The following is a 113305-nucleotide window of genomic DNA, read 5'->3' on the forward strand; positions in this document are numbered from 1 at the left end:
AGTAGCGCGATCACGGACGCCGCTTTGCGGCGGGAAAACCGGCCATTGATGTTCGGCGCAGCGAAGACGGACCAGCCAATTCACAGGTCGCGGACAAAGTGTGAGTTCGCTCTTCTTTAGCGAACGTGTAAAATTAGGTACTTGCAGTCATTTGACTGGTTACAGTTGAACACCGTCATAAAGCCTTAGCAATCCATGGTTTCATGCCTTGATGCAGGCCGCCATCTCTCTCATGTGGCGCATGTCCGAACCGCAACAGCCGCCTACAACAGAGATATCCGGGAAACTGCGTACGAGGCGCGCAACCTCGGCACCGAGTTCTTTCGGATTTCCGTCGTCCAACTCGGTCGCATTGTCGAGTTCAGCGTGGCTGCACCGCGAGGCATTCACCGCCATTCCTTTCAGCCGCGGGTGCCCTGTCAAAACATGGCTGAAGTGATCGGGATGCGCGCAGTTGACCATGAAATAGGCCGCAGCCCCATCGGTGAGTGCGTCGACGCGATCAATCGCCTCTTCCAAACCAGTTCCGTTGTCCAGGCAGCCATCGGTTTCCACAACGAATGAGACCGCAATCGGCACCCCGCAATCCTTGGCTGCCAGTACAGCACCTGCGGCTTCTTCTACTTGATTGAAAGTGTACGCATTAACCAAATCGATTCCGGCGTCAGCCACTGCGCCTATCTGAATAGCATGATAGGCGCGCGCGTCCGCGACCGTCAGGGGCGGAAGTTTGGCATAGGCATCACGGGAGGGACCGATGCAGAGCGCCACCAGAACATCATCGCGCATTGCCTCGTCTCGCAAGTTGCACATAAGGGCCACTGCTTTCTGGTTCAAAGCTGCCAAGCGGTCAGCTCCATAGCCAAGCGGTGCCGCACGGTCGCGGTTTGCCATCCACGTGAGTGTATCGATTATGCAACCCAGATCGGCCTTGGCGGCCACCTTCATCAGATCGCGCATTTGGTCGACAACAATCGGCTGGGCGTTGGCATCCTCAACCAAGGGGAATGACGCAAACCCAGGCAGTTCAACCCTGCGATTGAAAATCAGGTCCGTTCCGGTCGCGGCGAAAATAAGAAATTTCTGATCCGTTTCGTGAGGCAAGAAACGTTTCATCTATGACCACTCCCTTTTTCCAGTTTCAGTTTAATTTTACAGATCGAGGCGAGAGAGCACAAATCCTCGACTTTCAGGCAGCCTCCTTCCACGACTACAATAGGATGGGGTTCCGGAAATGACCATGTTGTCAGACCAAAGGATGACGGCAATTGATATGTCTCGGACATTGGCGCTCTTCGCAGCATCGGTCAGAGTGGGCTCACTGCCGCCGAATGCTTGAGCAGAAAGGCCCTTGTTGGGCTTGGACATGAACCGGCCATCGACAGCTCTGGCCAAGAGGTTGATCCTGCGGCGTTTCCGATGATGAGCTGCCGTCCGTGTCCCAAAAGCCGAGGTTCGGCTTGGTGGCGGCGAAATCTTGGTGAGAGCCCAAAATACAAAATGCTTCAACGCGCTTTAAGGTCAGCGATGCGCAGAAAGCAGACTTTGCAAAGTCCGGTTGACCACATTGTCCACCAAAGGCGACAGTTCTGCTTCGCGACTGGGCTATACATAGCCCTCAAAGCGTATTGTTTGCGGGACTTCAGTTGCACCGTTTTCCTGAGCGAGTAGGGCGCGTGCTGACGAAAAGGTAGCAAGCGCAAAAAGAACAAGAAGGGCCTTTATCATCGTAGCGCCTCGGATCCGGGTTTTGAACTTGGGCCGGGGTTCACAAATGATCGCCCCGGCCAGCGTCAGGGCAAACGAGGTAGTTCTTGCCCTGAAACATCGTACTTTCGCCTAATTTAGAAGATCACCGACGATGCCGACGGCATCGACCACGGTAGACAGGTCATTCGTAACTTCGAGGACTTCGTCATCGACCAGAATGTAGCGGTTTCCTTTGCCCGGCTCCCCAAGCTTCCATTTGGAAAGGTCCCCAATATCCTCGAACTCCAGGTCAGATGGGAGCTTGGCACCGCGCGTGTAGCGCTTGATCTGTCCAGGTGGTACAGCTTTTGGGCCTTTGCCGGGTTTGTCTTCTATCTGAATGCTGACATCACCGTTCTTGCCCCCCTTGTTCGGCTTTTTACCCTTGTTGTCTTTGGCATGGGCATCGCTGCCTCCAAGGATGAAAAACGCAACTGCTAAGGCTGCGAGAATTCCGTATGCGATCTTCATAGATTGTTCCTTTGCTTCCCAACTTCATTCGACCGGCGTTGAAAATTCCGGCACGCGCTTGATCTCTTTTAGTTGCCCTTTGGCACACCCCTTAGTGACTGCCTTCACCCCGCATTAGAAAACGATCCGGGTTCTTAGACCGAACAGGGTAATCCGGTCCTGATCGGGATTTAGAAGCGGGTCGGAAATGAATTGTACCGATGGCGTGATCTGCAATCCGGGTGAGATTGAAAAGCGGTAGAAAGCTTCAAGCGTGAACTGATCGCCATCTATGCCTCTTGCTTCGGCCCAGTTTAGGCCCAGACCGGCCAAATCGGTGTTGCGACCATAGTAACCGAGACCGGCAGAAATCGACCGTTCATAAAGCGCTGCGGTTCCCTTCGAGGCCCCTGCACGGAAGAACGGCATCCATTTATTGTCAACAAACCATGCGGCGGAAAACGCTGCGCCGTAATCTTCTGCTCGACTGCCATCGTCAGCCGCATCCGCATGCCAGAGGGTCAGATGGATATTGTCGAAGTAGATGCGATCAAAGCCGGACGTGTACCCAAGTTCGAGCGACTTGAAGAGATTGCCGTCGCTAAACACATCAAAGTTTGGATCGGACGGGTCGGCGTTTGCGTCTGATACGCTGGCAACGGCGTAGAGGTTCTCGCTCAGCTTTACCCCACCGGCAATACCAAGGCCTTGGTTGGGCGTGTTGATTGTCGGGTTGGTATTGAAAGACAGGTTTTGAAAACCACTGTAGGGGCTTACCAACCCGTAGATATCCACAAAGTCCGTTACATCAATCTGGCCGACTTGCAGCGCCCACGACCCATTCTCAGCCCTTTGGGTCCAGAACAAATTGGTCAGAAGCAAACCGTTGTCATTGAAGGCTGTTCCCGTGATTGAAAGGGCTCCGCCATCCAGCCCGAGAAATTGCGGAGCAACGTCAGTATAACTGTGCCTGTCTTCGATCTTGAATGTCAGAGACCCCCGTTCAGTTGCCTGCCAACTGCCGTAGAACCGCGCAATTCCGCTGGCTGCTTCGCCGGTTCCCAGATCAGCATCCGTGGTTTGGCCCAATGCCAGGTAGTCAATGTTGAACCGAAAACCACCCTCAGCCAGTCGGTCTTTCCACTGAAACCAACCCGGTGCGATGTTGCGTGGAAAATCGGAACGATATTGCGGATCGGTGAGCCCGTCTCCGGGCGCAAGATCGGCTTCGACTGAAGATGGCCCGGATAGTCCCTGAGCCGACGCTGCGCCAGCAAATGCAATGCTCAATGCGGCAACCAGAAGTCTTATCATTTTGACGCCTGTGCCCCACCGGTCTTGCGATTTCCTGCCGCGCGGATGCGATCAGCAGCACGCTGCTTCCATTCCAACCTGTCTGCCTCGGTTTCCAGAGTTTCGACACGTTCCGCCTCTAGCTGGAAAGTCGCATTCATAGGCATGAGGCCATCCACAACCATCATATTATGAACGGAAGGATCGATAGTCAGCGTGCCTGTCAGCCGAACGGGTTCGTGGAAATAGCTAGGCGCCCAGTCCCCGTTCAACCGCACACGGATCATCTGGTTAGGCGGAGGTGGAGGCATGTGGCTGCACATCCCTCTTTCTGGCACCAAATACGCCACAGGCCGGCCGTCCGGATCGCTTGGAGCAGGAATGGCAAAGCCCGCGAGTGTGATTGTTCTGCCGTCGAATTGCGGGTTTCCGCTCGTTCCAGCCTTTCTTCGACGTTCAGTCACAACCTCGCGCTGATCGAGTAACCAGTCGACGTCAATTCCGTCTGACACCAAGGCGTCTTCGGTCTCTGCTAAAAGCAATTGCCATTTCTGCCGTTCTTCGGCGCTGCCAACCTCCTGCTGCAACCTGCCGCGTATACGCACAACGAAAAGAACATCGTCGAACTGTTCGGGGCTGAGTTCACGATAGGGGTCATCAAAGACCTGCGCAGACGGATCTGGCAGATCTGCCCAGTCCAACGCGGTTCCAGGCGTCGCCGCAGCATCATAACCGCACAAAACCAACCCTGCGAATACTGCGGAGCAAAACCAATTTCGCATGAATGCTCTCCGGCTGCTTTATCTGGTCAATCCAGTGTGTTTTTGTAGATCACACCGTCCTTCATGATCAGGCGGATTGTTTCCGGGCTGTCCGGCCTCGGGTCCGCGCCAAACCATTGATCACCCGTTCCAACGACCGAGAAATCTTCGAGCGGGTTGCCGTCGATCAGCAGGATATCCGCATAGGCGCCTTCTTCGATCACACCCAGTTTGCCTTCCGGATAGGGGTTCATGAAATCACCGCTAAGTGCCGCGATCTCGCCACCTACCGAAGTTAGGGTTACCATCGACGCATAAGGGCCGAAGAAATGGTTATTCAGATGTTTCTCATAGGCGATCTGGATGTTGCACGCTTCGACCGAGCCGACGCAATCGGTTTGGAAACCACGCGGTGCCGGGCATTCTTTCATGCTGGGAATGTAGGCTTCGAATGTCGCCGAGGCCGATTTGGCCTTCCTCAAACTGTTGGGGTTGTTTTTCACGGACGGAACATCAAGTAGGCCTGGATCAAATGCTGTGATGTTCGTCGTGATGTACGCTCCTTTTTCTTTCATCAAAGCAGAAATCTCACAGTCAAAGTGAAATCCGTGTTCAATGGTTCTGACCCCTGCATTCAGGGCATTGATGATCGCTTCTTTGCGGTAGGAATGTGCCATGACATAGGTGCCGTACTCGTTGGCAACCTGAACAGCGGCCTCAATCTCTTCCTTCGAACCGGCGAGCAACTGCCATGGATCGAATGCCGAAATCACCCCACCCGATTGCATGAACTTCAGTTGCGTGGCACCCATGCGCAAGTTGTTGCGGCCATACATGTAAATTTCATCAACACCGTTGACCTGTTGGGCCATATTCAGAGTGCCAAAATTGGTCACCCCGCCCGGCGGAGATGTGAAGGATGCGAAATCGGCGTGACCACCACGTGTTCCGAGAAATGCCCCGGAAGGGTAAAAGCGGGGGCCGACGATCTGGCCGGCGTCTATTGCGCGCCGCAGCCCACCGCCAGCGCCCCCGGCATCGCGAACGGTCGTGAAGCCCTGCATCAGGTACATTTCGGCCATCCGTGTCCCGTGGATGGCGAAATCCTCCCAGGTCGAGTTGGTTTCCATCTCGGCAATCGATGGCCCCATGAGCATCAGATGCGCGTGATTCTCGATAAAGCCCGGTGTCAGAGTACGTCCGCCACCGTCGATAACCGTCGCACTCGGCGCATCAATGGCATCGGTTGAGACGGACTTGATCAGATTGCCCTCGACCAGAACGCTCGCATTTTCGATCCGCTGTTCATTGACGCCATCGAAGACATGCACGTTGGTAAACAGCGTTTGGGGTTCTTCTTGATCCTGAGCCTGCGCGGTCGTCGAAAAAGAAAGAACTGCCGCGACAATTGCCGTCGAGCAAAGAGACATTCGTAAGCCGGACATAAGTACTCCCTTCATATTCATGTTTTGCCAACTATAGTCTGGAATTCATTGGCTCGGTTGCCCCTTTTGAATTAGGATGTACGAATGTGACTGCAAAAATGGCCACTTCTTAAAGCTAATCCAAACAAGGGTTATGAGCTTGCCTTTCAACTCCGCCTTCCGAGAGCATAGCGAGGGCTTTGTTCGCCTCTCTTTAGCCGCTCCCTTTCTGCAATATCTCACCGAACGTAAGATCAATCCGCAACCAGCATTGGATCAGGTCGGCTTGAAAGCCGAACTGTTGACTAACCCATCCGTGTTCGTTCACTCCGAGTTGGTTTACGGCTTGGTAAATGCTTTCTCAGAAGTGTCAGGGGATCGATACCTTGGACTGAATGTAGGAGAGTCGTTTGACCTGCAAGAGTGGCCTCCGTTCGCTCAAGCCCTGCGAACCACAAAGACGCTGTTCGAGTTTTTTACCCGCTTTGTTGGGCTCGTACCTCAGGAGTCAAATTCTGTGCGGCACAGCCTTATCATTGAAGCGGACAAAGCGACTTATCGTGTCGATAGACAACAGGAGCCAACTGTCCCACCCATTCAGGTGACCGGTTTCGGGGCTGCAATCTATATACGCCTGTTGCAGACAGTCGTTGGAGGTGACTGGGATTCTTCCCTTGTGCGATTGGAAAGCCGATACATCAATGGTCTGCCTTTCGACTACAAGGGGATCGGGGTTGGCCTTGGGGCTGACCCCGGAATGCAAATCAGTTTTCCTGTGGAATGGTTGTTTTTGCACCATGTCTCAGAGGTCTCTGCCAAGCCCGCAGCCTCACAGCGACAAGATGAAGAAGTAACCGTGGTGGCTGCATTGCGATCTGTCTTGCGCGACAAACTGGATGAAACCGATTTGGGACCAGAGGTGGTGGCTGGATTGTTGGGAATACAACAGGAACGGTTCCTGAAAGCGCTTCAGAAACAAGGCACAACGCTACCCCGCGAGATCAAACGGCTGCGTGTCGATGTCGCCAAGGAGCACCTCAAAGAAGACAAGATGACAATAGCGGAGATTGGGCTAATGCTTGGCTACTCCGACAAGTCCCATTTCACTCGCTTTTTCCGAAGTCAAACCGGAATGACACCGACTAAGTTCCGAAGCAAGTAAATGTGGTCGAGCCAAATGAACGCTTCGAAGATTAGGTCCTCGTGGGATCAGTTCGGAGAAGTTGTAGTGCGACGTTGAACAGGTTAGTCGACGACATGAATGGTTGGTTGCCACCGCCGATACAACCTCTGCAACTGGCCGTTTCGTTGTGTATTTCGGAGTTAGCAAAGCTTGGTTGCGAAGGTCCGCTTCGGGCTGCGACCGGTCCTCAGTAACCATTGAGCCAATGGCAAATTTGTCCCGCGTCTTTCGTGTCCAAGCGCCATGCAGCGAATGGGCGGTATGGATTAGCCGTTCGAAACCAGCAAGCAATGACCGCTTCCGCGACATGGGCGGCAACGCAGCAAGAAACCGCCGCATGTGCAAAGCGATGCTGCGTCAGCGAAGAGGAAAAAACCAAGGTCGGTTTTGTCCGCTCAGTTCAAATTCGTCATCCCTGAATCGAATGACTGCACTCACCCGCTAACCGGGCGCATGCAGGCGCAGAGATCAAATAGTTTGGGATTGGCAATTAAAGACTCATCGCGACCTATTTGCGAAGATTTGAGCGGACAGTCTCTGTTGCGTGTTCGCCACATCGTGTTTCCGTTCCTGCTGCTTCCACAGTGCTTCCAGCGCCGTAGGCCCAACGCAGGAAGCCCCGCGATTTGCGAGGCTAAGTGTCTGTTATCTGTCGTTTATTTTGGTTGCGGGAGCAGGATTTGAACCTGCGACCTTCAGGTTATGAGCCTGACGATTAAGCCGGTCGGCCTACAAGAAAACGCGGACGGCGGTATTACCGCCGTCTGACACGCGACCGGCTGCGCTCACGTCGTTCCAGTTTCAACGGATGGTCCCGGTCAAGCGTCCGCCAGAACCCGTTTCCTTTTGACCAGTTTAGGAACTGGCTGAAGCTGTCGGCCTGATCGTCATTCCGCCCGCGGGGAAAGGATTGAAGTTCGTGCTTGAAGATTGTCAGCCACGGCGCTTCGGCTGGCAGAAGGACCTTGCCCTCCTCCACCGGAGCACAGGCCGCGTTGAAGCGGATTTCCTTATCTTTGTCGGGGGTCATGCGGACGTAACGCCTGTCATCCTGAAACAGTTCCTGGAACAGTGGCCGACCGGTCGCGGCATCCTCTATCAAAACCTTCTCGGGGACCCACCGGTCAACCAGTGCAAGCACCCTGGACTTGAGATCGGGATAGTCCAGTTGCCCGCGCCAGACATCGAGCAAGTGCCAATGAGGCGGCAGGAACCCCCAGGTCGTGCAGACGGAAAAATCCGACCGCGGATCAGCCGAAGTACCGGTATCCCAGCTCTGGACAACCAGGTGGTACCGGATTCGAGGGAGAACTTCATCATATGTTCCGAACCATTCCCAGCGCAGCGGTGAGCCATCCGGCGCGATCGGGTTCTGCTGGTATTGGCAGTTGAAAACGGCGGACCCCATTTCACGGTGCATGCGATCAAGTGTTTCCCGGTCGAGGCGCGCCGGGAACAGAAGGTCACCCGGCTTGCGCCGATGAACGTGGCCGCGTCTGATCGGCACGACCTCGTTTTCCTCCGCGATGGCGGGCAAGTTCAGATGCCGGTAGGTGCCCTTGTCAAGGAGGTAACCCGGAGGGTCCATCTCGTGCAGCCGCTGCGCGATCATCACGACCCGGCCCTCAGAAGGGTTGTCGAAACGCGACAACAATGTGCCTTCAATGAACTCCTGCGCCCGGATCAATTCCGCCTCGGAATTTGCATCTCCGGCCTTCAGGAGATCATCGATGATGATATAATCGGCGCCATGGCCGGTCACCGAACTGCCGATGGAAACTGCCTTGCGGCTGCCACCCCCGGTGGTGCGGATTTCGTCGACGGTGTTGCCACGTTTCGCCAGTCGGGTCTCCGGGAACATCTCGTGGTACCAGCGCGAGGACATGACCCGCCGGCAATCCTCGGAATGCTTGCGGGCGAGATCAAGACCGTAGCTGGCCACGATGATCTTTGCCCCGGGGGAATGTCCCAGCAAGAAGGCCACGTAGGACACCGCTACGGTCACGGATTTCAGGCAGCGGGGCGGGATATTGATGACCAGCCGCTTGGTCGCGCCGGTGCGCACATCATCAAGCTCATGGCAAATCGCACGCACATGCCAGGCAGGTTCGAACTTGCCGTTGGACCCGTGATGGAGGGTGTCAAACACCTTCCACACGAACGGGAAGAAATTGTCCCGGCAAACCTCTCTGGCGGCCTGCCGAACCATACGAGGATCAGGTGCCGTCATCGTCGCTCTCCTTGCCCTGGACGTTCTCTTCACCCGTCTGTAGCTCGGACAGGAAATCCCGAAGGATGTCAAAGTCAACTGGATCGGGCACCCCTGAAGGACCAGCAACAGAATCGTGAACATCGATGTTACCGAACAGTTCGCGGTCAAGCTTCAGAAGGGCCATCAGCGCCTTCAAATCTCCTTTCAGGGCTTTCTCCGTAAGCCGCTTGGCCATGGCTTCCGCCTTGGAAATCCGGACTTCGCGATTGCCCTCGCGAACCGTGATTTTCGATACAAGCTCACGCTTCAGGCTGGCATTAAACCCCTTGGCGCCTTTCTGCCGCCCCTTCGGATTACCCGACTGGCCAGGCTTGAACTGGCTCTTCTTGGGCGGTTTGCAGTAGCCGACATCGTAGTCCTTTCCATCCTCAGACATTTTCGGCTTCCATTTCCTCGACGCAGGCCTGGGCAGCCGCGCGGTCATTGAAACTCTCTCCGGAGCCCGAAAGAATGGCCTTTTTGCCGGTCATTTCCTGCCAACGGCGGATGGCGACATCGACATAAAGCGGGTCCAACTCGATCAACCGGGCCCGACGGCCGGTCTTCTCAGCGGCCAGCAGTGTGGCGCCGGAGCCGCCAAAGGCATCCAGGACCAGGTCACCCCGATGGCTCACATCCATGATTGCATCCGCCACCAGCGCGGTCGGCTTGACCGTGGGATGATCGGCCAGATCTGCCTCGCGCCCCTTGCCGAAGCTGTTCGCTCCGACATAGTCCCAGACATTGGTGCGGTTGCGACCGTGTTTACCCAGCTCCACGTTGTTGATATGCGGCGCGCGCGGTTTTTTGAAGATGCAGACCATCTCGTGCTTGGAACGGTAGAGACTACCCATGCCACCGTTGCTCTTGTTCCAGACGCAAAGATTGATCAGCTCAAACCCCCGTGCTTTGCCTGCTGCGATCAGCTCCTCGATGTGACGCCAGTCCATGCATACCATGGCGATGGCGCCCGCAGGCAGGCATGCCGCAAGACGGGACAGGACAGACTCGAGGAAGCTGCGGAATTCAGGTTCCGACATCTCCCCCGAGGCCATGGCAAACTCGCGATGGCCGCTGCCCGTGCCAGCGCGCACGTGCCCCTGCACCGGCACGTTGTAAGGCGGGTCGGTGAACACCATGCGCGGGACATCACCATCCAGCACCCGCGCATAGCTGGCTTCCTGCAGCGCATCGCCGCACAGAATGCGGTGATTGCCCAGCAACCAGAGATCGCCCGGCCGTGTCACCGCCGGTGTGCCCGGGTCCGGGTTCTCGACAGTTTCCGGTGGAGCGGTATCGCTCAGCCCTGCCCTGTCTATGATGATGTCAATCTCGGGTGTCTCGAAGCCAATGATGTCGAGGTCGAAGTCTAACATGCCCTCGAGGCTCAGATCCATCAGGTCGCCCAACTCGATCTGAAGGGCTTCCAGATTCCACTCCGACAGTTCCGCCAGCTTGTTGTCGGCAATGCGCAGAGCGCGCACCTCAGCCCGACTCAGATGCGCGGCGACCACGGTCGGCACCGTTTTCAACCCCAGAGCCTTCGCGGCCTCATAACGGCCATGACCGGCTATGATTGTACCATTGCCATCGACAAGAATCGGGGTGACGAACCCGAACTGTGCCATGGACGCTTGAAGCTTCTCCACATTCCTTGCCGTGTGGATACGGCTGTTGTTGGCGTACGGTTTGAGTTTGGAAACCGGCGTCTGGATCACCTTCTCAGCCATCCAGACGGGTTTGGTCGTTGCCAGGGCATCGGGGGTCGTGGGCTTGGTTTGCATGTGTGTCTCCATTCAGTGGTGCCGCAGATGCGGCGGGGATCGGAATGGATCGCGGGAGGAAAGGCGGAGAGAGCACACAGCAACTCCCCGGATCCAGCGATCCGGTTCATTGCCTCTTTCGATGCTCCCTGAGGGCGTTTTAGCTTCTTGAGTGCTTCTGGCAGGAAATGAAGGTCCTGTATGAGGCCTCCATAACATAGCTGGCCCAACGACAAGATGCAAGTTTATTGTTTATTTACTTTATGTTAGCTCACCCAGAATTCTTCGTCAGCGGCAGCGATTTTCGACTGGACTACTTCCCCAAACCACGCATCACTGGACCCACGCCCGAACGCTTCGGGCTCTCCTCGGTACCGGGGTGCAGCATCCTGCTGGCCCCTGAACACGAGGAGATCATCCATGTCCAAAGCCAAACAGACCAAGACTGCCAAAGTGCAGGCCATGTTGTGCCGCCCTGCCGGTGCAAGCCTGGTGTCGATTTGCAAGGCCACCGGCTGGCAACAACATTCGGCGCGAGCCGCGCTCAGCATGTTGCGCAAAAAAGGGGCCACGATCGAACGCCGCGCATCGGATACACCGGGATCACCCGCCACCTATCACATGGTAGTAGCACCGGAGGGAAGGTCGTGATCGCGTCGGTCGCCACTGCTGATCTGACGGTGATGGATCGCCAGGACCTGCTGGCGCTCTGGCAGGAGGTGTTTGGCACCCCTGCCCCCAGGAAGATGAGCATGCTCTTCCTGCGCCGCTATCTTGCCTTCGAATTGCAGTCCCGCCGTCTCGGCGGACTGCCCCGCCAGGTCAGGACCGCCCTTGAGAAAAGCCCCTCCCAGGCTCGGCGTGACCAACGCCCTGCCCTCAAACCGGGCGGACGCCTGTTGCGCGAGTGGAAGGGGCGACCCATGTGGTCGATGTCACCGATGATGGCTTTGACTGGAATGGTCGTGCCTACCGGTCGCTTTCGGCCATCGCGCGCGAGATCACGGGCGCACACTGGTCCGGACCCCGCTTCTTTGGTCTCAAGGGAAAGGCCAGCAAATGAGCCAACGCCCGAAAACCCGCTGTGCCATCTACACACGCAAATCCTCTGACGAAGGGCTGGATCAGGAGTTCAACTCGCTCGACGCCCAGCACGAGGCCTGCGCTGCCTACATCGCCAGCCAGCGCCACGAGGGATGGAAGCTGTTGCCCGGGCGCTATGACGACGGCGGCCTCTCGGAGGGCACGCTCGAGCGCCCCGCCCTGCAACGCCTGCTCGAAGAAGTCGATGCCGGGCGCATCGACATGGTGGTGGTCTACAAGATCGACCGTCTGACACGGTCACTCGCAGACTTCGCCAGACTGGTTGAGCGCCTCGAACACGCCAATTGTTCCTTCGTGTCGGTGACGCAGGCCTTCAACACCTCATCGTCCATGGGGCGACTGACGCTGAATGTGCTGTTGTCCTTCGCCCAGTTCGAACGCGAGGTGACCGCCGAGCGCATCCGAGACAAGATCGCCGCCTCCAAGAAAAAGGGCCTCTGGATGGGAGGCAACCTGCCGCTGGGCTATGATCGCCATCCAGACCCGAAGGCAAGAACACTGATGGTGAACGAAGACGAAGCCAAAACGGTCCGGCGCCTCTTCGATCTCTATGCGGAAATGGGCTGCCTGAGCCAGGTGGCAGAAGTCGCCGCCCGGGACAGGTTGCGGTCGAAGCGGATCGCACGGCCGGACGGCTCCAGCAAAGGCGGCCACATCCTGGCGCGCGGGCAGATCTACTACCTGCTGCGCAACCCGGTCTATCTCGGAAGGATCCGCCACAAGGACAAGGTCTGGCCCGGCCAGCACCCCGCTATCGTCAGCGAAGAACGTTGGAACCGGGTACAGGATCTGATGCGGCAAGCCTCACGCCGGTCCCGCGGGCAATCCTTACCTGGCGCGCAATCCAGAGCGACGGATCCGGGCGCCTGGCTCACCGGCCTGCTGCGGGACGATACCGGCGACCGTCTGACGCCAACCCACACCACCCTCAAGGGCCGACGGCTTCGCTACTATGTCTCCAATCGGTTAATCTCGGGCGGCCCCGATCCCAGCGGCTGGCGATTGCCGGGGCCGGCGCTGGAGAAGGCCGTGACCCGCATCCTTGCGTCTCATCTGGACACGGCCGCCCGCACTCACGCCATCCTGATCCAGCCCGATGCCGAGGCATCAACCGCAGCAGCGCACCACCTTTGCAATCTGGCCGCCCGGTTAAGTGATGCCGGTGGCGCAGAATGCTCCGGTCTGATCCAGTCCGGCGCTCTCCGCCGCGGACAGATCGAGATCCACATGGATGGCAGGGAAATGGCCAGGAGTCTCCGGGTTCCCGTGGATGACCTCCACCCATCGTTGCTGCACGTGAGTGGCCCCTTCAACCTGCGCCGCCGAGGCGTTGAGACAAAAATCATCGCCGGCGACATCACACCAGCGCCAGTCACGCATCTTCGCGCCATGCTGATCCGTGCCCATGGTTGGGCTCGCGAGTTGCAAACCGGGACAAACCTGACCGATATAGCCCGGCGCGAAAACCACTCCGACGCGTTCATCCGTACGCGAACCCAGCTCGCCTTTCTGTCCCCGAAAATACAGGCTGCCATTCTTGATGGCTCGCAACCGCCAGAGTTGTCGCTCAAGCGTTTGGTCAGCGTCAACCACCCTCTGGATTGGCACGAGCAGGAGAAGACCTTCGGCTTCTTCTGAATGGGCTTCCCGACTTCCCTGATCTCCGAGACGGGTTCCCTGTTTTGATCCGAATGCTTCCCTGTTCGGGTGAAAAAATTCCCTGTTCCGACGCTTAGGGAAATGTCGCTAAATTTCCATATATTACAGCGCACTAGACGTCGCGAAATTCGTGAAAACAGGGTCTGTTCGTCAAAATTCCCTGTAAATCGCCAGTTTTCAGGGAATTTGCGCTCAAACCGAACCCACCAAAATGCCCAACAGAGACTTCCGGACAGATCGCCCTCAACCTGCCCCAGAACGTCGGTCTCCGCTCACGAGACAGCACTCCAATCCCCGGGAAATGCGGCACAATTCCGGGACAAAAAACGTCACTGAAGTGAGACGGGAATGGGTGGCGGAGAGACAGGGATTCGAACCCTGGAGACGGTTTCCCGCCTACACACTTTCCAGGCGTGCGCCTTCGACCACTCGGCCACCTCTCCGTGCCGGGGTTATTTGGACGATCGGTGCGGGATTTGCAAGGGCGGAATCCATGGTTTATTCGTCTAGATGCAGATAGACGCGCCGGTTCTGTCTGCCTTTTTTCTCGATCTTTCCCAACCTGATACGCCCGATTTCCGCGGTTCTTGCGACATGGGTGCCGCCGCAGGGTTGCAAATCGACCTGTTCGCCGCCCTGCCCGATTCTGACAAGCCTCACCCTCCCTGTTCCCCTGGGTGGTGAGACCGACATCGTCTTGACCAGACCCGGGCTGGCATCAAGCTCTTCATCGGTGATCCAGTCTTCGGAAACCGGCAAATCCCGGTCGATCAGAGACTGCAACCGATGCTGCAGGTCTTCCTTGTTTTGCGGCGCTTCGGGCATGTTGAAATCCAGCCGGCCCTTTTGCGCGCCAATCGCGCCTCCGGACACCTCCAGCGGGATCACCACCGACAAAAGATGCAACGCCGTGTGCACCCGCATATGGCCGAAACGCCGTTCCCAGTCCAACTCCTGCACGACCTCGGCCCCGGCCGGTGGCAGGGAAATTCCGTCAACCGGAAGCAGGACTATGCTGCCACCCTCACCCTTGACCGTTGTCGCGATTTCAGTGGCGCCGCCATCCCAGAGCAGACGCCCCGCATCGCCTGGCTGCCCTCCGCCAGTTGCGTAGAACAGACTACGATCGAGGATTATGCCGCCCGCCTCGGTCAGGCCGGTCACGCGGGCATCAGCCTGGCGCAAATAGGCGTTCCGGCGAAACAGAAGTTCAGTAGTCATCGCCGCTTTCTGCTCCCATATCGGATTCGGTCAGGTGCACCGGATTCTGACGGCTTGCGTCCTCGTCCGGCACATTGGCATCTTCCGATGGCTCCGGCGCTTTGGGCGGCGGTCCACTTTGCGGCTGCAGGGTTTCCGGATTGCGCAGCCAGACATCGCGCTGCGCGAACGGAATCTCGATGCCCTCCTCGGTGAATCGCCGGTTTATCTCGTGATTCATGTCGGACTTGACCGACAGCACCCAGTTCACATCGCGCAGGATCGCGCGGATTTCGAAATCCAGCGAATCCGCGCCAAAACCCTGAAAAACGATGGTCGGCGCCGGGTTGGCCAGAACCATTGGATGCGCGTTGGCGATTTCACCCAGAATCTTCTCGACCTTGCGGGTGTCCGTACCATAGGCGACCCCTACAGGAACGATCACCCGCCCGACCGTGTTGCCACGTGTATAGTTGGTGACCACACCGCTGATCAGATCGGAATTGGGGACAATGACGTCAGAACGATCAAAGGTTTCGATCCTCGTCGAACGAACCGAAATATCACGGACATATCCCATCATCCCGTTCACATCGATCCAGTCCCCTTTCGAAATCGGGCGTTCAACAAGAAGGATAATGCCGGATACGAAATTCGACACGATGGTCTGAAGCCCGAAACCAATACCGACCGACAGTGCACCAGCGACGATGGCCAAAGAGGACAGATCGAAACCTGCCACAGTAATCGCCACCAGCGCGGCCAGAAAGATCCCGACATATCCGGTGCCAGCGACAATGGCGTTCTGGCCTCCCGGATCGATTCTGGTTTTCGGCAGCAGGGAATTCCGCAGCCCGCCCTGCAGCAGGCGCGTCAACCCGAACCCGATTGCGAAGACGGCGACAAATGTCAGGAAATTCGTCGGCGAGATGTTAACTCCACCGATATCGAACCCCAGCAACATCCGGGACCAGAGCTCGCTGAGATCGGCCCTGCGTGCACCCCAATAAATTGCCAGAATCGGTAGAGCGAGTATTGCGAGGGCAAATCCGACGAGAACCGAAAACAGCGAATCCCGCGCTGCATCCCCCTGCCCCGTAAGCCACCCATAGACATTGCCGATAAACCTCTGGAAGATCACCAGAGCCGCGATAAGTGCCAGTGTCTTGACCGCGGGAAAAACGATCCCCTCGGCAGCGTTGGAATATCCCACTGCGGCCAAAACAGGCGACGCGATGCCCAACAGGAACATTGCCTTTCGCAGTATTTCGACCAACTGCCCAAAACCCGCAGCCCGCGCCGTTGCCTTGGCCTCGCCATCTTCGGAACCTTTGCGTTCCCGAATTTGCCGCATTCGCAACAGCACGAGCGCAGTGGCCAATATGACCGGGAATCCAACCACAGCCCGCGTCGCGTCCGAAATATTCTCGATGCGCTCAAACAGGTTGATCAGATCATGAAGAACCAGAAAAAGCGCAAGAAGGCCGATGTGAAACCGCAACTCAGAAATTTGCTTTGCCGAGAACCGCTGGAACCTGTTTGTCGATCCCATAAGAAAGATCTGACGCCCGATCCAGTCAAAATACAGCAGGATTGCCGCCCAATAAGGTATCTGTTCCAGCAGCAGTGTGCCCCGCACCCCAGTGACACCGCTGATTGATATGGCGGTCGTAAGACAGACCACCCCGACCCAAGGCAGCAAAATCCGGAACAACGAGACTGTGAAGGTCCAAACCCCTGACCCACTCCCTCCGAGCGAACGAAGATAAGCACCCAGCCGTTCAACCCACCGCTTGCTGCGCCACAACAGAATGAACGACATGAAAAACAGAACAAGAATGCCGGGCGCGCGGTTCTGAACCGTTTCGCGCACGCTGGCAGTGCGAATGTTGGCACCGATTTCGTTAATCAGCGCATGGGATGCCTTGGCAAGATCGGACCAAGCGCCGGGCCATGCGGCTGGATTCAGAGGCGAGGGGCCGCGGGATAAAAGCTCTTTGGTTTGCCGGTCGCGAATGGTCCGGTCGATCTCGGTTATCAGGCCATTGGCGCGACTATAGGCTTCTTCGGAAATGATCCGGGGCACCCGCAACTTGTCCAGCTGATCGTCAAGGTGAGTCCTGAGTTGGGCAATGTCCGCAGGTTCTTCGGTGCCATCTTCGGGTGGTGGGCCAAGCGCCTTGACCTGACTTTCAAGCGTTTGAATTCGTTCTGCGTTCGCTCGTCTGGCCTTGTTAAACGCTTCCCTATACTCGTTGATTTCCGTCCGCAGGTTTTCCATCGCGGCGTTCGAGGCCCGGTCGGTCCTGACCACCTCTTCCGCCCGCTTCGCCGTTTTCAACCAGTCCCGGTAATATTCGGTCTGCGTTTCAGAAAGCTGGGCGGACGCCGTGGCGGCAAACCCTATTAACAGGATTGCGGAAAACGCGAACAGTACCCGGCCCAACCAAGCCATCACACGTCCTCGAACACACCCGGAATGCTACGGGGGGCCTCGGTCATCCAGTCGGGAACCGGCAATTCCTTTTCCCGCAGGAAGTCCGGATTGAACAGTTTGGATTGGTAGCGTGTGCCATAGTCGCAAAGAACAGTCACAATCGTGTGGCCAGGCCCCAGATCCCTGGCCAGACGCACCGCACCAGCGATGTTGATCGCGGTCGACCCGCCCATGACCAGCCCCTCTTCGCGCAACAGATCGAAGATATAGGGGAGCGCCTCGGTGTCCGGCACCTGATAGGAAAAGTCGGGGCTGAAGCCTTCCAGATTCCGCGTGATCCGCACCTGACCGATTCCTTCGGCGATAGAGCTGCCCTCCATCGCCAGTTCGCCCGTGGTGTAATAGCTGAACAGCGCGGCCCCCATCGGATCTGCCAGACCGATCTTGACACCCTTGGGTTGCAGCACGTCGGCCACGCCCGCCAGCGTGCCACCCGAACCCACGGCGCTGACAAACCCGTCGACTTTGCCACCGGTCTGTTCCCAGATCTCGGGCCCGGTGGTTTCCACATGCGCCCGGCGATTGGCCACATTGTCGAACTGGTTGGCCCAGATCGCACCATTGGGTTCGGTCTTGTTCAGTTCTTCGGCCAGACGCCTGGAATAGTGTACAAAGTTGTTGGGATTGCGATAGGGCGCCGCCGGCACCTGCACCAGTTGCGCACCTGCCAGCCGCAACATATCCTTTTTCTCTTCCGATTGTGTCTCTGGGATGACGATCACGGTCTTGAACCCCATCGACGCCCCCACCAGGGCCAGACCGATACCGGTATTGCCGGCCGTCCCCTCGACGATGGTGCCGCCCGGCTTCAGATCGCCGCGCGCGATGGCGTCGCGTATGATGAACAGCGCGGCGCGGTCCTTGACCGACTGGCCGGGGTTCATGAATTCGGCCTTGCCAAGAATTTCGCAGCCCGTCTCCTCGCTGACGCGGCGCAGCCGGATCAACGGTGTCTTTCCAACGGCGTCCGCCAGATCACGTGCAATGCGCATAGGTCCCTCTTTCGGTCAGTTTGAGGCACAGATGTAGCCTCGCCCCCCGGCAATCTCAAGCAGACTCGGATGCCTGTCGAGATTTCGCACCGCGTAACCGCTTCCGGTTCCGGTACAACCAGTGCGCCAGGGCCAAAAGCGGCAGGTCTTTGGCTCGGTTGCTGTCCACCATCTCCATCAACTCCGCGAATGGCAGAATTCGGCTGCGGATGTCTTCGCCTTCGGACTCCAAACCGCCATTGTCGATGGTCCTGGTAAGATCCGCCAGTCCCACGAACAAATGAACAAATTCCGTCGAGGACCCGGTCGAGGAATAAGCGCCGCCCGCATAGTCCAGACCGTCCAGAGCCACATGAGCCTCTTCCAGCGCTTCACGACGGGCGGTTTCTTCCGGTGTTTCGCCGGGGTCGATCATGCCGGCGACAGGCTCCCAGACCCACGGCTCGGGATCACCCATCATGTAGACCGGCGCGCGGAACTGTTCGACTAGCAGCACGGTGTCCCGGATGGGATCATAGGGCAGAACGACCACCGCCTGCCCCGTCATCAGGGCATTGCGGCTGATCACCGGTCCCATGGTGCCATCGTGCTTGCGGTGTTGCAGCAGAACCTCCTGCACGCCGAAATAGTCGATATAGGGGTAGTCGTGCCGATGCAGAACCACATCCCGGTCCACTTCACGTGGATCGCCCGTTCGACGTTGCCGCGCCGCCACCCTGGCCCAGGCCCGCATCCGGATGGCGCCAAAGCTCCGGTCGATAGTCTCAACCGTCTCACGCCCGAAATAGGCCATCACTTCTTCTGCAGCGCACAGGGTCATTTCGCCCCACCGCGCCACCCATGCCTCCAGCGACCACATTTCGCCAGGCGGCCAGCGGCCTGCCGTGGGAAAAAACACTTTTGCGTCCCGCCGGGACCCATCAGGCAGATTCAGGCTGCGTGTCGCCAGATCATAGTCAAAGCCGCCCTCGTAAAAAGCCAGACGCCGAATGTCCTCTTCGCTCATCCCCCGGACCAGAATCCCGGCTGCGCGCGCGCCTGGCCGTTCGACGATCATCGGAAAGGCCTGATCCTTGACTTCGTAAACCGCATGATCTTCCAGTGACGCCGGCGTCAGATCGATGGTCGCCATCTCCCGCCCCAGAACGCATTCAAGCAGCGGCGCAAAGCGAAGCGTGCCGTAAAAAAACAGGTCAGTCACCAAATTGAGCTTTCCGTGGGTTGTTTTGATTTACCGCCAGCGTTTCCAGGCGGCCTCGGTGATCAAGCCGGACAATACGCCACCAATCAGCAGCGTCCAGATGATATGCGGCATCAGCAGAGCCTGACCGAAATCAACGCCCAGCGTAAAAATCGCCAGCACGGCTTCGAACGGTCCGTCGTAGCGGTGCCGCATGGCGAGCCTGAACATCTCGTTGGTGCCCTGCACGAACAATCCCCAGAACACCAGCGCCGCCATACCGGTCAGGCCGTTGTTGATGGCCCAGGTGGTGCCCCTACCCGCCCGCCGACCCATAACGACCCAGCCGCACGCAATCCCCAGGGCAATGTTCACATAGGTGAATTTTCCGAAATTGGTGCCTTCGGGCGCCTGATCGATGATTTGGCCGGACACGATAAACGCAAGCACGGCCAAACAAAGCGCTGCAACGAGACGGGAGGCTGTAGGCATAGGCGGGTTCCGGCGTTAGTTTGGTCTTGCAACTGTGATCTGTGTCACATCGCAAATGCCGGTGTCAAAGGCCGCGCCGCAGGAGGTGAGATAAAAATTCCACATGCGGCGAAAACGCTCATCAAACCCCATGGCCGAGATCTGATCCCACTTGTCATTGAATGTCTCGTACCAACGGCGCAGCGTCAGATCATAGCTTTTGCCGAATTCCTTGGACCGCACGAAATTCAGCCCCGCCTGATCGATCTGCTGCTTCAGAATTCCCGGTGCGGGAAGCATTCCACCGGGAAAGATGTATTTTTGAATGAAATCAATGCCATTTTTGTAGATTTCCCAACGCTTGTCAGCAACGGTTATGATCTGCAAAGTGGCCGCTGCTCCGGGTTTCAAACATTCGCGCACCGCATCAAAATAGACCGGCCAGTATTTTTGTCCCACCGCTTCGAACATTTCGATTGAGGCGATACCATCATACGAACCCTTTTCGTCACGATAATCCTGCAACTTGAAATCAACCAGATCGGAAAGCCCCGCGTTTTCAATTCTTTGCGCCGCATAGTTGAATTGTTCCTGACTGATCGTCAAGCCGGTCACGCGCAACCCGCGCTCCTTGGCGGCGTATTCGGCAAATCCGCCCCAACCACAGCCGATTTCCAGAATGTGATCGCCGGGCTTGGCCCCCATTTCGTCGACCAGGCTGGCATATTTCGCCGTTTGCGCCTTTTCCAGACTTTCCTGCCCGGTCTCGAAAATCGCACTGGAATAGGTCATGGTCTCATCCAGCCACAGGCCGTAGAAGTCGTTGCCCAGATCATAGTGGTACGAGATGTTCTTTCTGGCCTGTTCCTTGTGATTGCGCTGCAGCCAGAACCTAAACCGCTCATAGGCGCGAGCCAGAAAATGGCCGGGAAAACCGTCATAGACGGTTTCATTGTCGAGATTGACCAGATCCATGAACGACCTCAGATCCGGCGTGCTCCATTCTTCTTCAAGATAGGCATCCGAAAATCCGAGATCGCCTTCGCGGATCAGTCGCGCGAAAACGTCCGGATCATGAATGTCGATGCGCGCCACGGGTCCGGGGTATTCTCCTTCGGCCCGAAATACGCGCCCGTCCGGCAAACCGATATCCAGACGTCCGGACTTCATGCCATCCAGCATCTTCATGACTTGCGTGAAATATCGCGGCAGATTTTCCTGCCCTTCCGTCGATGTCAGGACCATTCGCTCTTCCCATTGCGATGTTCTGACAGGCTAAAAGCAGATTGGATTTCAAGCAAGTTTTGTCTTTTGGGGCCGGTTCTTCAATGATTCACCAGCACGTCCGGAACGGCTGTCGGGGCGTATTCCGGTCCCTTCGGGGTGCCCGGAATACGCGACTGTGGAACTGGGTCACAAGACACGGTCCAGCGCGTCAAGCAATCGGTCGATTTCGCCCATGGAGGTATAGTGGGTAAAGCTCAGCCGCAGCACCCCGGTATCCGGATCGATACCCATCGCCTGCAGTGGTCGCACCGCGTAAAAGTTGCCTCCATCCGCCATGATATCGTGTTTCGCAAGCTCCTTGGCGGCCGATTGGACCGAGCCGTTCAGCGCCAGTGCGACGGTCGGCGCGCGCCGTTCCGCGTCGGCGGGGCCGATCAGGCGCACCGCATTGCGGTCTTTGACCGCATCCAGCAGCGGTTGCAGCAGCGCGATTTCGTGCTTCCGCATCAGGTCGTGCACGAACGCGCCCCGCTCTGCCGCGCCCGATGCCGGGCCGCCGTGATGGTCACACAGCTGATCGACATAGTCGGCCATGCCGGCGCTGGCAGCGATCTGGGCATGATCCGGCCCTGCCGGAGTGAACCGCTTGTACAGGACATCTGCGTTAAAGAAATGCGCCTGATTGGGCAGCAATTCGCCAAGCGCCCGGCGGATCACCATGCAGCCCTGATGCGGGCCATAGGTTTTATAGGCCGAGAACAGATAGATATCCGGGCCAAGCTCTCCGATATTGGCAAAGCCGTGGGGCGCGTAAGAAACCCCGTCGACGCAGACAAACGCGCCGGCGGCATGGCAAATCGCGGTGATCTTGGCCACGGGGTTGATTTCACCGATCACGTTGGAACAATGCGGAAAACAGACCAGCCGTACTTTCCCGTCCAGCAGATTTTCCAGATCCCGAAGGTCGAGCGACCCGGTATCGGCGTCGATCTTCCATTCCCTGATCTCAACGCCAATATCGGCAAGCCGCCGCCACGGGCCGGAATTCGCCTCGTGATCCTGATTTGTCACCACGATCGCGTCACCCGGCTGCATCCACTGTCGGAACGCCTGTGCCAGAACATAAGTGTTTTGCGTTGTCGAAGGGCCAAAACTCAGCTCATCGGTCTCGACGCCCAGCAGCGCAGCCATCCGTGCCCGCGCCTCGTCCATTTCTGCCCCGGCCAGACGGCTTGCGTCATAGGGTCCATAAGGCTGGACCTTTCGTTGAGTATAATACCGCGTCAGCCGGTCGATTACCGGCTTGCAGGTATAAGACCCGCCGGCATTCTCAAAAAAAGCCTGCCCCTGCAGGCTGGGTTCGGAAAAGGCAGGGAACTGGGCTCTGACGAATTCAATATCCAGATGGCTCATGCACGTAGTCTCCTCAATCATGTTCCACGTCTCGGGGGAATCGTCCGCGCATGATCCCGGACAACTCCGACAACATGGCAGGTCTTCCAGCCGAGCCGCGGCCCCTGCGAAGGATTGAGGGAACGTCGGCAGCCCGTCAGATCGAATTCAATCGGCCCAAGGACACGAATTCCTAACCGCACGGTATGCGGCGGTCAAGCCGGACCCTACGCGGAAAACCCCGACATACTGCCGGGGTTTTCGAGTTTCTTTGCCAAACGCTCAATGGCGGCGTTCAGTGGCGGCGTTTTTCACGCACCAGCCCGAGGAAGATGGAAAAGCACATCACAACCAGAACAATGGCAAACGGAAAGCCGGTCGCGATCGCGGCGGCCTGCAGGGCGCCCAATCCGCCGCCCAGCAGCAAGACGATCGCTATTGCGCCTTCCAGTATGCACCAGAATACGCGTTGCGCCGTCGGTGCGTCGGTCTTGCCGCCTGCCGTAATGGTGTCGATCACCAACGAACCGGAATCCGATGAGGTGACAAAGAACACCACAACCAGGATGATGCCGATAAAGGACAGCAAACCGGTCAGCGGAAAGGCCTCGAACATCTTGAACATCTTCAGTTCAAGCGCTGCCTCGGAAACCGCCTGCCCGGTGCCCGACATGACCTGATCCAACGCGGCACCGCCGAATACGCTCATCCAAAGCGCACCGACAACCGTCGGGATGACCAGCACGCAAATGATGAATTCGCGCACGGTGCGCCCGCGCGAGATCCGCGCGATGAACATGCCAACGAACGGTGACCAGGAAATCCACCAGGCCCAGTAGAAGGTGGTCCAGCCCTGAAGGAAGTTGCTGTCCTCGCGCGCGATCCAGTTCGACAGTTCGGGCAACGCGACGACATAGTTGATCATGCTGTCGAAAAATCCTGTCAGAATTGCAACGGTCGGACCCACCACGAGCACCAGCAGCAACAACGCCGCAGCGAGTACCATGTTGGCCTCGGACAGGCGCTTGACGCCCTTGTCGAGCCCCGCGACCACGGAAATCAGAGCAAACCCCGTGATCAGGATGATCAGCAGAACCTTCATTCCGTCCGTCACCGGAACGCCGAACAGATAGTTCAGGCCGGCCAGCGCCTGCGTCGCCCCCAGACCCAGCGAAGTCGCAAGGCCGAAAATGGTCGCAAACACGGCTAGCACGTCGATGATATGCCCCAACGGTCCCCAGGTCGCTTCACCGAACAGCGGGTAAAAGACCGAGCGCATTGTCAACGGCAAACCCCGGTTGAAGCTGAAGAAGGCCAGTGCAAGAGCAACAACCGCGTAAATCGCCCACGGGTGCAGGCCCCAGTGGAAAATCGTGGCGGCCATTGCCAGTTCTTTGGAGGCTTCTGGATCGCCCAGGCCGGCACCCAATGGCGCCCAGTCGGTTCTGAGACCGTCATCGCCAGCCGACACTCCGCCCAGCGACGCGCCATAATGCGAGATCGGTTCCGCCACGCCCCAGAAGACGAGGCCGATGCCCATGCCTGCGGCAAACAGCATCGAGAACCATCCCATATAGCTGTAATCGGGCTTTGCATCCGCACCGCCAAGCCGGATCGACCCGTATGGCGTCACAACAAGCAGCAGCGAGAAAATGACGAAGATGTTGCACGAAATCATGAACACCCAGTCGAAATTGCTGGTCAACGCCGGGCGCAGCCATCCGAAGAATTCACTCGCCTGCTCGCGGAACACGAGCGAGAAAAACACGAATGCAACGATGGTCAGGCCCGAAACGGCAAAAACCGGATTGTGAATATCCAGACCTAATATCTGAACGTTGTCCTGTCCGACTTCATAGTCGGAATCTGTGGCCTCGGACATATATCCCTCCCTTCTTGGTTTCGATGCACCTGTAATCGGGAGTGATCGAGATTGATGGTTTGACAAAAAAGACTGTTCACCGTTTGGAATCGACCTGACCGACGAAAATGATCCGGACAATTCGCGTCGCGGTTGGCATTTCACCGCCGAAAACACGCATCAGCTATGCATTTTTAAGCGGATTTTGGCGCTCTGAACAAAAAAGCCGAGGCCCCCGGGCCCCGGCTTGCAAACAACATTTGTCAGGATCAGGTCAGCTTTGAACCTTGGTATAGGTCCCCTGTCCGGCCAGGATGCCGCGGAACCCGCCGGGTTCATCCAGCGAAAAGACGATGATCGGCAGGTTGTTGTCGCGCGCCAGCGCAATCGCCGACGCGTCCATGACCCCCAGCCGTTTGGCCAGAACGTCATCATAGCTCACGGTGTCATACCGCTTTGCATCGTCGAATTTGGCCGGGTCCTTGTCATAGACGCCGTCGACCTTTGTGCCCTTGAAAATCGCCTCGCAGCTCATCTCGCTGGCGCGCAGCGTGGCGGCCGTGTCGGTGGTGAAATAGGGGTTGCCGGTACCGGCGGCAAAGATGCAGACCCGCTTTTTCTCAAGGTGGCGCACGGCCCGGCGGCGGATATAGGGCTCACAGACCTGATCCATCGGAATGGCCGAAATAACCCGGGTGAACACCCCAACGCCTTCCAGCGCGGATTGCATGGCCAGCGCGTTCATCACGGTGGCGAGCATGCCCATATAATCGGCGGTCGTGCGCTCCATCCCTTGCGCCGACCCGCTGAGACCGCGAAAAATATTGCCGCCGCCGATCACCATGCAAATTTCGACGCCCAGATCGTGAACCGATTTCACCTCTTCGGCAATGCGCTGAACCGTGGGCGGATTTAGACCAAATCCCTGGTCCCCCATCAGCGCCTCCCCCGAAATCTTGAGCATGACCCGACTGAATTTCGTCTGCGGCTGGGGAGAGGTTGCTTGGATATTGGAAGAGGTCATGTTGCGCTCCGCTACGACACCGGTTTATTTCCGCCGCAAAATGAAGCAAAAGCCGGTCAGGTTCAATGCAGCATCACAGGGAATGAGGCGATCACGATATGGCGGCATCGGATGCGGCGAAGGTGCTGGAACATCTGCCTTCGATTCCCGACCACAAACCCGTTCTGATCGCGGGCCCCACGGCGTCAGGAAAATCGGCGCTTGCGCTTGAAATTGCCCGGCGTCATGGCGGCATGATCGTCAATGCCGATGCAAGTCAGGTCTATGACTGCTGGCGCGTCATCACCGCCCGCCCCTCTGCCGAGGAAGAGGCGCAGGCCCGGCATCGCCTCTACGGCCACATGCCTTACGACAAGGTCTATTCCGCCGGGCATTGGCTGCGCGAGGTAAAGCCGCTGCTCACCAGCGGCACACGCCCGATCATCGTCGGTGGGACCGGTCTGTATTTCCTCGCACTGACCGAAGGCATGGCCGAGATACCGGCCACCGCGCCCAGGATTCGCGCCAGGGCCGACACGATGAGTCTTGCCGATCTCCTGTCCGGCCTCGATCCGGCCACCGCCAACCGGATCGACACACAAAACCGCGCCCGCGTTCAGCGTGCCTGGGAAGTGCTGCAGGCAACCGGGCGCCCGCTGGCGGACTGGCAGAACGAAACGCCAAAGCCGGTTTTGCCCCTTGGCGACTGTGTTCCGTTGGTTTTCGATGTCGACAAAACCTGGCTTCAAGGGCGCATCACACGGCGCTTCGATCAGATGCTGGATCAGGGTGCGCTTGACGAAGTTCGCGCCATGCGGGATCGATATGACCCGTCGCTGCCGTCGTGCAAGGCAATCGGAGTGCCGGAACTGATGGGTTATCTGGCGGGCAGGCTGACACTGGACGAGGCCCGAGACAAGGCCGGTATTTCGACCCGCCAATTCGCGAAGCGCCAGCGCACATGGTTCAGGGCACGTATGAAAGACTGGCATCGCATTGTTTTGACGGCCTAATTTTCAGAACTATCGGTTTGTTTTTCAGTTTTCCGAGCCCCCATCTTGGGATCAAAAGCTATCGGGCGCCGAACAGACAGAGCGTGGACCATTTGAAAACTTGCACAAAACGCGTGCCACAGCCTGTTTTTTGGGGCATCTGCGAAACCGACATTTCAACTCACAATGTCGTTTTTGTGCCTCATATGACGATTCCAATCATTGACCTTGCCCGAATTCTGTTGCCGAATACTGTCATGGGGATGCAAAGGTTCCAAATGACGGAAACGATGAATGCGACCGATATCCTCGGTCGCCCGGATATCCCGAAACCCTCCGCAATTAAATAAGAACGTCACAGGGAGACATTCATGACAAAAGAGACAATGACTGGAGCACAGATACACTGGGCCGCCGAAATGCATGCACAGGAATATCGGGACGGCAAACTCAGCCGCCGGGAATTTCTGACGCGCGCAACCGGCCTTGGTGTTACTGCCGTGGCCGCCTATGGCATGATCGGCCTGCCTGCGCCGGCGCTGGCTGCTGGTGAGGACGCCAAACAAGAGGGCGGTACACTGCGCGTTCAAATGGGCGTTCGGCCGCTGAAAGACCCCCGTACTTACGATTGGTCGGAAATGGGCAACCAGACCCGCGGAACGATGGAATACCTGGTTGAGTACAATTCCGACGGTACTTTCCGCGGCATGCTGCTTGAAGGCTGGGAAATCAACGAGGACGCTACCGTTTACACCCTGAATCTCCGCAAAAGTGTAACGTGGAACAATGGCGACGACTTCACCGCAGAAGATGTGGCGCGCAACATCGCGCGCTGGTGCGACAAGAGCTCGGAAACCAACTCGATGGCGGGCCGCTTCGCCACACTGGTTGACGAGGGCACCGGGCAAGCCATCGAAGGCGGTATCGAGGTTGTGGATTCGCACACCGTCCGCCTGAACCTGCCGAAATCGGACATCTCGCTGATCGCCGGCATGTCGGATTACCCATCGGCCATTGTTCACAGCTCGTTCAACGAGAACGACCTGACAAACAATGTCGGCACCGGCCCCTATCTGATCGAAGAGTTGGAAGTGGGCGTGAAATGCACGCTGGTGCGCAACGAAAACCATGCCTGGTGGGGCGAATCTGTGTTCGGACGTCCGGCACTGGATCGCATCGAATATATCGACTACGGCACCGATCCATCTTCCTGGCTTGCCGCGATTGAATCAGACGAAGTCGACATGCTGCACGAGTCGGTGGGCGAATTCATCGACGTGTTGGACGGGCTTGGCTATGTGAAGTCCGAAGTGGTGACGATGGGCACCATCGTGATCCGTCCGAACCAACTGGCAGAAGTGGACGGCAAGCAACCTTATGCCGACAAGCGCGTGCGCCAGGCTCTTTCGATGGCCGTGGACAATGCGATCTGCCTTGAACTGGGCTACGGCGGACGCGGCGCGGTCGCTGAAAACACCCATGTCGGGCCGATCCATCCGGAGTATCCCGAACTTGCTCCGATGAAACACGATCCTGCGGGCGCGATGAAACTGATGGAAGAAGCCGGCATGGCCGATTTCGAACACGAAATCATCTCGATCGACGACGACTGGCGCCGCAATACCACCGACGCCGTTGCCGCACAGCTGCGCGATGCAGGCATAAAGGTCAAGCGGACGGTTCTGCCAGGCAGCACCTTCTGGAACGACTGGGTGAAATACCCCTACAGCTCGACCAACTGGAACCACCGTCCGTTGGGCGTACAGATCTGGGCGCTTGCCTACAAGTCGGGTGAGGCGTGGAACGAGTTTGGTTGGGCCAATCCCGATTTCGACGCGATCCTCGACGAGGCCCTGGCCATTGCGGATGCCGACAAGCGCCGCGAAGTTGCCGCAAGGGGTGCCGCGCTGATCCAGGAAGAAGGCGTGACGATCCAGCCCTACTGGCGGGCGCTCTACCGCCACATGAAAGACGGACTGGTTGGCACCGACATGCATATCGCGTTCGAACACCACCACTACAAGTGGGGTTGGGCGGCCTGATCCGCAGCCGATTGAAATTCTTGGGCGCGCGTCATCGGTGCGCGCCCATTCCAGCCGCAGACAGACCGGTGAGAGCCGGAACGTTCGAGGCCAGATAATGGTCCAATGATCTGCGGAACACCTGAAAAACAGGGGCCATCATGGGACTTTTTTTCCTCAGACGGTTTGGGGTGATGCTGCTGACAGCATTGTGCCTGACATTTGTGGTTTTCTTTCTGACAAATCTCTATCCTAACCTCGAAAAACTCGCCAAGACGCAGGGCAACCAGCGGATGTCGGATGAGCAGGTCGAGAACTGGCTTGAAAATCGCGGTTACCGCCAGCCGGTGCTGATCAAATACGGCCAGTGGCTGGGCGTAGCGCCTGGATTTACCAAAACGTTGTCTGACGGCAAGTTTGTCGGGACCTGCGTACGACCGGGGCAAACGCAGGAAGAGACACCGCGATTTTGTGGTATTCTGCAAGGCGACTGGGGGTATTCCACCGTCTTCAAGGACGAAGTGTCGAGCATTGTCGGCAAACGTCTGGGCAATACGGGTTACCTGATGTTCTGGGTTCTGGTTCTGATGGTGCCTTCAGCGCTCTTGGTCGGCGTGTTGGCTGGCATGCGCGAAGGCTCGGTTCTGGACCGGTCGCTTTCGACTTTCTCGATCATCACCACGGCCACCCCTGAATATGTGTCGGGTGTGATTTTCATCGCCATCTTCACCTCGTCCACCGTGGGCCTGAAATGGTTCAAGGGCACCGCGACGCAGGCGATGGACAATCCGACCTTCGAGAACTTCTTTCTGCCGGTGCTGACCATCGCGCTATATGGCATGGGCTATATCGCCCGGATGACCCGCGCCTCGATGACCGAGGTGATGACGGCGCAATATATCCGCACCGCGCGGCTAAAAGGGGTTTCATTTCCCAACATCGTCATGAAACACGCGCTGCGCAATGCGCTGATCGCACCCTTTACCGTCATCATGCTGCAGTTCCCATGGCTGCTGAATGGCGTGGTGATCGTCGAGACGCTGTTCAACTACAAAGGTTTCGGTTGGGCGCTGGTTCAGGCGGCGGGCAACAACGACATACAGCTTCTCTTGGCCATTTCGGTGGTGTCGGTGTTTGTGGTTCTGGTGACGCAGCTGATCTCGGATATCGGCTATGTCTACCTCAACCCGCGCATCCGGATTGCTTAAGGAAAGGATAGATCATGGAACCACTCAGCTGGACAGGCTCTATCGCCTTTCTCAACCCGCTCATCCAGATCGCGCTTGCGCTTCTGGCCCTTTCCATCGTGCTTTGGATCCTGATCGGCATGATCACCACCGAAGAACCGATCATCGCCAATCCGGATGGAACGATCCAGGCAACCGGCGGTCTTCGCGGCCTGTCGCAATCGGCAATCAGATATGCCTTTCTGGCAAGCGTTGGCCTGGCGCTGGCCTATCTGGTCCTTGGCATCGTAATGGGCACCAGTGCCGGAATTGTCGGCGCCATCTCACAACAATTCATGCCGGTCTGGGTCGCGTTGATCATTCTGTTCGCGATGTCCATGGCCTTCAAACGCCGGCTGGGGCTTTACGGCAAGCTCTACGACAGCCCCATCGGCATGATCGGCTTTGGCCTGGTGATGTTCTGGGTTTTTACCGGCATATTCGGGGCCCTGGATCTGATCGTCACCCACGACCCGCTGACACAGGTTTCGGGCATGAAGAACAAGTTGCCGGGAACACCGCTGGCAGGTGCCGAAGAAGGCGAATATGCCTGGTATCTTCTGGGCGGCGACAACCTGGCGCGCGACGTTTTCAGCCGGATGGTCAAGGGGGCCTGGATCGTGGTGCAAATCGCCCCGCTGGCGACATTGTTTGCCTTTATGGTCGGCATCACCCTTGGTTTGCCTGCCGGATATTACGGCGGGCGCTTGGACACGTTCCTGTCGTTCCTGGCGAACCTGATCCTGGCCTTCCCGGTGATCCTGCTGTTCTATCTTCTGGTAACCCCTGAAATCGTCGCAACCGGCGTTCCGAACTATATGGCCATCGTTCTGTTCATCTTCCCGATCATCTTTATCGGGGTGCTGCTGAATTCGCGCTACTACACACGCCCCAAGTTCAGGACACCGCTCCTGATCGGCGTATTGGGTGTGGCGATCTGGCTCTATCTGTCTTTGGTTTCCACCGGTGGATACCTTATCAACACCAAGGACTATGCGATCTGGGGTCTGCCCGAGTATGTCGACCTTTTCGATGTGCCCGGCGGGATTCTGGTGGTGTTCGTCTCGGTGGTTTTCGTCAACTCGCCTACGGTGTTCCGCATCGTGCGGGGGCTGGCGATGGACATCAAGACGCGTGACTACGTAGCCGCCGCGCAGACCCGCGGTGAAGGTCCCTGGTACATCATGCTGTGGGAAATCCTTCCCAATGCGCGCGGGCCGCTGATCGTCGATTTCTGCCTGCGCATCGGCTATACCACCATCCTTTTGGGCACCTTGGGTTTCTTCGGCCTGGGCCTGCCGCCGGAAAGCCCGGACTGGGGTTCGACGATCAACGAGGGGCGCAAGCTGCTGTCGATCTACCTGCACCCCGCCCTTCCGCCCGCACTCGCCCTGTTGTCGCTGGTTCTCGGTCTGAACCTGCTGGCCGACGGTCTGCGCGAAGAAAGTCTGAAGGACTGATGTGAGAGCGACCGGGGGGCCAGCCCCCCCGGACCCCCCGGGATATTTCTGGCCAGATGAATGCGGACCCATTTTCTGAGCCGACAGGGAGAACAAGATGAACAAACTGGCGGATTATGACGGCCCGATCCTCGAGATCGACAAGCTGTCGATTTCTTTTTTCACCCGCCTGCGGGAAATTCCCGCCGTGATGGATTTTTCGGTTAGCGTACAGCCCGGCGAGGCTGTGGGACTTGTTGGGGAATCCGGTTGCGGCAAGTCCACCGTGGCGCTGGGCGTCATGCAGGATCTGGGCAAGAATGGCCGGATCGTCGGTGGCACCATCAAATTCAAGGGCCGGGACCTGAGTGAGATCAGCGCGGACGAACTGCGCGACATCCGCGGCAACGAAATAGCGATGATCTATCAGGAGCCGATGGCGTCGCTGAACCCGGCCATGAAGATCGGCAAGCAGTTGATGGAAGTGCCGATGATCCACGAAGGCGTGAGCACCGAAGAGGCTTATGCCCGCGCGCTGGAAGTGGTGACGGATGTGCGCCTGCCCGACCCCGAGCGGATGCTGAACTCGTTCCCGCACCAGCTCTCGGGCGGTCAGCAGCAGCGGATCGTTATTGCGATGGCGCTGATGTCAAAACCCGCGCTGCTGATCCTGGACGAGCCCACGACCGCACTGGACGTGACGGTTGAGGCCGCCGTGGTCGAACTGGTCAAGGATCTGGGCAAGAAATACGGCACCTCGATGCTGTTCATCTCGCACAATCTGGGTCTGGTCCTGGAAACCTGCGACCGTCTTTGCGTGATGTATTCCGGCGAGGCGGTCGAGCGCGGCTCGATCCACGACGTTTTCGACGAGATGCAGCACCCCTATACGCAGGCGCTGTTCCGCTCGATCCCGTTGCCGGGGGCAGACAAGAACGCTCGCCCGCTGGTCGCGATTCCGGGCAACTTCCCCCTGCCCCATGAGCGCCCGCCAGGCTGCAATTTCGGACCGCGCTGCGACTATTTCGAGGAAGGCCGCTGCGACGCACAGGACATCGTGATGTCGGTGGTTCCGGGCAACGACCGGCATCATACGCGCTGCCTGAAATTCCAGGAGATCGACTGGAACGCCCCGATCACCGTGGGCGAACAAAAGGAAAAGGCGGAAATCGGCAAGGTCGTTCTGAAGATGGACAACCTCAAGAAATACTATGAGGTTGCGGCCAATGCGCTGTTTGGTGGCAGTGAAACCAAGGTGGTCAAGGCCAACGAAACGCTGAGTTTCGAGGCCCATGAATCCGAGACGCTGGCCATTGTGGGTGAATCCGGTTGCGGCAAGTCGACCTTTGCCAAGGTTCTGATGGGTCTTGAAACGGCGACCGACGGTCAGATCCTGCTGGACAACCGCAATATCGAACAGGTGCCCATCGAGGAACGCGATGCCAAGACCGTGGGCGAAGTGCAAATGGTGTTCCAGAACCCGTTCGACACGCTGAACCCGTCGATGACCGTGGGGCGACAGATCATCCGCGCGCTGGAAATCTTTGGCGTCGGCGACTCCGAGGCCGATCGCAAGAAGCGAATGCTGGAACTGCTGGACCTGGTGAAGCTGCCGCGCGCCTTCGCCGACCGGATGCCGCGTCAGTTGTCGGGCGGTCAGAAACAACGTGTCGGCATCGCCCGCGCCTTTGCCGGCGACGCCCGGATCGTGGTGGCGGACGAGCCTGTCTCGGCACTTGACGTGTCGGTGCAGGCTGCCGTGACCGACTTGCTGATGGAGATCCAGCGCGAACAGAAGACGACGCTGCTGTTCATCAGCCACGACCTCAGCATCGTTCGCTATCTCAGCGACCGTGTAATGGTGATGTATCTGGGCCATGTGGTGGAGCTGGGCTCGACCGATCAGGTTTTCAGCCCGCCCTATCATCCCTATACCGAGGCGCTGTTGTCGGCGGTGCCAATTGCCGACACGTCCGTTGAAAAACAACATATCGTGCTCGAAGGCGACATCCCTTCGGCGATGAACCCGCCTCCGGGCTGCCCGTTCCAGACGCGGTGCCGCTGGAAGTCCGAGGTTGCGGGCGGTTTGTGCGAAAAGGATGTGCCGCCGGTCAAGACGCTGGAGGCCGGTCATCAGATCAAGTGTCACCTGGGGGAAGACATTCTGGCCCGTATGGAACCCGTCATCAAAATCGCAGCGGAATAGAGCCAAACCAAAAATAAATGCTAACACCGCGCCAATCCCGAATTGGCGCGGTTTTCTTTTTGCGTGGCGCATCGCGTTCTTGTTTCGGCAGACCTGCATTTGGACGGGTATCAAGCAAAAGGGCCAGGCAAAACCTGGCCCTTCGCGTTGCCTGTGAGTGGTAAGGAGTGGCAACGATTGCCCGGCCGGCCCGAGTACGTGTCCGGTCAGGACTTGGTGTCTTATTATCCCGTCATCACGTTGTTGCCGAAATGCATGAACTCCTGATTCATGCCGGCGACATCTCCTGCCTCAAGCGACAGGCTGGCGCTGTCCAGCATCTTGTAGCTTTGCTGCCCCTTCACCCACTCATCCGCCGATTGCAGCGTTGTCAGGGTATAGGATGTGACCTCGTTCAGATAATGGGTCGGGATGATCACCTTGGGCTGAAGCTTTGCTACGATGTCGTTGCCCATCTCATAGCTCAGGATGTGCTGCGAACCGTCGACCGGCAGGGTCAGCACGTCCACCTGACCGATGGCGTCCCAGAATTCCTGCGGCGGATTGTGGCGGTTGTCGCCCCAGATCAGGGTGCGGATGCCACCGGTTTCAACCAGATAGACCACCATGTCCATGTGGCCGACATTGTTGGGCGGGCAGGCTTCAACCCCAAATTCGGCCAGCGCGTTCGTCCATTCATACCACCCCGGGGCGACGCAGGCATGCTTGTCGGCGAAACCGGTGATCTTGAGGTCGGCGAATTCGAAATTCCCCACCATCCGGTCCAGCACCATGGTCGAGCTTGGCCGCTCGATTGCGTCATGATCGAAATGGGCGTGGGTCGACATGGTGATGTCCACGGGGATTTGCGGGAATTCATTGCGGAACCACAGCCCCCATGCGCCCGAAGGATCGTCACGCCAGGGATCGAACAGCACGGTCGCGCCGCCGGGTGAAGTGATCTTGATGGCGCAATGGCCGTAATAGTCGATGCCGACCGCCCCGGTGCTGGCCTGCCCGGTCGAACCCTGCAGGTCGATCACGTGATTGTTGTTGCCCGGCTGAAGCCATGCCTGAGATTGCGCCTGGGCCGGTTTTGCACCGACCATCGCGGCCCCGGCACTGACCCCGGCAGCGCCCGCCGCCATAAAGAAAGATCGGCGCGACAGCCCCGGTGCAAGCTCGTCTTTGCCACCCTTCAGCAATGTCGGTTTGAGATCCTTGCGATCCATGTTCTTGTCTCCCTGTTGGATTTCACCGCCCGCGCGTGGACGTCTTCAGCAGGATAACAAGCTGACTTTCATATGCTCAGATCGGAATAATCGGGGGAGAATATGGGGAAAAAACCCATATTTCATAATCACGAAATCGCGAGCAAATGGCTGCGCAGGTTTCTTCCCTGCCCTCCCAGACCAAGTTTGCGGCGAATATTGTTGCGGTGAAAATCGATCGTCGACGTCTCTCGCGACAGGGCTTTGGCAATATCCTTTGTGGTCTTTCCCGACATCACCATCTGCGCGATTTCAATCTCGGTGGGCGTCATGACCGAGAAGGCGTCCGACAGCTTGTCCGACATGGACGAAGTTATTTCGCGCAGGTTCCGCTCCGCCATATCAAGAAAGATCAGATGCGCCTCGGACGCGCCAATCTGGTCACGCAACTTGTCGAGATAAGGCAGAACCATGCCTCTGACCTGCTCCAGAATCTCGGCGTCCCGCCGTTTTCGATCCTCTTCGACGCTGCTCAGAAGAACCCGCAATGCCGTATTGGTTTCCTGCAACTCCCGCGTTCTTTCACGCACGCGGTTTTCCAGATGCACGAGAGTCTCATTGAGCTTTTCTTCCAGTTCGCGACGCAGGTAAACCTCTTGCAACAAAGCCAAATCCGATTCGACCATGCGCGCGAACTGGGTCAGCCCTTCGCGGAACAACAGCGCCCTGCGGTTGCGCTGGCGGTCCAGCACGCAAATGGTGCCAAAGATACCGCCATCGGGCCATTTCAGCGGCAACCCGATATAAAACGTCATGCCATGTTCAAGATCCTCATTGTCGCGCCAATCGGAATCACAGGCGGCATCTTCGACCACCAACTCGCCGTCACGGGCAAACACACCCTGACAATAAAGCTTGGGATTCAGCCGAAACTCCATGCCGACCGGATAAGGGTTTTCCGGATGATCCGAGGTTACCAGAACCGCATGGTCCGGCGCGTCGGTCTTCATGATCAGACTGGCCGGAACATCTGCGAGCCGCGCAACGAGATCGACCAGTTTCTGCCAGTTGGCCAGCGTTTCAGGCGGAATTTCAGGACGATCAAATGACATGAGGCAGCGCTTTTCCGATGTGAAGGATCAGAAAAAGTGTAATGCCCCGGCACGTGCCCCATCAAGCGGCAGGCACGCCGCCCCGCAGCATGTGCTGGTCAGCTGCCCCAGATCGCCTTGACGTAATTCCGGGTCTCTTTATAGGGCGGCACGCCGCCATGCTTTTCGACCGCCTCGGGGCCCGCGTTATAGGCTGCCAATGCCAGACGCCAGGATTTGAACTTGCGGAACTGCCAGGACAGATAGCGCGCCCCGCCTTCCAAGTTCTGTTGCGGATCATGCGGGTTGACCCCCAAAAGCTTTGCCGTCTGCGGCATCAGCTGTGCCAGCCCCAACGCCCCTTTGTGCGACTTCGCATGCGGGTTCCATCCGGATTCCTGCTGAACGAGGCGCAGGAACAGCTCTTCCGGCACATCGTGCAGCCGCGCCGCAGATCGTGCCATTTCCAGATACTGACCACGATATTTCCCGGCATACCGCTTGTCGAACCCGCCATAGGCGGTTTTGGGCTTCAGCCGTGTGGAATCCTTGTACTGGACCGCCGCCCGGCTGTCCAAGACCTTGGCCTGATTGCGAAAGATGTCGCGCCGGTTTTTTGTCGACAGCACATCGGCCTGCATCGGGAGCGATGCAAGCAGGAAAGAGCCAAGAGCGATACCGCCGAAAAGCCTGCGCATTCTGTTTAGCCTGGTCGTTAAACCTCGGGCGGCAGTATAGGAGATTCGCGTTGAATTGGAAGCAGCGCCGGATCACTCTGTCTCAACCTGTGTCCCATCAACGGTGTTTTAACCCTGTCACAGGACGTATAGGGTCACCTGGACGGATCGCTCAGATTCGGAAGAGTATCGAAAATAGAACGGGGAATTTCATGGCTGGCTCAGTCAACAAAGTCATTCTGGTCGGAAATCTGGGCCGCGATCCCGAGGTGCGCACCTTCCAGAACGGCGGCAAGGTTTGCAACCTTCGCATCGCGACATCCGAAACCTGGAAAGACCGCAATACCGGCGAGCGCCGCGAGCGGACCGAATGGCACTCGGTCGCGATCTTCAACGACGGTCTGGTCCGCGTGGCCGAGCAATATCTGCGCAAAGGCTCCAAGGTCTATCTCGAAGGGCAGTTGCAAACCCGCAAGTGGCAGGATCAGTCCGGACAGGACCGTTATTCGACAGAGGTGGTTCTTCAGGGCTTCAACGCTACCCTTGTCATGCTGGATAACCGCGGCGAAGGCGGCGGCGGTGGCTATGGCGGCGGTCAGGCCGGTGGCGGCTATGGCGGTGGCTACGACAGCGGCCCACAGGGCGATCCCTATGGCGGACCGTCCGGCAGCCCGGCTCCGGCGTCCGGCGGCATTGACGACGACGAGATTCCGTTCTAGCGGCAGAGGTTAATCATGACGTGGTCCTTCTCTCTCGGACGCCTGTTCGGCTCGGAGTTGCGGGTCCACATCACGTTTTTCCTGCTGCTGGCATGGGTCGGATTCTCGGCCTATTCGGTTGGCGGCATGCCTGCCGCCGTCGAGAACATCGCATTTGTGCTGGCCCTGTTCGCCTGCGTCGTGGCGCATGAATTCGGCCATGCGCTGACGGCCCGCCGCTATGGCATCAAGACACCCGACATCACGCTGTTGCCCATCGGGGGCCTGGCGAGGCTGGAACGAATGCCTGAAAAACCGATGCAGGAAGTTCTCGTCGCGCTGGCGGGGCCTGCGGTGAACGTGGTGATCTGGCTGGTGCTGGTCCTTCTTGGCGCGGGTCTCGATGTCGAAGCTCTGGCGCAGATCGACAACGCTCAGATCGACTTTCTCAGCCGTCTGGCCTTCGTCAATCTGTTTCTGGCCGTGTTCAACATGATCCCCGCCTTTCCGATGGATGGCGGGCGGGTGTTCCGGGCGCTGTTGTGCATGACGATGGATCGGGTCAAGGCGACGCGCGTGGCGGCGCTGGCCGGTCAGATGGTGGCCTTCATGCTGGGTTTCGCGGGGCTGAGTTCGGGCAATCCGATCCTGGTTCTGATCGCCCTCTTCGTCTTTATCGCCGCCAATGCCGAAAGCCAGGATGTGGCGATGCGGGCGGTGGCGCGGCAGATGCTGGCCCGCGACGCGATGATCACCAGTTTCGAAGCCCTGTCCCCCTCGGACACGCTCGGCACGGCGGCGCAGGCCGTCATACACACAACACAGCACGAGTTTCCGGTTCTGGACGCTTCCGGCGAACTGCTCGGATTTGTGACCCGCAACCGCCTGTTCGCCGCGCTGGCCGGCGATCACCCGCGCTCGGATTCGGCAACCTCGATCATGGATGAAGACATCCCTTCGGTCCATCTGACCGCAGGTCTCGAAGAGGTTCTGGACGCTTTGCACAAGGGCGCTCCGGCCATCGCCGTTCGAACCGGCAGCGGTCGCATGGCCGGTTACATCACCCGCGAAAACATCGGGGAACTGATGGTCATCACAGGCCGAAAACTCTGATTTATCAGCAGGTAGCCAACGCATCCTCGAGTACAGACAGAACCGCGTCGCGCGGCACGTCCGACGTCACGAAGGCCCGCCCGATCCCGCGCGCCAGAATGAACCACAACTGACCGTCCACAACCTTCTTGTCCTGCGCCATCAGATCGACCAGGGCCTCGGCCCCGGGCAGATCGCCCGGAATATCGGCCAGATCGGTCATCATCCCCATCGCCTTCAGGTGCGCCCGCACCCGGCTCGGGTCCTCCTGCGGACACAGGCCCAACCGGGCCGACAACTCGAAGGCCAGCGCACAGCCGATCGCCACACCTTCCCCATGCAACAGGCGATCCGAATAACCGGTGGCCGCCTCCAGCGCGTGACAGAACGTGTGGCCGAGATTGAGCAGCGCCCGGTCGCCCTGTTCGGTTTCGTCACGCGCGACGATGTCGGCCTTCATCTGCACCGAACGGGTCACGGCCTGCACCCGGGCGCGCATATCGCCGCCCGACAGGGCGGGACCGTTCTGTTCCAGCCATTCGAAAAACCCGGCATCGCCCAACAGGCCGTACTTGACCACCTCGCCATAACCGGCCAGGAAATCCCGTGCCGTCAGCGTGCCCAGAACCGCGGTATCGGCCAGAACCAGCGAGGGCTGATGAAACGCTCCGATCAGGTTCTTGCCCTGCGGTGCATTGATGCCCGTCTTGCCCCCCACCGAACTGTCCACCTGTGCCAAAAGCGAGGTCGGGATCTGCACGAAGCGCACCCCCCGCCGCAGGACGGCGGCGGCAAATCCCGCCAGATCACCGATGACACCTCCGCCGAATGCCACCACCACGTCGCGGCGTTCGACCTTTTCCGCCAGCAACCACTCGACCGCGCGTTCGAAATGCGGCCAGCTCTTGGTGGCTTCGCCGGGCGGAAGCGCCAGCGAGGACATCCCGATGCCGGCCGCCGCAAGACCCGCCCGCAGCCCTTCCAGATGCAGACCAGACACCGTTTCGTCGGTCAGAACCGCAACCCGGGGGCGCGACAGCAGAGGCGCGATCCGCGTGCCGGCTTGGGCCAAAAGATCGGGGCCGATTTCCACGTCATAGGAACGCTCGCCCAATGGAACATGTACGGTCTGATGCATTATTTCCGTTCCAGAACATCGGCGCGTGTCAGCAGTGCCGACACCACCCGGTCCACCATTCGTTCGATCGAGGTTTCGGCATCCGAATCCACGACCAGATCGGCCTTGGCATAGATCGGCACCCGCGCGTCATACAGCGCGCGCAACGTCGCATGCGGGTCCGCCGTGCGCAGCAAAGGCCGGGTATCCTTGTGCCGGACCCGGTTCCACAAAACGTTCAGATCGGCGCGCAGCCAGAGCGCAACGCCGCGTTCCGAGATCATCTGGCGATTCTCGTCCCGCAGAAACGCGCCGCCCCCGGTCGACAGGATACCCCGCTCCTCTTCCAGCAGGCGCCTGATGACCTGGCTTTCCTTCTGTCGAAAGAACCGCTCGCCATCGCGCTCGAATATCTCCGGAATGGTCATGTTCGCCGCCGATTCGATCTCGGCGTCGCTGTCGAGGAACGGAACACCCAACCGCGCGGCCAGGGCTCGTCCCACGGCGGTTTTTCCCGCCCCCATCATGCCCACCATGACGACGGTTTTGTGCAGGACAAAGCCCTGCGACTGACTCGTTCGGTCCGGTTTATGCCTAATTTCGCTCATTTCACCGTGAATGACGTGATCTTGCGGAAAATGCCAGTTATAACTTGGGCAAAAGATCAAATTGAGGCAGTGTCCGGCAATGAAGCGTCTTATCAAATTCGTGGTCTACATCCTGTGCATCGTTTTCGTAGGGCTCGTCGGCTATGCCTATCTGGGTCCGATCTTTGGTGTGGATTTCTCGGCAACCCAGGACGAAATCCGCGAACCGGTGATCCTGAATGTTGACTAGAGCCGCGCTCGCGGCGATGTGCCTGGGCGGTTCCGCGTTGGCACAGCAACCCTTGTCGGCAATCGACTGGCTGAACGACCCGCCCCAGAACCTACCCGGAACAGTGCTGTTGGAACCTCCGGTGACGCAAACCGGCATGCGTCCCCAGATTGAGGTGATGCCGCTCGAGGCGATTTCACGCCCGATCGGGCTGGTGTCATCCAGCGTCACGGGGTTGCCTGCGGATCTGTGGCGGGGCAGCGATCCCGAGTACATCGCCGAACTGCTTTCGAACGTGCCGGTGCGCGACAACGCGGCGATGCAACGGCTGCTTTTTACCTTGCTGCTGTCTGAATCCCGTGCCCCCGCCGGCCCCGACGCGGACGAGACGCTGCTGCTGGCTCGTCTTGACCGCCTGATGCAGCTTGGCGCGACGGACCCGGCGCAGGCGCTGGTGCAACTGGCCGGGCCGACGGACACGGTCGACCGGTTTTCGCGCTGGTTCGACGCCACCCTGCTGACCGGCGACGAAGACCGAAGCTGTTCGGCCCTGACCGCGCAGCCCTATCTGTCGCAGAGCTACGCCGCTCAGATCTTTTGCAAGGTCAGGCGCGGCGACTGGCCCTCGGCGGCGCTGACGCTGGAGGCCGCGCACGCGCTGGACATCCTGCCTTCCGACGAGATGGCCCTGCTCGACCGGTTTCTCAGCCCCGAGTTTTTCGAAGGCGCACCACCCCTGCCCCAACCCTCGCAGCCCGATCCCCTGACCTTCCGCCTGTTCGAAACCATCGGTGAACGGCTGCCCACGGCGTCCCTGCCCCGGGCATTTGCAACAGCGGACCTGCGCGACGTAGCGGGCTGGAAAGCCCAGATCGAAGCCGCCGAACGTCTGACCCGGATCGGCTCGCTGACGCCCAACCAGTTGCTGGGGCTTTATACCGAACGTGACCCGGCCGCATCGGGTGGCGTCTGGGATCGGGTCGCTGCAGTCCAGCGGTTCGAAAAGGCACTGTCGACCGGGAACGTGGCGGCGATATCGAAAACACTGCCGTCTGTCTGGGATGCAATGTCGAATGCCCATCTGCAGGTGGCATTTGCCGAGCTTTTCGCCGGGCAGCTGGCACAAGTCGAGTTGCCGGATGCCGATATCGAGACCCTGCGCTGGCGCATCCTCCTTCTGTCGGAGCAATACGAAACCGCAGCGCACGCGCCGCCGGATGCATCCGACGAAAACGCCTTTCTTGCGGCCCTGGCAAAGGGGCATCCGCATCAGGCGTCGGCCCCCTCAATTCAAGCATCCGCCATTTCCGAGGGATTCAACCCTGCCAATCGGATTCCGCCCGAAATCGAACGGCTTTTGGCCAATAATCAGCTGGGCGAGGCGATTCTCGTCTCGATGTCGCTGTTCATGCACGGCGCGCGCGGAAATCTGGTTGACCTGAGCGGCGCGCTGGCCGCGCTTCGTCATGTCGGGCTTGAGGATACGGCCCGCCGCGCCGCATTGCAGTTGCTGATCGTGAACGGAACCTGACCATGGCGGGACCGCACACGGCAGAGCTTTGGATTTCCACTTTTCTCGAAGCGCAGGCCGCCGAATTGGGGGCGGCCAACAATACTCTGCTCGCCTATGGCCGCGACCTCAGGGATTTCGCCGCCTGGCTCGACCGGCGGAATACCGGCTTTGCTGACGCCGACCGGGATCGGGTCGAGGCCTATCTGATCGATTGCGACGCGCAGGGCATGGCCCGGTCAACGCGCGCGCGCCGACTGTCGGCTATCAAGCAGCTTTACCGTTTCGCCTTCGAGGAGGGCTGGCGCGAGACCAATCCGGCCATTCAGATCCGTGGCCCGGGACGCGAGAAACGGCTGCCCAAAACCCTGGACGTGATCGAGGTGGACCGCCTGCTGGAAGCCGCTCGCAGCACCGGACGCTCAGCCGCTGATCGCCTGCGCAACACCTGTCTGATGGAACTGCTTTATGCCACCGGCATGCGGGTGAGCGAACTAGTTTCACTGCCGGTTTCCTCCGCGCGCGGCGATCCCCGAATGTTGCTGATCCTCGGCAAGGGCGGAAAGGAACGGCTGGTCCCCCTGTCGCCCTCTGCCCGGGATGCGCTGACGCTCTGGCTGGCCGCGTGGGACGAGGCCGAAGAAGAAAAAGCGGCAAACGGAGCGCAGCCTTCGAAGTACCTGTTTCCGTCACGCGGCAAATCCGGGCATCTGACGCGGCACAGGTTCTATCTGCTGATCAAGGAGCTTGCAGTGGCTGGCGGCGTGGCGCCGGATAAGGTAACGCCACATACGCTGCGCCACGCCTTTGCCACGCATCTTCTGGCCAACGGCGCCGATCTGCGCTCGATTCAGACTCTGCTGGGCCATGCGGACGTGGCGACGACGGAAATCTATACCCATGTGCTGGATGAACGCCTAAAGGAACTTGTGCTTGAACATCATCCTTTGGCCAGAGACGATGGCTAACCCCTTGATTGCGCATGGCACCGGCCCCATAACGGATGCATCATCAAGGAAACGAAGGACCGATGGACGCGACCTCTTCCGCATTTGACGGCGCATTCTGGATCACCACGGGCGCCATCCTGTTTTTGCTCGTGCTTTCGGGCTTTTTCTCGGGCTCGGAAACCGCGCTGACCGCATCGTCGCGCGGCAAGCTGCGCGCACAGGCCGACAAGGGCTCGCACGGGGCGCAAAAGGCGCTGGACATCACCGAGGACAACGAGCGCCTGATCGGCTCGGTCCTGCTGGGCAACAACCTGGTCAACATCCTGTCGGCCTCGCTGGCCACGGCGCTGTTCACCCGGCTTTTTGGCGAAAGCGGCGTGGCACTGGCAACGCTGGTGATGACGGTACTGGTTCTGGTCTTTGCCGAGGTGCTGCCCAAGACCTACGCGATCACCAATGCTGAAAAAGCCGCCGCCTGGGTGGCGCCCGCCATCAGCGTGATCGTGACCCTCTTTGCCCCGGTGGTCACCGCCGTCCGCGTGCTGGTGCGCGGCGTGCTGCGCCTGTTCGGAGTTCAGATCGACCCCGACAGCCACATTCTGGCGGTGCGCGAAGAAATCGCGGGCGCGCTACAGCTGGGCCACTCCGAAGGGGTTGTGGAAAAGGAAGACCGCGACCGCATCCTCGGCGCGCTGGATCTGGGCGAACGAACGGTCGAAGAGATCATGCTGCACCGTTCCAACATCCAGATGATCGACGCCGACGCCGAGCCCGAGACGATCCTCGAGCGATGTCTGGAAAGTCCGCATACCCGTCTGCCGGTCTATCGGGGCGAGCAGGAAAACATCATCGGCGTCGTGCATGCCAAGGACCTGTTCCGAGCCATGTATGCGCAGGTCGGCGGTGCCGAGGGCGATACCGACCGGCTCAAAACCTTTGACATCAGCAAAGTCGCCAACGCCCCCTATTTCGTCCCTGAAACCACCACGCTTGACGATCAGATGCGAGAGTTTCTGCGTATGCACAGCCATTTCGCGCTGGTGGTCGACGAATACGGCTCGCTGCGCGGGCTGATCACGCTCGAAGACATCCTCGAAGAAATCGTGGGCGAAATCGCCGACGAATTCGACCTTGAAGAGGACGTGGCGGTAACCCGCACCGATGACGGCCAGTTCCTGGTCGAAGGCGCCATGACCATCCGCGACCTCAACCGCGCCATGGACTGGTCGCTGCCGGATGAAGAGGCCAACACGGTCGCCGGTCTGGTGATCCACGAAGCCCAGATGATCCCGATCGTGGGTCAGGTTTTCGCCTTTCACGGCTTCCGTTTCGAGGTGACCGCGCGCGAAGGCAACCGCATCACCGGCCTGAAAATCCGACTGCTATGACCGCCGCCGCGCGTCTGGCAGAGTGGTTCGACGCGGTCGTTCTGGATCTGGGGCGCCAGTTCCGCTGGTCGTTTCTGCCGCCACTGATGATCTATTTCGCCGCTGGCGCGCAGGGGCTGACGGCGATTGTCGGCACATTTTTCATCAAGGAATATCTCGACGTCTCGGCGGCCTTCATTGCGGGGCTGGCATTTTGGGCCGGGCTGCCCTGGGCGCTGAAAATGCCGCTGGGCCATCTGGTCGATCTGATCTGGCGGTGGAAAGCCTTCCTGATCTACATCGGCGCGACCCTGATCGCGGGCAGTTTCCTGATCATGTTCGGCCTGGCCACGCGTCTGCCGTGGATGCCCGAGATCATGTCTGTCACCGCCTGGTATGTGTTTTCCGTCATCCTCGCGCCCTGCGGCTATGTGATTCAGGACGCGGTGGCCGACGCCATGTCGGTCGAGGCCGTGCCCCACACCGATGCCGACGGCAATCCGCTGGACAAGGAAACCGAACGCGCCTTGCACACCACGATGCAGACTCTGGGCCGGTTCGCCCTGATCGGTGGCGCAAGCACCGTCGCGCTGCTGAATATCTGGCTATTCGCCGGGATCGAGACCTTGCCCGAGACCGACAAGGCTGCGGTCTACGGGCAGGTCTATCTGCTGGCGTTGCTGATCCCCTGCATCTCGATCTCGGGCGTGCTGCTGGCCGCGATCCAGAAACGCCGCACGATCCGCCGGTTGATCTCGGGCGGAGTGGACCGGCACCGGGCCGAAGCGCATTTCGACCCCCAGGGCGAACCGGTCCGGATGAATCACTGGTATTTCACCGGCGGCGCGGTCTTTATCGCCATGACCCTCACCGTCGGCCTGACGGATGTCTCGTATTCGCAGGAAATTGTCTTTGCGGGGTCCATGGGCATCGTGCTTGCGCTGATGCGGCAACTGATCCGCAATCTGGAACCGGCCAAGGCCCGGGCGCTGGTCGGAACCGCCATCATCGTGTTCGTCTTCCGTGCGGTTCCGTTGAACGGCGCGGGTTCGACGTGGTTCGAAATCGACGTTCTGGGATTCGACCAGCAATTCCTGTCGGTGCTCTATCTGATCACCTCCGTTCTGACGCTGGCCGGGATGGTGGTTCTGCGCCCGCTGATGGCATCGAAAACAATCGCCGATATCGTCATCCTGCTCAGTATCGCCGCCGGTCTGCTGTCGCTGCCGGGCATCGGTCTGTACTACGGCATCCATCACTGGACCGCCGCCATGACCGGTGGCGTGGTGGATGCGCGCTTTATCGCCGTAATCAATACCGCCGTCGAATCGCCGCTGGGCCAGATCTCGATGATCCCCATGCTGGCCTGGATTGCCCGCAACGCGCCGCCTGCCCTCAAGGCCACATTCTTTGCTGTAATGGCCTCATTCACCAATCTGGCACTTTCCGCCTCAAGCCTTGGCACCAAGTACCTCAACCAGATCTTCACCATCACCCGCGAGGTGAGGAATGCCGAAGGGCTGATCACCACACCGGCCGATTATTCCGAACTGGGGATACTGATGATCACGGTGGCCGTCATCACAATCGCCGCACCGCTGCTTGCCGTCTGGCTGATCCAGATGTCGCCTCTGCGCAGCACCGATTGATGTCAGCGACAGATCTTGTCGTTTTCGGAACAGAAGGCCCACCGCAAGCTTTGCAAAGTCGGCCCAAAAAGGGAGATTTTGATGAAAACCACATGCCAGGTCGCCGTGATCGGCGGCGGTGTCGTCGGATGTTCCGTTCTCTACCATCTCACCAAGCTGGGCTGGACGGACGTGATGCTGTTGGAACGCTCGGAACTGACTTCAGGCTCGACCTGGCACGCGGCGGGCGGGTTTCATACCCTGAACGGCGACACCAATATGGCAGCGCTGCAGGGCTATACGATCCGGCTGTATAAGGAACTGGAAGAAATCACCGGTATGTCCTGCGGCCTGCATCACGTGGGCGGGGTGACGCTGGCCGACAATCGCGACCGGTTCGACATGCTGCTGGCCGAGCGCGCCAAGCACCGGTTCATGGGGCTTGAAACCGAAATCGTCGGACCCGACGAGATCAAAAAGATCGCTCCGATCACCAATACCGATGGCATCATCGGCGCGCTCTATGATCCGCTGGATGGGCATCTCGACCCCTCGGGCACCACCCACGCCTATGCCAAGGCCGCGCGCATGGGCGGGGCCACGATCGAAACCCACTGCATGGTGCGTGAAACCAACCAGCGCGCCGACGGCACCTGGGAAGTAGTCACCGACAAGGGCACCATTCACGCTGAACACTTGGTCAACGCAGGCGGCCTCTGGGCGCGCGAGGTGGGTGCGATGGCGGGCATCTACTTCCCGCTGCACCCGATGGAGCATCAGTATCTGGTCACCGACAACATCGCTGAAATCGAGGCGATCATCGACGCTGGCGGCGAGCATCCGCATGTCATGGACCCGGCTGGCGAAAGCTATCTGCGGCAAGAGGGGCGCGGGCTGTGCATCGGTTTTTATGAACAACCCTGCAAACCGTGGGCGGTCGATGGCACCCCTTGGAATTTCGGCCACGAGTTGTTGCCTGATGACTTTGACAAGATCACGGACAGCATTGAATTCGCTTACAAACGCTTCCCGGTGTTGGCCGAAGCGGGCGTGAAATCGGTGATCCACGGGCCCTTCACCTTTGCGCCGGACGGCAATCCTCTGGTCGGTCCGGTGCCGGGAATGCGCAACTATTGGTCCGCATGCGGTGTCATGGCCGGCTTCAGTCAGGGCGGCGGCGTCGGCCTGACGCTGGCGCAATGGATGATCGAGGGCGAGCCCGAGCGTGACGTGATGGCCATGGACGTGGCCCGCTTCGGCGACTGGATCAGCCCCGGCTATACCCGCCCCAAAGTGATCGAGAACTACCAGAAACGCTTCTCGGTCGCCTACCCGAACGAGGAACTGCCCGCCGCCCGTCCCAACCGCACAACGCCGATGTATGACATCTTCAGCGACATGGGCGCGGTCTGGGGCCAGCAATACGGGCTGGAGGTGGTGAATTATTTCGCGCAAGACGATGAGCCGGGATATGAAACCCCATCCTTCCGCCGCTCGGACGCGTTCGAGGCCACGGGCCGCGAAGTGCGCGGCGTGCGCGACGGCGTGGGCATCAACGAGGTCCACAATTTCGGCAAATACCTGATCAGGGGTGCAGGCGCGCGGGCGTGGCTGGACAGGATCATGGCGGGCCGCATTCCGCAGCCCGGGCGCCTGAGCCTGACCCCGATGCTATCGCCCAGGGGCAAGCTGATCGGCGATTTCACCGTCTCCTGCCTGAGCGAGGATGAATTCCAGCTGACCGCCTCCTACGGGTCTCAAGCCTTCCACATGCGCTGGTTCCTGCAACATGCAGAGAGCGGCGTAAGCATCGAGAATATCAGCGACAAACGGAACGGGTTCCAGATCGCAGGCCCCAAGGCGCGCGAGGTTCTGGCCGCCTGCACCCGAACTGACATCAGCGATATGCGCTTCATGGATGTGCGCCGGATGACCGTCGGCATGACCGAATGCATCGTGCAGCGCGTCAGTTATACCGGCGATCTGGGGTATGAGATCTTTTGTGACCCGATGGCCCAGCGGCAGCTGTGGTGGACCCTTTGGCAGGCGGGTCAGCCCCACGGCATGGTCCCCTTCGGCATGCGCGCGATGATGAGCTTGCGGCTGGACAAGTTCTTTGGCTCGTGGATGGCCGAATTCTCGCCCGACTATACCGCCGCCGAATCCGGGCTGGACCGGTTCATTTCGTTCAAGAAAAATGCCGATTTCATTGGACGCGCCGCAGCGGAGGCCGAGCGTGACGCAGGTACTGCCCGCAAGCTGGTGGCCTTTGAGGTCGATGCCGACGATGCCGACGTGAACGCCTATGAGCCGATCTGGCTTGAGGGGAAAGTGGTCGGCTTCTGCACTTCGGGCGGCTATTCGCACCACGCTCAGAAATCCATTGCGCAGGGGTTTCTGCCAACCGACCGCGTGGCGGACGGGCTGGAAGTGGAAATCGAAATCCTCGGCCAGATGCGCAAGGCCCGGGTGATCTCAACCCCGCTCTTTGACGCGGACGGGGCGCGGATGCGCGGGTGACAAGCCCGGTCTGCCGGGCCAAGGTGGCGGGATGAGCGAGATACCCATCATCCTGCTGGCCGCCGGCCAGTCCAGCCGCATGGGCGGCACCGACAAGCTTTTGCTGCCCATCGATGGCCGCCCGCTGTTGCGCCGCAGCGCCGAAATCGCGATGACCGCCGGGCCGGTCTTCGTTGCGTTGCCTCCAGAACCACACCCGCGCCATGCAGCCGTTCAAGACCTGCCGGTTCAGGTGGTCAGTGTTCCCGACGCCCACGAAGGAATGAATGCCAGCCTCCGCCGATCGGTTGCCACCCTGCCCCCGGATGCACCCGCAGTGATGGTCTTGCTGGCAGACCTGCCCGATCTGACGCCCGAAGATCTGGAAATGGTCATGCGCTCGGCCCATGACCACCCCGAAAACCTGGTCTGGCGAGGCGCCACACAGGTCCTCGAACCCGGTCACCCGGTCATTTTCCACCGATCTCTCTGGCCGGAACTGCGCGCACTGACTGGCGACAGCGGGGCCTTGTCCGTTGTCCGGCGGCATAAGGACCGGGTTCACCTGGTCCCACTCCCGGGCCATCGCGCGCGCCTTGATCTGGACACTCCCGAGGCCTGGTCAGATTGGATCGCAGAACGGAACCGCAAAGAAAAATGACCCGGCCATGATTGGCCGGGTCATCTGCCTAAAGAATGATTTCCACTCGTTTTCCCATTTCTGAAAGCACTGCGGTTACCCGCTACCGTCGCCGCCAACCGATACAAGACCCCCTCGTTAACACTGGCAACATGCACTCCCAGTATCAGAACTCTAAACTACCAAACGCGCGTCGCGTCGACAGTTCCCCTCATCTAGGCAAGTTCATGCTTACGCATCGGCGCGCTTCAAACAATGAAAAACTTGCGGCGAAGCCCATATTTTACGGTACATGTTGCATCAAGAATTCGTGATATTCTGCCGGCAATTCTACCATCAGTTGATTTGATCTCCGGATCCGAAAAATGGATAAGGTACAAATTCTTGAACAATTTACCGGAAATTCTAACAAAAATTCAGAGACTCCCGCAACAAGGGTTGATTTTGGGCTGGGAATCCCTCAACCTCGGATGGAACGCGCAGGTTTAAATCATCGCTTTGTAACTCCGGCGATCACGTTCTTTCAATTCGCGCATTTACCCGGCATTAAACCGCCGAGCGTGAACAATGTCACAATTTTGACACAATTAGACCCATCGCGACACCACCTGATTCGCCTGCCCGCATGATATCGCCGCAATTCCGGCCCCCTTCGTCGCCATATCACGCCTGTCCGAGGCCGATCAGCCCGGCATCATGAACGAATCTTAATGTCGGGATAACGTACGCCTCAGGTTGCCACACCATTCCTTTGATCAATCCCGGTGCCAAGCCGGGTCCGATCACAGGAGACCTCTATGAGCATTCGCAAGACAACACGCCTCATCCCATCGAATTCGCAATGGCTCGGCGCATCGGCCCTGGGGGCCGCGCTGATGGCCACCACCGCCCTGCCCTCGATGGCAGACGAAGCCCTGGCCAACCTGATCGAAGAGGTTTCGCCGTCGGTCGTCACAATCCTTGCCGAGCAGGAAACCACTCCGGTGGCCACCGGTGACAGGAATTTCGACCGCAAGGGGCATTCATTCGAAGAATTCTTCCGCCAGTTCGGGGCACCCGAACAGTTTGAAATGCCCCACCGTGGCCCCCGTCAGGGCCTTGGATCGGGCTTTGTGCTGGACGCGGACGGCTATATCGTCACCAACAACCACGTTGTCGATGGCGCTGACACCGTGACCGTACGCCTGAACGACGACCGCGCATTCGAGGCCGAGGTGATCGGCACCGATCCCCTGACCGATATCGCATTGCTCAAAATCGACGCGGGCGAACCGCTGCCCGCCGTTGTTCTGGGTGACAGCGGTTCGATTCGAGTGGGCGAAGACGTGGTCGCCATCGGCAACCCGTTCGGGCTCAGCTCGACCGTCACGACCGGTATCGTATCCGCCAAGGGGCGCAACCTCTCCGAGGGGCCTTATGCCGAGTTCATCCAGACAGACGCAGCGATCAACAAGGGCAATTCCGGCGGTCCGCTTTTCAACATGGAAGGCGAAGTTGTCGGCGTGAATTCCGCCATCTACTCGCCGACTGGCGGCTCGGTCGGGCTGGGCTTTGCGGTGACCTCGAACATCGTTCAGGACATTGCCGCCGATCTCATGGATGACGGCGAAGTCGATCGCGGCTGGCTGGGTGTTTCGATCCAGAATGTCAGCCAAGAAATCGCGGCTGCCATGGGGCTGGACGAGGCAACCGGAGCGCTGGTTTCTGACGTCGTGACCGACAGCCCGGCGGACGGCTCATTGCAACCCGGTGATGTGATCCTTGCCTATGACGGGCAGACCGTGACCTCCAGCAGCGACCTGCCGCGTCTGGTCGGTGCCTCGGAGATCGGCGAGAACAGCAAGATCGAAATCCTGCGTGGCGGCAAAAAGCAGGAGATCACCGTCAGGATTGGCACCCATGAACTTGCATCCGCCGATATGGAGCAGACCGACGGCAATGCCTCAGATACCGCGTTGGGTGTATCGGTCGCGCCGCTGACAGAAACCACCCGCGCCGAAATCGGCGTCAGCGAGGATGTGCATGGCGTCGTCGTGATGTCGCTGGAGCCGGACAGCCCCGCCGCAAAGGCCGGACTGCAGCGCGGCGACGTCATCGTCAAGCTGGGCAGCCAGGAAACCGGCACGCCCAAAGCGTTGAAAGCCGCATTGCAAAGCGAAAAGACCGACCCGGCGCTGATGCTGATCAATCGTGGCGGCAACCAGATCTTCGTGGCGGTCCAGATCGCCTGACCGAGGCCCATGCGCGCGTGGCCACCGGGAACTCCTGACGCGCGCATCCACCGGCGGCTCCGGATTGTCCCCCGACCGCCGGTCGGCCGGGCGCGGATACCCGCGCCCGGCACGTGCATTTTCGCAAAGCGGGATGTATACCAGAGGAAAAGGATTTCAGAGCATGAGCCGACGCATTCTTATCGTCGAGGACGATCCAGATACACGCGATTTCATTGCCAAGGGGTTCACCGAAGAAGGGTTCACGATCGAGATCGCCGCTGACGGGCGCGAAGGATTGTATCACGCCACCGATGGCGGCTTTGACGCGATCATCCTCGATCGGATGCTGCCCGGTCTCGACGGCCTTTCGCTGATCAAATCCGTGCGCGCCGCCGGCATGAAGACACCGGTTCTGATGCTGACCGCCATGAGCGCGGTCGACGAGCGCGTCAAGGGCCTGCGATCCGGGGCCGATGACTATCTGGTCAAACCCTTTTCGTTTCAGGAACTGCATGCGCGGATCGAGGCGCTATTGCGCCGCCCGCAGGACACCGAGGAGTCGGCGATGCTGAGTTGCCGCGATCTTGAGATGGATCTGCTGACCCGCCGCGTTACCCGCGCAGGCCGCGACATCACGCTTACCCCGCGCGAATTCCAGATCCTTGAATTCTTCCTGCGCCGCAAAAATCGGGTGGTGTCCCGCACCATGCTTCTCGAGGGCGTCTGGGACTATCACTTTGACCCCAACACGAACGTCGTCGATGTGCATATCTCGAAACTGCGCCGGCAACTTGACGAAGGCGGCGCGCTTCCCCTGATTGAAACCGTGCGCGGGGCCGGATACATGGTATCTGATGGCTAAATCCTCTGCGTTCCTCAGGAACTCGCGCACCCGGCTGATGCTGGCCAGCATGCTGCTCAGCACGCTTCTGACCGCAGCCGTGCTGGCGCTGGTCTATGTGACCGCAAACCGAACCATCGCCAGCGAGACCCGCTCGGTCGTGACCGCCGAACTGACGGGATTGTCCGACGAATACGAGCGGCTGGGCATGATCGGCCTCATCGCCACGATCAACCGCCGGCTGGCCAATGCCGCCGAACGGGACGCGCTGTATCTGCTGACCGATTCCAGCGGCAAGGTGCTGGCGGGCAACTTGAGCACCTGGCCATCTGGGATCGAACCCGGCAGCGGCTGGGTCGATCTGGATCTGATCCGCACCGAGTCCCGCGAAACCGTCCCGATTTCCGCCGCCTCGATCCGCCTGCCCGGCGGCGATCGCCTGTTGGTGGGCCGCGACGCCTCGGCCCGGCAACAGTTCGACCGGGTGCTGCTGCGGTCTTTCGTTCTGGCGCTGGCTGCTGCATTTGCACTCAGCCTCCTGACCGGCTGGCTACTGACGCGGCTGGTGTTTTCCCGCCTCAAGGATATCGCCCGTACCGCCGACGACATCGTGTCGGGCGATCTGACCCGCCGCATTCCCCTGCGCGGCTCGGGCGACGAGTTCGATCAGATGGCCGGAACCCTGAACGATATGCTGGACCGGATCGAGGAACTGGTCAGCAACCTGCGCACCACCTCGAATTCCATCGCCCATGACCTGCGTTCGCCGTTGTCGCGCCTGCGCCAGCGGGTCGAGGGACTGTCCGATCCCGACCGCTCGGCGCAGGATCGGGAAACCGACGCGATCCGGGCATTGTCCGAGGTCGATCACCTGTTGCGGGTGTTCGCGCAACTCACCGAAATCTCCCGCGCCGAAGCCGGCCTGGGCCGCGACCAGTTCGAGGAACTGGACCTGATGCAACTGGCGCAGGACGTTCTGGAACTTTACGAACCACTTGCCGCCGATCAGGGCATCGACTTTGACATCAAGGGCAGCCCGGCACGCATTCAGGGCCATCGCCCGCTGTTGTCGCAAGCCCTGTCGAATCTCGTGGAAAACGCGCTACGCTACGCGCCGGGCGGGTCCACGATAATGGTGTCGGTGGGTGTCAAAAACAGCAAACCCTTCCTTTGCGTCGAGGATCAGGGGCCGGGCGTGCCAGAGGCCGACCTGACACGGCTGGCCCAGCCCTTCGTGACCCTCGATCCCGCACGGAGCGAAGGAAATTCTGGGCTGGGGCTGGCGCTGGTGGCGGCGATCGCCCGGATGCATGGCGGCGCGTTTCACGCCGACAACGCTGATCCGGGGCTCAGGGTCACGCTGGTGCTCTGAGCTCGTTTTCCGGCCCCGCCCCGCTGAACACGCCAAACCGCTCGGCAACGCCACGCGCAGCCAGTTGCAGAAGCCGGACTCCATCCTCGGGCGTGGCCAGGGCCGAATGCGACCCGACCCGGCCATCCGGGAACGATGCCCGGTGTTCGTCCGGCGGGCCGTGGCGGTCACCGGCATGGGCCGCGATATAGTCTCGCGACAGTCTGGCGGGCGGGTCAGCGGCATCGGCCACCGGCAACGCGCCCAGCAACGCCTGCGTGATCGCGATCTCGGAAGGAGTCGCATGCATCCCCTCCCAGTCGCCGTAGAGCGATTTGCGCAACGCATCCGCTTCAGGCGCGTCCCACCAACTCATGATCTCAACCTGCCCCAGCCGGTCCGCGATCCGCCTCAGCGGCGCCAGATTGGCGCCATGGCCGTTGACCACGAACACGCCCCGGAACCCCTGACGCAAAAGTCCTTCGATCACTTCTCCGACAAGGGCCTCGAACACCGCCTCCGACACCGATACCGTCCCGGGAAAGGCGGTGTTGAACGGCGCCGGAGTATAGGCCAGCGCGGGTGCGACGATGGCATCACACAACTCCGAAGCCCGTTCGGCCACCGCCTGGGCACAGATCGTGTCCGTCCCGATCCGCCCCATGGGCCCGTGCTGCTCGGTCGAGCCGACCGGCAGCAACACACAGGCTCCCCGCCCGATCCGGGCCTCGACCTCGCGCCACGTCATATGCGTCAGTTGCATTTGAACGTTTCTCCGCTATTTCGGTTTGGAATTGATGATACTAGGCTTGCAGTATGGAAGATTCGCCTCCGCATCCCGTCGATGGACCGACACTTGACCAGAAAATCGGCACCGCCGTCAAATACCATCGCACACTTGCGAAACTGACGCTTGCGGGGCTGTCCGAGCGCGCGAATGTATCGACCGCGATGATCTCGAAGATCGAGCGCGGCCAGGTGTCCGCGTCGCTGTCCACGTTGGGGGCGCTGGCGGCCGCCATCGATGTGCCGCTGATCAATTTCTTTGCCGAAACCGTCGAACGGACGGATGTGTCCTTTGTGCGCTCCGGCGAGGGGATCGACGTGCAGCGGATGGGACGGGACTATGGCCATTCCTACAAGATGATCGGCCGGGCCGATGACGGTCGTGTCAGCTTTGAATGTTACGACATCACCTTGGAACAGCCGCTTGCGATGCGGCCCATCTATCTGCATCAGGGCATCGAGTTCATGCATATACTCGAAGGCGAGATGACGTTTCGTTGCGGCGACCAGACCTATCACATGCGCCCCGGAGACAGCCTGTCCTTCGAAGGCAAATGCGCGCATCAGCCCGATGAATTGCCGACCGGCAAGGTCAGATTCATTGCAATCATCGCCAAGGCGGAAAGCAGCGAGCCCTGAAACGGCGCGGGGCCGCACGTTGCCGCACGGCCCCAATTCCAAACCCGTCCTGTCGAGGCTCAGAGACCCCATTTCGCGCGGGTGGCGTCAAAGAACCCCTGCGCCTGCTTCACCTTGACCCAGTTGTTCATGTAGTTGATCCAGACCTGATCATCCTGCGGCAGCAACATCGCGATCGGCGACGGTGAACGCGGCTCTGCTCCGGTCACCCGAACCACCGGAAATTTCTCCTCCAGCGTCGATCCCTCGATATTCGAAGTGATGAACACATCGGCCCGCCCGGCAATCACCTCCTGGAATCCGCGTGCCGGTGCTTCGACAACCTTGATCTCGGCATTCGGGAACCACTCGCGCACGCGCTTTTCAAAGGTGGTGCCCAGGGTCGTGGCGACCTTCACGCCGGGCTGGTTGATCGAGTCATACCCGTCAAACCGATCCGCCTTTTCCTTGGTGGTATAGGGGTAAAGCTCCACCGCGATGTAGCTTTCCGAGAACCCGGCCACTTTCATCCGCGGCGGCGAGATCGAGGCCGAACCGGTGATGTGGTATTTACCGGCGACGACGCCGTTGACCAGCGTCTTCCAGTCGGTCGGCACATACTCGACCTCGACGCCAAGGTCGTTGGCCAGTTCCGTCATCACGTCGATGTCAAACCCCTTGTAGCTGTTGGTCGCCGGATCACGCAGCGACATCGGGTTCCAGTCACCCGTGGTTCCGACCTTGAGCACACCGCCATCGAGTATCTCGTTGAGCGCCGACTGTGCCTGCGCCGCTCCGGCAAGGGCCAGCCCCATCACGGCAACCGCCGCTGCCTTGAACATCTGTTTCATCTTGGTCTCCCGTTGGTGGCAATTTATTTTATTCTGGTCATGATAACCTGATTATCGCTTGATTTAAGGCAAAGATAACTCTTAGCCTCAAGAAAAAAATTTCCCCCCAGGAAATACACTCAGGGAGAGCATCGTGCCGGACACAGCGATCGAACTTATTGGCGTAAATAAATGGTATGGCACGTTCCATGTCCTGCGGGACATCGATCTTTGGGTGGAATCCGGTCAAAAAGTGGTGATCTGCGGCCCCTCGGGATCAGGCAAAAGCACCGTCGTCAGATGTATCAACCGGCTGGAAGAACACCAGAAAGGCACCATTCGCGTCGACGGCATCGAATTGACCAACGATCCTAAATCGGTGGCCGCGATCCGTTCGGATGTCGGCATGGTGTTCCAGCAGTTCAACCTGTTCCCGCATCTCACGGTGCTTGAAAACCTCACCCTTGGCCCCATCAAGGCGCGCGGACTGAGCCGGAAAGAGGCCGAAGATCGTGCGCGCCACTATCTTGAACGCGTGCACATTCCCGATCAGGCGCTCAAGCGCCCCGGTCAGCTTTCGGGCGGCCAGCAACAGCGGGTGGCCATTGCCCGGTCGCTGTGCATGGACCCCAAGGTGCTGTTGTTCGACGAACCCACCTCGGCGCTCGACCCCGAGATGATCTCCGAGGTTCTCGACGTGATGGAAGAGCTTGCCGGCGAAGGCATGACAATGGTCGTGGTCACCCACGAAATGGGGTTCGCCCGCCGCGTGGCCGACAACATGGTGTTCATGGATGCTGGCGAAATCGTCGAACAGGGCCCACCCGAAGAATTCTTCGGCAACCCGCGCTCGGAACGCTGCCAAAAGTTCCTAAGTCAGATATTGCAACATTAAGAACGGGCCGTATCATGAAGAAATATATCATTATTTTTGCGCCCATTCTGTTTTTGTCAGGATGCTCAAGCTCATCTACCTGGGGCTGGTATGTGATCGACCCGCGCACCGCGACGGGCTGGACCAACGTCAAGTTCCTGATCTCGGGCATGGGCGATACGATCCTGATCTCGCTCATCGCGGCGGCGATCTCCATCATTCTCGGGCTTCTGGTCGCCCTACCGGGACTATCCGTCCGCTGGCCCGTTCGCCTGATCAACCGGGTCTATGTCGAGTTCATCCGCTCGATCCCGCTGCTGCCGATGCTGTTCTGGGTTTTCTATGGCCTGCCCATCGTGTTCCAGTCGATGGGGCTCGACATTCCCATCGATCCGTTCTGGGGCGCGATCATCACCCTGGCGATTTCCGACAGCGCTTTTACCGCCGAAATCTATCGCGCGGGCATCCAGTCGATCCCGAAAGGCCAGAGCGAAGCGGCGCAGACCATTGGCCTGAACTATGCGCAGACCATGCGCTATGTGATCCTGCCGCAGGCGATCCGGCGCATCCTTCCGCCCCTGGCCAACCAGTTCATCTACATCGTCAAGATGAGCGCCTTCGCCAGCGTCATCGGCATGCAGGAACTGACCCGGCGCGCCAACGAACTGGTGGTGACCGAATACCGCCCGCTGGAAATCTACACATTGCTGATCTTCGAATATCTGGTGCTGGTCCTGATCATCAGCGCCGGGGTGCGCTGGCTGGAACGGCGCATGGGATCGGACGAACGCGGCTGAGGAGGCTGACATGGACTGGAACGCATTCATGGCCGAGATCGAGGCCGATATCGGCACTTACGCCAAAGAGGTGCCGGACACGATGAAAGGGTTCGGCACCATGGGCGCCGCCGCCAAGAAAAGCGGCGCACTCGATGAAAAGACCAAGGAAATCATGGCACTCGGCATCGCGATTGCCACCCGTTGCGACAGTTGCATCGGTTTTCACGTCCGCTCGCTGGTGCGTCTGGGGCTGACCCGGGACGAGATGTGCGAGGCTTTGGCCATGGCCACCTACATGGGTGGCGGGCCGTCGCTGGCCTATTCCGCCAAGGCGCTCAAGGCCTATGACACCTTCTTGGCCAAGCCGGGATGACCGCGGTTCAGGTCCAGTGGCCCGAAAGCGTTTCCTCGGGGCACTGGCCGACCTGACGCGACGGGCTGGCAAACAGCGCGGCAATATCCGGGTGGAGGTCCAGAATATCGCTGCCTCCGGGAATCACCGCGGGATTCAGCCGCCCGTCTTTCCACACTTCCACGCCATCGATCCGGATGGTCGGGTCCAGAACGTTCAGCGAAATCTCTCCGGGCGCATAGGCGCCACAGGTGTGGATGTGCAGCAGGCGCGGATTGCCAAAGGCCGCGCCGCTCCAGCGTTCGAAATTCGCGGCAACCGGCCGGTCATAGGCACAGCCGGGATGCAGCCCCGCGTGCCACGAATGAACGAACCACGGGTCGATGCCATATTGCGCCCCGACCCGCTCATAATGCTGGCGTGCGGTGCGGACATCCGCCTCTTCTCCCGCCAGTCCGTCAATCCGCCCCTGCGCAATGTCGAATGTCACCGGTGCCTCCAACCGGCAGGCGTAGGGCTGATAGAACCGCGACCCGGTGCCGACAAGAAAACCGTGCTGCACCACCGTGCCGCTGAAATTCCCCGCCGGAACGGGCGCGAACACGGACATCGGGAAGCGGGTGACGGTGACATCCGCGCCGGTGGCCGGGAATTTCGCACCGGTGCCTTGGAAATCCGTCCCCAGCGGACAGGTGACGCGAATATCCTTCGCCGCCGCCATCATCGCGTTGATTGCATTCTTGAGCGCGACAAACCCCTGATAGTCGCCCCGGCCAAAGCCAGAGCCAAGCATACCCGCATCCAGCGCATAGCACATGATCGGGTTGACCCCCTCCATTCCGGCATTGAACCGGATCTGATCGCCATAGCGGGCCAGAAACAGAACCCGGTCCGCCCGCTTCATCCGGCCGATCAACGCGTCGTCCGGCTCCGCCCCGTCGGGGCAAAGCGGCACCTCCTGAGTTTCCGCCGCGATGCCCAGAGCCCGCGCCCTGTTCATCACCGCATCAAGGATGGCGGTGTCATAATATTCCTCGTCGGGATTTTCGTGCAGTACCAGCAGACTCTGACCTTCGGACAGTCCCGCACAAGTCTGCAACAGGTTGTTGGCGCCGATCTGAAGGTCACGATCCATTTTTTGCTCCAGGCCGTATGGCAGTTTTCCGGGTAACAATACCGCGATCGGCAGCCGGTCTCACTAAGAAAATTTACTGACAGTACATTTTTTTCTTGAGCATCCGGACGTGCACTCATTTATGGTTGCCAAAAAGCGAGGACAGACACATGAGCGCATGGATTCGGATGATCGGCGATGATGAGGCCACGGGCCGCCTCAAGGAACTTTTGGACAAGTCCCGCACGCCGCATGGAACGGTCGACACGGTGATGCGGGTGCATTCGCTGCGTCCCGAAACCATGAACGGTCACGTCACGCTCTATCGCTCGGTGCTGCATTCCGAGGACAACACGCTGCCGTTCTGGTTTCTTGAGGTCGTGGCCTCGTACACCTCAATTCTGAACGACTGCACCTATTCCCTGACCCACCACTTCATGAACGTGCGCAATCTGCTGCGCGACCAGCCCCGCAGCGACCGGATTTTCCTGGCGCTCAAGGCCCACCGCCCCGAGGATGAATTCGGCGGCAAGGAACTGGCGCTTTTGCGCTATGCGGGCAAACTGACCACAGATGTCGGCAAGATGGTGAAATCGGATTTCGAAGCCCTGAAAATCGCTGGTGCGACCGACGAAGAAATTCTCGAAGTCAATCAGGTCTGCGCCTATTTCAACTATTCCAACCGATTGCTGAACGGCTTGGGATGCACCACCGAAAACGACGTCATCGGATATTACAAGGGCGATGACTGACGCCTAGCCCATGGCCGCCGGCAGCGACGCGTATCCGCGAAATCGGATGCGCCCGCCGCGCACCCGGCCATCCAACAGGCGGTATCCCGGGTAACGGGCCAGAAACCGGCCAATGGCAATCCGTCCTTCCATCCGTGCCAGCGTCAGCCCGACGCAGATATGCGGCCCGCCCGCGAATGCCAGATGCCTGTTGGGCTTGCGCCCAATGTCGAACCGGGCCGGGTCGTCGAATACCGCCGGGTCACGGTTCGCCGCACCGATGCACAGATGCAGGTTGGTCCCCTTCGGCAGAACCGTCCCGTCCAGCTTGATTTCGGCGGTGGATTCACGGTTCCCGAACTGATTGGGCGAACGAAAGCGCAGGATTTCCTCGACCGCCGAAGTGATCAGACCGGGGTCGTCCAACAGGCGCTGTTTCTGTTCCGGATGGTCGTTCAGCAAGGCCAGCCCGTTGCCGATCAGGTTCGTCGTGGTCTCATGCCCGGCATTCAGAATGAAGATGCAGTTCTGCAAAAGCTCGATCTCGCTCAACTTTTCCCCGGCCCCCTCGCCGCGGATCAGCCGGGTCAGAACATCGGTTTCCGGATCGCCCGGCCTGGCACGGCGGCGCGCCACCAGGTCTTCGAGATAGGTCTTGAACTCTTCAACCGCCTTGTGCCCCTGCGCCAGCTGAACCTCGGTCAACGCAGGCTCCAGCGCGCCGAGAATGGCCAGCGACCAGTCGCGCAGCGGCGCGCGTTCCGCCATCGGCACGTCCAGCAGGTTGCCGATGATCTGGATCGGAATGGTCGAGGCGAAATCCTCGATCAGATCGGCCTGCGCCTTGCCTGCCATGGCCTCCAGCAGGTGATCCACCACTTCGATCAGGCCCGGCTCCATTCTGGCGATCGCGCGCGGCGTCAGGGCCGATGTCATGATCTTGCGCACCCGTGTGTGCAGCGGCGGATCGGAAAACACCAGCGAGGTGGTGTGGTGTTCAAACAGAGGCGAACCCACCCCGAATTTCGGTCCGAACGTCGCCTTCTTGTCCGAGGAATACAGCGTTGTGTCGCGATATATCCGGTCCAGATCCGCATGGCGGCTCAACAGCACCGACCCATCTGGCTGCGGCAGCACCGGTGCATGGGCCAGGAGCGCATCGTAGAAGGGAAAGGGATTGTCCACGAACTCACGAGGCGCTCGGGAAAGATCAAATTTCAGTATTCCGTCTTCGGTCTGCTCCGACACCATGAACATTATCCAAATCTGATCACTACACTACAAGACACAACGGCTTGCACGGACGAAGTACCTCGGTTGTCACACGTTCAGATCAGGAAATCATCGACGCTCAATGATGTCACGCCCAAAATGGTAACTTCGAAATCCGTCTGCCCGTCACCATCGAAATCCCCAAGCAGCCTTGTTTTGCTGTTTTCGCTTGTCACCACCAGCACGATACCCTCATCGGCTTGCCCATCGAAAGATATCTGGTCCGGTGTCAGGACAAGGCCCCGAATATCAAGAATGTCCTCGCCCTGGACAAAATCTTTCACGCAATCAACCTTGTCGCCAACAGGGCTGTGGCTTGCGTCCGAGAAACGGAAACTATCCGCACCGTCATCTCCGAACAGCAAATCCCGGCCGGTTCCACCCACCAGGGTGTCATTCCCGCCGCCACCTCGAAGAACATCGTCCCCGTTGTTACCCGAGACAAAATCGTCGCCGATGCCCCCCCGCAGGGTATCGTCGTTCTGTCCGCCCTTGAGTGTGTCATCGCCACTGTGGCCAGAGATCAGATCGTCCCCCAGACCACCCAGCAGAATATCCTCGTCCTGAGCCCCCTTCAGAACATCGTGCCCGGCACCACCTTTGAGCGAGTCCGCCCCAAGACCTCCTGTCAGCAAATCGTCGCCGCCATTTCCCAAAAGGACATCGTCACCGCCCAACCCCGACAGCATATCCTGACCTTGCCTGCCCTCAAGCCGGTTTCCCGCGACATTTCCTGTAATATGGTCGTTGCCCTGACCACCGTTCGCATTTTCGATCAATGCTCGAAGATCACCATCAACCAAAAGCGCATTGGCAACGTTACCGGCAGCGATCCGGCCCGGATCATTGGAAAAGCGATCCAGATCCGCCAATTGCGCCTCGGACAGCAAAGAAAACGCACCGGGGGCCAAATCAACGACAAGATCCGTCGCATAGTTGCTGAAATCATACGTATCATTGCCATGCCCGTCCCATATGGTACGGAAAATGCGGTTACCGGCCGGTGCGCCTTGCCCGACACCATTTATGAACATCTCCCCTGTGTCCGGGGCAAATCCGTAGACGGTATCTCCGCTCCAGATTTCCCCGGACGCGGAATAATTCGCACCATACAGGAACTGGAGCGCGGCAATATCAAGCTGCATGAAACTCTGCGCCCAATCGATCGGTCCTGAATCGAATGAATAAGTGTCCGTATCGCCTGCATAGTCCGAATATGTCAGGACGGTGTATTCCTGACTGTCATAGCCGCTGGCGACAAACTCGGGCTTTTCGTGCCCATGCTCCAACCCCAGGGCGTGACCAATCTCGTGCTGAATATAAAGATAGGCTTCATTGCCGGGCGTAGGGTCGACCACGAAAGTGCCCAAAAAGACGTCTCCACCCCATTTTTCGTCGGCAGGCAGGTATGCGTATGCGCCGCTCACCCGCGGATCCATCGCGATCTGAATGGGCGCGTTGCTGCTGGCGCTCTTGAAGAATTCAATATCAACGAACCCGTCAATTTCCTCAAATATCATTTGGGCGGCGTCGCGAATGTCCTGCGATGCCGATTGCAGTTGCGAGTACCCAGCGCTACCGAGATAGTCATACGCGGCGAACATGAAGGCTTGGGATGAAAACGCGTACGCCAACGCATAGGTTGCAATGAATTCGTCACCATTCGGATCGTAGTTGCTGTCCTGAACCAGCCAGTGCCTATCAGCCAGCCAAGGTGCGAAAATATCTTGCGATTGTTCGGTCCGAACGGTTTGCGCCACTATTTCAATTTCCTTCAGATATTTGTTTCGACACCGAATTGCGCCGGTCCGACCGGCCAGAGCCGCCGCCATTGATGTTGAATTCCCAGCCTCGGTGGTCCATGATCTTTGTCACGCTTCTTCCCGAGAATGATGCCAAGCCAGAGACGGCCATTCTCCCACTGCAAGAAAGTCTCAAGACACCAACAACCTGAAAATGAGATGGGTCTCAACGAAGTTTGGCACCGGCTTCCAATATCCCGGCGGATGTTGAAAAAATGACACTCATTGGCATCGGAATGGATTAACCTTTTGAATTCACCAGTTTCCTCCATCCGTAACCTCGGCCCGGCCTTCGAACAGGCCTGCACCCGCGCGGGTATTCATTCGGCAGAAGAACTGCGCGCGCTGGGTGCGGACGTGGCCTATGCCCGCTTGCTGGAAACCGGATCCCGCCCGCACTTCATCGGCTATTATGTTCTGGTGATGGGTTTGCAGGGCCGCCCGTGGAACGATTGCAAGGGCGAAGAGAAGAAAGCATTGCGGGCACGGTTCGACCGGATCAAGGCCAACGCGACAGCGGCACCGGATGCCCAGCTTGCCGCGGAACTGGACGCCATTGGCGTGCGTGTCAGCGCAGCCGATCTGAAACCGGACACCGGCTGACCCCGCATGGCAATCGTGACGGGTGCAAGCCGCTTCCACCGCATATGAAAAGGCCGCCCCGATTTGTCGGGACGGCCCTTTTGGAAATCAGCGGATCGGCGGATCAGCCGACCAGTTCGATGCCCGAGAAGAAATAGGCGATCTCGACTGCGGCGGTTTCCGGAGCGTCCGAACCGTGGACCGAGTTTTCACCAACCGATTCAGCGAACTCGGCACGGATTGTGCCGGGGGCGGCGTCCGCGGGGTTGGTTGCGCCCATCACTTCGCGGTTCTTGGCAATGGCACCTTCGCCTTCCAGAACCTGCACCACGACCGGCGCCGAGGACATGAACTCGCACAGTTCGTCATAGAACGGGCGTTCGGCATGCACTTCATAGAACTTGCCGGCCTGTTCCTTGGTCATGTGAATGCGCTTTTGCGCAACGATGCGCAGGCCCGCTTCCTCGAACTTGGCGTTGATCTTGCCGGTCAGGTTGCGGCGGGTTGCATCGGGTTTGATGATCGAGAACGTGCGTTCCAGTGCCATTGGTGTGCTCCTGTGATGAAAAACCGGGCAATGGCCCGGCCTGATGTGAATTGCCGCCCCGATAACACGGGCAATCTGCGGGATAAAGAGGGGAATGCGCGCGATTGACGCACATCCCGAATGCCTCCTTGCTTTTCCGACTATTTCTGTCAGCTATAAGCTGCGCGAACGATATCATCAAACAAAACGAGGTAACACAAATGAAACTTGCACTGGCTCTGACATCCCTTCTCGCGGCCTCCCCCGCACTTGCGGAAACCATCGCGATTCCGTTGACATACCAGTTGTTCGAGACAGCCGTCGCACATGCCGATCTTGAGCAATGTCCGAAATCCCTCGCCAAAGAAGGTGTGTTCTGCCGAGCCACGATGCGTCACGACGAAATCCACGTTTTCGCCTTCAGCGATGACGGCGATCACCCGCTCGTGGGCTTCGCTTCCTTCCCGTTCGAAGACGCGGCGACAAATCTGAACTGATAGTTTTTCGCCAGCTACCTCAGAAGTCGGGCAACGGATCGCGCTGGTTCACCCAACGCACATAGAGTGCCGACAGCAAGCCAAGAAAACTTGACCCGAACATCATCCCCAGCACCGCAAACGGCGCATTCTGTGCCGTGACCATCACGCCCGTGACGGAGGTCAGCAACGCCCCCAGCGCCACCGTCATCGCCCCGGACAGGCCCGAGGCGCTGCCCGCCAGATGCGGTCGCACCGACATCAGACCGGCATTCGCATTTGCCAGTGTCAACCCGTTGCCGAACCCCACCAGAACCGCCGAGGCAAAAAACACCCAGACATTGCCCTGACCGCCCAGAAACACCGCCAGCCCGATCAGCGGCCCGGCGCTGGCAAATATGCGTCCAGCCACGATCAGGCCGACAAGATCGCTGCGCGCGGCGATGCGGCCGGTGATGAAATTACCGGCCATGAAACCCATGGTGATGACGCCGATGCCCAGCCCCAGCATCGCCGGGCTCAGATCGAACCACGCCGCCGCCACCAGCGGCGCGCCGGTGATAAAGGCATAGAAACCGCCGACCGAAAATGCGGCGCACAAACTGTAACCCCAGAACCGGCGCGCGGTGAAAAGCTGCGGGTATTGCCGCATCTGCTGGCCGAACGTGGCCGAACGCTGGGTATTGGTTTCTCCCATATCCACCCAGAGCAAGACCAGCATCGCCACCCCCAGCAGCGCATAAAGGACGAAACCGGCACGCCAGCCAAAGACCATTTCCAGCACCCCGCCCAGCATCGGCCCCAGCATCGGGGCCAGCGCCATGGCCATCGACACATAGCCCAGCTTGCTGGCCGCCTCGTTGGGCGGGAACAGATCGCGGATCGCCGCGCGCGACAGCACCTGCCCGGCAATCACCGCCCCCTGCAACAGACGAAAACCCAGAAACACCCAGACCGACTGTGCCAGAACGCAACCGACCGAGGCGAGCGCAAATATCGCCATCGACACCAGCAACACGGGCCGCCGTCCGTACCGGTCCGACAACGGTCCCATGATCAGCTGCAAAACCGCCGTCACGATCAGATACCCCGAGATCGACAGGTTCACGACGGCGTAATCGACGCCGAAATCCGCGCCGATCTGGGCCAGCGACGGCAGGAACATGTTCAGCGTCAGCACCGCCAGCGCCGTGGCAAGAATGAGCGTCAGTATATGCGGTGGACCAGAAGCAGGGCGCATGATCGAAATCCGGACGGGTGAAACCCTTTGCGCGTTATCACAGGTCGCCGCCGCTGACCATCTCAACCCGCTGGCGGCGGCTTCACCACTCTGTTAAGAGCCGCCTCATGCTGAGGATCGAAAACATCACATACGCGGTCGAAGGCCGCCCCCTGTTCGAGGGCGCCAACGCCACCATCCCGACCGGCCACAAGGTGGGCCTGGTGGGTCGCAACGGCACCGGCAAGACCACCCTGTTCCGCCTGATCCGGGGCGAGCTGGCGCTCGAATCGGGTAGCATCGCCCTGCCCCGCCGCGCCCGTATCGGCGGCGTGGCTCAGGAGGCACCCGCCTCGGACGTGTCACTGATCGACACGGTTCTGGCCGCCGACACGGAACGCGCCACGCTGATGGCCGAGGCCGAGACCGCCAGAGACCCCGCCCGCATCGCCGAAGTGCAGACACGGCTGACCGATATCGACGCCTGGAGCGCCGGCGCGCGCGCCGCCTCGATCCTCAAGGGGCTGGGATTCGACGACGAGGATCAGCTCAAACCCTGCTCCGACTTCTCGGGTGGCTGGCGGATGCGCGTGGCGCTGGCAGCGGTGCTGTTTTCACAGCCCGACTTGCTGCTGCTGGACGAACCGACCAACTATCTCGACCTCGAAGGAGCCTTGTGGCTGGAAAGCTATCTGGCGAAATATCCCCACACGGTCATCATCGTCAGCCACGACCGCGGCCTGCTGAACCGCGCCGTGGGATCGATCCTGCATCTCGAAGACCGCGGGCTGACGCTCTATCAGGGTCCCTACGATCAGTTTGCCCGTCAGCGCGCCGAGAAACTGGCGCAAGCCAGCGCCATGGCCAAAAAGCAGGAGGCGCGCCGCGCCCATCTGCAATCCTATGTCGACCGCTTCCGCTATAAGGCGGACAAGGCCAAACAGGCCCAGTCCCGCCTCAAGGCGCTGGCCCGGATGCAGCCGATCACCTCGCCGCAGGAGGCCGCCCTGCGCGCCTTCACCTTTCCCGCGCCCGAAGAAATGGCCCCGCCGATCATCCACCTGGAGGGCGGCGTCACCGGCTATGACGAAACGCCGGTGCTGAAACGGCTGAACCTGCGCATCGATCAGGACGACCGCATCGCGCTTTTGGGCAAGAACGGCCAGGGCAAATCGACGCTGTCGAAACTGCTGTCGGACAGGCTGCCGTTGATGGCGGGAAAGCTGACGCGCAGTTCGAAACTGCGCATCGGTTACTTTGCCCAGCATCAGGTGGACGAATTGCATGTCGACGAAACCCCTCTTGACCACCTGCGGCGCCTGCGCCCCGGCGAGACACCCACGAAACACCGTTCGCGGCTGGCGGGATTTGGCCTGGGTTCCGCGCAGGCGGAAACCGAGGTCGGGCGGCTTTCGGGCGGACAAAAGGCGCGCCTGTCGCTGCTGATCGCCACAATTGACGCGCCGCATATGCTGATCCTCGATGAACCGACCAACCATCTGGATATCGAAAGCCGCGAGGCGCTGGTCGAGGCGCTGACCACCTATTCCGGCGCGGTGATCCTGGTCAGCCACGACATGCACCTTCTCAGCCTCGTGGCCGACCGGCTGTGGCTTGTCTCGGACGGCACGGTGAAACCGTTCGAGGGCGATCTTGAAGCGTATCGCGACCTGCTCCTGGCCCGCGACAAACCCGAGGCAAAGGAAAAGCCGCAAGCGTCCAGACCCAAGCGCCCCTCGCGCGAGGCCATTCTCGCCCTGCGTGCCGATCTGCGCAAATGCGAAGAGCGGATCGAGAAACTGACGGACATGCACGACAAGCTATCGGCCAAGCTGGCCGATCCGGCGCTCTATGACAGCGACAAGGTGGCAGATCTGGAAACCTGGAACCGCAAGTTCGCCGAAGTAAGCGAGGCGATGCAGCGCGCCGAAACGCTCTGGGTCGCCGCTGCCGAGCGGCTCGAAGCGGCCGAGGCGGTGGCATGAGCACGCCCGTCAGCGACACCAACGCCATGATCTCGGGCATGCATCCGCTGCTGCGCGAGGGTGAGTTTGCCTTCACCCGCTGGCCCGACGGCAGGGACTGGCCCGCAGGAACCGTCGCCAGCTATGTCGAGGACGAAGGCCTGTCGCTGATCGTTCCTTTCGCCGCCGCGCCCGACGACGCCCTGCCGATGCGCTGCATCACGTTGCAGGTGCATTCGGCGCTGGATGGAGTCGGCCTGACCGCCGCCGTTTCCAACGCGCTGGCACAGGCGGGAATACCCGCCAACATGGTCGCGGGCTATCACCACGACCATGTTTATGTGCCCTCGGACAAGGCCAAGCAGGCGCTTGAAATCCTGATCCGCCTGCAACAGGAATCCGCGCAATGATCGACACAGCCTTTCTGATCACCGCCTTCACCACCCTGTTCGTGGTGATCGACCCGCCGGGGCAGACGCCGATCTTCATGGCGCTGACGCAGGGCATGGACGCCGCCACCCGGCGCGGCATCGCCATTCGCGCCTGTCTGACCGCCGCTGCCATCCTTGCCATGTTCGCCGCCTTTGGCGAGGCGGTTCTGGGCTTTGTCGGTATCTCCATGGCCGCCTTCCGTGTCGCCGGCGGGGTTCTTTTGTTCCTGACCGCGCTCGACATGCTGTTCGAACGCCGCACCAAGCGCCGCGAGGACCGCGCCGAAGAGGAAGACCATGCCGACCCGTCGGTCTTTCCGCTTGGCATCCCGCTGATCGCCGGTCCGGGTTCGATCGCGACCATGATCCTGCTGGCCGGCCAGCAACCGGGGCTGCAAGGGCTGGCGGTGGTGATCGCCGTCATGCTGTCGGTTCTGGCCTTCGTGTTTCTCCTCTATCTGTCTTCCGGCACGCTGGGCCGGTTCCTGGGCAAGACCGGTCTGAACGTGCTGACCCGCCTTCTCGGCATGTTGCTGGCCGCACTTTCGGTGCAGTTCATCCTTGACGGGCTCAAGACCTTTGGTTTCGCCGCCTGAACCCCCATATCTGTTGCAAGGCTTCGCAAAGGGGTGATCGACATGGATGGCGACAACATCGCACGCGTGATTTATCTGGTCCTGCTGGGATCGGCGCTGCTGATGTGGTTCATCACCCACAACCGGCAGAACCTTAGCCGCACCATGCAACAGGCCGCCGCATGGGTGCTGATCTTTGTTGGCGTGATCGCCGCCGTCGGCCTGTGGGAAGATGTCCGCACCACCGTCAGCCCCGCCCCGCAGATGGTGGTCTCGGACAGCGCCGTCGAGGTGCCCCGCGCCCCGGACGGGCATTACTATCTGCAGCTTCTGATCAACGGTAAACCGGTAACCTTCCTTGTCGATACCGGCGCCAGCCAGGTCGTACTCAACCACCGCGACGCCGAACGTGTCGGCATCGACGTGAACGGGCTGAACTATTTCGGTCGCGCCATGACCGCCAATGGCCAGGTCCGCACCGCGCCGGTGCGGCTGGACAGTATCGCGCTCGGCCCGTTCACCGATACCGGACTCTCGGCCTGGGTCAACGAGGGCGACATGAACCAGTCCCTGCTGGGCATGGACTATCTTCAGCGGTTCTCGCATATGAGCTTTGCCAACGGCAAGCTGATCCTGCAGCGCTAGGCAGGCAACCCCGCCTTCAGCAACGATGACCGCAAGTCCTGCCGCAATGCCTCGGTCTTGAACGGGGTCAGCGCCACGAATTTGTCCACCGAGAATTGCGGGCTGATGGACAGAACCGCCTCCACGCTCTTTGCCGCCTCGCTCAAATTGCCGAAATCTGCATGGATCATGGCCAGGCGGGTCTGCGTTATCAGGCTGCCGGGCATTCGCATCTGCAAATGCTGGTAGACGATCCTGGCTTTTTCCAGTTCTCCAGAACCGCGATAGGCATCTCCCAGATGGCTAAGATACCAGTCGGGGCAATAAGGCGACAAGCGCATCGCCTTGCGCATACAGTTCAGCGCCGCATCAAATTCGCCGCAATAGTTGTGCGCGATGGCCCGGACCGCGTGAAACAGCGAGACGTTCGGGCGCAACTCGACCGCTTTTTTCAAACTGGCAATCGCAGGCTCGAATTCCGATTGGTTTGTCAGAATATACCCACGCAGGCCATAAGCATCCGCCATGCCGCTATCCTGCTCCAACAGCTTGTCGCTTAAGGAAAGCGCCTCGGCAAAAGCCGCCTCCGCTTCCGGCATGAACCCGAACCGCGCCCCGGCGGCCAGCGTCCAGCCCAGACCGACCCGGAAGCCAAGAAAATCGGGGTCGATGGCAATTGCCCTGCGATAAAGGCGCTCTGCTTCCAGATGACCCTCCTTGGTGAAGCGGTATGTCATCTGCAATGCCCGCAACATCAATTCCCAGGCCTCGAAATCCGGAGTGGTCTCGGACCAGACCCGCAACTCTTCGCCGTGGGTCAGGTTGACCGCCAGCGCGACCCCGACTTCCCGTGTCAGTTCGTCCTGAACCGCGAATATGTCCTCGAACCGCCGGTCATAGCGATCCGCCCAGACATGCGCGCCGGTCTGGCTGTCGATCAGCTGTGCTGTCAGACGAATACGGTCCCCCGCCTTCCTGACGCTGCCTTCCAGCACATAGCGCACTCCCAGATCCTGCCCGACCTGACGCACGTCGATGGACCGGCCCTTGTACACGAAGGTCGAGTTGCGGGCCATCACGATCAGGCCATTCAAATGGGACAGTGCGGTAATGATGTCTTCGGTCAGACCGTCGGTAAAATGTTCCTGTTCAGCCTCGCCTGACATGTTGTCGAAAGGCAGCACCGCGATCGAGGGCTGTTCGGGAATTTCCAACCGCTCGCCGGTCAGAACCTCGAAGGTCTCGGCCGACAGCCGCGCCGGGTCCGGGTCGATCCCATAGGCGTGCACCTCGCCTTCGATGTTTTTCAGCTTTTGCGGCCCCAGATCCTGGAAATGCGCAGTCAGTTTGCCTTTGACCTGACGATAGACATCTTCCGAAATGCACAGGCCGCCGGGTTGCGACAGCCCCTCAAGGCGCGCGGCGATATTGACGCCCTCGCCATAGATATCCTGTCCCTGAAGGATGACATCGCCGCTATTCACCCCGATCCGCAAAACGATCCGTTCATCCGGCGCCGCCGCCGTCCGGGCCAGCGCCCGCTGGATGTCGACACCGCATTCCACCGCCGCGACCGAGCTGGAGAACTCGGCCAGCAGCCCGTCGCCCATCAGCTTGACGATCCGGCCATTCCTTGAGGTAATCGCCGGCCGGACCAGCGTTCGAAACAAGCCGGACAGGCGGGCAAGCGTTCCCGCCTCGTCCGCCCCCATCAGGCGCGAAAACCCAACTACATCCGCCGCAAGGATGGCCGTCAGTTTCCGTTCCAAAATCCCCTCACACGAAATATCCTGCAACACCGCCCGGACAGCGCTTTGCAATCAGGAGCGCGCATCCATGGCCTCTCTTCTTACCACGTCAAGCGTGTTTTCGAAACGGGAACCGTCCTGCGATCCGGGCAGACGCCGGATCATTCCCCCTCGGCCTTCCTGATCGCCGCCGCTTCTGAACCGGGCGCAAGATCGGTCTCAAGGAACGAACCGGTTGCCGGCAGTTCCAGATGCAGCGAGGCGGTATGGTCAATCTCCAACCGCCCCGACTCCAGGGAATAGTCCAGCACATGACCGCCAGTCCGCAAATCCTCTGAAATGAAATGCAGGTGATACCCCGGCACGCCGATCCCTACCGCATAGTCGGGACAGCGAAATCCCAGGATCGTGCCGGATGCATCCCGCAACTCGAACTCGGCCTGGGTTTTGACCACTTCCAGCAGCGGAGGATAGGGCGGTGTCTGGCGCGAGACGTTGCGGTATCTGATATGCCCGATCCGCCCCGTGAACCGCACCGCATAGAACAGGTTGCGGGACTGCGCGATCTCGTCCAGCCCGGCCTCGAAATCCGCCTTTCCAACCGGCTTCGCAACATCGAGCGTCACGTCCGGCTCAAATGGCAGAACCGCGGCATAAGGCGTTCGCGCATCAACGGGCGCGACGGCGGCCCTGCCGTCATCGGTCAGCCGATAGGCCACGCCGTCATGCACGATCATCTCGCCGTCCAGCGCATTGAAGGTGCCAAGGCCGAAATCGCCGTGCCGCAGCAACTCTCCCACGGTCAATTCGCCGTCATAGACACCCTGCATCACCGCGCTCAGCAGCGAGGCCTGATAGTATTCGTGCAGATGGTCGTGCGACCTGAAGGCGCTTTCGGCATGATGGGCCGCGACGGCGGATGCGAATGTCAGTTCCTTGTCCTGCGGCATCGGCACACCTTCTGTTGGTCCGGGTGCCAGCCTAACAGGAAATCCACCGCTAGGCTTCGGCCTTTTTCTCCCACCGCCCGGACTCCTCGGACCAGTACTGCGCCGTGCATCCCGCCCCGGTCAGCGCCTTCCATTGCTCCCGCGCCCGCTGCACCGCCTGCGGATCGGTGCCGTCGAACAGGATACAGACCCGGTCCAGTGCCGCCACCTCGGCGGGGTCAACCGCCGCCCCGTCAATCGCCATCACGCAATTCGGGGCATTCGCAGCCTCGGTCGAGGCCGTCAGCAGAACGGGCTGCATCGCATCATGCGGCCCGCCCGCCACGCCATGCGGCAGGAACGCCTCCTCCGGTCCCAGCCACAGTTTCTCGTCCAGCCACTCAAGCCGCCCCTTGTCGGTGCCGCGCACCGCGATCCGCCACCCGGCCTGACGCGCCTTGTCAAGCAACACCGGCAAGGTCTGCTCCAGCGGGCGGTGGGTCAGGTGATAGAAATAGGCGGCCCCCATGACTATTGCTCGAAATGATCCTGCACCAGCCGGTTGAGCGCCCGCACTCCCCAGCCGGTCGCGCCCTTGGGGGCATAGGACGTGTCTTTCGATACCGACGCCACCCCGGCAATATCGAGGTGGATCCAGGGCGTTTCTTCTTTGACGAAGCGTTGCAGGAACTGCGCCGCCGTGATCGAGCCCGCGGGCCGGCCGCCAACGTTCTTCATGTCGGCGATACGCGACTTGAGCATCTCGTCATAGCTTTTGCCCAGCGGCATCCGCCATGCGCCCTCATCCTCGGCCTGCGCGGCCTTGAGAAAGGCGTTGCACAGCATGTCGTTGTTGGAAAACACACCGGCATTCTCATGCCCCAGCCCGATGATGATGGCCCCGGTCAGGGTCGCCAGATCGATCATCCCCACCGGCTGGAACCGCTCCTGCGCGTACCACATCACATCGCACAGAACCAAACGGCCCTCGGCATCGGTGTTGATGATCTCGACCGTATCGCCCTTCATCGAGCGAACCACGTCGCCGGGTCGCGTAGCGTTGCCCGAAGGCATGTTCTCGACCAGCCCCACCAGCCCGACAACATTGGCTTTCGCTTTGCGCAACGCCAGCGCGCGCATCGTGCCCGCAACCACACCGGCGCCGCCCATGTCCATAGTCATCTCTTCCATCCCGCCCGCGGGTTTCAGCGAGATGCCGCCGGTGTCGAACACCACGCCCTTGCCGACCAGCGCCAGCGGCGCGTCATCCTTGTCGCCGCCCTTCCACTGCATCACCACCACTTTCGAGGGGCTGTCCGAGCCCCGCCCCACGCTCAGCAGCGTGCGCATGCCCAGTTCGGCCAGCCGATCCTCTTCCAAAATCTCGACCTCCAGCCCCAGCGCCTCCATCTCCTTCAGGCGATCGGCGAACTCGGTGGTGGTCAGCACATTCGCCGGTTCGTTGATCAGATCGCGCGTCATGTGAACGCCCTCGGCCACCGCCCGCAGCGGCGCGAAAGACGCCTCGGCCTCGTCTGGCTTGCCGTGGCAAATGGTGACGTCGCCCTGCATCTTCGGATTTTCCGGATCGTCCGACTTGTGCGCGTCAAAGCTGTAGCCGCGCAACGCAATCCCCATCGCCAGTTCCTCGATGCGCGCCTGATTGCCCGCCATCACCAGCAGCGGCTTGCCGCCCGCCGTCTTGGCCAGATCGGCACCCGCCTTGCGGGCCTGATCGGCCTCCGCCCGACGCGGCAGCACCAGCACATCCAGCGCCTCTGCCTTCATGCCGGTGGGCCAGGCCAGCGGGATCACCTGACCCGGTTTGGCTTTTTCGAAACGCTCGCTTTCGATCAGCCGCACCACCGCACCCCTGGTCAGCCGGTTGGCGCGCCTCACCGCCGGGCTCATCTTACCCTCGGGCGGCACAACGACCACAACACGGCCTTCGGCCTCGGCCATCGCATCCAGATCGATGGGCTGAAAACGGATCGGGGTCGGACTGCTCATTTCACGCTCCTCAACAACATTCCGCCCAGAGGTACCGCGCAACGGGCCGGTTGACCAGATAGCAGTTTTCCCCGGCATTCAATTCGACTATGGTCCCCGGAAAACGACTGGCAGGCTCCGGGGGGATCGCAGTGACTCGATACAGCAGACATATGCTGTCGCGCTTGATTTGCTGTTTTGGCGTCCTTTATCTGATTCCAATGGCGGAGGCGGGCCCGTGATCCTAGACCGCTATTTCGCCCGCCGCTTCCTGCAAAGTTTCCTGTTCATCGGGGCGGTATTCCTGACGCTGATCATGCTGATCGACTTGATCGAACAGGTGCGCCGGTTCGAAGACTACGGGCTGAGCTTCGGGCGGCTTCTTCAGCTCACCCTGCTCAACACACCCGCCGCCATCAACGAGATGCTGCCGCTGCTGATGATCCTTTCGACCATCGTTCTGTTCATCGGCCTGGCGCGCAGTTCGGAACTGGTGGTGACCCGTGCCATTGGGCGATCCGGTATCCGCGCACTGGCGGCGCCGGTTTTTGTCGCCCTGATCATCGGCGGGCTGTCGGTGGCCATGCTGAACCCGATCGTCGCCGCTACCGCCGAAAAATACCAGCGCCTGGCCGAGGGGTATCGCAGCGACGGCACCTCGGCGCTGTCGATCAGCGGCGAGGGCCTGTGGCTGCGGCAGGGCTCCGAAACCGGACAATCGGTGATCCACGCGACCGGAACCGACACCCAGAGCGGATTCAGCCTGCTTGAGGTCACCATTCTGACCTATTCCAGGGATGGTGTTCCGGTGCGCCAGATCGTGGCCGACAGTGCAAGGCTGGGCGACCGGGCCTGGGTTCTGGAAAACGCCAAGGCCTGGCCCCTCATCTCCGGGCTCAATCCCGAAGCCAACGCCGCGGTTCACGAACGGCTCGAAATCTCCACAACTCTGACCCAGGACCGCATTCTCGACACGCTGGGACAACAGGACACGATATCGATCTATGACCTGCCGCAGCTGATCCGCGACCTGCGCCAGGCCGGATTTTCGACCAAGCAATACGAAGTGTGGTTGCATGCCCAACTGGCGCGCCCGCTGTTTCTGATCTCGATGGTGCTGGTGGGCGCGGTGTTCACCATGCGCCATGTCCGCTTCGGCGGCACCGGCGTCGCGGTGCTCACGGCCGTCCTGCTGGGCTTTGCACTCTATTTCGTTCGCAACTTCGCGCAGATTCTGGGACAAAACGGCCAGCTTCCGGTTCTGCTTGCGGCCTGGGCCCCGCCAATCGCCGCGATCATGCTGTCCATCGGCCTGTTGCTGCACGCGGAGGACGGCTGATGCGGCACATCCTCCCGGCCGTGATTGCCGGCTTGATCCTGCTTTGCCCGGGGCATTCCGGCCTGGCGCAAACCAGCGACGGGCCGGGATTTGATCAGGCCACGCCCCAGCCCCCGGCGGAACCCGCGCTGCTGGTGGCCGATCAGGTGTTCATCACCGCCGACCGGCAGCTTGTCGCCGAAGGCAATGTCGAAGCCTATCAGGGCGAGGTGCGCCTGCGGGCCCGCAAGATCACCTTCGACCGCGCCACCGGTCAGCTTTCCATCGAAGGCCCCATCCGCATCGATCAGGGCGGTTCGGTCACCATCCTTGCCGACGCCGCCGAACTGGATGACGGCATGCAGAACGGCCTGTTGCAGGGCGCCCGCATGGTTTTCGAGCAGCAGGTCCAGCTTGCCGCGGCTCAGATGACCCGTGTCGGCGGGCGGTACACCCAGCTTTACAAGACCTCCGCCACCTCCTGCCAGGTCTGCGAGGACGGCAGGCCGCCGTTGTGGCAGATCCGAGCGCAAAAGATCACGCATGACCAGCTGGAACGACAACTCTATTTCGAAAACGCCCAGCTTCGCATTCTCGACGTGCCGGTCTTCTACTTTCCGGCGCTGCGCCTGCCTGACCCGACGCTGGAAAGGGCGACCGGCTTTCTGGTCCCCTCGATCCGCTCCACCTCGCAGCTCGAAACCGGCGTCAAGGTGCCGTATTTCTTCAAGCTTGGCGATCACCGGGACCTGACGCTGACGCCGTACCTGTCGCCGCGCACCCGCACGCTGGAATATCGTTACCGCCAGGCTTTCAAAAACGGGCGGATCGTGATCGAGGGCGCGCATACCGATGACGATCTGATTCCTGACGAAGACCGCGGTTACATCTTTGCCGGCGGCGCCTTTTCGGTCTGGAACGGCTATCGCCTGACCTTCGATCTCAAGGCGGTGTCCGACGATGCCTATCTGGCCGATTACGGCCTGCCGGACCTGGACCGCCTGCGCAGCGAAGTGGCGCTGGAAAAGATCATGCGGGACACCGCCTTTCGGGTTGGTTTCATTCACTACAAGACTTTGCGCGAAAGCGAGGATCAGGATGAAATCCCCTCGCGCATCTTCGATGTGAACTATCAGCGGCGCTTCTTTCCCGCCATGATCGGAGGCGAAGTGCGATTGTCCTTGAACGGCCACGGGCATCAAAGAACCAGCACCGAGAACATCGTCGGGCGGGACGTGGCGAGCGCGACGCTGGATGCCGAATGGCTGCGGTCGTGGGTTTTCCGCAATGGCCTGCGCGCCGACTGGCAGATCGGTGCGGCGGCGGATGAATTCCGCGTCTGGGACGACGACACCTTCCCCAGCGAAGTGACCCGCATCACCCCGCGCACCGCCTTTACCCTGCGTTATCCGATGTCGCAGGTCACCGCCACCGGCGTCACCCATTACCTCGAACCGATCGCCCAGGTCGGATGGACCAATGTATCAGACAGCGATGTGCCGAATGACGAAAGCCAGTTCGTCGAGTTCGATCAGGGCAACCTGCTGTCACTGTCCCGCTTTCCCGCCGACGATCAGCGCGAAAACGCCACCACCGGCGTCCTTGGCCTGAACTGGTCGATGTACCACCCGCAGGGCTGGCAGACCTTTGCAACCCTCGGCGCGGTGTTCCGCGACCCCGCGGATCCGCGTTTTTCCAAAACCTCGGGCCTGGACGGCGTCACCTCCGACCTGCTGATGGCCGGTCAGATCAGATCCGATGATGGCTGGTCGGTAACCGGCCGGGCATTGCTGAACGGCGAGATCAATTTCGACAAGGTGGAACTGCGCGGCAATTGGCTCGCCGAACGCGGCGGGCTTAGCGGCACCTATGTCTGGCTGGGCCGCGATCCGCAGGAAGACCGTGATCAGGCGGTCTCCGAGATCTGGCTCAATGGTCGCTATCTGGTGTCGCGGAACTGGACCACCCGGGCCGATATCCGCTATGACATCAACGACTCGCGCGCGATCAATGCGGGGTTCGGCTTGGCCTATCAGAATGAATGTGTAACCGTTAACTTCTCCGTCAGGCGGCGCTTCACCGAAACATCGAGTATTGAGCCCACGACCGATTTCGGGTTTACCGTTGCCCTGACTGGCTATGCGGTTGAAGGCGGAAACAAGAAATACAGGCGAACATGCACTTGAAGACGAGTATTCCGACACAACCCCTGAAGCGCTGGCTGAAACCGATCCTGCCGGCGCTGGTGGCCGCGGCGGTGCTGCTGCCTTCGGACCTGTCCGCGCAAAGCCTGTTTGCGCCTGCCATCAAGGTCAATCAGGATGTGGTGACCTGGTACGAACTGGACCAGCGGATGCGGTTCATGGAAACCTTGGGCATTCCCGGATCGTCCGAGGACGAGGTGCGCAAGACCCTGATCGACGACCGGTTGCGGCGGCAGGCCGTCCGGGACGCCGGGATCGAAATCGCTCCCGAAGATGTGCAGGTCGGCATCGACGAATTCGCGGCACGCGGCCAGTTGTCCGCCGATGAATTCCTGAAACTTCTGGGCGATCAGGGCATCGCACCCGAAACCGTGCGTGACTTCGTTCGGAATCAGCTTGAATGGCGCGACTATATCAGCGCCCGCTACATCTCTCGCGCGCGCCCCAGCGATGACGAGATCGACCGCGCCATGGGCCAGTCCAGCGGCGGCGGCCTTCAGGTTCTGCTGTCCGAGATCATCATCCCGGTCAATCAGCAGACCCTTGCCCAGGCCGAGGAGCTGGCGCTGCAGATCTCGCAGCTTGACAGCTATGACGCCTTTTCCGCCGCCGCAACGCAATACTCAGCAGCGGAAACCCGCAACAATGGCGGGCGGCTGGACTGGCTGTCGCTGAACAATCTGCCACCGGCGATGCAACCGGTGATTCTTGCGCTCAATCCCGGCGACATCACCGAACCGGTGACCTTGCCCAACGCCGTCGCCCTGTTTCAGATGCGCGGCATCCGCGAGGCGGCCAGTGGCGCACCGAGCTATGCCAAGATCGACTATGCCGCCTATTACCTGCCGGGCGGGCGCAGCCCCGACGCTCTCAGTGCAGCGGCCGAGCTTCGCGAAAGCGTCGACACCTGCGACGACCTATACGCCAGGGCCAAGGGTCAGCCGGCCGAAGTGCTCGACCGCGTCTCCGCCAGCCCGTCCGAAATTCCGCGCGACATCGCGCTGGAACTGGCCCGCCTCGACCCCGGAGAAAGCTCGACGGCCCTGACTCGGAACAACGGGCAAACGCTGGTGTTCCTGATGCTGTGCAATCGAACCCGCGATCTGGGCGAGAACGTATCCCGCCAGGATGTCGCCAACGCGCTGGCCCAGCAACGCCTGCAGGCGTTTGCCGACAGCCTGCTGGAACAGTTGCGCGCCGACGCCCATGTCGTCGAGCAATGACCGCGCCGATTGCCCTGAGCTGCGGTGATCCCTCCGGCATCGGGCCCGAAATCGCCGCCAAAGCCTGGGATCGGCTGCGTGGCGCGTGTCCTTTTTTCTGGATCGGCGATCCGTCGCACCTGCCCGCCGGAACTCCTGTCGCCGAAATCACGGCGCCGGCCGAAGCCGCCGGGGTGGCCTCCACTGCATTGCCCGTATTGCCCCTGCCTTTCGCCGCCCCGGCCCGGCCCGGCCAACCGGACCCGGCCAATGCCCCGGGCGTGATTGCGGCCATCAAACAGGCAGTTGTGCTGGTGCAATCCGGTGCCGCTTCCGCCCTCTGCACCGCACCGATCCACAAAAAGGCGCTGATCGACGGCGCAGGCTTCGCCCATCCAGGTCACACCGAGTTTCTCGCCGCGCTGGCCGGTAAAGAACGCGTGGTAATGATGCTCGCCAGCGACCAGCTTCGCGTAGTGCCCGCGACCATCCACATCGCCCTTGCGGACGTACCCAAACGCCTGACGCCCGATCTGCTGCGCGACACCATAGCGATAACCGCGCAAGGGCTGCGCGTCCAATTCGGTATCGCGCATCCCCGGATCGCCATTGCCGGTCTCAATCCTCACGCCGGTGAAGGCGGTGCCATGGGCCGCGAGGAACTGGAGTGGATCGCGCCCCTGCTTGCCGAACTTCAATCGCAAGACATGACCCTGACCGGCCCGCACCCCGCCGACACCATGTTTCACGCCGCCGCCCGTGCCCGCTATGACGCGGCCATTGCCATGTATCACGATCAGGCCCTGATTCCGATCAAGACGCTGGATTTCGACCGAGGTGTGAACGTAACGCTGGGCCTGCCCTTCATCCGCACCTCTCCCGATCACGGCACCGCCTTCGACATCGCGGGGCAAGGCATCGCCAACCCGTCCAGCCTGATCGAGGCCTTGAAACTTGCCCAACGCATGGCACGAAACCCTTGATCCTTCACCTGGCTGAAAATATCCCCGCCGGAGGCAAAAAAACTTCTGGCGCTGCCCCATCCTTTCGCGCCACGGTAACCGGAACATGAGCGCAATCGACACCCTCCCTCCGCTGCGCGAGGTCATCGCGACCCACCAGCTCTCGGCACGCAAATCGCTGGGGCAGAACTTTCTGCTGGATCTGAACCTGACCGCCAAGATTGCGCGCCAGGCCGGAGATCTGAGCGAATGCGACGTGCTGGAAATCGGCCCCGGCCCCGGTGGCCTGACCCGTGGCCTGCTGGCGCAAGGCGCGCGCAAGGTCGTCGCGGTGGAAAAAGACACCCGCTGCATCGCCGCGCTTGAGGAAATCGCCGTCGCCTATCCCGGTCGGTTGCAAATCATCAACGGCGACGCGCTCGAGATTGATCCGTCACAACACCTGGCCCCGCCGATCCGCATCGCCGCCAACCTGCCCTACAATGTCGGCACCGAGCTGCTGGTACGCTGGCTGACGCCGCCCGAATGGCCGCCCTTCTGGCAAAGCCTGACCCTGATGTTCCAGCGCGAGGTGGCCGAGCGCATCGTCGCGCAGCCCGGTGGCAAGGCTTACGGACGCCTCGCCATTCTGGCGCAATGGCGCTGCGAGGCGCGCATCGCCATGTCGCTGCCGCCCGGCGCGTTCACACCGCCGCCCAAGGTGTCCAGCGCCGTCGTGCATCTGACCGCCCTGCCCGAACCGCGTTATCCCGCCGACGCCGCCACATTGTCGCGCGTTGTGGCCGCCGCCTTCAACCAGCGCCGCAAGATGCTGCGCGCCTCGCTCAGAGGCGTGGCCCCCGATATCGAGGATCGCTTGCTGGCCGCGGGTATTCAGCCCACCGAACGCGCCGAGCAGGTTCCGATCGAGGCGTTCTGCGCGCTGGCACGGGAAATTGCGAAATAGGGCATTCCGCGAAAAGCTTGAAACACCGGTTGTCACTCAACGCGTTGAAATTTTTGATTTCAGACAGCGTTGAGTGATTCAGGTATTTCGCGAAGTGCTATAGGCTCAGATCACCTGCGTGCCGCCCCCGTGATGCACCGCATCCACGATGAACCGATCTGCCGCGGCGACCACCCCGGCGATCTCACGGCGCTGCTCCGCGCTCAACACACCACCTTCGGGGGCGCCTGAGATCAGCGACAGCGCCTTATCCCGCGCCGCCTCGAACGCGGTGCGGCGGCCCGATTTTTCGTAATCGTCGCGCCCCTGCCGCAGGAACACATCTGGTTGGTGCTGATCCCGGCACAGCGCCAGCGTGTGGGTGCTGTCCAGAAAATGCCCGCCCGCGCGCACCTTCAGCATCTCATCCCAGTTGAGACTTTCCTCGCTGATCTCGACCGGCTGCATGAATTTACGCACCATCGCGCCGATCTCGTTGTCCAGCACCGCCTGCACCGGGCTGAATACGGTGGCGCATTCCAACTGCCCCACACCGCCCAGAATATCCGCGCCCGAGGTCGCCACCGTCTGGGTGATCAGCGCGCGCTCTGCCATCGACTGATGATCCGCGTCCGGCGTGTCCGATCCCGACCCGTAGGTGTGGGTCGGCAGGTCGAACCCGTACCGCATCAGCTGTACCGCCATCGAGGCCGCCTGAATCGATTCCGGGCACGATTGCAGCGCCGACCCGGTCCGCATGTCCAGCGTGAACATCAGCGGCACCGCGATCACCGGCGTTCCCGGCACCAGCACGTGCGCCACGGTCAGCATCGACAAAATCTCTGCCGCTGCCATCAGCACCAGTCCTGCCGAGGTCAGCGGCGCAGTGCCGCCCGCCGACGGCAGCGAGCAGGCATGCAGCGGCAGCCCCAGCGCACCAGCCTGCAGGATCACCTCGGTATCCATGTATTTGAATTCCAGGGGCGAAAACGAGCAGGTGATGACAGAGGTGATCGGATGCTTGCGCAGCGCCTCCTCTCCACCTGCCGCGATCGCCGCGATCTTCAGCAGGAATTCGATGTTTTCCTTGCCATAGGGCTGCATCCAGCAATGCTTGTTCGTGTGCGACACCATCTCGGCAAAGGAATGCACGTCCGAGGTCACCTCGGGCACACCATGCACAAAGGGATGGGCGATGAAACCGATCTGATCCAGCCCGCTGGCAACAGCGGCCATCTCGCGCACCGCCTCGAGGTCGAGGTTGCGATAGCCCGCATCGCGCGGGTCGACATAGCCATGTGCCCCCGTGCCGGTGCGCATGATGAAACCGCCGTCGGTGCGCGGGATTGGCAAATCCAGTTCGCGGGTCTTTCCGGCCAATGTGAACGCGCGCGGTGCGGCGGCCAGCGCCTCTTCGACCAGTTCGCGCGGAAAGCGCAGCCGGTCAGCATCCCGGCCCGGTGTCGCGCCCGCCGCCAGCAGCGCCTCGCGCGCCCGTGGGTGAATGACGACGACGCCATAATCGGCCAAGAGATCGAGACTGCGCGCGCGCATGACCTCGATCTCGGCCGCGCTCAGAAAGCCGAATCGCGTCCCCGACAGGGACACAGGCGATTGCAGAAAAGCACCAGGGGCCTTGATTTCCGGCGCCGGCGTGGACCGGCGACGATTGCGACGGGTGGGGGTTCTTACATCTGTTTCCATAACATTATCCCGAAAAATGGAGGTTCCAGGGCGTTATGGCACACACCGATTAAACTCACTGCCTGCCGACTTGAGCGGTTTCAGATTAGGAACATAGATCCCAACCGTCAATTCCTGTCATTCGCCGGCACCAAAACGAAACGCCGCCCCAAACCGGAGCGGCGTAATTCCACTTCAATGGATCGTCTTACTCGGCGGCTTCCGCCGGTCCGCCATCGCCCGGCGAGGGGTCGCTCGCCTCAGCCGGCGCCGCCTCTTCGGGCTTTTTCTTGGCGCGCGGGCGGCGCGGTGCTTTCTTGGGCTTCGGCTCGGCCTCTGCGTCAGCCTTGTCCGCCTTCTTGGCCCTGGGCTTGCTTTCCGGAGTTTCAACCAGCCCGTGGTCGTCGCCACTTCCGGCCTCGCTCAGATCCAGAACGTCCGGCTGCGGCGTCTGGGCCGGATCGGCGGCCTGCGCGGCGGCTTCACGTTCCTGGCGCTCGGCACGCTCGCGGTCGCGTTCGGCCTGACGCTCGCGGTTCTGCCGCTCCTGTTCCTCGCGGCGCGCGTCGATCTCGCGCTGCGCCTCGCTCAACATCCGCAGGTAATGCTCGGCATGCTGCTGAAAGTTTTCGGCCGCAACCCGGTCATTGCCAAGCTGCGCATCTCGGGCAAGCTGGTTGTACTTGTCGATGATCTGCTGCGGTGTGCCGCGCACCTTGCCTTCGGGTCCGGAACTGTCGAACACCCGATTGACAACGTTTCCGCCGGTAGGACGGTTGCGGTTATTCTTCGCCCGCGAGCGGGATTTGGAAGATCTCATTTATCTAACGTCAGCCTTGTACTTCGCTGTCGATCAACCCGTAACCTACGGCCTTCCTGGGCCTTTCAATGTGACGGGAAGTCGACTTTTTTGGGCTTATTGCCGGAGGCGCGCTGAACTAGCGTCAACCTCATCAACATCTCTGAGTAAACACGTCCTGACGGCGCAGACAAGAGGGGATCGCCGAAATTCGCAGCTTTTTTACATTGACCGGCATTTTTCAGCCTTTTTTGCCACATCAGGCGCAACTTTGGTTCTTTGTGAAACAAAACTGCGATTTTGCGCCCTGATCGAAGGCAACAGGCGGCCAAGGCCGATTCCGTCCGCCCGACCGATCAGACCGGCGAACGGGCCACGATGACACGGTCGCGCCCATCGAGATCGGGAATCACACGGATATCTGCCAACCCGGCCGCATCGAACAACGCCCGGACCTGCCGCGCCTGTGTCGGGCCGATTTCAACCAGAATGCGCCCCTTCGGCATCAGAAAATCGGGGGCGCCCGCCGCTATGCGCCGATAGGCCCCCAACCCGTCGCCCTCGTCTGTCAGCGCCAGACGGGGTTCGTGTTCGCGCACCTCATCTGACAGCCCCGCCATCTCGTCCAGCGCGATGTAGGGCGGGTTCGAGACGATCAGGTCGAATTTTCCTTCCACATCCGCGAACCAGTCGGACTGATAAATCCCGGCCCGATCCTGCACCCGATGCATCACCGCGTTGGCGCTGGCCTGCAAACAGGCCGCCGCGCTCAGATCGACACCGACCCCGGTCGCACTGGGGCGTTCGGCCAGCAACGTGACCAGAATACAACCCGAACCGACCCCCAGATCCAACAGGTGATCGAACGGCTGGCTCAGCGCCACCTCGATCAGGGTTTCGGTTTCCGGGCGCGGGTCCAGAACGTCGCGGCTGACGCGGAAGCGGCGACCATAGAATTCGCGCTCACCCAGCAGATGCGACACAGGCACCCGGATGGCGCGCAGCGAGACCAGCTGCTCGTACCGCTCCGAGATTTCCGGAGACAGTTCGTCAGGCGCGATCAGCGTCACCCGGCTGGCCTCGATCCGCGCCGCATGGGCCAGAAGCAGACGCGCATCCCGGGCCGGGTCGGCCACCCCCGCCGCCCGCAGTCGCGCCGTGGCGGCCACCATGGCCTGCGCCGCTGTCTGCGCCCCGGTCACTGCGCCATCTCCGCCAGCAGCCGCGCTTGATCGTCGGCGGTCAATGCATCGATCACCTCGTCCAGATCGCCCTGCATCACCTGATCCAGCTTGTAGAGCGTCAGGTTGATCCGGTGATCGGTCATCCGGCCCTGCGGGAAATTGTAGGTGCGGATGCGTTCGGACCGGTCGCCCGAACCCACCTGACTGGCCCGATTGGCCGAGCGTTCGCTGTCGATGCGCTGCCGCTCCAGATCGTAGAGCCGCGTCTTCAGCACCTGCATCGCGATCTCGCGGTTGCGGTGCTGCGATTTCTCGGAACTGGTCACCACGATGCCGGATGGCAGGTGAGTGATCCGCACCGCCGAATCGGTGGTGTTCACATGCTGCCCACCCGCGCCGGAACTGCGCATGGTGTCGATGCGCAGGTCATTCGCATCGATCTGGATGTCCACATCCTCGGCCTCGGGCAGCACCGCCACTGTCGCCGCCGAGGTGTGAATGCGCCCGCCGCTTTCCGTTTCCGGCACCCGCTGCACCCGGTGCACGCCGGATTCGTATTTCAGCCGCGCAAAGACATTGTCACCCTTGATATGGGCCACAACCTCCTTGATGCCGCCCAGATCGGATGCCTGCTCTTCGATGATCTCCAGCGACCAGCCGCGCCCCTCGGCATAGCGCTGGTACATGCGCAGCAGATCACCAGCAAACAGCGCCGCCTCGTCGCCACCGGTTCCGGGACGGATTTCCAGAATCGCGGGCCGCGCATCGGCCTCGTCCCTGGGCAGCAGCGCCAGCTGCAGCGCATGCTCGGCCTCGGGGATTCGGGCCTGAAGCAGCGGAATTTCCTCTTCCGCCAGTTCCTTCATGTCCGGATCTGCCAGCATCGCCTCGGCCTCGGCCAGATCGACCACCAGTTGCCGCCATGCCATGATCTGGTCAACCACCGGCTTGAGATCGGAATATTCCTTGGCCAGCACAGCGATTTTACCGCCCGAAGCGCCATCTGCCATGGCGGCTTCGAGGTATTGAAATCGTTGAGTGATCTGTTCCAGTCGTTCTTCGGGGATCATTGCAGCGGTGTCTATTATCCGAAGCCTCTGGTCAAGTGCTCATGCCGTGCTAAACTCGGGTCATGAAACGCCTTGCGATCCTGCTTGGCCTGCTGGCCGCACCTGCAGGGGCCGATGTCGTCGGACCCGGTGGCAGAGTGCAGGACTGCTATTGCACCGACAGTCAGGGCAGCCGCGTCGAACTGGGCGAGATGATCTGTCTGCAGGTCGACGGCCGCATGTTCATGGCGCAATGCCAGATGTCGCTGAACGTGCCGATGTGGCGCGAAGTGTCCGAAGGGTGTCTGTCGTCACGGCTGCAACAGACCAAGCCACGCTTCAACCCGCTTCTGGTTTACCCCAAGATCTGAACCTCCGAACCGCAGCCGGGCGTGGATGCGCAGGGTCTCGCCATCCTGCAGCGCCGTGGTGTAATCCGGAAACCCGAACACTTTCGTGCGCGTGACATAGGTGATCATTCTCTCCTCTACCGATCCGGCCAGAACACGCGTGCGCGGCGTCGCCTGCGCAATGGCATCCAGACGCGCCAGACCGTCAGGCCCCGCCTCGACAACGCGAAACACCCCGGTCTTGTATGTCTTGTCGGCCTCCCCAACCGGCTCCACATGCCACACCGAAATGTCCGAGGGCGCAAGACGGATATATCCAAGCCCTGAAACCGCGACGGCCACCAGCCAGAAAACCACCACCCTCGGCCTCATGACTATCGCGCGGCAACGCCCGGCAGCACACAGATCAACTCGTACAGCAGGTTGGCGCCCGTCAGCGCCGTGTTGCCGGACGGATCGTAGGGCGGCGAGACCTCGACCAGATCGCAACCCACGATATTCAACCCCCTGAGCGCGCGGATCAGCTCCAACGCCTGCGGCGTGGTCAGCCCGCCGATCTCGGGCGTGCCGGTACCGGGCGCGTAGGCCGGGTCGAGGCTGTCGATGTCATAGCTCACGTAGACCGGGCGATCCCCGATATCGCGGCAAATCTCGGCGGCCATCGACGCAAGGCTGCGATGCCACAGATCCTCGGCCGGGAAATGCCGGAATCCCCAATCCTGCGCCTCGGTGAAATCCGTGGCCGCGTAGCCCGAGCCGCGAATGCCGATCTGATATGTCCTGTCGGGCTGTATCAGCCCCTCTTCATAAGCACGGCGGAACACGGTGCCATGGGTCTCGCGCTCGCCAAACATCTCGTCATTCACATCCGCATGAGCATCCACATGCACCAGCGCCACGGGCCCGTGTTTTGCTGCAACCGCGCGCAGGATCGGCAGGGTGATCGAATGATCGCCCCCCATCGCCACCGGAATCACGCCGCTGGCCAGAATGCCGTCATAGTTGGTCTTGATGATCTTCAGGCTTTCGGCCAGCGAAAACGTGTTGATCGCCAGATCGCCGATATCGGCAATCTGCAGACTATCGAACGGCGCCGCCCCGGTCGCCATGTTGTAGGGCCGGATCATCGCGCTTTCCGCGCGGATCTGCTTTGGCCCGAACCGCGTGCCCGACCGCCAAGAGGTGCCAATATCCATCGGCACCCCCAAAACAGCCACGTCCAGCCCCTCCAGCGACGCCGCCTGTGGCAGCCGCATAAACGTATTCGGCCCGGAAAACCGCGCCAGATCATTGCCGCTGATCGGTTGGTTGAGCTGGTTCATGTCAACTTGTTCCAACCCAGCAGGCAGATTATCTGCGTCGCCACATGCGCCCCGGCAATCGCCGTGGCGCCTGAGGTGTCGAACGGCGGCGACACTTCGACCACATCGCCCCCCTTTATGTTGATCCCGGCCAGATCGCGCAGGATGATCTGGGCCTGGATCGAACTCAGCCCACCCCAGACCGGCGTGCCGGTGCCTGGTGCGAAAGCCGGGTCCAGCCCGTCGATATCGAAGCTCAGATAGACCGGGCGGTCGCCGACGATCGCTTTGGTTTTTCGCGCCACCGCCGCCGGCCCGGCCTCGTACACCTCGCGCGCATCGATGATGTTAACGCCCAGCGTATCCTCGTTGGTGGTACGGATACCGATCTGAACGGAAGTTTTCGGATCGACGATCCCCGACTTCACCGCCTTGTAGAACATGGTGCCGTGATCGACCCTGTCCATATTGTCGTCCGGCCAGGTGTCGGTATGGGCATCGAACTGAATCAGCGACATCGGCCCGTATTTCTCGGCATAGGCCTTGAGGATCGGAAAGCTGATATAGTGATCGCCCCCCAGCGCGACCGAGGCCACATCCGCCGCCAGGATGGTGCGGATGTGATCCGTCAGGCGGCCGGGAAAGCTTGGCACATCCGCATAGTCGAAGGCCAGATCGCCATAGTCGACAATGGCCAGTTCGCTCAGCGCGGCAAAGGGCCAGCCAAAGGGCTCGTCGGTGGATTGCAGCGTGCTCGCCTCGCGGATGGCCCGCGGCCCCAGCCGGGTGCCGGGCCGGTTGGTCACCGCCTGGTCAAACGGAATGCCGGTGACCGCAATATCCACCCCGGTCAGGTTCTTGGTGTAAAACCGCCGCAGGAACGACACCGCCCCGCCAAAGGTGTTCTCAAAGGCCAGCCCCTTGAGTTCCCGTTCGGTGAACGCCTCGTCCACCTGGTTTTTTGCATCTTCCAGAGCCACTTTCTTGGTCCTCTCTCGGGTTCCCGGTGGTGTGGCGACGCGCGAAAACGTCAAGCCACCGGCAGCGCCCTCTCTACCAGTCTCGCAAAGAAGGACGCACCCACCGGCGCGATCTCGTCGTTAAAGTCGAATTTCGGATGGTGCAGGCCGGCGCTGTCGCCCTGACCCAGGAACAGATACGCCCCCGGCCGCGCCTGCAGCATATAGGAAAAATCCTCGGCCCCCATCTCGCGCCCGCCCTGCGCGACAACGCGGCCGTATCCAGCCACGTCTCGGGCAACCTCGACGGCAAACAGCGTCTTTTCCTCATCATTGATAGTGGCGGGATAGCCGACTTCATATTCCAATTCGGCCTCCACCCCGTACGAGTCCGCTTGTCCCCGCACGATCTGCGCCATCCGCTCCCTCACCATCGTCTGCACCTTCGGGTCAAAGGTGCGAACGGTGCCGTTGATATAGGCGGTATCCGGAATCACATTGTCCACCGTGCCGGTATGGATCTGCGTGACCGAGATTACCAGATCGTCGAACGCATAGTGGTTGCGACTCACGATGGTCTGGATCGCCTGCGCGATGCCGCAGGCCGCCATCACCGGATCACGGGTTTCATGCGGCATGGCGCCATGGCCGCCCCTGCCCTGAATATGGATGTGAAACGTATCGACCGCCGCCATGATCGGCCCCGGGTTGGTATAGAACGACCCTGCCTCGTTACCCGGCGCGTTGTGCAGCGCATAGACCTCGGCGATGTCGAACCGATCCATCACGCCCTCGTCCACCATCACTCCGGCGCCGCCGCCGGTCTCTTCGGCGGGCTGAAAAATCAGCGCAACGCGGCCCGCGAATCTGCGGGTCTCCGCCAGATACCGCGCGGCCCCCAGCAACATTGTTGTGTGCCCGTCGTGACCGCAGGCGTGCATTTTCCCCGGATATTGCGAGGCATAATCCACTCCCGTCGCCTCGGTGATCGGCAGCGCGTCCATATCGGCGCGCAACCCGATGGTCGGCCCCGGTTCCGCGCCATTGATGATCGCGACCACCCCGGTTCGCGCAATACCCTCATGGATCTCGTCCACCGCGAATTCGCGCAGCCTCTCGACCACAAACGCCGCCGTCTCCGGGCAATCCAAACCCAGTTCCGGGTTGGCGTGCAGGTGTTTGCGCCACGCGGTCATGTCGGCGGCAAACTCGGCAATACGGTTCACGACGGGCATAAAGGGTGGACTCCAGTTGCAAGCTGCGGGATGGATGCATCTGACATGGGAACGAAAGGCTTCGCAATGGCTGAAAATCCGCTGATCAACGATTCGAATGCCGGGATCGAACGGCTTGTCGAGATCATGCGCCGCCTGCGCGACCCCCAATCCGGCTGCCCGTGGGACATTGAACAGGACTTCGCCACGATCGCCCCCTATACCATCGAAGAGGCTTACGAGGTCGCCGACGCGATCGAGCGTCAGGCCTGGGACGAGTTGAAAGGCGAACTGGGCGATCTGCTGTTCCAGTCGGTATTTCACGCCCGCATGGCCGAAGAGGCGGGCCATTTCGACTTTCAGGATGTGGTGCGCACCATGTCCGACAAGATGGTCGCCCGCCACCCGCACGTGTTCGGTGACGAATCCCGCGACAAATCCGCCGAGCAGCAGACCCGCGACTGGGAGGCGATCAAGGCCGCCGAACGCGCCGGAAAGGAACAGAAAGGTGCGCTCGACGGTGTGGCGGCCAACCTGCCCGCCCTGCTGCGCGCCTACAAGCTGCAGAAACGCGCGGCCCGCGTCGGTTTCGACTGGCCCGACGCCAGCCACGTGCTGGCCAAAATCACCGAAGAGGCCGCCGAACTGGAAGAGGCCCGCGACAGCATGGACGCCGACGCGCTTGAGGATGAATTCGGCGATCTGCTGTTCGTGATAGTCAACCTTGGCCGTCATTTGGGCGTCGAACCAGAGGCCGCCCTGCGCCGCACCAACGCCAAGTTCACCCGCCGCTTTTCCAAGGTCGAGGCGCGGCTGGCCGAACGTGGCAGAACTCCGCAGCAAAGCGATCTGGCCGAGATGGACGCGCTCTGGGACGAGGTCAAACACGCCGAGCATATCGAAAACGGCAAACTCCCGCGCGCCGAACCCGCACCGGAGCGCCGCAAGGCATAAACCGGCTGGACAAGGCCGACCACGCTTGCGACTGTCCCGCGTCCGGCACCGAAGAGAGGCACCATGAGCGCGCGCAAGATCATCATCGACACCGATCCCGGTCAGGACGACGCCGTCGCCATCCTGCTGGCGCTGGCCAGCCCCGACGAGATCGAGGTGCTGGGCATCACCGCCGTTGCCGGCAACGTGCCGCTGGAACTGACCGCCAAGAACGCCCGCATCGTCTGCGAGCTTGCGGGTAAAACCGATGTTCCGGTTTACGCGGGTTGCGACAGGCCGCTGAAGCATCCGCTGGTCACGGCCGAGCATGTGCATGGCAAGACCGGCCTCGACGGCCCCGTACTGCCCGACCCGCAAATGCCGCTGGCCAAAGGTCACGCCGTCGATTTCATCATCGACACCCTGCGTGCGCAGGCGCCCGGAACCGTCACGCTCTGCCCGCTGGGCCCGCTCACCAATATCGCCACCGCTTTTGAAAAAGCCCCCGACATCGTGGACCGGGTGCTGGAAATCGTACTGATGGGCGGGGCGTATTTCGAGGTCGGCAACATCACTCCGGCCGCTGAATTCAACATCTACGTCGATCCCGAAGCCGCTGATATCGTGTTTAAATCCGGTGTTCCCATCGTAGTCATGCCACTCGATGTCACGCACAAGGCGCTGGTGACCAAACAGCGCAATGACGCCTTCCGCGCGCTCGGCACCCCGGTCGGCATCGCGGTGGCCGAAATGACCGATTTCTTCGAACGCTTCGACAAGGAAAAATATGGCTCCGCCGGCGCGCCTCTGCACGATCCCTGCGTCACTGCCTGGCTGATCCGGCCCGAGCTGTTTACAGGCCGCCATATCAATGTCGAGATCGAAACCGTGTCCGACCTGACCCGCGGCATGACCGTCGCCGACTGGTGGGGCGTGACCGACCGCGCCGCCAACGCCACTTTCATGGGCGATCTCGATGCTGACGGCTTCTTCGCCCTGCTTACCGAGCGGCTGGCCCGGCTATGACCGCCGCGCTCCGCCTTGCCCGCCCCGACGATCTCGACCGGCTCTGCGCCATGGTCGCCACTTTCCATGCCGAGGTGGGCCTGCAAGGAACCGAAGAGGACCGCCGCGCCGCCCTGTTGCCGCTGCTTCAGGGCATCCCGCATGGCTGCGTCTATCTGATCGGCCCTTCCCGCGCGCCGCTGGGCTATATCATCATCACATTCGGCTGGTCGGTCGAATTCGGCGGCATGGACGGGTTCGTCGACGAAATCTATATCCGTCCCGCCGTGCGCGGGCGCGGCATTGCCTCCGAAGTATTGCTGGAACTGCCCAAGGCGCTGGCCGCAGCGGGTCTCAAAGCGCTCCATCTTGAGGTGGACCGGCACAACGAAAAGGCACAGGGGCTTTATCGCCGCACCGGATTCGCGCCGCGCGACACCTACATGCTGATGAGCCGCAAGCTCTGAACGCCCCTGATCTCAGCGCCCGTAATAGACGCTGCCGTATTCCTTCCTCACCCAATCGTCCTCTGATGCCTTCTCGCCCGTCACCGGATAGGTATCCGGCTCGGTGCAGGCCGACAAAAACGCTGCGGCCATCACCGCAAGAACCAAAACCTGCCTGTTTATTGGCATTGCTTTCCCTTTCCAAATCCGAACCCGTGCAAACGGTTTCAACCCGGTGTCGCCGGGTCAGCGCCCGCCATAGTACTGGCAACAGGTATTGTGCCGCACCCAATCGCCCTCTGATGCCTTCTCGCCCGTCACCGGATAGGTATCCGGCTCGGTGCAGGCCGACAGGAAAGCCAGGGAAATCACCGTCAGAACCAGAAATTTCTTTGTGAACAACATTCTTCCCCCTTTTGTTAACACGGCACCATTGAAACGGACCCCGCCCAAAAGAGATGTAGCCTCGTTCACACATATTCAAGTTTTCGAGAGAATTTTGTGAACATTCCCAAAGAAATACACCATCTCGGCACCGCCCCGGGATACAGCGCCGGTCAGAATACGCGCGGTAGTCCCGGCCAAGCTGCCTGATGGCGGCCAGATTGTCGCAATGAAAACGGCGGACCGAAGGATTCGGTCCGCCCTCGCAGGTCAACGGAGAATCGACCGCCCCGCATATTCCGCCACCTCACCCAGCACTTCCTCGATGCGGATCAGCTGGTTGTACTTGGCCAGCCGGTCCGACCGCGCCAGCGATCCGGTCTTGATCTGACCGCAATTGGTCGCCACCGCCAGATCGGCGATGGTGGCATCCTCGGTCTCGCCCGAGCGGTGCGACATAACGTTGGTATAACGCGCGCGGTGGGCCATATCGACGGCGCGCAGGGTTTCGGTCAGCGACCCGATCTGGTTCACCTTGACCAGCATCGAGTTGGCACAGCCGCGCTCGATCCCCTGGGCAAGACGCGCCGGATTGGTCACGAACAGGTCGTCGCCCACCAGCTGTACCTTGCCGCCCAGCTCATCGGTCAGCGCCTTCCAGCCGTCCCAGTCATCCTCGGACATGCCATCCTCGATCGAGATGATGGGATAGTCATTCACCAGCGCCGCCAGGTAGGCCACGTTTTCATCCGATGACAGCGTCTTGCCCTCGCCCGACAGCACGTACTTGCCGTCCTTGTAATATTCGGTCGCGGCGCAATCGAGCGCCAGATGGATATCGTCACCCGGCTTATAGCCCGCCTTTTCGATCGACTTCAGGACGAAATCCAGCGCCTCGCGGGTGCTGGCGATGTTGGGGGCGAAACCGCCCTCGTCACCGACACCGGTGGCCAGACCGGCGGCCGACAGCTCTTTCTTCAGCGTATGGAACACCTCTGCCCCGATGCGGACCGCCTCGCGGATATTCGCGGCCGAAGTCGGCATGATCATGAATTCCTGAATGTCGATCGGGTTGTCGGCGTGTTCGCCGCCGTTGATGATATTCATCATCGGCACCGGCAGCACCCGCGCCGAGGTGCCGCCGACATAGCGGTACAAAGGCTGCGTGGTGAAATCCGCCGCCGCCTTGGCCACGGCCAGCGACACGCCCAGAATGGCGTTTGCGCCCAGGCGGCCCTTGTTGTCGGTCCCGTCCAGTTCGATCATCGTCTGGTCGATGGCGACCTGCTCGGTCGCGTCAAAGCCGACCAGTTCCTCGGCGATCTCGCCATTCACCGCCGCCACGGCCTCCAGCACGCCCTTGCCCAGATAGCGTGCCTTGTCGCCATCGCGTTTTTCCACCGCCTCATAGGCCCCGGTCGACGCGCCCGAGGGAACGGCGGCACGGCCCATGGTGCCGTCTTCCAGAATGACGTCCACCTCGACCGTCGGGTTGCCCCGGCTGTCGAGAATTTCGCGCGCGTGAATGTCAATGATGGTGCTCATGAAATCGGATCCTGACGATGGCTAGAGTTGCAAGCGTCATATCAGCACCGGGCGAATTGTAAACCGTTCCCGTTACCGCTAACCTACCGATTTTCCACCGTTTAGGGCTAACATTTCTCTGTTTGCGCCAACATTGCCCGGCCTGCCCAGGACAAAATCGCCGGGCAGCGCTTCAGGTCAGAGCCAGCGCCCGCGCGCGCGCCAGCTTGCGCTCGCGGAAAAACGTGAACAGACCCGATCCGATGATCAGCGACGCCCCCGCGAGGGTCCAGAAATCAGGCTGCTCTCCGAAAACCAGCATGCCTGCGAGAATCGAAAACACCAGCCGCGTATAGCGGAACGGCGTGACCGCTGACGCCTCACCAATCCGCATCGCGGCGACGATCCCGTAATACCCCAGCACGCCAAACACCACAGCCCCGATATAGGGCCCGACCTGCGCGCTCTGCAGCGGCGCCACCGGCTGTCCCATGAACAGCATCAGCGCACCGCCGGCAAAGATCAGCCCCAGATAGGCCTGCGACGCCACCACGACCGACGGCACCCTCGCATCGATCACCCTCGTGATCAGATCGCGTGCGGCAATGGCAATGACAGTGGCCACCACATAAAGCGAGTTCGGTTCGAAACCCTCAAAGCCGGGCCGGATAATCATCAGCACCCCGATCAGCCCGACAAGAATCGCCAGCCAGCGGCGCCAGCCGACCTGTTCGCCCATGAACAATGCCGCCCCCATGGTGATGGTCAGCGGCAAGACCTGAAACACGGCTGCAACCGTGGACAAATCGACCAGCGACAGAGCGGTGACGAAAAACAGCGCGCCCACCGCCTCCGATGCCGCCCGCAACAGCGGCAGCGGTGCCCAGGCCTCGCGCAGAAACACCCGCTTGCGCCCGGCAACCGCCATCACCAGAAAGATGACGGAACAGCATATACCCAGAACCATCAGGATTTGCCCTGTCGCGACGGCACTTGAAAGCTGCTTGATGAATATGTCCTCAAGCGTGAAAAAGGCCATCGAGGCCACGATCAGCAAGATACCGTTGACGTTGTTCATGCGCGTTCCCTGAACGCAGGACAGCCAACCTGCCCCGCGATACCGCAACCCAAACCGCAAGACCGTTCACTCGGCAAGCAAAATCCCGGCGCCCGCCATGAAAAGGCGTGAAGCGGCCCATCGCAATCCGTGATACGCGCCCGCATCTTTCCGGCTTTGATTCTCGGGACGTATTGCAGTCCCTTGGTCAGGGTTTCTTGACCGGTACCCCGTAAAGCTCCAGCTTGTGCCCCTTGAGCTTGTATCCCAACTTGGCCGCGATCTTTTCCTGCAGCACCTCGATCTCGGGATCGACGAATTCGATCACCTCGCCGGAATTCAGATCGATCAGATGATCGTGATGGTCGCGTTCGGCATCCTCGTATCGCGCCCGCCCGTCGCCGAATTCCAGCCGCTCCAGAATCCCCGCCTCTTCGAACAGTTTCACCGTGCGATAGACGGTGGCGATGGAAATCCCCGAATCAAGCGCCGAGGCGCGGGTGTACAACTCTTCCACATCAGGGTGATCGTCGCTGTCCTCCAGCACACGGGCAATGACCCGGCGCTGACCGGTCATACGCAGGCCCTTGGCCTCACATCGGGCGATGATCGTGTCCGACATTCATGATCCCCATCGGTGTTTGGAGTTCTGTCATAATACGTCCGCGCCCGCATCGCCACCGGGTTTTGCCGCAAACCCGCCCATGTTACCGGCGCCGGTTATCGGGAACGCCCCGATAAATTTTTTTTCAAACGAATTCCCCGCAATGGCTGGTTTTCATTGCGCATGAGAAGATCCCGGAAGGTTGCAATCAGATGCCTGCTGTGAACAATGAGCGCCGAGACGCTTGCCTGCCGTGTCGGCACAACCGGCGTCCAGATCAGAAGGATGCCGAAGGATGAGTTTCAGACGAACAGCAAAGAGCGGTCTGGCGATCTTTGCAGCCACGCAGATGATGTTGGCGACTCAATTCAGCACGATGGCGCAGGCCGAAATGCTGAGTACCGACGAGGTAATCTCAAGATACGCGGCTCATGCCGATCGGGACTTTTTGCTGAGCGAACTCACGAAACAGGACATTCGCGATGAGCTTGTCTCAAGAGGCGTCGACCCCGATGAAGCCGAAAGGCGTCTCAAGGCATTGTCGAACGAGGAAATAAAATCGGTATTGGTGCAGATGGAGAACGACACCGCCGGAGGCAACGGTATTGTGGGGGCGCTGCTGACGGTCTTCCTCATCCTGCTGGTGACAGATCTGTTGTGCCTGACGAAGGTGTTCCCCTTTACCCGATGTGCCGGTCGCTGATCCATTTTCGCCGACACAACCTCCATATTTGGCTTGTCGTCCTGCTGCCAGTCTTGCTGAGTGCGTGCACGCAAGCGCAGATGCCGATACCGTCGCAGATCGACGCTCCGCCCCGCGCGACGGTGGCGGGTGTTCCGCTTATCAAGCAAAACGATTTCCATTGCGGGCCAGCATCGCTTGCCATGGTTTTTCAGTGGTCTGGATTGGACATCACCCAAGCCCAAGTCGCGGCTCAATCCTTTACTCCCGGCGCAAAGGGAACATATCTCGCCGATATGACAGGGGCCGCGCGCCGACACGCGATGCTGGCCGTCCGTCTTTCGACCCTCGAGGATCTGCTCGAGGAAATCGCCGCAGGGCACCCGGTAATCATTTTCCAGAATCTCGGTCTCAACTGGGCGCCGCGATGGCACTACGCGGTCGTCGTCGGCTATGACCTGAACAGCAATCAGATCATCCTTCACTCGGGCGAGCACGAGCGGATGACGATGGATCTGCAGCTTTTCATGCGGACATGGCAGCGAGGGGAATACTGGGCACTGGCCGTTTTGCCCCCGAACCGGTTGCCGATGACGGAAAACCAGTGGGAAATCCTGCGCGCGGCGGCTGCGTTGGAACGGCTGGGACATTCCGAGGCCGCGGAAAAGGTCTATGTCAACGGAGGGTCCCGTTGGCCGGACAATTGGGTCTGGGCGTATGGCCTCGGCAATGCCCGATACCAGCAAGGTGACCTCGAAGGCGCAAAAAGGGCATTGAAAAAAGCCGCAAGGATTGATCCCTCCGTCCCGGAAATCCAACACAATCTGAAAGTGGTCATTGATGAATTGTCGCAACCCGGCCCAAATTCAGATTGACGCAAGTCAGCGTTTCGACATCACCGGGATCGTCAAAGATATGCACATTGAATTTCTTGTATTTTCCCTGGAGACCGGAGCATTACCCTGAACCGGCGGCCCCCAGATCGGCCCAGACCGGCAAATGGTCAGAGGCGATATGCGCGGGCCGTTCGGAACAGACCCCATGCGCCCGCGCCTGCAGCCCCGGGCCCAGCGCGATCCGGTCCAGCGCCCCCAGCGGCTGCGCCGCGGGAAAGCTTGGCAAAGGCGGCAAGAACCGCATGTCCGGGGCCAGATGATCCAGCACCGGCTGGCGCGACCATTCGTTGAAATCACCGGCCCAGACCGTCGGCATCGCCTCCAGCGCATGGCTGTCGCGGCGCATATGCACCACCTGCCGGTGCCGCCAGCGCGACATCAGTCCCAGATGCATGCCCAGCACCCTCAGCGGGCCGATCGAGGTCTCGAACTCCACCCGCACCGCGCCACGCGGCTCCAGACCCGGCAGATCGTGATGGCCGGTCCGGCGCACGGTGATGCCCGTGCCACGCCAGATCACCGCATTGCCATGCCAGCCCAGACTGCCCGCCCCGCCCAGATCGGCCACCTGCCAGCCCGCCTCCTCCAACATGAAATGCGGCAGTGCGGCGGGCCGTGGCGGCAGGCGCTTGTCCGCCTCCTGCAACACCACGATGTCGGCCCCCAGCCGATCCAGCACCTTCAGGATGCGCTGCGGCTGACGGCGCAGATCGAGGCCCACACATTTCTGGATGTTGTAACTGGCAATACGCAGGGTCGCGGCTTGGGTCATGGTCTCGGCGATCAACGGCTTGGTCACAGGATCACCTCCACTGCGGCATTGCGCAACCCCTCCCGTCATCTCAGGTGCCGCAAAAAGTAGCATGCACCACTTCGCTCTCGGTCGGCGGGCGGGTGAGGTCGGACTGTTCCGGTTGATCCAGATAGGGACGCGACAGAACGTCGTTCAGGCGATGAAACGGGGCGAAATCTCCTCCGACCGCCGCCGCGATCATCTGCTCGATTCGGTGATTGCGCGGGATGAACGCCGGGTTGGCAGCCTTCAACCTGTCCGCCACGCCCTCTTCCCGCTCCACGCGCGCCGTCCATCCCCCGGCCCAGCCGTCATAGGCTTCCGGGTCGGTGAACTGATCCCGCGCCTTGTCGGTGCCCAGCGCCCGGAACGTGTTGGTGAAATCGGCCTGGTTCTGCGCCATGCGGGTCAGCAGATCACCGATCAGGCCCAAATCCCCCGGCTCTTCGGTGGCAAGCCCGATCTTGGCGCGGAACAACCGAAACCACTGGGCCTCGATTGCCTCGGGCATCGCATGCACGATCCCGGTCGCCTCCTCGACCGCCGCCTCGCGGTCCTCCATCTGCTGGATCAGCGCAGTGGCCAGTTGCGCCATGTTCCACACCGAAATGTCCGGCTGGCTGGCATAGGCATAGCGCCCCATCCGGTCGATCGAGCTGTAGACGGTCTGTGGATGATAGCTGTCCATGAAGGCGCAGGGGCCATAGTCGATGGTTTCCCCGGCAATCGAACAGTTGTCGGTGTTCATCACCCCGTGAATGAACCCCACGCTCATCCACTGCGCCACCAGCCGTGCCTGCGCGTCGCGCACCGCCGCCAGCAAGCCCATCGGCCCCTCGGCCTGCGGGTAGTGGCGCGCAATGGCATAGTCGGTCAGCCGCCTGAGACCGCCGGTATCTCCCCGCGCCGCAAACACCTGAAACGTTCCCACCCGCAGATGGCTCTGCGCGACCCGCGTCAACACCGCGCCTGGCATTGGCCCTTCGCGCAGCACCACCTCGCCGGTCTCGACCGCCGCCAGCGCCCGGGTGGTGGGGATGCCCAGCGCATGCATCGCCTCGGACACCACATATTCCCGCAGCACCGGCCCCAGCCACGCCCGCCCGTCGCCCTGCCGCGAAAACGGCGTACGCCCCGAACCTTTCAGCTGAATGTCCCGGCGCACGCCATCGGTTCCGACCGTCTCGCCCAGTAAAAGTGCGCGCCCGTCGCCCAGTTGCGGATTGTAATGCCCGAATTGATGCCCGGAATAGAGCTGTGCCAGCGGCTCCGCTCCCTCGGGCACCGCATTGCCGGCAAAGACCTGCGCCATCTCTTCGACATCGCCCGGCGCAATCCCCATGATCCGCGCCAGATCGCTGTTGAACGCAATCATCCTTGGCGCGCGTACCGGCTCGGGTGTCAGCCGCGCATAGAAACTGACCGGCAGTCGCGCATAGGAATTGTCGAACGGGATCGTCAGGGTCATGGCCCGAACATATGCCTCAAACGCGGAATTGCCATAGCCGGAGCAACCGAACCGCTGCATAATTGCCTGAAAACCGTCAGGGAACGCTCAATGACCGCGCAACAGATCATCGACCAACTGAACCTGCAACGTCACCCCGAAGGCGGCTGGTACCGTGAAACCTGGCGCGCTGGCAATCCGGGCCGCGCCACCGGCACCTGCATCTATTTCCTGCTGCAGGCGGGCGAGCGCAGCCACTGGCACCGGGTCGACGCGACCGAGATCTGGCTTTTCCACGCGGGCGCGCCTCTGGTGCTGTCAATAAGCTCAAACGACGCCGGCCCCGCCACCGAACACCTTCTGACCCCGGACCTGACCAATGGTGCGCCGCAACTGATCGTGCCGGAGAACCACTGGCAGGCCGCCCGCAGCACCGGCGAATACACGCTGGTCAGTTGCACCGTGTCGCCGGGGTTCGAATTCGATGGCTTCGAACTGGCCGCACCCGGCTTCGACATCCCGCGCGATTGAGCCCGAAATCAGTCCCCCCAGGCATTGAAAGGCCACAGCCGGCCCTTCATGCACCAGCTCAGCCCGAACGCCACCAGAGCCAGCGCCTCGAACCAGAAGGTCAGATCGTTGCGGTTCCACCAGGCCAGCCCGCCGGAGCCCGCGTCAAAGGCCAGAAACTTGAAAAACAACGCGGCAACGGCCAAAAGGATCAACAGTCCGAAGATCAGATACCAGAAATTCCGCCGTGTTTTCCTGGCCGCCAGCGAAACACCGGGTTTCCCGCCCCGCTTGGTGGCGCTCACCGATTGCGGGCGGCGAAACACGACGATGGAATAATAGGCCAGCACCAGAAACATCCCCCCGGCCGAGATGAAATGCAGGCTGCTCAGCGGGATGCCCCAGATCTCAGCGCCTCCCCAGAAATCAAAGCCGGGCACTCCGGCGACAGTCGGCGGCACAACGGCGGTTCCGCCGCTGGTGTCGCTCAGAAACACCCGCGCCATGCTGCCATCGAAATTTTCGCACCCCTCCCCGTCAGTCGGAAAGAACGCCACGCCAAAAGCGCACAGCCCCGCCAGACGCGCCAGCCAGATATCCCAGGGCCGGTGCCCCAGATAGCCATCCACGCGCCCCTGCGTCGCGATCCCCTTCCCCGGCAGCCTGTAAAAGAACAGCAACAGCACCCCGATAAAGCTCAGCGCGCCCACCAGCAGGTCACCGCCGAGCCGGGTGAAGTAATAATGGCTGATCGAATCGATGGTCGGGCAGGCGCCGCCAAGCCAGCCCGCCACCAGCAGCGCAAAGGGCAGACCCAGCGCCACCACGCCGACGCTCTTGTTCACCGCCTTGAGGTTCACCTGAAACGGCAAGCCGCTGCCCGCGTCATGTTCCAGAGCCCGAAATTCGCTTTCAGAAATCATTTTCGCCCCTCCGCGGGTGCCGAAATACCAATCCAGTATCAGCGACCGCGGCCATTCTGACAAGTTTTCCGCCTCGCACCGCTTGCCTGCGGGGCGGCAAGGCGTCAGGCTTGCCGCATGGACCACACAAGCCTGATCCGATCTTTGCCCGCCGATACCCGCGACTTGTTGCAGGCGCGCTCGAACCGCGCGGGGCTGAGGCAACTGGGCGGCTATCTGGGCCTTCTGGGTCTGACCAGCGCGGGGATCGTGGCGCAGGTGCCGCTCTGGCCCGCGCTGATCCTGCCGCAGGGTATTCTGCTGGTATTCCTGTTCACGCTCAGCCACGAATGCACCCACAAGACGCCGTTCCGCACCGGATGGTTGAACGAGGCGGCGGGGCATGGCGTCGGGCTGCTGATCGGCCTGCCCTTTACCTGGTTCCGCTATTTCCACCTGGCCCATCACAAATGGACCAACGATCCCGAGCGCGACCCGGAACTGGCGGGCAAGCCCCGCCCCGACAACCCTGCCAGCCTGATCGCCTATCTCAGCGGCTGGTTCTACTGGGCAGGCATGGCCACGGTGCTGGTGCGCAATGCCTTGGGGCGCATCGACGCGCCCTATCTGCCCGCGCGCCGTCACGGCGCGATGCGGCTTGAGGCGCGGGTCCTGCTGGCGCTTTATGCACTTGCCGCGCTCAGCCTGCTGGCCTCACCGCTGCTGTTCTGGCTCTGGCTGCTGCCGCTGCTTGTGGGTCAGCCCTTCCTGCGGCTCTATCTGCTGGCCGAACACGGGCTGTGCCCGGCCGTCGCCAACATGCTGGAAAACTCGCGCACCACCTTCACCAACCGGATCGTGCGCGCGCTCGCCTGGAACATGCCCTATCACGCCGAACACCACGCCTTTCCGAACGTGCCCTTCCACAAGCTGCCCGCCTTCCACGGCTGGACCCGGGCGCATCTGAAATCGACATCGGATGGATATCTCGCGTTTTCCGACAGCTATCTCAAAGATCTGCGCCACAGTGATCGGCGACCGGACTTACGCTGACGAAGCCCATTCCAGCGGCGTCGGCAAGGGCGCATTGGCAAAGTCGGCTCTGACAACACGCCGAGTGCCCTGAACGCTCGCCGGACCGGACCGGTGCAGCATGTACATGCTCATCACCAGAATGTCTCCCCGCTGTGCCGTTTCGGTTTCCCTGACGCACTCCGCACCGATCCTTTCCGCATCACCCGACGTGATCCGGCCCGCACCGTGGCTGCGCAAGGCCAGTTCCATACCTCCGTTCGACGCATCGACGTCATCGAGAAAAATCCGGGTAAAGATCATGTTCCTCAGAACGTCCGCCGGCGGCTCGCAATGCCATATCCCGGATTTGCTGGTCCAGTTGCGAAAACCCGGCATCTCGATTTTCCTCCGCACCGCGATTACGCGATCCTGATGCCATGGAACCGCCCAGTTTCGGTCTGCCGACTTGTCGAACGCAACGGCCCTGACGGCGAACGCCCCGGGCAGCACATGGTCCAAAACTTCGCGCAACTCGCCCCTGTTCAGGATATCCAGAGCTTTCACACGCTCACCGGCGCAATGGTTCCGGGGGTATAACCGGTCAAGACCGGCAAGAGTCGAGGCACTCAGTTTTCGTCGAATCCAGCAACGTCCGAATTGGGACAGGTTTTCGACGTCCGTCATTTTGCGGCGCTCTCCGGAACGCTGACGATCCCGCCCCCCACCAGCGCCCCGACGCCGGTCGTACCGGGACAGGATGTCGGCAGGCCCCGCGCCACCCGCACCGCAAGATAGGCGAATGCCTGCGCCTCCAGCATGTCACCGTTCAGCCCCACCGCCTCGACCGGCTCCACCCGGCAGTCGAGCGAGACCCGCAACATCTCCATCAGCACCGGGTTGTGCCGCCCGCCGCCGGTGACCAGAACCCGCGCGGGCGGTTTCGGGCAATAGCCCATCCCCTGCGCCACGCCCGCCGCGCACATCGCCGTCAGCGTCGCCACCGCATCGGCATCCGCCAGGGGCTCGACCAGCGCCGCCATCCTGGCGAAATCGTTGCGGTCCAGCGACTTGGGCGGCATGCGTGAAAAGAACGGCTCGGCCAGAAACCGCTCCAGCATCCCGGCCTCGACCGTCCCCTTGCGCGCCACCGCGCCATCGCGGTCCATCGCCAGACCGAACCGCGCCTGCATCAGATCGTCGACCGGCGCGTTGGCCGGACCGGTGTCGAAGGCCAAAAGCGCCCCCTCCTGCTCGGGGCGGTCAAAGGACGGGTCGACATAAGTCAGGTTCCCGACCCCGCCGAGGTTCAGGAAACACACCGGCTGCCGCGCTCCGATCCATTTGGCGCAGGCGAAATGAAAGAACGGCGCCAGCGGCGCGCCCTCGCCTCCCATCGCCACATCGTCCGAGCGGAAATCCCAGACCACAGGCAGGCCCAGAGCCTCGGCCAGCGCTGCGCCGTCCCCCACCTGCAAGGTCCCCTTCACATGCGGATCATGCGCCAGCGTCTGGCCGTGAAACCCGACCAGATCGACATCGGCGAACCCCGCCAGCGCCTCGGAATGCAGCAGGGTCACCAGGGTTGCCGCCGCCTCGACCTCTTCGCCGCCCCATTGCCCCAGCGCCGCCCGCAGCACGGCGCGCTCGGCCTCGGTATAGGTCCTGTACCCGCTGCGCCCGAATCCGCCGATCCCGTGCCCGTCGGTTTCAAGCACGGCAACGTCGATCCCGTCCATCGACGTACCCGACATCGCCCCCAGCGCCCGCACCGGGCCGATATTGTTGATGGCGTCGCTCATGGCCCTGCCCTTCATGTCTGCCACCGCTCAGCATGCGGTCGTCATATGCTGCGAAAACCGGTTTCCACTTTTCGGATTGCTCTCTATAAGTTGCCCCGCAATTCAAACCCGAGGCAAGACATGAACTACCATCCCAAATCGGATTTCATCGCAGTGATGATGGAGCGCGGCTTTCTCGCCGACTGCACCGATTATCAGGGCCTGGACGAGGCGCTGATCAAGGGGGTTCAGCCCGGCTATATCGGCTTTGACGCCACCGCCAGGTCGCTGCATGTGGGCAGCCTGATCCAGATCATGATGCTGCGCTGGCTGCAAAAGACCGGCCACAAGCCGATCACCCTGATGGGCGGCGGCACCACCAAGGTGGGCGATCCGTCTTTCCGCGCCGACGAACGCCCCCTGCTGGGACCGGAGCAGATCGACGAGAACATCGCCGGCATCCGCAAGGTCTTTGCCGCCTATATCGACTATGACAGCGGCGCCGAAAACGCCGCGCTGATGCTCAACAACGCCGAGTGGCTGGACGATCTGAACTACCTCGATTTCCTGCGCGACATCGGGCGGCATTTCTCGGTCAACCGGATGCTCAGCTTCGAATCGGTGAAATCGCGGCTGGACCGCGAGCAATCGCTTTCCTTCCTCGAATTCAACTACATGATCCTGCAGGCCTATGACTTCATGGAGCTGAACCGCCGTTATGGCTGCATCCTGCAGATGGGCGGCTCGGACCAGTGGGGCAATATCGTCAATGGCATCGACCTGACCCGCCGCGTGATCGATCACGAGGTCTTCGGGCTCACCTCGCCGCTGCTGACCACCTCGGACGGCAAGAAGATGGGCAAATCCCAGGACGGCGCGGTCTGGCTGAACGCCGACATGCGCTCGCCTTACGAGTTCTGGCAGTTCTGGCGCAACACCACCGATGCCGATGTGGGCCGGTTCCTGAAGCTTTATAGCGAACTGCCCGTCGACGAATGCGACCGGCTGGGCGCGCTGGCAGGCTCCGAGGTCAACGCCGCCAAGATCATCCTCGCCAACGAGGTCACGGCCCTGCTGCACGGGCGCGACGCCGCCGCAACGGCCGAGGCCACCGCCCGCGAGGTCTTCGAAAAGGGCGGCGTGGGCGATGACCTGCCGACGCTGACGCTCAGCGCGGACGAGCTGGGCGACGGCATGTCCATCGTGCAGATCATCGTCAAATCCGGCCTCGCCAAATCCGGCAAGGAGGCCAAGCGCCTGATCGCCGAAAACGGCGCCCGCCTGGACGATGCGCCGCTGACCGATGCCGGGCTGATGATCGACGCCGGCGCGCTGTCCTCGCCGATCAAGCTGAGCGCAGGCAAGAAACGCCACGCGCTGGTGCAGTTGGCCTAGGCACCCATCCGCCAATGAACTCAGTCAAACGGCCACCTGTCATGTGGCCGTTTGCGTTTGAAGGCTGGCGTTCTAAAATGGCAAGGTCTGCTCTGCGGACCTTTCGGACCTTTCGGACTTTCGCTGCAGCTGCGCCAACGTCGGGTTTGCTATTCGCGAAAAAAAGACGTTCAGCTAAACCAATCGCTATGCTTTTACTAAGGTACTGTCCGAGTTCCGGAACCAAACACAGCCTGCAGCCGAGTTGAGATGAACGCCCGCAACCCAAGTATCGATGCCATTGGCCGAAACCTGGTTGCTCGCTCCAAGTAGACAAGCCTCTCCAAAGTCCGTCAGGCGAACTTCACAGGCTCTCATTGTATGCCGATCACCTCTCAGTTCGACAGTTGGATTGGATTGGTTCTGATCTCCCATGCCGACAAGAATTGAAAATAATATACCATCGCCAAATGATCTTCCGTCCGGCTCGTCGCCAACCATGGCGTGGCCGACAACTCGCGCCGATTTCGTCCATTCCTTCGGAGTTGCCTTGAGCAATCGCTCCTGCGCAAGGGTGAGACCGCTATCAACCCTTGGGTACGATGAGATCAGGTCGTCTATTGCGCGATTTATGTAAGGAAGTGCATCAATTTCAGTATGATCGTGGCGGAATGCGAACAGCGCCTCCGGCGAGTTGGAAACGATAACATTCCAAATTTCTTCAAGCCGCACTAGAAAGTTGCCATCTACCAGCACTGGCTTCGGCCTCTCGGACAAAGCCTCTAGATTTAGCATCGCTAGTGAATGCCAGTGCTTCTTCGACGGATATTGGAATAGTTGCACGAGACGTCCTTCTCGTGCTGTTTGCCGAAGCAAGTTTGCAAGTCCTAAAAGGAAAATTTGTTCCCTTCCTTCGCCTGCGATCATGATCTCTACATGATCTGAGGCTTGTAAGAGCTTTCGCAGTGATCGCCTCTCTGTTGGCCGATTTCCTCGCTCGACTATCCCAGTCTTACACCAATACCTCTGTCTCAGCCTGAGCAATTGTTCAGGTTCGTCAGTCGGTACAAGAGGCCCAAATGTCATGTCCTCGAAGCAAGAGAACAGCTCTGTTGTCTTACGGCCTTCTTTCTTCAGGAGTTGGCGAACCATTCCGCCAGAGGATAGATCAGCAGTAATCGCGAGTTCGTTTTGCATGACATCAGAGTCGCTCGGTTGTTCAAAGAAAGCAACTTGCCAAGAGCCATTCTGACCTCAAAAGGTTGTCTGCCTCCCGTATGGGACCAGACATTCGTGCAATCCGCAGCACCTGTAACTTTGGGCTCAAAGCTGACAATACCGAACATGTGCACCATCTATGCGACGCGACTGGACAGGCACATCCGTAATGCATTATCTGAACACATGTTCATATATGCGGAGAGGAACCTGTCATGCAACTCAGCAATACCGCTGTCATCGTAACCGGAGGGGCTTCGGGCCTCGGCGAAGCCACCGCCCGCTATTTCGCCGGCAGCGGCGCGCAGGTCACCATCCTTGATCGCGACACCACGCGCGGCCCGCAGGTCGCCGCCGAGATCGGCGGGCATTTCGCCGAGACGGATGTGACCGACGAGGCCTCGGTCGCCGCCGCCATCGCCCATGCCGCAGAAAAGATGGGCAGGATCACCGCCGCCGTGAACTGCGCCGGTGTGGGCACTGTCGGCAAGACTCTGGGCAAGGAGGGGCCACTGTCCCTCAAGACCTTCGATATGACCATCGACATCAATCTGGTCGGCAGCTTCAACGTCGCCCGCCTTGCCGCCGCCGAGATGGCAAAGAATGAACCGGATGAAAACGGCGAGCGCGGCGTGATTATCAACACCGCCTCCATCGCCGCCTTTGACGGGCAGAAAGGCCAGGTGTCCTATTCCGCCTCCAAGGGCGGCATCGTCGGCATGACCCTGCCCATGGCCCGCGACCTCGCCCGCGACAGCATCCGCGTCATGGCCATCGCCCCCGGCATCTTTCTGACCCCGATGCTGCTGGGCCTGCCGCAGGAGGCGCAGGATCAACTCGCTGCCGAGGTCACCTGCCCGCCCCGTCTGGGCCGCCCCGAAGAGTTCGGCCGGATGGCCGGCTTCATCGTCGAGATGGGCTATCTCAACGGCGAGGTCATCCGCCTCGACGGCGCGTTGCGGATGCGCTGAACGTTGCTGGCGAAACGGCCCGGGCCTTCGCTCCGGGCCGGTTTCCGGCGTGTACAATTCGGACAACCGGGGTCAGAAACCCGGTACAATTCGCACATTCCGGCTCAGCCGGCCTCGGCTTTCTCTTCCAGCATCAGCCACTCTTCCTCGGCGGCGGCCAGCTTTTCCTGCCGCTCCACCAGCGCCTCGGTGGCCTTCTGAAACTTGACCGGTTCCCGGCTGTACAATTCCGGATCGGACATGAACTCCTGCAATTTGGCGATCTCGGCCTCCAGCCGCCCAATCTCCTGCGGCAGCTTTTCAAGCCGATGCTTTTCCGAGAATGTCAGCCCTTCCTTCACCTTGGATTCGGACCTAACCTTTGTCGCGGAAGCCTTTGGTTTTTCGTCATTTTTTGCCGGAACATCGCCCCGCTGAGCCATATAATCCGACCAACCCCCGGCATAGACGGTCGCGCGTCCGTTGCCCTCCATCGCAATCGTCGTGGTGGCCACCCGATCCAGAAAATCCCGGTCGTGGCTGACCAGCAGAACCGTGCCGTCATAGTCACCCAGCAACTCCTGCAACAGATCCAGCGTCTCAACGTCCAGATCGTTCGTCGGCTCGTCCAGCACCAGCAGGTTTGACGGCTTCGCCATCAGCTTCGCCAACAGCAACCGCGCTTTTTCTCCGCCTGACAAGGACTTGACCGCCGCTCGCGCCTGCCGCTCGTCGAACAGAAATTCTTTAAGATAACCAACGACATGCTTGGGGTTTCCGCGCACCATCACCTGGTCTGCCTTGCCCGAAACCCGCATCTCCGGGTCGCCGGTCAAGCTGTCCCAAAGGCTCATCTCGGGATCAAGCTGCGCCCGGGTCTGGTCGAATACGGCCACGTCCAGATTGGTGCCCATGGCCACCGTCCCCTCATCAGGCTCAGCTTTGCCAAGCAACATATTGAGAACAGTTGTTTTTCCCACACCATTTGGCCCAACGAACGCGACCCGGTCGCCACGCTGCACCAGCAGATCGAAATTGCGGACAATCTGCTTGCCGTCAAAACTTTTGCTGACCCCTCGGGCCTCAATCACCTTGCGGCCAGATTTCGAACCGGATTCCAATGACATTGCGGCGGAACCCTGCCGCCTGATCTGCGCCGTACGCTCCGCCCTCAACGCCTGCAGCGCCCGTACCCGGCCCTGATTGCGCTTACGCCGCGCGCTGATACCTTCGACCGCCCAGCGAGCCTCGGACTTGATCAGCCGGTCCAGCTTATGGCGAGCCGTATCTTCCTCCTGCCAGACCTGATCGCGCCAGGCTTCAAACGCTTCAAAGCCTTTTTCCTGGCGGCGCACCATTCCCCTGTCAATCCAAAGCGTTGCACGCGTCAATTCACGAAGAAAAGCGCGGTCGTGCGAGATCAGAACAAACGCCGCGCGGGTTGCCTTCAATTCCCGCTCCAGCCAGCCGATCGCCTCGATATCCAGATGGTTCGTCGGCTCGTCCAACAGCATCAGGTCGGGCGCTTCGGCCATGAGCTTGGCCAGCGCCGCCCGCCGCCGCTCACCTCCTGATGCGGTTTCCACGGCGCGGTGGGGATCGAATTTCAACCCCTCGCCGGCACGCTCGACTTTATAAAGCTCTCCCGGCTCCAGCCCGCTCGAAGCATAGTCCCCCAATGTCGCAAATCCGGACATGTCCGGATCCTGCTCCATATAACCAACCGATTTTCCAGGGGGAATAACGATATCTCCGGTATCGGACTCGACCAGACCGGCCATAACCTTCATCAGGGTCGATTTTCCCGACCCGTTCCGCCCAACCAAGGCGATCCTGTCGCCCGGCTGCACCACAAGATCGAGATCGGAAAACACCGGATCACCCCCGAACGTCAGGGAAATGCCGGACATCTGCAACAAAGGAATTCTCGTCATGCCGCCAGCTAAACCGGCGCGGTCATCACGTCAACGGCCAGTTCTTCTTCTTGTCGCGAATACCGGCCCTACCCGGCCACCGCACGCAGCAAGCGCCTTCGGGCCGACGGGATTGCGCTGATTTCAAGTCCGGTGAAGACGTGCAACGTGTTCATGTGCCGGTCCACAACCGCATGATCGCCAACCCAACCGCCCATCGCCAGATAGGTCCTGAGCAAAGGCGGCATCCGCTGCATCGCCTGTTTTGCGTCCGGCTTGCGCCTCAGGCGAGCGGCAAACCGAAACACGTCCGGAGCCTTCACACGCGGCAACCAGCGTTTCGGACCCAAATGCTTGTGTTTCAGCAAGGCAAAGGCATCCAGATATCGTTCGGTTTCGATCCCCGCAAACGAAGAGCAGCCAAACAGCATTTCAACGTCGTTCCGGTCAACAAAGATCGTCATCGCGGCCCACGCGACCCGCAGGATATCCGGATCGCTGCAGTCCGGATGCACACAGAATCGGCCGATTTCGATCATCCGGCCCGAGAATTCGCGCAGCCCTGTCAGATCATAAAACTGTGCGGAATACGTGCGCTGAATATCATTACCACAGCCAAGCATCAGCATCCTGAAACAGCAAACAATGCGGCCGTCTGCGCGCATGTCCTCGATCAGAACATGCGTATAGCAGGGATCGAAATCATCCTGGTCCGGCATCCCGGTCGTGAATGCAAGACTGCGCAAGACTTGCGCATCGGCGACGTCCCGGTCGGAAACCGCCTGCCGCGCGCGATAGCGCCCCCTGTTCAGCAGTATCGTTTCTGCCAAGGCTCAATCCTCTGCAGCGACATACACTCCACGTTTCTGCTCCGACTGTATCAGACATGCCATGACGGACCGATATCATTGCGGTAGTCAGATTACATTCGGTCAGTTAATCGCATTCGCCGGATTGAAATTACCGATGCTGCCCAGAAGCTGCCGCAAGAAGGTCTTGTCGTCGACGCTGGAACTGGTCACGCGACGCTCAAGCGGTACAACGATTCCGTCTTCAAGGCCGTAGCGCTCGATATTGCGCAGAACACCGCGTTGATCAAAAGTGATGGCCACCAGTTCACGCGACACGATCTGAGGCTGCTTGGGTCCGTAGTGGCGGAACCGGGACATGACATAATAATATCCCGAATCTTTCAGCACCCCGGAAGCCCCCGGCGCGCCGACCGCCTCGATCACGCTGTCGCGGGTGTCGACGCCGATTTTCAGTTCGGCCAGTTCGGCCTGGTTGGGGACATAACCGTGTTTCTTATAGATCGGCGTACAGGCCGTCGCGGCGGCCAGACAGGTTCCGAACGTGACAGCCCGGATTACCGGTGTCAGCAGATCAATAAACTTTACCATCCAGAACCTCTTGCCTTGGCGCCACGCGGCTTCTATCCGATTACAGAAACCCACGCTCTGGTTCAACACACGAAAGATCCCGGATGAGAGACCAAACAGCCCTTCGGGTGGCCGATCTGGCCCAGAACACTCCAACCGCGTTCAACCTGCGTCCCGAGGCATCCGAATTGGGTCGCCTTAGGGAGGAACTGAACCTGCTTGGATTACGCAAACTGAGCTTTGCAGGCGAGGTCAGGTCGCAGGGAAAGCGCGACTGGGTCCTGACCGGAAAGCTGGGGGCAACCGTGGTTCAGCCCTGCGTCGTCTCGCTTGAACCGGTCACCACCCGCATCGAAACCGAAGTGCGGCGTGTCTATCTGGCCAATTGGCAGGAGCCGGACGAGCCCGAGGCCGAAATGCCCGAAGATGACGAAACCGAGGCGCTGGAGGCCTTCATCGACCCCGGCGCGGTGATGGCCGAGGCGCTGTCCCTGTCGTTGCCACAGTACCCGCGCAAGGAAGGAACCGATCTGGGCGAGGCCGTCTATACCGAAGCCGGAAAACAGGCCATGACGGACGAGGATGCAAAACCGTTCGCGGGATTGGCCGAATTGCGCGATGCATTGAAAAAAGACGAGTGACACAAAGCCCGAGACCTGTCATAGCAGGCGGTCAGAAAAACTGCTTGAACATAGCGAGAATCGCAGTATTTTCGCGCGCTCATCGGATTTTGGGTTGGACATCGTAGGGGCAGTGCCCTAAACGCGCGTCACGCCAAGAGAAAACGAAGAATGTAACCCGGCCGGCGGCAATTCCGCAGGCCCCAGTCAGACAAAGGTTGAGACAATGGCTGTCCAACAAAACAAAGTTTCCAAGTCGCGCCGCAACAACCGCCGCGCGCACGACGCTCTGGTTGCTGCCAACCCGAACGAGTGCCCGAACTGCGGCGAGCTGAAGCGTCCGCACCACGTGTGCGCGTCCTGCGGCCACTATGACGACCGCGAAGTTGTCGCTCAGGCCGACGAAATCGATCTGGACGAAGACGCGGCCTAAGCCCGTTCGAGTGCAGGCGACGGCATGACGGCTCAGCCAGATCAGACCGGTTCGAAAAGCGGACAGATCATTATCTCGGTTGACGCCATGGGCGGGGACGCGGGTCCTTCGGTCGTTGTCGCGGGCATCTCGAAATCGGCCAAGAAGAACCCGGATGTCGGGTTCATTCTTCACGGTCCGGAAGAGCAGCTGCGCAAACTGGTTGCCAAACGGCGTGTCCTCGACGGGCGCGTCGTTTTTCGTGATTGTCCGGACGTCGTGACGATGGAGGACAAGCCCAGTCAGGTCGTTCGCAACGGCAAGCAGACGTCGATGTGGTCCGCCCTCGATTCGGTGCGCGAGGGCGAAGCGCATGGCGCGGTTTCCTGCGGCAATACCGGCGCGTTGATGGCGCTGTCCATGATGCGACTGCGCAAGCTGCCCGGCGTGAACCGTCCGGCCATCGCAATTCTGTTCCCTTCGCGCAATGCGCAAGGTTTCAATGTGATGCTGGATGTGGGCGCGGATGTTAAGGCCGACGCCAAGGATCTTTTGCAATTTGCGCTTATGGGGGCCTCCTATGCCCGCAACGGAATGCATTTGACGCGCCCCCGGATCGGCCTGCTGAACGTCGGCACCGAAGAACACAAGGGGCGCGCCGAACTGAGGGAAGCGCATGGCATGATCGGGGAATTTGCCGAACGGGCGAATTTCGAGTTCGTGGGCTTCGTCGAAGGCAGCGACATCACCGGCAAGCGTGCCGATGTGATCGTCACCGATGGCTTTACCGGCAACGTCGCGATCAAGACCGGCGAAGGTACGGCGAGCCTGATTGGCGATCTTCTGAAGGAAGCATTCAAATACTCTCCACTGTCCCGTCTGGCTTCGGTGTTGGCGATCACGTCGCTGCAGCGGCTGAAATTAAGAATCGATCCGCGCCGTGTTAATGGCGGTGTGTTTTTGGGCTTGAACGGAACAGTGGTGAAATCTCATGGCGGCGCGGATGCGACAGGTGTTTCCGCAGCCATAAAACTGGCGTTCACGCTGGCCCAATCCGGATTTTCAGAAAAACTGGCGGCCCGGGTTGCATCGACATCGGAGCTTGCCCAAGATAACGGTCAGACAGCGTCACAAGCTGGACAATAACAAAAAGGCGGTACCCCAAAATGGTGAGCCGAGCAGTAGTAGTTGGTGTCGGGCATTATTTGCCGAAACGCGTCGTCCCGAACTCGGAGTTCGAAACGATGCTGGACACCTCGGACGAATGGATCCGTACGCGGTCGGGAATCGAGCGCCGACATTTTGCGGCCGAAGGCGAAACCACATCGGATCTGGCGACCTGTGCGGCCGAAGCGGCTCTGAATGATGCAGGGCTGACCGCCGACGATATCGATGCCATCATCGTTGCCACGTCGACGGCGGATCTGACCTTTCCTTCCGCCGCAACGATGGTTCAGGCCCGGCTGGGCATGACCACGGGCTTTGCCTTTGACGTGCAGGCCGTTTGCGCGGGGTTCGTCTATGCGCTCAGCAATGCCAATGCACTAATCCTGTCCGGCCAAACCCGGAGGGTGCTGGTCATTGGCGCCGAGACATTCTCGCGAATCATGGATTGGACCGACCGCTCGACCTGCGTTTTGTTCGGTGACGGTGCCGGAGCGGTGATCCTCGAATCACAAGAGGGTGAAGGTACCGCGCGGGACCGGGGCATCCTGTCGACGGATCTGAACTCGGATGGGCGGTACAAGGACTTGCTGTATGTCGACGGCGGGGTCTCGACACAGAATACCGGGTATCTGCGCATGCAGGGCAATCAGGTGTTCCGCCACGCGGTGGACAAACTGGCCAAAACGGCGGAAACGGCGCTGGAAAAGGCAGGGTTGAGCAGTGCGGATGTGAACTGGATCGTGCCGCATCAGGCCAATATCCGCATTATTCAGGGCACCGCGAAAAAAATGGGGCTACCGATGGACCGGGTGGTTGTCACGGTTCAGGATCACGGCAACACCTCGGCCGCGTCCATACCTTTGGCCCTCTCTGTCGGCAAGCAGCGCGGACAGATCAAACCCGGCGATCTGATCGTTACCGAGGCCATCGGCGGCGGCCTGGCCTGGGGGGCCGTAGTCCTGAGATGGTGACAGGCACGATGGCGCTTACACGCCCGCCCGCAATTCATTGATATTGACAGTGAATTTACCCTCCCCCTATGCTTTGGCAACAACAGGGGAAATGGCATGAGTGACAAAACACTGACTCGGATGGATCTGAGCGAAGCCGTCTTTCGCGAAGTCGGGCTGTCGCGCAATGAAAGCGCGCAGCTGGTCGAAAGCGTTCTTGACCATATGTCCGACGCATTGGTGCGTGGCGAACAGGTCAAGATTTCATCTTTTGGCACTTTCAGTGTCCGGGACAAAACCGCACGCATTGGCCGAAACCCCAAAACCGGGGAAGAAGTTCCGATCCAGCCGCGCCGCGTGCTGACTTTCCGTCCATCGCATCTGATGAAAGACCGCGTCGCCGCCGGAAACCGCAAATAACATCGGGATCAATAGGATATGAGCAAATCTCCCGACGCATTTCGCACGATCAGTGAGGTTGCGGATTGGTTGGGAGTGCAGGCCCATGTCCTGCGCTTTTGGGAAAGCCGCTTTTCGCAGGTCAAACCGGTCAAACGCGCCGGTGGGCGGCGATACTACCGCCCTAATGACATGCGGTTGCTGGGTGGAATCAAAAAGCTTTTGCACGATGACGGGATGACCATAAAAGGGGTCCAGCGCATATTGCGCGAAGAGGGCGCCGCCCATGTCGCGCGCCTGTCTCAAGGCCTGGACGAGCAGGCTGCGCAACAGCCCGAACCCAAAGGCAACGTCGTCCCATTCATGGAATATACGGACATTCGCCCGACCGCCACGCAAATGGATATGGATCTGGGCGAACCGTCTGCGCCGCAGACGGCCTCGCAAACCAGTGCTCCAGCAACCGATCCGGTTGAATTGCAGCCTTCCGCCCCAGCACACGAGCCCTGCGGCACTAGCCAGGAAGATATCCGAGGCGGCGGTCTCGGGCTTG

General features: G+C 60.5%; 108 protein-coding genes, 1 tRNA gene and 1 pseudogene (1 of these 110 cut by a window edge). 54 read left to right on the plus strand and 56 right to left on the minus strand.

What is annotated here, in order from left to right; all coding sequences use genetic code 11:
* Positions 1 to 201 precede the first annotated feature (201 nt).
* From ACR0AO_RS05430 to ACR0AO_RS05450, 5 genes are all read right to left on the minus strand, one after another.
* Positions 202 to 1116 carry a homocysteine S-methyltransferase family protein gene (locus ACR0AO_RS05430; RefSeq protein WP_480600899.1) on the minus strand — a complete coding sequence of 305 codons (915 nt, stop codon included), beginning with the start codon at positions 1114 to 1116 and terminating at the stop codon, positions 202 to 204.
* A gap of 723 nt (positions 1117 to 1839) precedes the next feature.
* A complete protein-coding gene (locus tag ACR0AO_RS05435) occupies positions 1840 to 2220 on the minus strand; it encodes a hypothetical protein (RefSeq protein ID WP_480600901.1) in 381 nt (126 codons plus the stop codon).
* Between the two features lie 114 nt (positions 2221 to 2334).
* Positions 2335 to 3513 carry a carbohydrate porin gene (locus ACR0AO_RS05440; RefSeq protein ID WP_170337128.1) on the minus strand — a complete coding sequence of 393 codons (1179 nt, stop codon included), beginning with the start codon at positions 3511 to 3513 and terminating at the stop codon, positions 2335 to 2337.
* Positions 3510 to 4193: a DUF3299 domain-containing protein gene (locus ACR0AO_RS05445; RefSeq protein ID WP_480600904.1), complete on the minus strand. Its 684-nt coding sequence runs from the start codon at positions 4191 to 4193 to the stop codon at positions 3510 to 3512. Before ACR0AO_RS05445 ends, ACR0AO_RS05440 begins: the two co-directional genes overlap by 4 nt.
* Before the next feature lie 107 nt (positions 4194 to 4300).
* Complete coding sequence (locus ACR0AO_RS05450) at positions 4301 to 5698, minus strand: amidohydrolase family protein (RefSeq protein ID WP_480600906.1); 1398 nt, start codon at positions 5696 to 5698, stop codon at positions 4301 to 4303.
* Positions 5699 to 5837: 139 nt separating this feature from the next.
* Between ACR0AO_RS05450 and ACR0AO_RS05455 the strand changes: the two genes are divergently transcribed.
* Positions 5838 to 6839, plus strand: coding sequence for a helix-turn-helix domain-containing protein (locus ACR0AO_RS05455; RefSeq protein ID WP_480600908.1), 1002 nt, complete (start codon positions 5838 to 5840; stop codon positions 6837 to 6839).
* A gap of 775 nt (positions 6840 to 7614) precedes the next feature.
* Here ACR0AO_RS05455 and ACR0AO_RS05460 read toward each other — a convergent pair.
* From ACR0AO_RS05460 to ACR0AO_RS05470, 3 genes are read right to left on the minus strand one after another with little or no spacing between them, the layout of a single operon-like run.
* Positions 7615 to 9090, minus strand: a complete 1476-nt coding sequence (locus ACR0AO_RS05460; protein WP_480600911.1) for a phage terminase large subunit family protein — start codon at positions 9088 to 9090, stop codon at positions 7615 to 7617.
* Positions 9077 to 9508: a DUF5681 domain-containing protein gene (locus tag ACR0AO_RS05465; protein WP_480600913.1), complete on the minus strand. Its 432-nt coding sequence runs from the start codon at positions 9506 to 9508 to the stop codon at positions 9077 to 9079. The genes ACR0AO_RS05460 and ACR0AO_RS05465 overlap by 14 nt, the downstream gene beginning before the upstream one ends.
* A complete protein-coding gene (locus ACR0AO_RS05470) occupies positions 9501 to 10895 on the minus strand; it encodes a site-specific DNA-methyltransferase (protein WP_480600915.1) in 1395 nt (464 codons plus the stop codon). The genes ACR0AO_RS05465 and ACR0AO_RS05470 overlap by 8 nt, the downstream gene beginning before the upstream one ends.
* Positions 10896 to 11294: 399 nt before the next feature.
* Between ACR0AO_RS05470 and ACR0AO_RS05475 the strand changes: the two genes are divergently transcribed.
* The 3 genes and pseudogenes from ACR0AO_RS05475 (at position 11295) to ACR0AO_RS05485 (ending at position 13616) form a co-directional block, all read left to right on the plus strand.
* Entirely contained in the window at positions 11295 to 11525 is a 231-nt protein-coding gene (locus ACR0AO_RS05475) for a DUF3489 domain-containing protein (protein WP_480600918.1), read from the plus strand.
* A 32-nt stretch (positions 11526 to 11557) separates the two neighbouring features.
* Positions 11558 to 11937, plus strand: a pseudogene (locus ACR0AO_RS05480) (DUF2924 domain-containing protein).
* Entirely contained in the window at positions 11934 to 13616 is a 1683-nt protein-coding gene (locus tag ACR0AO_RS05485; RefSeq protein WP_480600920.1) for a recombinase family protein, read from the plus strand. Before ACR0AO_RS05480 ends, ACR0AO_RS05485 begins: the two are co-directional and overlap by 4 nt.
* Positions 13617 to 13990: 374 nt before the next feature.
* On the opposite strand, the gene ACR0AO_RS05490 is transcribed toward ACR0AO_RS05485, so the two are convergent.
* The 10 genes from ACR0AO_RS05490 to pyrH form a co-directional block, all read right to left on the minus strand.
* Positions 13991 to 14080, minus strand: a tRNA-Ser gene (locus ACR0AO_RS05490).
* Between the two features lie 55 nt (positions 14081 to 14135).
* The gene (locus tag ACR0AO_RS05495; RefSeq protein ID WP_480600922.1) at positions 14136 to 14858 is read right to left on the minus strand and encodes an alanyl-tRNA editing protein; all 723 of its coding nucleotides are present in this window, start codon (positions 14856 to 14858) and stop codon (positions 14136 to 14138) included.
* Positions 14848 to 17292: a DUF3772 domain-containing protein gene (locus tag ACR0AO_RS05500; RefSeq protein ID WP_480600925.1), complete on the minus strand. Its 2445-nt coding sequence runs from the start codon at positions 17290 to 17292 to the stop codon at positions 14848 to 14850. Before ACR0AO_RS05500 ends, ACR0AO_RS05495 begins: the two co-directional genes overlap by 11 nt.
* Positions 17292 to 18326, minus strand: a complete 1035-nt coding sequence (locus ACR0AO_RS05505; protein ID WP_480600927.1) for a cysteine synthase A — start codon at positions 18324 to 18326, stop codon at positions 17292 to 17294. The genes ACR0AO_RS05500 and ACR0AO_RS05505 overlap by 1 nt, the downstream gene beginning before the upstream one ends.
* Positions 18327 to 18381: 55 nt before the next feature.
* Positions 18382 to 19527, minus strand: coding sequence for an NUDIX domain-containing protein (locus ACR0AO_RS05510; RefSeq protein WP_480600931.1), 1146 nt, complete (start codon positions 19525 to 19527; stop codon positions 18382 to 18384).
* Positions 19528 to 19557: 30 nt separating this feature from the next.
* Positions 19558 to 19998, minus strand: coding sequence for a TrgA family protein (locus tag ACR0AO_RS05515; RefSeq protein WP_480600933.1), 441 nt, complete (start codon positions 19996 to 19998; stop codon positions 19558 to 19560).
* A 15-nt stretch (positions 19999 to 20013) separates the two neighbouring features.
* Positions 20014 to 21222 carry a class I SAM-dependent methyltransferase gene (locus ACR0AO_RS05520; RefSeq protein ID WP_480600936.1) on the minus strand — a complete coding sequence of 403 codons (1209 nt, stop codon included), beginning with the start codon at positions 21220 to 21222 and terminating at the stop codon, positions 20014 to 20016.
* Between the two features lie 168 nt (positions 21223 to 21390).
* The gene (locus ACR0AO_RS05525; protein ID WP_480600938.1) at positions 21391 to 22617 is read right to left on the minus strand and encodes an aminotransferase class V-fold PLP-dependent enzyme; all 1227 of its coding nucleotides are present in this window, start codon (positions 22615 to 22617) and stop codon (positions 21391 to 21393) included.
* A 274-nt stretch (positions 22618 to 22891) separates the two neighbouring features.
* Positions 22892 to 24478, minus strand: a complete 1587-nt coding sequence (locus tag ACR0AO_RS05530) for a BCCT family transporter (protein WP_480600941.1) — start codon at positions 24476 to 24478, stop codon at positions 22892 to 22894.
* Between the two features lie 253 nt (positions 24479 to 24731).
* Positions 24732 to 25481, minus strand: coding sequence for a UMP kinase (gene pyrH / locus ACR0AO_RS05535; RefSeq protein ID WP_480600943.1), 750 nt, complete (start codon positions 25479 to 25481; stop codon positions 24732 to 24734).
* A 98-nt stretch (positions 25482 to 25579) separates the two neighbouring features.
* Between pyrH and miaA the strand changes: the two genes are divergently transcribed.
* The 5 genes from miaA (at position 25580) to ACR0AO_RS05560 (ending at position 33344) form a co-directional block, all read left to right on the plus strand.
* Positions 25580 to 26473, plus strand: a complete 894-nt coding sequence (miaA, locus tag ACR0AO_RS05540) for a tRNA (adenosine(37)-N6)-dimethylallyltransferase MiaA (RefSeq protein WP_480600945.1) — start codon at positions 25580 to 25582, stop codon at positions 26471 to 26473.
* A 350-nt stretch (positions 26474 to 26823) separates the two neighbouring features.
* Positions 26824 to 28494 (plus strand): ABC transporter substrate-binding protein, encoded by a 1671-nt coding sequence (locus tag ACR0AO_RS05545; RefSeq protein WP_480600947.1) that lies wholly within the window; start codon positions 26824 to 26826, stop codon positions 28492 to 28494.
* Positions 28495 to 28634: 140 nt separating this feature from the next.
* The gene (locus tag ACR0AO_RS05550; RefSeq protein ID WP_480600950.1) at positions 28635 to 29681 is read left to right on the plus strand and encodes an ABC transporter permease; all 1047 of its coding nucleotides are present in this window, start codon (positions 28635 to 28637) and stop codon (positions 29679 to 29681) included.
* A 14-nt stretch (positions 29682 to 29695) separates the two neighbouring features.
* Complete coding sequence (locus ACR0AO_RS05555) at positions 29696 to 31159, plus strand: ABC transporter permease (protein WP_480600953.1); 1464 nt, start codon at positions 29696 to 29698, stop codon at positions 31157 to 31159.
* Between the two features lie 97 nt (positions 31160 to 31256).
* Complete coding sequence (locus tag ACR0AO_RS05560; protein ID WP_480600955.1) at positions 31257 to 33344, plus strand: dipeptide ABC transporter ATP-binding protein; 2088 nt, start codon at positions 31257 to 31259, stop codon at positions 33342 to 33344.
* A gap of 224 nt (positions 33345 to 33568) precedes the next feature.
* Here ACR0AO_RS05560 and ACR0AO_RS05565 read toward each other — a convergent pair whose 3' ends face one another.
* The 3 genes from ACR0AO_RS05565 to ACR0AO_RS05575 all read right to left on the minus strand — a co-directional run bounded on the left by ACR0AO_RS05565 (position 33569) and on the right by ACR0AO_RS05575 (position 36323).
* Positions 33569 to 34555 (minus strand): MBL fold metallo-hydrolase, encoded by a 987-nt coding sequence (locus ACR0AO_RS05565; RefSeq protein WP_480600958.1) that lies wholly within the window; start codon positions 34553 to 34555, stop codon positions 33569 to 33571.
* 128 nt (positions 34556 to 34683) lie between these two features.
* Positions 34684 to 35646, minus strand: a complete 963-nt coding sequence (locus ACR0AO_RS05570) for a helix-turn-helix transcriptional regulator (protein WP_480600961.1) — start codon at positions 35644 to 35646, stop codon at positions 34684 to 34686.
* 98 nt (positions 35647 to 35744) lie between these two features.
* Positions 35745 to 36323: a lytic transglycosylase domain-containing protein gene (locus tag ACR0AO_RS05575; RefSeq protein ID WP_480600964.1), complete on the minus strand. Its 579-nt coding sequence runs from the start codon at positions 36321 to 36323 to the stop codon at positions 35745 to 35747.
* 191 nt (positions 36324 to 36514) lie between these two features.
* Here ACR0AO_RS05575 and ssb point away from each other — a divergent pair, with 191 nt between their 5' ends.
* Together ssb and ACR0AO_RS05585 are read left to right on the plus strand one after the other, a co-directional pair.
* Positions 36515 to 37021, plus strand: coding sequence for a single-stranded DNA-binding protein (gene ssb / locus ACR0AO_RS05580; RefSeq protein ID WP_480600966.1), 507 nt, complete (start codon positions 36515 to 36517; stop codon positions 37019 to 37021).
* Between the two features lie 15 nt (positions 37022 to 37036).
* Positions 37037 to 38113 (plus strand): site-2 protease family protein, encoded by a 1077-nt coding sequence (locus tag ACR0AO_RS05585; RefSeq protein ID WP_480600968.1) that lies wholly within the window; start codon positions 37037 to 37039, stop codon positions 38111 to 38113.
* A 4-nt stretch (positions 38114 to 38117) separates the two neighbouring features.
* Here the strand turns inward: ACR0AO_RS05585 and aroB are convergent, their stop codons facing one another.
* Together aroB and ACR0AO_RS05595 are read right to left on the minus strand one after the other, a co-directional pair.
* A complete protein-coding gene (gene aroB, locus ACR0AO_RS05590; protein ID WP_480600971.1) occupies positions 38118 to 39230 on the minus strand; it encodes a 3-dehydroquinate synthase in 1113 nt (370 codons plus the stop codon).
* Positions 39230 to 39817 carry a shikimate kinase gene (locus tag ACR0AO_RS05595; RefSeq protein ID WP_480600973.1) on the minus strand — a complete coding sequence of 196 codons (588 nt, stop codon included), beginning with the start codon at positions 39815 to 39817 and terminating at the stop codon, positions 39230 to 39232. The genes aroB and ACR0AO_RS05595 overlap by 1 nt, the downstream gene beginning before the upstream one ends.
* Positions 39818 to 39896: 79 nt before the next feature.
* Here ACR0AO_RS05595 and ACR0AO_RS05600 point away from each other — a divergent pair, with 79 nt between their 5' ends.
* The 11 genes from ACR0AO_RS05600 (at position 39897) to ACR0AO_RS05650 (ending at position 53045) form a co-directional block, all read left to right on the plus strand.
* Entirely contained in the window at positions 39897 to 40046 is a 150-nt protein-coding gene (locus ACR0AO_RS05600) for a hypothetical protein (protein ID WP_480600975.1), read from the plus strand.
* Entirely contained in the window at positions 40036 to 41556 is a 1521-nt protein-coding gene (locus ACR0AO_RS05605; protein WP_480600978.1) for a hypothetical protein, read from the plus strand. The genes ACR0AO_RS05600 and ACR0AO_RS05605 overlap by 11 nt, the downstream gene beginning before the upstream one ends.
* A gap of 2 nt (positions 41557 to 41558) precedes the next feature.
* Positions 41559 to 42503 (plus strand): tyrosine recombinase, encoded by a 945-nt coding sequence (locus ACR0AO_RS05610; protein WP_480600981.1) that lies wholly within the window; start codon positions 41559 to 41561, stop codon positions 42501 to 42503.
* A gap of 62 nt (positions 42504 to 42565) precedes the next feature.
* A complete protein-coding gene (locus tag ACR0AO_RS05615) occupies positions 42566 to 43873 on the plus strand; it encodes an HlyC/CorC family transporter (protein WP_480600983.1) in 1308 nt (435 codons plus the stop codon).
* Positions 43870 to 45501: an MFS transporter gene (locus ACR0AO_RS05620; protein ID WP_480600985.1), complete on the plus strand. Its 1632-nt coding sequence runs from the start codon at positions 43870 to 43872 to the stop codon at positions 45499 to 45501. Before ACR0AO_RS05615 ends, ACR0AO_RS05620 begins: the two co-directional genes overlap by 4 nt.
* 81 nt (positions 45502 to 45582) lie before the next feature.
* Entirely contained in the window at positions 45583 to 48000 is a 2418-nt protein-coding gene (locus ACR0AO_RS05625) for a GcvT family protein (protein ID WP_480600987.1), read from the plus strand.
* Between the two features lie 31 nt (positions 48001 to 48031).
* Positions 48032 to 48640 (plus strand): nucleotidyltransferase family protein, encoded by a 609-nt coding sequence (locus ACR0AO_RS05630; RefSeq protein WP_480600990.1) that lies wholly within the window; start codon positions 48032 to 48034, stop codon positions 48638 to 48640.
* 344 nt (positions 48641 to 48984) lie between these two features.
* Positions 48985 to 49248 carry a hypothetical protein gene (locus ACR0AO_RS05635; RefSeq protein WP_480600994.1) on the plus strand — a complete coding sequence of 88 codons (264 nt, stop codon included), beginning with the start codon at positions 48985 to 48987 and terminating at the stop codon, positions 49246 to 49248.
* A gap of 168 nt (positions 49249 to 49416) precedes the next feature.
* Positions 49417 to 50850 carry a DegQ family serine endoprotease gene (locus tag ACR0AO_RS05640; RefSeq protein ID WP_480600997.1) on the plus strand — a complete coding sequence of 478 codons (1434 nt, stop codon included), beginning with the start codon at positions 49417 to 49419 and terminating at the stop codon, positions 50848 to 50850.
* Between the two features lie 163 nt (positions 50851 to 51013).
* Positions 51014 to 51694: a response regulator transcription factor gene (locus tag ACR0AO_RS05645; RefSeq protein WP_480601000.1), complete on the plus strand. Its 681-nt coding sequence runs from the start codon at positions 51014 to 51016 to the stop codon at positions 51692 to 51694.
* Positions 51687 to 53045 carry a sensor histidine kinase gene (locus ACR0AO_RS05650; protein ID WP_480601003.1) on the plus strand — a complete coding sequence of 453 codons (1359 nt, stop codon included), beginning with the start codon at positions 51687 to 51689 and terminating at the stop codon, positions 53043 to 53045. Before ACR0AO_RS05645 ends, ACR0AO_RS05650 begins: the two co-directional genes overlap by 8 nt.
* Here the strand turns inward: ACR0AO_RS05650 and ACR0AO_RS05655 are convergent.
* A complete protein-coding gene (locus ACR0AO_RS05655; protein WP_480601006.1) occupies positions 53029 to 53787 on the minus strand; it encodes a creatininase family protein in 759 nt (252 codons plus the stop codon). The genes ACR0AO_RS05650 and ACR0AO_RS05655 overlap by 17 nt on opposite strands.
* A 53-nt stretch (positions 53788 to 53840) precedes the next feature.
* Here ACR0AO_RS05655 and ACR0AO_RS05660 point away from each other — a divergent pair, with 53 nt between their 5' ends.
* Positions 53841 to 54449: a helix-turn-helix domain-containing protein gene (locus tag ACR0AO_RS05660; protein WP_480601009.1), complete on the plus strand. Its 609-nt coding sequence runs from the start codon at positions 53841 to 53843 to the stop codon at positions 54447 to 54449.
* A gap of 59 nt (positions 54450 to 54508) precedes the next feature.
* Here the strand turns inward: ACR0AO_RS05660 and ACR0AO_RS05665 are convergent, their stop codons facing one another.
* The gene (locus tag ACR0AO_RS05665) at positions 54509 to 55279 is read right to left on the minus strand and encodes a transporter substrate-binding domain-containing protein (RefSeq protein ID WP_480601011.1); all 771 of its coding nucleotides are present in this window, start codon (positions 55277 to 55279) and stop codon (positions 54509 to 54511) included.
* Positions 55280 to 55412: 133 nt separating this feature from the next.
* Between ACR0AO_RS05665 and ACR0AO_RS05670 the strand changes: the two genes are divergently transcribed.
* From ACR0AO_RS05670 to ACR0AO_RS05680, 3 genes are read left to right on the plus strand one after another with little or no spacing between them, the layout of a single operon-like run.
* Positions 55413 to 56153: an amino acid ABC transporter ATP-binding protein gene (locus ACR0AO_RS05670; protein WP_480601016.1), complete on the plus strand. Its 741-nt coding sequence runs from the start codon at positions 55413 to 55415 to the stop codon at positions 56151 to 56153.
* Positions 56154 to 56167: 14 nt separating this feature from the next.
* A complete protein-coding gene (locus ACR0AO_RS05675; protein ID WP_480601018.1) occupies positions 56168 to 56929 on the plus strand; it encodes an amino acid ABC transporter permease in 762 nt (253 codons plus the stop codon).
* 10 nt (positions 56930 to 56939) lie between these two features.
* Entirely contained in the window at positions 56940 to 57284 is a 345-nt protein-coding gene (locus ACR0AO_RS05680) for a carboxymuconolactone decarboxylase family protein (RefSeq protein ID WP_480601020.1), read from the plus strand.
* A 7-nt stretch (positions 57285 to 57291) separates the two neighbouring features.
* Here the strand turns inward: ACR0AO_RS05680 and ACR0AO_RS05685 are convergent, their stop codons facing one another.
* Positions 57292 to 58398 (minus strand): hypothetical protein, encoded by a 1107-nt coding sequence (locus ACR0AO_RS05685; protein ID WP_480601022.1) that lies wholly within the window; start codon positions 58396 to 58398, stop codon positions 57292 to 57294.
* 149 nt (positions 58399 to 58547) lie between these two features.
* Here ACR0AO_RS05685 and ACR0AO_RS05690 point away from each other — a divergent pair, with 149 nt between their 5' ends.
* The gene (locus ACR0AO_RS05690; protein WP_480601024.1) at positions 58548 to 59129 is read left to right on the plus strand and encodes a carboxymuconolactone decarboxylase family protein; all 582 of its coding nucleotides are present in this window, start codon (positions 58548 to 58550) and stop codon (positions 59127 to 59129) included.
* A gap of 3 nt (positions 59130 to 59132) precedes the next feature.
* On the opposite strand, the gene ACR0AO_RS05695 is transcribed toward ACR0AO_RS05690, so the two are convergent.
* Positions 59133 to 60359 carry a cytochrome P450 gene (locus tag ACR0AO_RS05695; RefSeq protein ID WP_480601027.1) on the minus strand — a complete coding sequence of 409 codons (1227 nt, stop codon included), beginning with the start codon at positions 60357 to 60359 and terminating at the stop codon, positions 59133 to 59135.
* Between the two features lie 77 nt (positions 60360 to 60436).
* Positions 60437 to 62140, minus strand: a complete 1704-nt coding sequence (locus ACR0AO_RS05700) for a M10 family metallopeptidase (protein ID WP_480601029.1) — start codon at positions 62138 to 62140, stop codon at positions 60437 to 60439.
* A gap of 291 nt (positions 62141 to 62431) precedes the next feature.
* Here ACR0AO_RS05700 and ACR0AO_RS05705 point away from each other — a divergent pair, with 291 nt between their 5' ends.
* Complete coding sequence (locus ACR0AO_RS05705) at positions 62432 to 62785, plus strand: TfoX/Sxy family protein (RefSeq protein WP_480601031.1); 354 nt, start codon at positions 62432 to 62434, stop codon at positions 62783 to 62785.
* Between the two features lie 103 nt (positions 62786 to 62888).
* On the opposite strand, the gene ndk is transcribed toward ACR0AO_RS05705, so the two are convergent.
* Positions 62889 to 63311, minus strand: a complete 423-nt coding sequence (ndk, locus tag ACR0AO_RS05710; RefSeq protein ID WP_068334875.1) for a nucleoside-diphosphate kinase — start codon at positions 63309 to 63311, stop codon at positions 62889 to 62891.
* A 200-nt stretch (positions 63312 to 63511) separates the two neighbouring features.
* Here ndk and ACR0AO_RS05715 point away from each other — a divergent pair, with 200 nt between their 5' ends.
* Positions 63512 to 63787 carry a hypothetical protein gene (locus tag ACR0AO_RS05715; protein WP_480601033.1) on the plus strand — a complete coding sequence of 92 codons (276 nt, stop codon included), beginning with the start codon at positions 63512 to 63514 and terminating at the stop codon, positions 63785 to 63787.
* A 19-nt stretch (positions 63788 to 63806) separates the two neighbouring features.
* Here ACR0AO_RS05715 and ACR0AO_RS05720 read toward each other — a convergent pair whose 3' ends face one another.
* A complete protein-coding gene (locus ACR0AO_RS05720) occupies positions 63807 to 65006 on the minus strand; it encodes a multidrug effflux MFS transporter (RefSeq protein WP_480601035.1) in 1200 nt (399 codons plus the stop codon).
* Between the two features lie 107 nt (positions 65007 to 65113).
* Here ACR0AO_RS05720 and ACR0AO_RS05725 point away from each other — a divergent pair, with 107 nt between their 5' ends.
* The 4 genes from ACR0AO_RS05725 to ACR0AO_RS05740 are packed head-to-tail and all read left to right on the plus strand — an operon-like array spanning position 65114 to position 68600.
* Positions 65114 to 66970 (plus strand): ABC-F family ATP-binding cassette domain-containing protein, encoded by a 1857-nt coding sequence (locus tag ACR0AO_RS05725; RefSeq protein ID WP_480601037.1) that lies wholly within the window; start codon positions 65114 to 65116, stop codon positions 66968 to 66970.
* Positions 66967 to 67359, plus strand: a complete 393-nt coding sequence (locus tag ACR0AO_RS05730) for an ACT domain-containing protein (protein ID WP_480601039.1) — start codon at positions 66967 to 66969, stop codon at positions 67357 to 67359. The genes ACR0AO_RS05725 and ACR0AO_RS05730 overlap by 4 nt, the downstream gene beginning before the upstream one ends.
* The gene (locus ACR0AO_RS05735) at positions 67356 to 67976 is read left to right on the plus strand and encodes a MarC family protein (RefSeq protein WP_480601041.1); all 621 of its coding nucleotides are present in this window, start codon (positions 67356 to 67358) and stop codon (positions 67974 to 67976) included. Before ACR0AO_RS05730 ends, ACR0AO_RS05735 begins: the two co-directional genes overlap by 4 nt.
* 42 nt (positions 67977 to 68018) lie before the next feature.
* The gene (locus tag ACR0AO_RS05740; protein ID WP_480601044.1) at positions 68019 to 68600 is read left to right on the plus strand and encodes a retropepsin-like aspartic protease family protein; all 582 of its coding nucleotides are present in this window, start codon (positions 68019 to 68021) and stop codon (positions 68598 to 68600) included.
* On the opposite strand, the gene ACR0AO_RS05745 is transcribed toward ACR0AO_RS05740, so the two are convergent.
* From ACR0AO_RS05745 to ACR0AO_RS05760, 4 genes are all read right to left on the minus strand, one after another.
* Complete coding sequence (locus ACR0AO_RS05745) at positions 68597 to 70348, minus strand: adenylate/guanylate cyclase domain-containing protein (RefSeq protein ID WP_480601046.1); 1752 nt, start codon at positions 70346 to 70348, stop codon at positions 68597 to 68599. The genes ACR0AO_RS05740 and ACR0AO_RS05745 overlap by 4 nt on opposite strands.
* A 140-nt stretch (positions 70349 to 70488) precedes the next feature.
* A complete protein-coding gene (gene budA / locus ACR0AO_RS05750; RefSeq protein WP_480601048.1) occupies positions 70489 to 71277 on the minus strand; it encodes an acetolactate decarboxylase in 789 nt (262 codons plus the stop codon).
* A 49-nt stretch (positions 71278 to 71326) separates the two neighbouring features.
* On the minus strand, positions 71327 to 71785 hold the full coding sequence (locus ACR0AO_RS05755; RefSeq protein ID WP_480601050.1) for a DNA polymerase III subunit chi: 459 nt from the start codon (positions 71783 to 71785) through the stop codon (positions 71327 to 71329).
* 2 nt (positions 71786 to 71787) lie between these two features.
* Positions 71788 to 73266, minus strand: a complete 1479-nt coding sequence (locus tag ACR0AO_RS05760; RefSeq protein WP_480601052.1) for a leucyl aminopeptidase — start codon at positions 73264 to 73266, stop codon at positions 71788 to 71790.
* A 217-nt stretch (positions 73267 to 73483) separates the two neighbouring features.
* Between ACR0AO_RS05760 and lptG the strand changes: the two genes are divergently transcribed.
* The 5 genes from lptG (at position 73484) to rsmA (ending at position 79877) form a co-directional block, all read left to right on the plus strand.
* Positions 73484 to 74584, plus strand: coding sequence for an LPS export ABC transporter permease LptG (gene lptG, locus ACR0AO_RS05765; RefSeq protein ID WP_480601054.1), 1101 nt, complete (start codon positions 73484 to 73486; stop codon positions 74582 to 74584).
* A complete protein-coding gene (locus tag ACR0AO_RS05770; protein ID WP_480601056.1) occupies positions 74584 to 76749 on the plus strand; it encodes an LPS-assembly protein LptD in 2166 nt (721 codons plus the stop codon). The genes lptG and ACR0AO_RS05770 overlap by 1 nt, the downstream gene beginning before the upstream one ends.
* Positions 76746 to 77990, plus strand: coding sequence for a peptidylprolyl isomerase (locus tag ACR0AO_RS05775; protein ID WP_480601059.1), 1245 nt, complete (start codon positions 76746 to 76748; stop codon positions 77988 to 77990). The genes ACR0AO_RS05770 and ACR0AO_RS05775 overlap by 4 nt, the downstream gene beginning before the upstream one ends.
* Positions 77987 to 78952: a 4-hydroxythreonine-4-phosphate dehydrogenase PdxA gene (gene pdxA / locus ACR0AO_RS05780; protein WP_480601061.1), complete on the plus strand. Its 966-nt coding sequence runs from the start codon at positions 77987 to 77989 to the stop codon at positions 78950 to 78952. Before ACR0AO_RS05775 ends, pdxA begins: the two co-directional genes overlap by 4 nt.
* Positions 78953 to 79037: 85 nt before the next feature.
* Complete coding sequence (gene rsmA, locus ACR0AO_RS05785; RefSeq protein WP_480601063.1) at positions 79038 to 79877, plus strand: 16S rRNA (adenine(1518)-N(6)/adenine(1519)-N(6))-dimethyltransferase RsmA; 840 nt, start codon at positions 79038 to 79040, stop codon at positions 79875 to 79877.
* Between the two features lie 105 nt (positions 79878 to 79982).
* Here the strand turns inward: rsmA and ACR0AO_RS05790 are convergent, their stop codons facing one another.
* The 4 genes from ACR0AO_RS05790 to prfA form a co-directional block, all read right to left on the minus strand.
* On the minus strand, positions 79983 to 81560 hold the full coding sequence (locus tag ACR0AO_RS05790; protein WP_480601066.1) for a trimethylamine methyltransferase family protein: 1578 nt from the start codon (positions 81558 to 81560) through the stop codon (positions 79983 to 79985).
* A 187-nt stretch (positions 81561 to 81747) separates the two neighbouring features.
* Entirely contained in the window at positions 81748 to 82359 is a 612-nt protein-coding gene (locus ACR0AO_RS05795; protein WP_480601068.1) for a DUF4167 domain-containing protein, read from the minus strand.
* A 335-nt stretch (positions 82360 to 82694) separates the two neighbouring features.
* Complete coding sequence (prmC, locus tag ACR0AO_RS05800; RefSeq protein WP_480601071.1) at positions 82695 to 83540, minus strand: peptide chain release factor N(5)-glutamine methyltransferase; 846 nt, start codon at positions 83538 to 83540, stop codon at positions 82695 to 82697.
* Entirely contained in the window at positions 83537 to 84592 is a 1056-nt protein-coding gene (gene prfA / locus ACR0AO_RS05805; protein ID WP_480601073.1) for a peptide chain release factor 1, read from the minus strand. Before prfA ends, prmC begins: the two co-directional genes overlap by 4 nt.
* 62 nt (positions 84593 to 84654) lie before the next feature.
* On the opposite strand from prfA, the gene ACR0AO_RS05810 reads away from it, so the two are divergent.
* Positions 84655 to 84942, plus strand: coding sequence for a hypothetical protein (locus ACR0AO_RS05810; RefSeq protein WP_480601075.1), 288 nt, complete (start codon positions 84655 to 84657; stop codon positions 84940 to 84942).
* Here the strand turns inward: ACR0AO_RS05810 and ACR0AO_RS05815 are convergent.
* The 4 genes from ACR0AO_RS05815 to ACR0AO_RS05830 are packed head-to-tail and all read right to left on the minus strand — an operon-like array spanning position 84883 to position 88416.
* A complete protein-coding gene (locus ACR0AO_RS05815; protein ID WP_480601078.1) occupies positions 84883 to 85281 on the minus strand; it encodes a DUF1499 domain-containing protein in 399 nt (132 codons plus the stop codon). The genes ACR0AO_RS05810 and ACR0AO_RS05815 overlap by 60 nt on opposite strands.
* A 14-nt stretch (positions 85282 to 85295) precedes the next feature.
* Positions 85296 to 86243 carry an agmatinase gene (speB, locus tag ACR0AO_RS05820; protein ID WP_480601080.1) on the minus strand — a complete coding sequence of 316 codons (948 nt, stop codon included), beginning with the start codon at positions 86241 to 86243 and terminating at the stop codon, positions 85296 to 85298.
* Positions 86240 to 87202 carry an agmatinase gene (gene speB, locus ACR0AO_RS05825; protein WP_480601082.1) on the minus strand — a complete coding sequence of 321 codons (963 nt, stop codon included), beginning with the start codon at positions 87200 to 87202 and terminating at the stop codon, positions 86240 to 86242. Before speB (ACR0AO_RS05825) ends, speB (ACR0AO_RS05820) begins: the two co-directional genes overlap by 4 nt.
* 50 nt (positions 87203 to 87252) lie before the next feature.
* Positions 87253 to 88416, minus strand: coding sequence for a M20 aminoacylase family protein (locus tag ACR0AO_RS05830; protein WP_480601085.1), 1164 nt, complete (start codon positions 88414 to 88416; stop codon positions 87253 to 87255).
* A gap of 66 nt (positions 88417 to 88482) precedes the next feature.
* Here ACR0AO_RS05830 and mazG point away from each other — a divergent pair, with 66 nt between their 5' ends.
* The 3 genes from mazG to ACR0AO_RS05845 all read left to right on the plus strand — a co-directional run bounded on the left by mazG (position 88483) and on the right by ACR0AO_RS05845 (position 90800).
* Positions 88483 to 89349, plus strand: coding sequence for a nucleoside triphosphate pyrophosphohydrolase (mazG, locus tag ACR0AO_RS05835; protein WP_480601746.1), 867 nt, complete (start codon positions 88483 to 88485; stop codon positions 89347 to 89349).
* A 63-nt stretch (positions 89350 to 89412) separates the two neighbouring features.
* Positions 89413 to 90354: a nucleoside hydrolase gene (locus tag ACR0AO_RS05840; RefSeq protein WP_480601087.1), complete on the plus strand. Its 942-nt coding sequence runs from the start codon at positions 89413 to 89415 to the stop codon at positions 90352 to 90354.
* Complete coding sequence (locus tag ACR0AO_RS05845; RefSeq protein ID WP_480601089.1) at positions 90351 to 90800, plus strand: GNAT family N-acetyltransferase; 450 nt, start codon at positions 90351 to 90353, stop codon at positions 90798 to 90800. Before ACR0AO_RS05840 ends, ACR0AO_RS05845 begins: the two co-directional genes overlap by 4 nt.
* Before the next feature lie 12 nt (positions 90801 to 90812).
* Here ACR0AO_RS05845 and ACR0AO_RS05850 read toward each other — a convergent pair whose 3' ends face one another.
* The 5 genes from ACR0AO_RS05850 to ACR0AO_RS05870 form a co-directional block, all read right to left on the minus strand.
* Positions 90813 to 90968, minus strand: coding sequence for a hypothetical protein (locus ACR0AO_RS05850; RefSeq protein WP_480601092.1), 156 nt, complete (start codon positions 90966 to 90968; stop codon positions 90813 to 90815).
* Positions 90969 to 91025: 57 nt separating this feature from the next.
* Complete coding sequence (locus tag ACR0AO_RS05855; protein ID WP_480601095.1) at positions 91026 to 91184, minus strand: hypothetical protein; 159 nt, start codon at positions 91182 to 91184, stop codon at positions 91026 to 91028.
* Positions 91185 to 91433: 249 nt separating this feature from the next.
* The gene (gene eno / locus ACR0AO_RS05860; protein WP_480601098.1) at positions 91434 to 92708 is read right to left on the minus strand and encodes a phosphopyruvate hydratase; all 1275 of its coding nucleotides are present in this window, start codon (positions 92706 to 92708) and stop codon (positions 91434 to 91436) included.
* A 172-nt stretch (positions 92709 to 92880) separates the two neighbouring features.
* Positions 92881 to 93765, minus strand: a complete 885-nt coding sequence (locus ACR0AO_RS05865) for a DMT family transporter (RefSeq protein WP_480601101.1) — start codon at positions 93763 to 93765, stop codon at positions 92881 to 92883.
* 187 nt (positions 93766 to 93952) lie between these two features.
* Entirely contained in the window at positions 93953 to 94366 is a 414-nt protein-coding gene (locus tag ACR0AO_RS05870) for a Fur family transcriptional regulator (RefSeq protein WP_480601103.1), read from the minus strand.
* Positions 94367 to 94643: 277 nt separating this feature from the next.
* On the opposite strand from ACR0AO_RS05870, the gene ACR0AO_RS05875 reads away from it, so the two are divergent.
* Both ACR0AO_RS05875 and ACR0AO_RS05880 read left to right on the plus strand, forming a co-directional pair.
* Positions 94644 to 95051: a PA2779 family protein gene (locus tag ACR0AO_RS05875; RefSeq protein WP_480601105.1), complete on the plus strand. Its 408-nt coding sequence runs from the start codon at positions 94644 to 94646 to the stop codon at positions 95049 to 95051.
* Positions 95052 to 95131: 80 nt separating this feature from the next.
* Positions 95132 to 95905 carry a PA2778 family cysteine peptidase gene (locus tag ACR0AO_RS05880; RefSeq protein WP_480601107.1) on the plus strand — a complete coding sequence of 258 codons (774 nt, stop codon included), beginning with the start codon at positions 95132 to 95134 and terminating at the stop codon, positions 95903 to 95905.
* Positions 95906 to 95987: 82 nt separating this feature from the next.
* Here ACR0AO_RS05880 and ACR0AO_RS05885 read toward each other — a convergent pair whose 3' ends face one another.
* Positions 95988 to 96698, minus strand: coding sequence for an endonuclease/exonuclease/phosphatase family protein (locus tag ACR0AO_RS05885; RefSeq protein WP_480601750.1), 711 nt, complete (start codon positions 96696 to 96698; stop codon positions 95988 to 95990).
* 70 nt (positions 96699 to 96768) lie between these two features.
* Complete coding sequence (locus ACR0AO_RS05890; RefSeq protein ID WP_480601110.1) at positions 96769 to 98187, minus strand: protein adenylyltransferase SelO; 1419 nt, start codon at positions 98185 to 98187, stop codon at positions 96769 to 96771.
* Between the two features lie 90 nt (positions 98188 to 98277).
* On the opposite strand from ACR0AO_RS05890, the gene ACR0AO_RS05895 reads away from it, so the two are divergent.
* Complete coding sequence (locus ACR0AO_RS05895; protein WP_480601112.1) at positions 98278 to 98697, plus strand: cupin domain-containing protein; 420 nt, start codon at positions 98278 to 98280, stop codon at positions 98695 to 98697.
* Positions 98698 to 98705: 8 nt separating this feature from the next.
* Here the strand turns inward: ACR0AO_RS05895 and ACR0AO_RS05900 are convergent, their stop codons facing one another.
* Positions 98706 to 99599, minus strand: a complete 894-nt coding sequence (locus ACR0AO_RS05900) for a hypothetical protein (protein ID WP_480601114.1) — start codon at positions 99597 to 99599, stop codon at positions 98706 to 98708.
* A gap of 117 nt (positions 99600 to 99716) precedes the next feature.
* Here ACR0AO_RS05900 and ACR0AO_RS05905 point away from each other — a divergent pair, with 117 nt between their 5' ends.
* The gene (locus ACR0AO_RS05905; protein ID WP_480601116.1) at positions 99717 to 100631 is read left to right on the plus strand and encodes a fatty acid desaturase; all 915 of its coding nucleotides are present in this window, start codon (positions 99717 to 99719) and stop codon (positions 100629 to 100631) included.
* Here ACR0AO_RS05905 and ACR0AO_RS05910 read toward each other — a convergent pair.
* Together ACR0AO_RS05910 and ACR0AO_RS05915 are read right to left on the minus strand one after the other, a co-directional pair.
* Entirely contained in the window at positions 100623 to 101276 is a 654-nt protein-coding gene (locus ACR0AO_RS05910) for a phytanoyl-CoA dioxygenase family protein (RefSeq protein ID WP_480601118.1), read from the minus strand. The two genes, ACR0AO_RS05905 and ACR0AO_RS05910, sit on opposite strands and share 9 nt — an antisense overlap.
* On the minus strand, positions 101273 to 102391 hold the full coding sequence (locus ACR0AO_RS05915; protein ID WP_480601121.1) for an anhydro-N-acetylmuramic acid kinase: 1119 nt from the start codon (positions 102389 to 102391) through the stop codon (positions 101273 to 101275). Before ACR0AO_RS05915 ends, ACR0AO_RS05910 begins: the two co-directional genes overlap by 4 nt.
* Positions 102392 to 102511: 120 nt before the next feature.
* Between ACR0AO_RS05915 and tyrS the strand changes: the two genes are divergently transcribed.
* Complete coding sequence (tyrS, locus tag ACR0AO_RS05920) at positions 102512 to 103765, plus strand: tyrosine--tRNA ligase (RefSeq protein ID WP_480601124.1); 1254 nt, start codon at positions 102512 to 102514, stop codon at positions 103763 to 103765.
* A gap of 186 nt (positions 103766 to 103951) precedes the next feature.
* Here tyrS and ACR0AO_RS05925 read toward each other — a convergent pair whose 3' ends face one another.
* Positions 103952 to 104671, minus strand: coding sequence for a hypothetical protein (locus ACR0AO_RS05925; RefSeq protein WP_480601126.1), 720 nt, complete (start codon positions 104669 to 104671; stop codon positions 103952 to 103954).
* Between the two features lie 506 nt (positions 104672 to 105177).
* Here ACR0AO_RS05925 and ACR0AO_RS05930 point away from each other — a divergent pair.
* Positions 105178 to 105933 (plus strand): SDR family NAD(P)-dependent oxidoreductase, encoded by a 756-nt coding sequence (locus tag ACR0AO_RS05930; RefSeq protein WP_480601129.1) that lies wholly within the window; start codon positions 105178 to 105180, stop codon positions 105931 to 105933.
* A 104-nt stretch (positions 105934 to 106037) separates the two neighbouring features.
* Here ACR0AO_RS05930 and ACR0AO_RS05935 read toward each other — a convergent pair whose 3' ends face one another.
* The 3 genes from ACR0AO_RS05935 to ACR0AO_RS05945 all read right to left on the minus strand — a co-directional run bounded on the left by ACR0AO_RS05935 (position 106038) and on the right by ACR0AO_RS05945 (position 109225).
* On the minus strand, positions 106038 to 107846 hold the full coding sequence (locus ACR0AO_RS05935) for an ABC-F family ATP-binding cassette domain-containing protein (protein WP_480601132.1): 1809 nt from the start codon (positions 107844 to 107846) through the stop codon (positions 106038 to 106040).
* 68 nt (positions 107847 to 107914) lie between these two features.
* A complete protein-coding gene (locus ACR0AO_RS05940; protein ID WP_480601134.1) occupies positions 107915 to 108655 on the minus strand; it encodes a GNAT family N-acetyltransferase in 741 nt (246 codons plus the stop codon).
* 102 nt (positions 108656 to 108757) lie between these two features.
* Positions 108758 to 109225 carry an outer membrane protein assembly factor BamE gene (locus ACR0AO_RS05945; RefSeq protein WP_480601136.1) on the minus strand — a complete coding sequence of 156 codons (468 nt, stop codon included), beginning with the start codon at positions 109223 to 109225 and terminating at the stop codon, positions 108758 to 108760.
* An 83-nt stretch (positions 109226 to 109308) separates the two neighbouring features.
* On the opposite strand from ACR0AO_RS05945, the gene ACR0AO_RS05950 reads away from it, so the two are divergent.
* From ACR0AO_RS05950 to ACR0AO_RS05975, 6 genes are all read left to right on the plus strand, one after another.
* Complete coding sequence (locus tag ACR0AO_RS05950; protein ID WP_480601139.1) at positions 109309 to 109845, plus strand: YceD family protein; 537 nt, start codon at positions 109309 to 109311, stop codon at positions 109843 to 109845.
* Between the two features lie 205 nt (positions 109846 to 110050).
* Positions 110051 to 110257, plus strand: coding sequence for a 50S ribosomal protein L32 (gene rpmF, locus ACR0AO_RS05955; protein ID WP_008756996.1), 207 nt, complete (start codon positions 110051 to 110053; stop codon positions 110255 to 110257).
* A gap of 24 nt (positions 110258 to 110281) precedes the next feature.
* Complete coding sequence (gene plsX, locus ACR0AO_RS05960; protein ID WP_480601143.1) at positions 110282 to 111382, plus strand: phosphate acyltransferase PlsX; 1101 nt, start codon at positions 110282 to 110284, stop codon at positions 111380 to 111382.
* A gap of 20 nt (positions 111383 to 111402) precedes the next feature.
* Positions 111403 to 112374 carry a beta-ketoacyl-ACP synthase III gene (locus ACR0AO_RS05965; protein WP_480601146.1) on the plus strand — a complete coding sequence of 324 codons (972 nt, stop codon included), beginning with the start codon at positions 111403 to 111405 and terminating at the stop codon, positions 112372 to 112374.
* Between the two features lie 96 nt (positions 112375 to 112470).
* Positions 112471 to 112773: an integration host factor subunit alpha gene (ihfA, locus tag ACR0AO_RS05970; protein ID WP_480601149.1), complete on the plus strand. Its 303-nt coding sequence runs from the start codon at positions 112471 to 112473 to the stop codon at positions 112771 to 112773.
* Positions 112774 to 112791: 18 nt separating this feature from the next.
* Positions 112792 to 113305: the 5' portion of a MerR family transcriptional regulator gene (locus ACR0AO_RS05975; protein WP_480601152.1), read on the plus strand. Its footprint extends 122 nt past the window's final position; only the first 514 of its 636 coding nucleotides appear in the window; the start codon lies at positions 112792 to 112794; its stop codon lies beyond the right edge, outside the window.

This window comes from Ruegeria sp. AF8, assembly GCF_056541825.1.

What these genes read in the sequence shown, in the direction of transcription:
- ACR0AO_RS05715 (WP_480601033.1), top strand. Translation starts at nt 63,512, where the DNA reads ATGAAACTTGCACTGGCTCTGACATCCCTTCTCGCGGCCTCCCCCGCA.
- ACR0AO_RS05740 (WP_480601044.1), top strand. Translation starts at nt 68,019, where the DNA reads ATGGATGGCGACAACATCGCACGCGTGATTTATCTGGTCCTGCTGGGA.
- miaA (WP_480600945.1), top strand. Translation starts at nt 25,580, where the DNA reads ATGGCGGCATCGGATGCGGCGAAGGTGCTGGAACATCTGCCTTCGATT.
- ACR0AO_RS05925 (WP_480601126.1), bottom strand. Translation starts at nt 104,671, where the DNA reads ATGATCGCAGGCGAAGGAAGGGAACAAATTTTCCTTTTAGGACTTGCA.
- ACR0AO_RS05430 (WP_480600899.1), bottom strand. Translation starts at nt 1,116, where the DNA reads ATGAAACGTTTCTTGCCTCACGAAACGGATCAGAAATTTCTTATTTTC.
- ACR0AO_RS05575 (WP_480600964.1), bottom strand. Translation starts at nt 36,323, where the DNA reads ATGCGCAGGCTTTTCGGCGGTATCGCTCTTGGCTCTTTCCTGCTTGCA.
- ACR0AO_RS05640 (WP_480600997.1), top strand. Translation starts at nt 49,417, where the DNA reads ATGAGCATTCGCAAGACAACACGCCTCATCCCATCGAATTCGCAATGG.
- ACR0AO_RS05840 (WP_480601087.1), top strand. Translation starts at nt 89,413, where the DNA reads ATGAGCGCGCGCAAGATCATCATCGACACCGATCCCGGTCAGGACGAC.
- ACR0AO_RS05855 (WP_480601095.1), bottom strand. Translation starts at nt 91,184, where the DNA reads ATGTTGTTCACAAAGAAATTTCTGGTTCTGACGGTGATTTCCCTGGCT.
- ACR0AO_RS05875 (WP_480601105.1), top strand. Translation starts at nt 94,644, where the DNA reads ATGAGTTTCAGACGAACAGCAAAGAGCGGTCTGGCGATCTTTGCAGCC.
- rsmA (WP_480601063.1), top strand. Translation starts at nt 79,038, where the DNA reads ATGAGCGCAATCGACACCCTCCCTCCGCTGCGCGAGGTCATCGCGACC.
- ACR0AO_RS05585 (WP_480600968.1), top strand. Translation starts at nt 37,037, where the DNA reads ATGACGTGGTCCTTCTCTCTCGGACGCCTGTTCGGCTCGGAGTTGCGG.
- ACR0AO_RS05570 (WP_480600961.1), bottom strand. Translation starts at nt 35,646, where the DNA reads ATGTCATTTGATCGTCCTGAAATTCCGCCTGAAACGCTGGCCAACTGG.
- ACR0AO_RS05565 (WP_480600958.1), bottom strand. Translation starts at nt 34,555, where the DNA reads ATGGATCGCAAGGATCTCAAACCGACATTGCTGAAGGGTGGCAAAGAC.
- ACR0AO_RS05965 (WP_480601146.1), top strand. Translation starts at nt 111,403, where the DNA reads ATGGTGAGCCGAGCAGTAGTAGTTGGTGTCGGGCATTATTTGCCGAAA.
- ACR0AO_RS05645 (WP_480601000.1), top strand. Translation starts at nt 51,014, where the DNA reads ATGAGCCGACGCATTCTTATCGTCGAGGACGATCCAGATACACGCGAT.
- ACR0AO_RS05460 (WP_480600911.1), bottom strand. Translation starts at nt 9,090, where the DNA reads ATGACGGCACCTGATCCTCGTATGGTTCGGCAGGCCGCCAGAGAGGTT.
- ACR0AO_RS05450 (WP_480600906.1), bottom strand. Translation starts at nt 5,698, where the DNA reads ATGTCCGGCTTACGAATGTCTCTTTGCTCGACGGCAATTGTCGCGGCA.
- ACR0AO_RS05890 (WP_480601110.1), bottom strand. Translation starts at nt 98,187, where the DNA reads ATGACCCTGACGATCCCGTTCGACAATTCCTATGCGCGACTGCCGGTC.
- ACR0AO_RS05895 (WP_480601112.1), top strand. Translation starts at nt 98,278, where the DNA reads ATGACCGCGCAACAGATCATCGACCAACTGAACCTGCAACGTCACCCC.
- ndk (WP_068334875.1), bottom strand. Translation starts at nt 63,311, where the DNA reads ATGGCACTGGAACGCACGTTCTCGATCATCAAACCCGATGCAACCCGC.
- ssb (WP_480600966.1), top strand. Translation starts at nt 36,515, where the DNA reads ATGGCTGGCTCAGTCAACAAAGTCATTCTGGTCGGAAATCTGGGCCGC.
- ACR0AO_RS05910 (WP_480601118.1), bottom strand. Translation starts at nt 101,276, where the DNA reads ATGACGGACGTCGAAAACCTGTCCCAATTCGGACGTTGCTGGATTCGA.
- ACR0AO_RS05790 (WP_480601066.1), bottom strand. Translation starts at nt 81,560, where the DNA reads ATGGAAACAGATGTAAGAACCCCCACCCGTCGCAATCGTCGCCGGTCC.
- ACR0AO_RS05680 (WP_480601020.1), top strand. Translation starts at nt 56,940, where the DNA reads ATGGACTGGAACGCATTCATGGCCGAGATCGAGGCCGATATCGGCACT.
- ACR0AO_RS05495 (WP_480600922.1), bottom strand. Translation starts at nt 14,858, where the DNA reads ATGACTACTGAACTTCTGTTTCGCCGGAACGCCTATTTGCGCCAGGCT.
- ACR0AO_RS05600 (WP_480600975.1), top strand. Translation starts at nt 39,897, where the DNA reads ATGAAGCGTCTTATCAAATTCGTGGTCTACATCCTGTGCATCGTTTTC.
- ACR0AO_RS05845 (WP_480601089.1), top strand. Translation starts at nt 90,351, where the DNA reads ATGACCGCCGCGCTCCGCCTTGCCCGCCCCGACGATCTCGACCGGCTC.
- ACR0AO_RS05505 (WP_480600927.1), bottom strand. Translation starts at nt 18,326, where the DNA reads ATGCGCATTGCACGTGATCTGGCGGACGCCGTTGGAAAGACACCGTTG.
- ACR0AO_RS05735 (WP_480601041.1), top strand. Translation starts at nt 67,356, where the DNA reads ATGATCGACACAGCCTTTCTGATCACCGCCTTCACCACCCTGTTCGTG.
- ACR0AO_RS05930 (WP_480601129.1), top strand. Translation starts at nt 105,178, where the DNA reads ATGCAACTCAGCAATACCGCTGTCATCGTAACCGGAGGGGCTTCGGGC.
- mazG (WP_480601746.1), top strand. Translation starts at nt 88,483, where the DNA reads ATGGCTGAAAATCCGCTGATCAACGATTCGAATGCCGGGATCGAACGG.
- ACR0AO_RS05850 (WP_480601092.1), bottom strand. Translation starts at nt 90,968, where the DNA reads ATGCCAATAAACAGGCAGGTTTTGGTTCTTGCGGTGATGGCCGCAGCG.
- ACR0AO_RS05885 (WP_480601750.1), bottom strand. Translation starts at nt 96,698, where the DNA reads ATGACCCAAGCCGCGACCCTGCGTATTGCCAGTTACAACATCCAGAAA.
- ACR0AO_RS05500 (WP_480600925.1), bottom strand. Translation starts at nt 17,292, where the DNA reads ATGGCTTGGTTGGGCCGGGTACTGTTCGCGTTTTCCGCAATCCTGTTA.
- aroB (WP_480600971.1), bottom strand. Translation starts at nt 39,230, where the DNA reads ATGCATCAGACCGTACATGTTCCATTGGGCGAGCGTTCCTATGACGTG.
- ACR0AO_RS05685 (WP_480601022.1), bottom strand. Translation starts at nt 58,398, where the DNA reads ATGGATCGTGACCTTCAGATCGGCGCCAACAACCTGTTGCAGACTTGT.
- ACR0AO_RS05810 (WP_480601075.1), top strand. Translation starts at nt 84,655, where the DNA reads ATGAAACGCCTTGCGATCCTGCTTGGCCTGCTGGCCGCACCTGCAGGG.
- ACR0AO_RS05830 (WP_480601085.1), bottom strand. Translation starts at nt 88,416, where the DNA reads ATGCCCGTCGTGAACCGTATTGCCGAGTTTGCCGCCGACATGACCGCG.
- speB (WP_480601080.1), bottom strand. Translation starts at nt 86,243, where the DNA reads ATGAACCAGCTCAACCAACCGATCAGCGGCAATGATCTGGCGCGGTTT.
- ACR0AO_RS05730 (WP_480601039.1), top strand. Translation starts at nt 66,967, where the DNA reads ATGAGCACGCCCGTCAGCGACACCAACGCCATGATCTCGGGCATGCAT.
- ACR0AO_RS05555 (WP_480600953.1), top strand. Translation starts at nt 29,696, where the DNA reads ATGGAACCACTCAGCTGGACAGGCTCTATCGCCTTTCTCAACCCGCTC.
- ACR0AO_RS05880 (WP_480601107.1), top strand. Translation starts at nt 95,132, where the DNA reads ATGCCGATACCGTCGCAGATCGACGCTCCGCCCCGCGCGACGGTGGCG.
- ACR0AO_RS05470 (WP_480600915.1), bottom strand. Translation starts at nt 10,895, where the DNA reads ATGCAAACCAAGCCCACGACCCCCGATGCCCTGGCAACGACCAAACCC.
- ACR0AO_RS05475 (WP_480600918.1), top strand. Translation starts at nt 11,295, where the DNA reads ATGTCCAAAGCCAAACAGACCAAGACTGCCAAAGTGCAGGCCATGTTG.
- ACR0AO_RS05620 (WP_480600985.1), top strand. Translation starts at nt 43,870, where the DNA reads ATGACCGCCGCCGCGCGTCTGGCAGAGTGGTTCGACGCGGTCGTTCTG.
- ACR0AO_RS05905 (WP_480601116.1), top strand. Translation starts at nt 99,717, where the DNA reads ATGGACCACACAAGCCTGATCCGATCTTTGCCCGCCGATACCCGCGAC.
- ACR0AO_RS05525 (WP_480600938.1), bottom strand. Translation starts at nt 22,617, where the DNA reads ATGAGCCATCTGGATATTGAATTCGTCAGAGCCCAGTTCCCTGCCTTT.
- ACR0AO_RS05545 (WP_480600947.1), top strand. Translation starts at nt 26,824, where the DNA reads ATGACAAAAGAGACAATGACTGGAGCACAGATACACTGGGCCGCCGAA.
- ACR0AO_RS05760 (WP_480601052.1), bottom strand. Translation starts at nt 73,266, where the DNA reads ATGAGCAGTCCGACCCCGATCCGTTTTCAGCCCATCGATCTGGATGCG.
- ACR0AO_RS05755 (WP_480601050.1), bottom strand. Translation starts at nt 71,785, where the DNA reads ATGGGGGCCGCCTATTTCTATCACCTGACCCACCGCCCGCTGGAGCAG.
- ACR0AO_RS05595 (WP_480600973.1), bottom strand. Translation starts at nt 39,817, where the DNA reads ATGAGCGAAATTAGGCATAAACCGGACCGAACGAGTCAGTCGCAGGGC.
- ihfA (WP_480601149.1), top strand. Translation starts at nt 112,471, where the DNA reads ATGAGTGACAAAACACTGACTCGGATGGATCTGAGCGAAGCCGTCTTT.
- ACR0AO_RS05725 (WP_480601037.1), top strand. Translation starts at nt 65,114, where the DNA reads ATGCTGAGGATCGAAAACATCACATACGCGGTCGAAGGCCGCCCCCTG.
- ACR0AO_RS05675 (WP_480601018.1), top strand. Translation starts at nt 56,168, where the DNA reads ATGAAGAAATATATCATTATTTTTGCGCCCATTCTGTTTTTGTCAGGA.
- ACR0AO_RS05550 (WP_480600950.1), top strand. Translation starts at nt 28,635, where the DNA reads ATGGGACTTTTTTTCCTCAGACGGTTTGGGGTGATGCTGCTGACAGCA.
- pdxA (WP_480601061.1), top strand. Translation starts at nt 77,987, where the DNA reads ATGACCGCGCCGATTGCCCTGAGCTGCGGTGATCCCTCCGGCATCGGG.
- ACR0AO_RS05900 (WP_480601114.1), bottom strand. Translation starts at nt 99,599, where the DNA reads ATGATTTCTGAAAGCGAATTTCGGGCTCTGGAACATGACGCGGGCAGC.
- ACR0AO_RS05945 (WP_480601136.1), bottom strand. Translation starts at nt 109,225, where the DNA reads ATGGTAAAGTTTATTGATCTGCTGACACCGGTAATCCGGGCTGTCACG.
- ACR0AO_RS05610 (WP_480600981.1), top strand. Translation starts at nt 41,559, where the DNA reads ATGGCGGGACCGCACACGGCAGAGCTTTGGATTTCCACTTTTCTCGAA.
- ACR0AO_RS05720 (WP_480601035.1), bottom strand. Translation starts at nt 65,006, where the DNA reads ATGCGCCCTGCTTCTGGTCCACCGCATATACTGACGCTCATTCTTGCC.
- ACR0AO_RS05650 (WP_480601003.1), top strand. Translation starts at nt 51,687, where the DNA reads ATGGCTAAATCCTCTGCGTTCCTCAGGAACTCGCGCACCCGGCTGATG.
- prfA (WP_480601073.1), bottom strand. Translation starts at nt 84,592, where the DNA reads ATGATCCCCGAAGAACGACTGGAACAGATCACTCAACGATTTCAATAC.
- ACR0AO_RS05520 (WP_480600936.1), bottom strand. Translation starts at nt 21,222, where the DNA reads ATGGTCCTGACATCGACGGAAGGGCAGGAAAATCTGCCGCGATATTTC.
- ACR0AO_RS05915 (WP_480601121.1), bottom strand. Translation starts at nt 102,391, where the DNA reads ATGAGCGACGCCATCAACAATATCGGCCCGGTGCGGGCGCTGGGGGCG.
- ACR0AO_RS05560 (WP_480600955.1), top strand. Translation starts at nt 31,257, where the DNA reads ATGAACAAACTGGCGGATTATGACGGCCCGATCCTCGAGATCGACAAG.
- ACR0AO_RS05465 (WP_480600913.1), bottom strand. Translation starts at nt 9,508, where the DNA reads ATGTCTGAGGATGGAAAGGACTACGATGTCGGCTACTGCAAACCGCCC.
- tyrS (WP_480601124.1), top strand. Translation starts at nt 102,512, where the DNA reads ATGAACTACCATCCCAAATCGGATTTCATCGCAGTGATGATGGAGCGC.
- ACR0AO_RS05795 (WP_480601068.1), bottom strand. Translation starts at nt 82,359, where the DNA reads ATGAGATCTTCCAAATCCCGCTCGCGGGCGAAGAATAACCGCAACCGT.
- ACR0AO_RS05615 (WP_480600983.1), top strand. Translation starts at nt 42,566, where the DNA reads ATGGACGCGACCTCTTCCGCATTTGACGGCGCATTCTGGATCACCACG.
- ACR0AO_RS05485 (WP_480600920.1), top strand. Translation starts at nt 11,934, where the DNA reads ATGAGCCAACGCCCGAAAACCCGCTGTGCCATCTACACACGCAAATCC.
- ACR0AO_RS05435 (WP_480600901.1), bottom strand. Translation starts at nt 2,220, where the DNA reads ATGAAGATCGCATACGGAATTCTCGCAGCCTTAGCAGTTGCGTTTTTC.
- ACR0AO_RS05625 (WP_480600987.1), top strand. Translation starts at nt 45,583, where the DNA reads ATGAAAACCACATGCCAGGTCGCCGTGATCGGCGGCGGTGTCGTCGGA.
- ACR0AO_RS05865 (WP_480601101.1), bottom strand. Translation starts at nt 93,765, where the DNA reads ATGAACAACGTCAACGGTATCTTGCTGATCGTGGCCTCGATGGCCTTT.
- ACR0AO_RS05635 (WP_480600994.1), top strand. Translation starts at nt 48,985, where the DNA reads ATGGATAAGGTACAAATTCTTGAACAATTTACCGGAAATTCTAACAAA.
- plsX (WP_480601143.1), top strand. Translation starts at nt 110,282, where the DNA reads ATGACGGCTCAGCCAGATCAGACCGGTTCGAAAAGCGGACAGATCATT.
- ACR0AO_RS05665 (WP_480601011.1), bottom strand. Translation starts at nt 55,279, where the DNA reads ATGAAACAGATGTTCAAGGCAGCGGCGGTTGCCGTGATGGGGCTGGCC.
- ACR0AO_RS05655 (WP_480601006.1), bottom strand. Translation starts at nt 53,787, where the DNA reads ATGCAACTGACGCATATGACGTGGCGCGAGGTCGAGGCCCGGATCGGG.
- ACR0AO_RS05605 (WP_480600978.1), top strand. Translation starts at nt 40,036, where the DNA reads ATGTTGACTAGAGCCGCGCTCGCGGCGATGTGCCTGGGCGGTTCCGCG.
- eno (WP_480601098.1), bottom strand. Translation starts at nt 92,708, where the DNA reads ATGAGCACCATCATTGACATTCACGCGCGCGAAATTCTCGACAGCCGG.
- rpmF (WP_008756996.1), top strand. Translation starts at nt 110,051, where the DNA reads ATGGCTGTCCAACAAAACAAAGTTTCCAAGTCGCGCCGCAACAACCGC.
- ACR0AO_RS05530 (WP_480600941.1), bottom strand. Translation starts at nt 24,478, where the DNA reads ATGTCCGAGGCCACAGATTCCGACTATGAAGTCGGACAGGACAACGTT.
- ACR0AO_RS05440 (WP_170337128.1), bottom strand. Translation starts at nt 3,513, where the DNA reads ATGATAAGACTTCTGGTTGCCGCATTGAGCATTGCATTTGCTGGCGCA.
- ACR0AO_RS05950 (WP_480601139.1), top strand. Translation starts at nt 109,309, where the DNA reads ATGAGAGACCAAACAGCCCTTCGGGTGGCCGATCTGGCCCAGAACACT.
- pyrH (WP_480600943.1), bottom strand. Translation starts at nt 25,481, where the DNA reads ATGACCTCTTCCAATATCCAAGCAACCTCTCCCCAGCCGCAGACGAAA.
- ACR0AO_RS05695 (WP_480601027.1), bottom strand. Translation starts at nt 60,359, where the DNA reads ATGGTGTCGGAGCAGACCGAAGACGGAATACTGAAATTTGATCTTTCC.
- ACR0AO_RS05690 (WP_480601024.1), top strand. Translation starts at nt 58,548, where the DNA reads ATGAGCGCATGGATTCGGATGATCGGCGATGATGAGGCCACGGGCCGC.
- ACR0AO_RS05935 (WP_480601132.1), bottom strand. Translation starts at nt 107,846, where the DNA reads ATGACGAGAATTCCTTTGTTGCAGATGTCCGGCATTTCCCTGACGTTC.
- ACR0AO_RS05870 (WP_480601103.1), bottom strand. Translation starts at nt 94,366, where the DNA reads ATGTCGGACACGATCATCGCCCGATGTGAGGCCAAGGGCCTGCGTATG.
- budA (WP_480601048.1), bottom strand. Translation starts at nt 71,277, where the DNA reads ATGCCGCAGGACAAGGAACTGACATTCGCATCCGCCGTCGCGGCCCAT.
- ACR0AO_RS05660 (WP_480601009.1), top strand. Translation starts at nt 53,841, where the DNA reads ATGGAAGATTCGCCTCCGCATCCCGTCGATGGACCGACACTTGACCAG.
- ACR0AO_RS05770 (WP_480601056.1), top strand. Translation starts at nt 74,584, where the DNA reads ATGCGGCACATCCTCCCGGCCGTGATTGCCGGCTTGATCCTGCTTTGC.
- ACR0AO_RS05515 (WP_480600933.1), bottom strand. Translation starts at nt 19,998, where the DNA reads ATGCCTACAGCCTCCCGTCTCGTTGCAGCGCTTTGTTTGGCCGTGCTT.
- ACR0AO_RS05630 (WP_480600990.1), top strand. Translation starts at nt 48,032, where the DNA reads ATGAGCGAGATACCCATCATCCTGCTGGCCGCCGGCCAGTCCAGCCGC.